Source organism: Taibaiella lutea, from assembly GCF_008629695.1.
Taxonomy (GTDB): domain Bacteria; phylum Bacteroidota; class Bacteroidia; order Chitinophagales; family Chitinophagaceae; genus Taibaiella; species Taibaiella lutea.
In genome coordinates, this window is record NZ_VWSH01000003.1 from 425030 (window position 1) to 540372 (window position 115343).

The window sequence follows — 115343 nt, forward strand, 5'->3', positions numbered from 1 at the left end:
GAGGAGGCAAGCCGCTACGAAAATATCCATGTCAATAACCATTGGTATGTTGCTGATATCATTACGCAGCATCATTTGGGATATCTGGTTTCTAAAAGCACTTTCGACATTGAATGTTATGGTGTGTATGTGATGGACATTAAAACAGGGCAAATTGAAAAACTGCTTTCCAAAATTACATTGATGGCTTCCGGTGGTTGCGGACAGGCATACCGCACTACAACCAATCCACGTGTCGCAACGGGAGATGGTATAGCAATGGCTTACAGAGCCAAAGGCAGAATTGAAAATATGGAATTCATTCAGTTTCATCCCACCGCATTATATGAGGCTGGAGTCAGTCCTTCATTTTTAATAACAGAGGCTGTACGTGGCGATGGCGGCATTTTACGAAATAAAGACGGGGAAGCTTTTATGGAACGTTATGATGAACGTAAAGATCTTGCGCCGCGTGACATAGTGGCCCGTGCTATTGACAGTGAAATGAAACGTACAGGTACGGAGCATGTATATCTTGATTGCAGGCATATGGATAAAGAGAAATTTTTGCATCATTTCCCTAATATTTATGAACGTTGCCTGAAGAGTGGTGTTGATTGCCTGACGCAGATGATACCGGTTGCTCCTGCCGCACATTATTGCTGCGGTGGTATTAAAGTAGATGAAGATGGCAAGACTTCCATTATCAATTTATATGCCTGCGGCGAATGCAGCAGCACCGGCCTTCATGGCGCCAACCGCCTGGCGAGCAATTCGCTGCTGGAAGCATTGGTGTTTGCACATCGTTGCGCAGAAAGCGCAGCAGAAAGAATTGACAGCATTGCTTTTCAAGAAGAAGTACCTGATTGGAATGCCGCCGGAACCAACCATCCGAAAGAAATGATTTTGATAACACAGAGCCTGAAAGAACTGCAATCTGTAATGAGCGATTATGTCGGTATTGTGCGAAACAATGTTCGTCTGGAAAGAGCAATGCGCCGTCTGGATTTATTGCATGAGGAAACGGAAAGACTTTATGCCACCACAACACTTTCGCCGCAATTATGCGAACTGAGAAACCTGATTACTATCGGATATCTTATTGTGAAAGGTGCCCAATTCAGGAAGGAAAGCAGGGGATTGCATTATAATACCGACTATCCGAAGCACAGCCAGAGAGTAGAAAATATGGTTCTGTAAAGAAGGTTATATAAGCCTTATGCGTTCTTCTTCCAGATCAATCTGAAAGGCTTGCCAGCGTATAATGTCATCATGTATTTCAGGATCGTTGCTGCCAAGTTCAAGCAGGAACAATCTTTGTTTTTCTAACAACTCAAGATAAGCCTCTTTGGTAGAATGATCCATTTTCAGGTTTTCGGGTTGGCTTATTTTGTGTTCCCATTGTTCCACTATGCGTTGCAGATAAAAGTTGTTTTTGTACGCATCCTGTTGTTGCATTTCTTTCAACAGCCGTACTGTTTCAACTACTAACAGGCCCTTCACTTTCAGCTTTGCTTCTTCTTCCTGGAGTTCGCGGGAATAGCTTGTTATATTAATGCGCCTGATGAAGTATGGCAGCGTAAGCCCCTGAATCAGCAAGGTCAGTAATATCACCATAAAAGTGATGAACAGAATAAGATTGCGATGAGGGAAGGGCGCACCATTTAATGTAACAGGAATAGACAAAGCAGCCGCCAGTGAAACGACACCACGCATTCCGGTCCAACCCATTAATAATGGCATCTTCCACATTCTTCGTCTGTTGCCTCCGCCCGGAGCTACGTTTGGCCTGAACAGAATAGTCGCCAACATCGCGATATAAGAACTTATCATTCTGACTAATATTAAAACAGCTGTTACTACTACGCCATACAAAATGGCTTCGCGTAAAGGAATGCCGTTACTTCTCAGCCCGGCAACGATTTCAGGAAGCTCTAACCCGATAAGCATAAACACAATGCCATTCAGGATAAAAATCATCGCCTCCCAAAAACTATAACCCATTATGCGGCTGGCGCTGGTTAAGAAAGAAAGTCTTCTGTTAGATAAAAGCAAACCGCCCGCCACTACAGCCAGTACACCGGAGCTGTGCAGATGTTCGGCAATCCAGTATAGAAAATAAGGCTCAATTAAAGTAAATACAATATCGGAAGGAGCGTCGGTTGGCAACAGCTTATGAGCTTTCATAAATAGCCATCCGAACAGAAGGCCTATACCTATCCCACCGATAATCATCCACGAGAATTCCAGCATTGCTGTCTGAAAAACAAATTGACCGGTACCTACGGCAACTAATGCAAAGCGGAAAATAATCAGTGAGGAAGCATCGTTTAAAAGACTTTCTCCTTCAAGGATAGCAGAAGTGGATTTGGGTATTTTTACAAATTGCGTAATAGCGCCGGTACTCACAGCATCGGGCGGAGAAACAATGCCGCCTAATAAAAAACCTAAAGCCAGCGTAAAACCAGGAATATAATAATTAGCAACCACAGCAACGGCAAGTGCAGAAAACAGTACTACCAGAAATGCAAAACTGCCGATAATACGCCACCACTTTTTCATTTCCTTAAATGAAATACTCCAGGAAGCATCAAACAGCAAAGGAGGTAAGAAGATAAAGAAAATCATATTCGGATCTATCTGCACTTTGGGCAAACCCGGCACCAGGCTGATAAGTAAGCCGGCAACCACAAGTAACACCGGATAGGCTATCCGCAACTTTTTTGCCAGCATTTCTATCAATACAATAGCAGCAACAAGTGCCAGCATAAAGGGTAATTGCTCATGCATATTTTCGAATGTAGATGAAACCGAAAATACGGAATTAAACGGAGGAAAATGAAGAATCAGGATTCATACGAAAAAGAGGTGTCGCACATTTTGAAAATGTGCGACACCTCTTTTTATTTCAAACCTTTTTTAGAAAAATTTCTTTCCTTCCACACCCATTTTGCGCAATAAAACACTTGCCCTGTAACGATCCTCATGATAAGCATCAAATAATGTATCCAAAGTGGCTAATACAGCATCGGCTCCTGTTTCATCGCACCAGTGTAATAATCCTTTCGGATAATTTACACCCTTTGTCATGGCCAATTCTATATCTTCAGGAGAGGCGATATTCCAATGAACGGCATCAACAGCTTCATTGATTAACATTGCCAAAACACGCGCTACAATTTTTTTACCTAATGCTTCATCTTCCGTAGCCTTTGGCATTACTGCATTTTCTGCATAATTGTAAAATCCCCTTCCTGTTTTTCTGCCAAGCCAGCCCGCCTCCAATAAGCGTTTCTGGGCAAAAGCAGGTTTGTACCGCGGGTCAAAATAGAAAGAAGCAAATACTGTTTCGGTTACTACGTAATTCACATCATGCCCGATATAATCCATCAACGTAAAAGGTCCCATTTTGAAACCTGCAAGCGTTGTCAATGCCCAATCAATCGTCGGCATATCGGCAATGCCTTCTTCGTAAATCCGTAATGCTTCGCTATAAAAAGGGCGTGCTACACGGTTTACAATAAAACCTGGTGTATCTTTCGCAATAACGGGCGCTTTGCCCCATTGCAACATCAGTTCTTTAATTTGTTGAGGCAAGGTTTCATCTGTCTGGATAGCAGGAATAATTTCAACCAGAGCCATAAGGGGCGCAGGATTGAAGAAATGTATACCAATCACTCTTTCTGCTTTCCGGCAGGCAGATGCAATAGAAGCAATAGAAAGCGATGATGTATTAGAGGCTAAAATACAGTCATCTTTTACTGTTTCCTCTAATGAAGCAAACACACCTTTCTTTATCTCCAGATTTTCAATAATTGCTTCAATCACCAAACCGCAATCTGCAAAAGCATTCATATCAGCTACAAAAGAGAAGCGGCTTAATACTTGATTTGCATCTTTTACTTTTCCCTTCTCCTGCAGTTTGTTCAGGACAGCCGTGAGATTGGCTTTGCTTTTTTCCAAAGCAGTTGGATTGGTATCAAAAATTGCTACCGGATGCCCTGCCATGGCTGCAACCTGTGCTATGCCGCTGCCCATGGCGCCGCTTCCTATAACGCCTACTTTTGTATTGTTGGTAATGCTCATTACGATAAATTTAATGGCCAATTGTATATATTGGGTTCACAATTCACCATTGACGATTCACTAATTAATAATTAAAACTTATTCTTCCACATCATGCTCTCTACAGGACGAATAGTGCGTTCCGTGTATTTGGCATTTTGTTTGGTATTGTATTTATTTTCCACTTCGCCGTCAACAGGGAAATAGATTAATTGCCCTATGGGCATACCTGCATAAATCCTTACAGGATGCACGCAGGAAATCTCCAAAGTCCATGTATTACAAAAGCCTACATCGCCTTTGCCTGCAGTTGCATGAATATCAATGCCCAAACGACCTGTAGACGACTTCCCTTCAAGAAAAGGAACATGCGCATGTGTTTCGGTGTATTCTTCCGTAACACCTAAATATAAAACGCCTGGCTGAAGTACGTAACCTTCTTCGGGTATTTCAAAATGCGTAATGGTGTTGTGTTTCTTGGCATCCAATACTTTATCCTCATAAACGGCCAGATGTTTTCCTAAATGGACGTCGTAGGAATTGCTTCCCAGATATTGCCTGTCATAAGGTTCGATTACGATGGTACCTTTTCCAATTTCTTCAAGAATGCGAAGGTCTGAGAGAATCATTATTTAGATATGAGATGTTAGATATGAGATATTAGAATCTGGAAATTGAAATATACTGTTGAATTAAAAAAGAATTCAATCATGGAATAATGACCCATTCACTATTGCCAACTCACTATTAATTATTGATAGGCAGTTGAATCTGATTTTTCATCCAGCTGAATTGCAAAGGCTGAAGCCAATGTTTCAAAAGTTCTTCTTTGGTAGCAACCAGATTATTGAAAAGCAATGTTTCGCCGGTAATATACCCTTTATCAACAGCATATTGAACCTGACCCATTGGTAAAACTTCGGGTTGTCCTTTTACAAGGAACGTAATAGACAAACGGTCAAAAAGGTTTGCTTCATATTGACGCTCAATGCTTTTAATGACCCTTACGGAGCTATCTGTACTGCAGCCGCTCACTTCTACATTTGTTTCGTCTGCCATCATCACAATAAAGCGGCGGAACAATAATTTAGCCCATCCTTTTACAGGTGCGCCATGTGCCTGCCATTGGGTATAAAACTGTAGTAATTGCTCGTTTATTTCCAATTCCTGTTGCTCACTGAACGGACGGCTGCTTTGATATACCCAAACGCGGGAATCAGCTGCAAAATCATTGGGAATCAAAGCGGTTAAATCGTAATTATTCATATTTGCAAAGGTAATGAAATTGCATAAAAATGGCCTATGCTACAAATGCAGATAGGCCATCTTAAAATAAAGTATATGGTCAACTTAGAAACGTTCTGTCATGCTAAAGAAGAAATCGCCTTCTATTTTAGCATTCTCATCGCTATCAGAACCGTGTACAGCGTTTTCGCCGATTGATTTTGCAAATTGTTTGCGGATAGTTCCTTCTGCAGCTTCAGCAGGATTCGTTGCTCCGATTAAAGTACGGAAATCAGCTACTGCATTGTCTTTTTCTAAAATGGCAGCAACAATCGGGCCACTGCTCATGAAATCAACCAACTCGCCATAGAAAGGACGTGCGCTGTGAACTTCATAGAATTTACCTGCTTGCTCTTTGCTCAATTGAGTATATTTCATTGCGATGATTTTGAAACCACCTGCATTGATTTTATCTAAGATACCGCCAATATAGTTGGAACCAACGGCATCAGGTTTAATCATCGTGAATGTTCTGTTAGACATTTTAAATCTTTTTTATTTTAGATATTTCGCCGCAAAGGTAATAATTAATTTCCTTTTCTTTCGGTCAAACGTTTAATTATTTGTAAAGGCGATCATTCTCCTTTTCTACCATTGATGCAGGAGTCCATTCACTCGACGCAATGGTCCATTCACCCGTTGCAGAAGTCTATTCACTCGATGCACAGGTCCATTCACCCGATGCAAAGGGTAATTCACTCGTGACTTAAGGCAACTCACTCGAGACTCAGGATCACTTACCCGGAGCACAGAACAAACATACGAGATTCAATACCGACTATATAGAAAGGGCAATATTACAATCTGAGATTATGGATTGATAAATGTAAATTTATCCCAGGTATTTGGCTACAATAGGAATTCTCCGCCCTACCCCAAATGCTTTGGGAGAAATACGGATGATGGGACAAAACTGGTTACGTTTGTATTCATTCATATTCACCATGCGTAAAATACGGCTTACCATTGCTTCTTCAAAACCCATTTTTACAATGGCCGGCGTACTTTGCCGGTGTTCAATATACTGATACAATACTGCATCGAGATCTTCATAGGGAGGCAAACTGTCGCTGTCTTTCTGATCCGGCCTTAATTCGGCCGATGGCGCTTTATCAATGATATTTACCGGAATAATTTCTTTGTCTTTATTGATATACCGGGCCAAAGCATAAACCTGCATTTTATACAAATCGCCCAATACACCCAAACCACCGGCCATATCGCCGTAAAGCGTGCCGTAACCTGTAGCCAATTCGCTTTTGTTGGAAGTATTAAGCAGAATATAGCCGAACTTATTGCTCAACGCCATAGCCAGCAAACCCCTTATCCTCGACTGTATATTCTCTTCTGCAATATTGAATGGCAAATCTTTGAAAATAGGTTTCAATGCCCCTTCAACCTGCCCGAAAATATCTTTGATAGGAACAATATCATAAGGGTTATTCAGATTGCGCGAAAGGGCTTCGGCGTCAGATACAGAATGCCCCGTTGAATATTGGGACGGCAATAACAAAGCATGTACATTTTCAGCACCAAGTGCAGCACAAGCCAAAGCCAGTGTTACTGCGCTGTCAATACCGCCCGAAGAGGCTACAATGGCTCTTTTGAAACCCATCTTTTCAAAATATTCTCTGATTCCCATTACCAGGGCGTCGTATATTCTGCCGATATTCAGTTCAGGTTGAAATGTGGAAGGATTCAATGTTTCAGCAGGTAAAGCAGAAAAATCTCTTATAACAGATTCTTCAAAACCTCCGCTACCGTTTAGCGTAACATAAGAAAGTTCTTCTTTAAAAGAAGCCATTTCTTTCACGACATTGCCTTTACTATCTGCAACAAGCGACCCTCCGTCAAAAACAATTTCTGTTTGCGAACCAACTGTATTGCAATAAATAATGGGTAATTTATATCGCTGAACATTCTTATTGATAATAGCCAGCCTGTCTTCGGCATGTGTATAATCAAAAGGGGAAGCACTCAGGTTAATCATTATTTCAGGTTGCTGTTGCATCAGCATATCCATAGGCTGCAGGCGATACATTGCATTCTCTTCCACATCCCATATATCTTCACAAATGGTAACGGCCAGCTTTCTTCCTTTAAATTCAACTATATTCCAATCGAAGGCAGGTTCAAAATAACGGTATTCGTCAAAAACATCGTAGTTGGGCAGCAGCGTTTTATGAACAATTTGTTTTATTTCTTTTTCATAAAGAAAATAAGCGCTGTTAAATAAATCCTTTCCCTCCACCCGTTCATTTACCGAAGGTGCACCTACCAGAACTCCGATGGTGTCAGCCTCTGCAGCAATCAACCGGATGGATTGATTACAGCGTTCGATAAAGTCTGTAAACTCCAGAAAATCCCTTGGCGGATAACCGCAAACAGCCAGTTCACTAAACACAATCAAATCGCCGCCTTTGGCTTTGGCTGCTTTAATTGCATCAATAATCTTTTGAGTGTTGGCTTCAAAATTGCCTATATGATAATTCTGTTGCGCTATATATATCTTCACAGGATTGCTTTGAGTAAAAATGTAAAAGTAAAGAGTAAAAACAGGAAATTGTCAAGCCTGATGTTTTGAATTTGATATTTGCAATTTAAATTTTCATTTAAAGCTTTCATCCCAATTACGAAGTAATTGCATACCATATTCTGTCAGGATAGATTCAGGATGAAATTGAATGCCCGTTGCGGGATAGACCTCATGCCTGAAAGCCATCAATTCATTTTCGGGTGTAAACGCCAAAGGAATAACAGATGTGACTTCCCAATGTTTAAGGATTAAGGAATGATATCTCATGGCATTAAAACTTGCCGGGATTTCTTTAAACAAACCTTCCCCATTATGAATAATGGAAGAAGTATTACCATGTACGGGTTTTGATGCGAGTGCAAGTTCGGCACCAAAATATTCGCCTAAAGCCTGATGTCCAAGGCAAATACCCAATATAGGAATTCTGGTTACGAAATGCCTGATAACTTCGTTTGTTATTCCTGCCTCCTTTGGCGTTTGCGGCCCGGGAGAAATAATAATCCGTTCAGGGTTCAACTTAATTAACTCCTGCAAAGTAATAGCATCATTTCTGAATACTACAACATCAGTTTGCAATTGCAGCAAGTAATGGTGCAGGATATGGGTAAAAGAATCGTAGTTATCAATAAGGGCCCACATAGAATCAACCCGGCAAATTTACGGAATCGATAATGGAACTGAAGTCTTTAAATAAATTCTTTGCGAAAGGGAAAAGTATACCAATTAGGGAAAAAGCCTTCGGTGCGAAAACAATGAGAAAATTATAGCTATAAGAAGCATTTTTTGTTTCAGGTTTAATCATTCCCCAATGATTGAAAAACCATAAAAATGAACTGAAAACAAGCGTAATCAATAATCCATATAGCAAAGCACCACATATTCTGTTAAAGAACCCCAGAAAGGCAACTTTCATAAGCTTATCAATAGCCTTAGCTCCCAGTCTCACTAAAAATACAACTCCGATAAATACAATTACGTAAGAAAGAAAAGGTACCCAGAAAGGAGTTGCGTCTTTGAAAATCAGGTTTGCAATAAACCCGGAAAATTTAATGGCGCAAAAAATGCCGATAATAACAGACAATACAGCAAAAAGGGCTATAACAATTCCTTTGCTATAGCCTCTTATTAAGAAAAATATTAAAAATATCAGATAGAGGACATCAATAATCATAAATACGATTAAGCTGTCAGAAGACGTTTAACAGCTTCTGCTATAAGTTTACCGTCAGCTTTTCCTGCCATTTGTTTAGTGGCCACGCCCATTACTTTCCCCATATCGCCCGGGCCTGATGCGCCAACAGAAGTAATAATTTCTTTTACATTGCTATCTATTTCCTCCTGCGATAATTGTTTTGGCAAAAATTCTTCTATCACTGCAATCTCCTCTTCTTCCTTAACGGCAAGATCTTCACGATTCTGAGCACGGAAAATATCAAGGGAGTCTTTACGTTGTTTAGCCAATTTCTGCAATAGTTTCATTTCATCTGCTTCCGTCAACTCCCCGCTTGCACCTGCTGCTGTTTTTTCTACCAAAATAGCAGCCTTGATAGCTCTTAATGTACGCAATGCAGCATCATTCTTATCACGCATAGCTTGCTTAAGCTTATCCATAATATTTGTTTCTAAAGACATAATTACATTTTTAAAAAAGACAAAGAAAACAAAAATAAAATTAGCCACCCAATTTTACAAATGGGTGGCTAAAGATTATTTCTTAAATTATTGATTAAGGATTTTGATCCGAACCATTTAGGCTTGCATTATTATCCATTTCACTTTGAGGAATCTTGAACAAGAATTCATCAGAATTTGCAGGTAATTCAGCAACACCACATGTAGTAAGATCGAAGTTACCAGTTCCTAAAGGTCTTGACAATGGTTTTTTCAAACGAACCATATCAGAGAATGCTTTACCTTCCAAGAAAAGTTCTATTCTACGTTGCAAATAGATTTCTTCCAGCAAATTAGTACCACCAGTGTAAGGAGTTGTTGCGAAAGAATAACCTGAATTACGTTTTTTAACCAATGTTTCCAAAGTAGTTGTCGCATCAGCAATATTGCTTTGTTGAGCCTGAGCTTCAGCTTTAATCAAATACATTTCAGCTAAACGCATGTAAAGATTGTCATAAATCCAGGTACCGTAATCTACCATGTAGAATTTACGTTGCTTTCTTGCATTATCAAATGTTGTTTTTCTTACATCACCGGTTTTAATCTTATCGAACAAATATTTTGGTATTTTACGGAATGTACCGCCGCCACCTGCATAAGAGCTCGGGTTAGATGCATCAACAAAAGACATAAAGCAAATGATACCATAATCATCAGTTTGACTTGCAGATAATTGAGAAGCCCACATCCATTCTGAGTTAGTTGCATCTCTGAATCCGCTGTTTCGGTAAGTAGCAGAATCCATTAATTTAGAAGCACCACCCACAGTTTGAATTGCAAGATCAGAATACTTTTCAGCGTCAGCCCATTTATTCATTACTAAAGAAACTTCTGCATGAATACCATAAGCAGTTGCCAAAGAGATGTAAGATTTATTAGTAACAGTAATACCAGAACCTTCAATCAATGCGATAGCAGAATCGATATCTACTGTAATACGGTCATAAACATCACCTACTGTACCACGCGGATTACCTTTGGTTGTTGATGTTGTTGGTGTTGTATAAATCGGAACTCCCGGACTATTTAAACCAAGGGAATAGGTTTTACAATAGTAAATAGCAAGTTTAGAATAACACCAGGCTCTCCATGCATAAGCTTCACCTCTGATTTCATTTAATTCATTAGCATCGCCTGTAGCTTTGTCAATATTAGCAAGCAAAAGGTTTGCTGAATTAATTAACTTGTAATAAAGAGCCCAGGCTACGATAGCATCACGATAAAGTGCATTTCTGTGTGTTTGAAATTTATACAAATTTCCAAACCAGTCATAATCATTAGCAGCACACACAACATCAGCACTCATAACATCTTCTTGTAAAACAATAGACATGTGACCGAAATCGTCATGTTGAGCTGTAGAGCCCTTTGTGCTTAATGCAGCTCCTGTTGTTGACATTAAACGTGCCATACCATCCAATACCGAACGGCAACCTGCTGCATTATCATAAAGATTCTCATCCGTAACAGAATCATTGGGAGTTGTATCCAGATAGGATTTTTTACATCCGAATGCAACTAATGAGATAGCCAATATAGCTATATATAAAAATTTATTAGTTTTCATAAATTAGATTTTGTTAAAATTAAAAATTACAAGCCCACTCTTACTCCCACCATTATTGTTCTTGAAGGAACATAAACATAATCAGACGCTCCGCTAAATGAACTTTGTGGATTCAAACCTTTACGTGAACTCATCAAACCGATGTTATCAGCAAGGATATATGCAGACAATGAACTCATCCCGGTTCTTTTAACCATGTTTTCAGGGAAACTGTAGCTTAAGCTGATGTTTCTGAAATTCACCCAGGTAGCATTTGTCAAAAATCTATCACTTACTTGTCCGATATTTTGATTTCCGAATTCCATTCTTGGTAAAGAAGCACTTGGATTTGCTTCAGTCCATGAATTCTTTATGTCTTCATGGAAATTAGTTCCACCAATATTACCAGCAGTCATTAAGCCTTGGTAGATACCATCAAGATACTTTCCACCAATTGAGTAAGAGATAAGGAATGATAATGAGAAACCTTTGTAAGTGAAGGTATTTGTTATAGCACCTTGTAAATCAGGAATCGCAGAACCTCTGTAATCTCTACCACCATTGCTTGTTGCAAAGTTATAATCGCTTGTATCTCTTGTTGAACCGTCAGCAGCTATATAAGAATAAAGTTCATCACCATTGTTAGGATCTACACCTGCGCTATGTGCGATGTAAAAGTCATATACAGAGTGACCTGGCTTGTACATATAGTTACCTGTTACAAAAGAATCCTGATTAGGTGCAAGCTTTGTAATTTTATTTGTCAATTTAGAGAATTGAGCATTAACAGTCCAGTTGAAATTAGTTGTTTTAACCGCAGTTAAATAAAGGTTTAACTCAACACCTCTGTTATACATAGTTGCAGCATTATCCAATCTGGTTCTATAACCTGTAGAAGGTGCAACCGGAATGTTATAATATAAACCACTGGTTGTACGATTATACACGTTTAATTCACCATTCAAACGGTTCTTGAATAATTCAAATTCCAAACCGATATTAGCTTGCTTTTGAGTTTCCCAAGTTAAACTTGTATTGATAAGAGAGATAGGAATGGAAGCAGTATTAGATCCGTTTGGTCTGCTTTTATCATACAAACCTTGCCAAGCATAATAGTTATTTGCTCCGCCGGTTAGAATACCGTTGTTACCTTGCGTACCATAACTTGCTTTTAATTTCAATGTATTTACGAAGCTTACACTTTTCATAAAGTCTTCTGCAGAAATAATCCAAGCCGCACCTACAGCACCAAAGGTACCCCAACGGGAATCTTTATAGAAACGAGACAAACCATCGCGTCTAACATTACCGGATAATAGATATTTACCTTTAAATGCATAATTAAATAAACCGAAATAACTTTCAATTCTATCGTCTAATGTGTTAGAAGTAGAAGATGGAGTACCTGTTGCAACAGCTAAATCACGGAATTTATCACTTGGGAAACCTGTGTTAGATCCAGTAACATAAGAAGCACGGAAATAATAATTTTCATGACCGGCGCTTACACTTAAACTATGGTCTGTACCAAATTCTTTATTCCATGATAATGTTTGATTCCATGTGTAGTTGAAGTCATTTTCATTAGATAATGTTAAAGCTCCACCTTGTGATACAAACTGACCATGCAACGATGTATTGTAATTAGTTGTAGAATAGTTTGTATAGTTTGAAGTCAAATTAGTTCTGAATGTAAAATTCTTTAAGAATTTAGCTTCGAAATAAGGAGAAATAGTAATGTTCTTAACTCTTGTACTATTTTCATCCAATTGCATTTGACCGATTACATTACTACCAGGCAATGTAGCTCTTTGTCCCATGCTGAAATTAGGATCACCTAAAAGGGAACCATAATCATATTTATCTTTTCCTGTATAAGGATCCAAAACCTTATTATTTAATGAATCACGATAATAAACAGGATAAACCGGAGCCATTGTCTGAGCGATGAAAGTCGGGTTACCACTGCTGGTACCGGAACCACCAAGGCCTTTTTGGCTTGACATTGTAGCAGAAAGATTCATACCTACTCTTGCCCAATCTGCAGCTTGAGAATTGATATTCATACGGGTAGAAAATCTTTCATAATCCGTATTAAGGATATATCCTTTTTCTTTCAAGTAACCTGCAGAAAGATAGTAATCTGTTTTATCGCTACCACCGGATACATTTAAGTTATAATCCTGACGGAAACCGGTCCTTTGCAATTCTTTAGTCCAATCATCTTTGTATCTTAATTGGGCATTAGGATTCAATTTTCCTGTTACAGGATCCAACAAATATGCATTTGCAGTATCTGAAGCAACTCCCGGAATTGTATAGGCATTATAACCTAACTGATCTACAACACCCTGACCACTAAGACCTGATGCTGCCAATCCAGCTTCTTCTGGCGTAGCGCCTCCGGTAATCAAGCTATTGTACTGAGCTCTCCAGGAAGCTTCATAGTAATCTTTAGGATCAGTCATAACGTTGTAGTTTGGAATACCACGTTGGATTGTACCTACTTTACCATCAACATTGATTCTTGGTCTTTCACCGCGTTTACCTCTTTTTGTTGTAACAACAATTACACCATTAGAACCACGGGAACCGTATAATGAAGTAGCAGTTGCATCTTTCAATACAGTCATGCTTTCCACATCCAATGGATTGATTGAGGTAACATCACCATCATAGGGGCTACCATCTACAACAATCAATGGAGCATTACTACCACCCAACGATCCAAAACCTCTGATTCTGACAGAAGAACCGGAACCCGGCTGACCGCCACCATTTGTTACCTGAACACCAGGTGCAGCACCTTCCAATGCTTTGGTGATATCAGCAACAGGCATTTTTGCAATTTGTTCTGCTGTAATAACATCGGCAGCACCAACATATTTACCTTTAGCAATCGGCGGACCATATGGTTGAGCAATTACAACTTCAGTCAATACGTTATTACCTTGTTCCAATGAAACTGTCATATTTGCACTTGCATCAACAGTTTTCTCCGCTGCTCCCATTGCAGAAATGACAAGCTGGGATCCTTCGGGTACATCCATTTCAAAATTACCATCAGCGTCAGTCATTGTTCCTGCCGTTGTTCCTTTTACTTTAATTGAAGCGCCTGGAACTCCTTCACCATTAGCATCAAGCACTTTTCCTTTGGCTTTTGTTTGAGCCATAACAGTCTGAACACCAACCCAAAGTAGGAGCGCAAACAAGAGTAAGCTTTTTTTCATACACTTTTATTTTGTTAAAAAATTAGCAATTAGATAATTTAGAAGTTGCAAATTTAATTAAAATTTATACTTTTCCAAATGCTCTATGTTATATAATTTATTCGCAATCATTGAACTTTCTAAATAATTACATTTTTATAGTTATTCAGAAATATTTTTATTTGTTTATTACAAATTTCTTTGTGATTCTTACATTTTCAGAAGATATACTCATCATATAAACTCCGCTTTGAAAGCTACTGAAATCAAACTTGAATTCTTCATTAAGGCCTACATTCTTTAAGGTATAAGAACCTACATGTTGTCCTACTATATTGATTACATCAACTTTCAGTTCAGAAACTTTTGCAAGGTTCACTTTCATATATACAAATCCGGAATTTGGATTAGGATAAAGAGATATTGCATTTTCCAGTTCCTTCACTTCCTGTATGCTCACAACATCACAAGGGTTGCTCAACCATTTAAATTCTGTAGAAGTAGCATTTGTATTTCCGGGGTCTAAAAATTTAGACAATTTAGAATTATTTGCATTCACTATACCATTGCTATAATAAGCCGTATCATGTTCATTATTCCAGGTATAAGATATTTTAGAGTACAAATTTGATCTGCCCACAGTACAAGCACTTCCTGAACCACCTGAAAGATCACCAATTAATCTGCCTGTTGATGCTTCCCAGATGCCGCTTCCTGATGATCCGGGTTCTGAACCTCCAATCACTTGTTTAGCAGCCCAATGGGTACCTACTTCTGCAGTATTAAAAGAACCATTTGTATTTAAAGGTCTCATTTTTGTAAATTTCATAGCATCTCCCTTTGGATGATGGAAAGAAACCCATGCAGTGTCAGTACTGGTTGGCGCACTATTCCAACCGGCTAATGCAAGTCCCCAGCTGCTTAAAACACTATTAGAACTCTTTAATTTCAATAATAAAAAGTCACCGTATAATGGACCGCTTTCCGAACCTCCGGGAATTGTCATGTATGACCTTGCTAAAAAATCTGCCCCTTTTGCTACTTTAGTATAATTAATATTTCCGCCGCCGCCACATAATGGAGTCCATATATTAAAGGAAAACTCCCATTGGCTAAAATTTGAGCTGCTATATGAATTATTTCCATCGCAATGGCTCGCTGTTAAAAATAATGGCGCACAATCTTTTGCAGTATTATTAATCAAGGTACCGGAACAAAACCCTCCGGAGTTACCATCAGTAATCCAGATATGAGCAACCGCATTCGCATAGTTGAACCAAGGAGCTGCCGGTGCACATTTTGCGTTTATCTGGCAACTATCTGCTGCATCTATATCATAGGTAGCTTCTGTTGTAGCATTACCGTAATCATGGTTAATTCTTTCCGCTCCTCTGTATAAACCATAAACCTGGTTTATCTCAAACTGAACAGCGCTTAAATCAACTCCTGCTTCTATATCCATTTCCAAATTAACGGCTGAACCCTGAATCATTTCGTGAGCCATTGATTTGGTGTAAGTGTTAGAAGAGTAACTATAACCACCGATTAATTGTTTTCTGTTTTCATTTTGAACATAATAAGTAACTCCTGCAGGCAAATAGAAATCACCATACTGTAATTTTAAAGCTTGTGAATTCGGAATTTCAACATGCAATCTCCAAATACGTCTTCCATCTGATAGATATGTAAAAGATCCTTTAGCTAAATTTATATCTGAATTTACAGCCAATGCAACTCTATACTTTCCGGGTTTGCCTATAGTCTCATTGTACTCATCTTCTTTCTGAGCCTTTACATAATCAGGAGTCGGAAGACTCAACACAGAAACTTTACTACTTTCTAATGCGACTTTGTTACTTACACTCCAAGGAATTCCACCAATACTTTCCTGGGCATTAATAAATCCCGCAACCGCGCCAGTCAACAAAAGGGATAAAAATACTTTCTTCATTTATTAAATTTTTGAAACAAATTTTAGCTTGTAAATGTAGGGGTTTTTATTTTAAAACGCTGAAGGAAATTAATTCAGCTTTTGTGTTCAATTTTAGAAACAAGTGAAGTAGCTTCCCTCACTCCTCCTAATTACAATGCTTAGTTTTTTATTTCTGTTAACATACATTTCAATGTAACGGGCTCTTATTGTTAAAGACTTTAAATAATTGAGATCCCTTTGTATTTAAAATGTTAATGTTTTCCTAATTAAGTACTATGTATTGCATATTACTATTCAATAGCTATATCTTTGCATTGTAAAGTCGAAGGGATGTCTTTAATAGCATTTCTATTTTAAAAACTTCAAAGATTATGAATACCGAAAACACAAGTTCGCAGATGCGCAAAGGAGTGCTGGAGTTCTGTATTCTTTCTATCATTCGAAAATCAGAGGTCTATCCTTCTGATATTATTGAACAAATGAAAGCAGCAGGTTTATCCATTTTGGAAGGGACTTTGTATCCTTTATTGACAAGACTTAAGAATGCAGAGTTATTAAGCTACAGGTGGGAGGAAAGCGCAACCGGCCCGCCACGTAAATATTTCAGCCTTACGGACAAAGGGGAAACTTTTTATCAGGAGCTGCAACAGACCTGGAAACAACTGAGTGATGCAGTTCACCAAATAACACAGGAATAACCCTTTAATTATAATCTACTACTTCAAGCTAAATACAAAACACAATGAACAAGATAATCAACATAAATCTCGCCGGCAGATTGATACCTATCGATGAATCTGCTTATGACTTATTACGCGATTACCTGAATCGTATCAAATCATTTTTCTCAAGGGAAAAAGGCGGCGATGAAATCGTACGGGATATGGAAGACCGCATGGGCGAGCTTTTTCAGGACCAACTGAAAAAAGGTAAACCCTGCATCATGGCCGAAGATATTGAACATATGATTGCCATTATGGGAAGCCCTGAACAGATTGAAAATGAGGCAGGTGAAGAAGAGCCTTCCAATAAAGAAAAGGAATCAAAACGTTCATCTCAACAAGAACACACCTTCTTTGACACAAAAGGTAAACGTTTGTCTCGTAGCGGGTCAGACAGTATGGTAGGGGGCGTTTGCGGCGGGCTGGCTTCTTATTTCAATATAGATCCGACTATAGTAAGGGTTGCGATGGTATTGATTACGCTGGCATGGGGAACAGGTCTTTTGGTTTACCTGCTCCTTTGGGCTGTTCTGCCTGAAACCTTTACACAGGCACCGTCTATTAAAAGAAGACTATATCGTGACCCAAGCCACAAAGTTGTTGGTGGCGTTTGTGCGGGAATAGCTGCTTATTCCAATGTTGATCCTATTATCCCGAGAATAATATTTGCAGCGCCCGTACTTGGAACCATATTCTTTAATGTTATAGATTCCAATACATTTCTTTTACCGGTTGTAACCGGAGGCATTCCGACACTGGCATTATTGTATATCATACTTTGGGCTTCACTCCCAAAGGCTGTCACTGTTGCAGAGAAGCTTGAGATGCGCGGTGAGAAAGTGGATATCCATAATCTGAATCAGGCGATGAAAGGCGAAGAAACTTTCAAAAATACAGGTAACCAAAGTTCAGGACTTGCGAAGGCAATTTCAATCATTATAAAAATATTCGTTTTCTGCGTTCTGGGCTCCATCCTTTTGACTATTGGTGGCATAATAATTGCGGTCATTGTCGCTATGTTCGGCGTTGCAACTTCATCTTTCTTCTTATTTCCATTCAGCGGTTTGGTAACTGAAAATGAAACATACAGAACATTGCTTTGGATTTGCATTATCATAGCCTTGATTGTTCCGTTTATAGGCATTATCCGGTTACTTGTAAGGGTAATTACCGGAAGAAAAAGCAGTACTTCAAGAAGATGGATCAGTGTTGTACTATCTTTCTTATTTGGAATAGCAATTTTCGGCCTTTTCTGGATTGGCGCAACGATTGCTTCTGATTTTAAATCGGATTATACAAAAACTGTTGAGCTGCCAATGGTTCAACCTCAAAGCGACACCTTGATAGTGAGGCAAATGATGATTGATGATAACGGTACCATAGGCGACCATGACTGGGATAATGAATTTTCAGGAAGATGGGACCATGGCGATGATGCCATCCGTTTCAAAGATGATTCCACTATTGCAATCGGAAACATGAACCTCCATTTTACCAATAGCCTTGACAGTAATTTCCACCTGTTTATCCAAAAAAGTTCACAAGGGAAAAACAGCAGCAGGGCACAACACCTGGCAGAATCGCTTGACTTTAATTTCCGTCAGGAAGGAAATGTGCTGATACTTCCGAACGATTTCAATTTACCCAAAGGTCAGCCGTTCAGGGGTCAGAAAATAAGCATAGAAGTTCAGATTCCGAAAGGAAAAGTATTTAAAACAGAAGGTATTAATGATGATTTTTACACTAACAGGGTTTTCAGAATCAGAAGAAATAGTTTTAGCTATCATTCAGAAGATATGCCGAACTGGGACAATGACGTGTTTTATAAAATGGACAAAGACGGCCCGGTTTCCTTAGAACCCAAAACAAAGGACAGTTCTGATACAGATGAGAATAATGATTAGATACTTACAAAGATTTTTTACGTCTGATGCTATGTAGTAGTAGTTTTCAACACAAAGGGGTGCATTCTTGCACTCCTTTTTAAATAAATTTAAATTCAAAACTCAAAACAATAAGGTTACATTCAATTAACTATATTTGGAAGAAAGAAATTTTATGAGAAATATAGCCGCTACTCTTTTGGTTCTAATTTGTATCCAATTTACACTAAATGCTCAAAGCCAGGATGAACAAAGCATCAGAAATATTCTGGCTAAACAGTCTGCTGCATGGAACGAGGGTAATATTGAAGGGTTCATGAAAGGTTATTGGGAAAATGACTCATTGATGTTTATAGGTAAAAAAGGGCTGACTTACGGCTGGAAAAACACCTTAAATAATTATAAAAAAAGCTATCCCGACGCAAGGGCTATGGGACAGCTAACTTTTACTATTATAAAGCTGAAACCTTTATCCAATCAATACCAGGAAGTAATTGGGAAATGGCACTTAAAAAGAGATGATGGTAATCTGGAAGGTCATTTCACGCTGTTGTTTCAGAAGATAAAAAATAATTGGTTTATTGTAATGGATCATAGTAGTTAGAAGTACGTAAGTGTTGTTTTTACCGGATAGGAAATGGTAAATAACTCAGAGAAATGTTGATTATTAAACAGCAATATCAGGAATAGATAAATAGCGTAGGACAAAACCTGCGCTATTTATTTTTGTATTATCTATACTTTCAAAATATCAGGATATTCAGATTCTCATTTTTTAATTTTATTTTGCCATTGTAAAACATACGAAAGATGCTTACAGTAAGCCCTGAAATTGAATTGAGAAATTATCGTGAGGAAAATGCAGAAGAGTTATTTGCACTTATTGAAGCCAATCGTCCTTATTTAAGACCCTGGCTTACATGGATTGACAGAACACAAAAAGTAGAGCATTCATTAGATTTTATCCATTCCGGCCTTCAGGATCAGCATGATCAGAAAAGCTTATTTCTTGGTATTTTTAAGAATGAAAAACTTATTGGCGGTATTGGCATGCATGATTGGAACCATACGGTGAGAAGGGCTGAAATCGGATACTGGCTTGCTAAAGAGGAGACAGGCAAAGGTATTTTACATCAATGTGCGACAACCTTTATTACATTTCTCTTCGAGAAATTACAATTGAATAAAATAACACTTCATTACTTTCCTGCAAATGAAAAAAGCGCTGCTGTTGCAAAGCGTCTTGGATTTAAAGTAGAAGGTTGGTTACGTGAGCAAATTGTATTCAACGGACAATTACAGGATATAATCGTTAATGGATTATTGCGTAAAGAATGGCAACAATCCATTAATAATAAAGATATTATCGGTGTAAAATAAATTTTCCGGTTATTTTCTGTGTCCCGTCTTTATTTACGCCAAATACAAGATAGACACCACTTTGAGCTTTACGGCCGGTATAGTCCATTCCATCCCATACGGCTTGTCCGCCATTTGCTTTTGTCCGGTAAATTAACTGACCGGAGATATCTGTAATTCTTACATCGGAATTTTCTGCGAAACCGCGGATTGCTATCATTCCAGTGTAATTAGAAGGTACAGGATTCGGATAAATGTATAGTTCATCTGCATTGGTAGCTCCACCTTCCGTTGCAATACTTCTGTAAGCAATAAGGCCTTTATCGGTAGATATATAAACATCACCTTTGACCGGGTCAATATTTATCCTCTCAATATTATTTGATGGCAACGGACTGTTATCTTGCGTAAAACGGAAAATCGTTTTTTCCGCATCATCTGAAACCAACCATATACCATTTGTTGTGCCTACCCATTTGCGGTTAGCACCATCAACAGCCAATGCTTTTACATATTGGCCCTGAAATAAATAACCCGCAAAAGAATCGGCCTTTAATACTTTCAGATCGCCCTGGCAAATAGTCGGATCCAGTACATCTGTACCCGTACAGGAAATAATGCCTATACCATTGGCCGTTCCAACCCAGATAGCACCATCTTTATCTTTGGCAATACTCAATGTATTATTATCGGGAAGATTTCCTGCACCAGCTCCGGCTTTAAAAATTCTGTAATTATCATCCGAGGTATTGTCAATAGTTCCGTTATCATTATAAACAACAACACCACCACTGTTTGGGGCAATAAACCATTTTTGGCCATAATCATCAACAATTACATCTGCAGCCGTATGACCGGAATTTCCAACGATGGAATTCATTTTATACCAATTGCCGTCTGCTGTTTTTACAACCAACTCCTGTGCACCTCCATAATTGGTCATCCAAAGATTACCACTTTCATCAAGCGCCATCCCGGAAACAAGAATAGTGAGGTTGGGCGTTGTTTGTTGCGGAGAAAAGTATTCTTGTCCCCTGTATGTAGTAATTGTGTTATCGGGATCTAATTCATATAACCCACCTGTATAAGAAGCAGCATAGAATTTTCCTGTAGCATTATCTTTTAATACTCTTATAAAATCCTGAAACCAAGCATCATTACTGACAAAACCGAAATGATCCCAGTGCTCATTAGTGAAATGAGAGAAGTTGGCTCTGTTTTTCAGAGGTACCCAACCTACACTTTTTGCCCCATGCGCCACCCAAAAATCACCATTATAAGCCGTCACGTCATAAGCTCCTGAAGTAATCGGACCTACAGGAATATATGCCTCCGATTCGGTTGCCGAAATCCGCTTTCTTAAACCATGTGAATTGGTAAAAACGTACCTCCCGGCATCGCCATACCATATATCTCCATTACCTAATGCTATAATTTGTGTTGGATAAACAGAAAAGAAAGAATCTACAAGTGTTCCATCTTCTTTTCTGTGGATACCATAGCCTTCATCATGTGTATCCGTTTTTGAAGCTGCAATCCATATACCGTCTTCTGATGCATCCAGATGCGTAATCGGATAAGCGGCTTCATACTTAAAGATCATTGCATTTGAACTATTCATCTCAAACAAGCTATCAGACGCAGCTGCATATATCTGATGATTGCTGCCCGTTAAATAACTATAAATATTATCGTTAAGCTTTGTCCATGTAAGATAATTCTGGATGAAAGGATTCTCCTTATTAGTCTTAAATAAACCTACACTGGTGGCAGCATACAAATCATTGTTGTCAATTACCGTAGCATAAACCGATGCTGCAAGCGTACTGTCATAAAAAACAACAGTTTCTTTGATTTCTTCTTTGTTCAGATTCAGGATAATAAGCCCGATTCCCGTACTTAAATAAGCTTCTCCCTCTGCTGCTGTAATATTATAGACAGTTTTATCTCCACTGCCTTGCGATAATTTTATAGCAGGAATATTGGTAAAACTACCATCCTTGAATAAATCAATATTACTATTTGTATATGCAAGAATGGTTTTTGTGGTTAACGGATCATAGCCAACGCAACTGAGGCCAATATCGTGCATTCCGTTTTCCTTGGCATAACTTGTAAGCGAACCGTCATTACGATCATAAGTAAAGAAACCGGAATTCGTTGAACAATAAAAAATAGTTCCGTCAGTAGCAATACTGTTTACTTCGCTGTATGGAAGATAGGAACGCCACTGTCCAACGGCAGGGCCTCCGGGTTGTGCGTAAGATAAAGATATATTTAAAGCAACTAAAGCCGCCGCTGATAAGATAGTCCTGATAATATTTGTTTTGCTCATACTTACATCAAAAGTAGGATAAAAACGTGGTTTTAGGGTAGATTATTGCGTTGATTCATTTTTGTTTCAGATATAAAAAATCCCGTAACTCATGTAAGAATTACGGGATAATATTTTAAAAATATTCCTTCTTATGTGAAGACAATTTTACTAATGCATGTGCTTTAGGTTAATTACCTCTTGTTTTGTAAGCAAGCGCCATTTACCACGCATAATGTTTTTCTTGGTTAAACCCGCGTAGGAAACCCTATCCAGTTTTTCCACAACATACCCCAATGATTCAAAAATACGACGTACAATACGGTTTTTACCACTGTGGATTTCAAGCCCGATTTCATTTTTACTTTCAAGATACTCTAACTGGTCTACAGGTGCCGGCCCATCTTCCAGAATCACGCCTTTTTTTATTTTTTCAAAATCCTCTTTAGATAAATTCTTATCCAATGTAGCCTTGTAAACCTTTTTAATATTGTGTTTTGGATGAGATAATTTCTGCGTCAGTTCACCATCATTCGTTAGCAACAAAAGGCCGGTTGTATTTCTGTCCAGGCGGCCAACGGGAAATACTCTTTCATCAATCACATTTTCAACCATTTCCATTACAGTACGACGGCCTTTCGGATCATCAGTAGTAGTAATGAAACCTTTCGGCTTGTTCATCAGTATATAAATCAGGTTCTTCTGCACCTTGAGTTTCTGACCGTTTAAAAGAATTTCATCTTCGGTTGTTACTTTATGGCCGGGTTCAATAACCAATTCTCCGTTGACAGTAACTTTTCCTTCTTTGATAAGTGTAACGGCATCACGACGGCTGCAAACATCACAATGAGCAATGAATTTATTCAATGGCATCAATTGATCATCAATTTCCTTGCCTTCTATTTTTTCTGCTTTTTTGCCACCCTTTGCAGTATATGCTTTTTCATGTTCGTTTTCATCATCAAATTGTTTGATGAAACGGCTTGTATCTGTATGTTTGCGACGCTCTCTTTTTTCTGCCTGATATTCATCTTCCGATTTTCTTTCCTTTGGCTTGATATCACTTCTGCCCCAGACTTTTTCGACCGGAGCCTCGTCCCACTTTCCGTCAACCTCTTTGCTGAAAGTTACTTCTTCCTGTTGTTCCTTTTGCGCACGCCTTTCAGCTTGTTTCTTTTTTGATGCTGCTAACTCTTCATCATCCAGATTACCGAAGGCATTAGCATACCTGTTTGGTTTTTTTTCTTCCTCGTTTTTATCTTTTCCAAAAGGCTTTTTGAAAGATTTGTTATCATCTTTATCAAATGACTTTTTAAACGGGCGGTCTTCACCATTTCCAAACGATTTTTTAAAAGGCCTGTCGCCATCCTTATCAAATGATTTCCTGAACGGACGTTCTTCATCATTACCAAATGATTTCCTTGGCCTGTCGCCATCTTTATCAAAAGACTTTTTAAACGGACGGTCTTCACTATTTCCAAACGATTTTCTAAAAGGTTTGTCGCCATCCTTATCAAATGATTTCCTGAATGGACGTTCTTCGTCATTACCAAATGATTTCCTTGGCCTGTCGTCATTTTTATCAAATGATTTTTTAAACGGACGATCTTCGCTATTTCCAAACGATTTTTTAAAAGGTTTGTCGCCATCTTTATTAAATGGCTTTTTAAATGGGCGATCTTCGCTATTTCCAAACGATTTCCTCGGTCTGTCACCGTCTTTATCAAATGACTTTTTGAACGGACGATCTTCGTTTTTGTCAAATGATTTTCTTGGTCTGTCACCATCTTTATCAAAAGATTTTTTGAATGGACGGTCCTCAGTATTGTTATATGATTTCTTGAAAGGTCTGTCACCATCTTTATCAAATGGCTTCTTAAACGGACGATCTTCATTAGCACCAAATGGCTTTTTGAAAGGTCGTTCCCCATCTTTATTAAATGGTTTCTTGAAAGGTGGTTTATCTTCCTTATTTCCAAACGATTTGCGGAAAGGTTTTTCCTCTTTATTGTCAAATGATTTGCGGAAAGGTTTTTCTTCTTTGCTTCCGAAAGGCTTTCTGTCGGAACGATTGTCGTTATGGAACGGTTTTTTGTTCATTGTATGAAAATGATAAATTGTATAAAATGTAAAAACAACAGGAATTATTGAATAGTTTATTGGGCAATAATGGCACCGGGCAATTCATTACGATCAATATTTGCAAGTTGTCCGCATGCTGCATCGATGTCCTTGCCACGGCTGCGACGCAGGCGTGCGTTTACACGCTTGGAAGCAAGGTATCCCATAAACTTATCGGTGACGCTTTCATCAGGTTTTGAAAAATCAGCTTCATCAATGGCATTATATTCAATAATATTTACCAGGTCGGCCGGTATCTGCCGATAAACTTTTACAAGTTCGTCGGCATCCTGGATACTGTCATTAAAATCTTTGAAAAGAATGTATTCCAGTGTGATTTCATTACCTGTTTTCTGATAAAAATAGTTCAATGATTCAATCAATGTTTTTAAATCGTTGCTTTCATTGATCGGCATGATTTCATTGCGTTTCTTATCGTTTGCCGCATGTAAAGACAAGGCCAGTTTGAATTTTACTCCGTCGTCTCCCAATTGTTTTATCATCTTGGAAACGCCGGCAGTAGAAACCGTGATACGACGCGGGCTCATGCCCAAGCCATCAGGAGAAGTAATGCGCTCAATAGCTTTCAATACATTTTTATAATTCAGCAAAGGCTCGCCCATGCCCATAAAAACGATATTGCTCAGATGACGGTTGAAGTGTTTCTCCGCTTGTTGATTAATCAAGGTTACTTCATCAACTATTTCATCGAATTCAAGGTTACGCATGCGCTTCAGGTAACCCGTGGCACAAAATTTGCAACTAAGGCTACAGCCCACTTGCGAGGAAACACAAGCTGTTATTCTTTTTTCGGTAGGAATAAGAACACCTTCGATAAATCGTTCGTCGTGAAGTTTTAAACGGCTTTTAATAGTGCCGTCATTGCTGAATTGGCTATGGTCGATAGTAACTTTAGGAATGACAAAGGCAGATTGCAGTTTTTCGCGCAAAGCCTTGGAGAGATTACTCATCTCGTCGATAGAGGAGACATGCTTTTTCCAAATCCAATCATGAATTTGTGCAGCCCTGAATTTTGGTTCTCCCCATTCTTTCAATGTTTCTTCTATTTCCGCAAGAGGAGTGTGTCGCAGATTTTTCATCTGTGAAAATTTTAAATGAGCAGCAAAGGTACAATAAATAATGCTGTATTTCCTTTTTCTGTTATAGATGATGCTGAATACGCAATAAGACACTTGTTTTACTTTTAAAAATACTTTATCTTTATTTTGAAAATGAATCATTTTCTATATATATTTGTCTTGTCAAGCAAGTCTGCAAGGGTAGATTTTGATTCTTATCAAAGTCTAAAGACGTTATTTTAATATTGAATATTATCCGGATAAGCATATCCGGTTTTGTGAATCTTTTTTCTGACTTTTTACACCCCTTTAGTCGAATGAGTTCAAAAAAAGCAGATAGCAGTAAAAGCGTTGGAACTGCCTATTTTACAGAGAATGCCCGTGTTCAGGCTTGCCTGAAAGACCTCAATCAACATTTTGCGGAAAAGCCTTTGGTTGTTTCAGATATTCTGGATCCGCAAGGCCATCAGTATGTTCATCTTGTGCAAAAAGGCGGTGGTGTTTTAGGAATTGCACTGGTAGGTTATACCTATGTTCTTGAACAAATGGGCATTCGCTTTATGCGCCTGGCAGGAACAAGTGCCGGAGCCATTAATACTGCTATGATGACCATCATCAAGAATAAGGAAGATGCTAAATCTGTAGATATTGTTGAAATACTTTGTAACCTCGATTTTTTTAAACTTGTGGATGGCCATCCTTTTGCAAGATTTATTATCAGCAAATTTGTAAAAGAGCCCGATTTCTCGGTTATGGTAAAAAAGTGGGTTAGCCGTTTTTTTATCATATTCGCATTGTTGTTCTTGTGCGATTTTGTAACCTTTGGATTACAGCCTTATTATGAATGGGCCAGGCCACTATGCCTCACGTTATTTATAATCACAGGTTTATATACTTTGGTATTATTTATCGCCTGTTTTTATTTTTCCACCCTGCTGACGATGCTTAAAAACTCAGGTTATGGTATCAATCCGGGTGACTTTCTTTACGACTGGATTAAAGATAATTTTAAGAAAAACGGTGTCAATAATGTTTCGGAATTAAATGCAAAAGCAAGCCAAGATATTCCCGGATTGCACCTCAGAGATGGTGTTATAAATGAAGCGGGTATTGACGATATCAAAGGTGATGTTACTTTTATTACTTCTGAACTGGTAACAGAAAACAAATTAGAGTTCCCAAAAATGTGCTACTTATTCAGGAAGCCTGAAGATATTGATAAGTTGCATCCGGCAGGCTTTGTGAGAGCTTCAATGTCAATTCCCGTGTTCTACGAATCTTACTATATTAAAGATATACCTTGTGACGATCCTGCTATCAAAGCTGCATGGAACAATGTTTTTGATGAAGAGGATCCTCCTTCAACAGCAAGGTTTGTAGATGGCGGTATCTTATCAAACTTTCCAATCAATTTGTTTTTTAACGAAAATGTTCAAATACCGAGATTACCTGTTTTTGGTATCGATCTTGATGACAGTACACCCGATGATTCAGGTAAGCATGCAGAGAGTTGGAGCCTTGGCGGATATTTAGGCCGCATGTTCAACACCATCAGAGATTATTACGATAAAGACTTTTTGCTGAAAAACAAAGTCATGCAGGAAGGTATTGGTGTAGTGCCTTTATCAAAATTTAACTGGCTGAATTTCTTTATTCAGGATCCGGAAAAGCTGGACATGTTTGCTACCGGCGCAGAAGCGGCAGCTGCATTCCTGAAAGGTTTTGACTGGGATACGTATAAAAATTCTTATTCTACCGTTCAGCATCAGATAACACCCAATCTTCAAAGTAAAAAAAGCAACTGACATGGAGATAGATATTACTAATGCCTGGTTCCATTTTTGTATTGCTTTTGGCGGAATGCTTACAGGCACTTTCATAATGGGAAGATTAGGCAATCGCTTTTATACCATGGATCCGCTTAAAAGAAAAGTATCCATGCTGGCACTTGAATTTCCGGCTAAGGAAACAGAGGTCGCCAATATTTTAAAAGGAGTTTTCCTGTTGGATGAAGAAGAAAAGAAAGCTTCTATTAATTCTTTTCGCTGGCAAATAATACTGGACTTCCTGCTATTTATGCCTTGCGCCTACGGCAGTATTTTTATACTATGCAGCACCATTGCTCCCACATTGAAATCCACGGGAGAAAATATTTTTATGATATTAGCCTACGCACAAATTCTTTGTTTTGCCCTGGATGCTATTGAGAATATTTATTTATGGTCCAATCTAAAACCCAATGCTAAAAACGCAAGCAAATTCACTTTCAGGCTAATGCAGATATTGGAAGCACTTAAATGGGGGTTTGCATTAATTGGCGCGATTGGCGGGCTTTCTGTTATATGCTTCTACTGGTTATCCGGGAATTATAATAGTGGTTCTTTGATTTATATACTGATATTTTTCCTGGAAATAGTTGTCTTTTTATTGCTAAGTAAAATCAAAACTAAAAGCGCATAAAAGGAATGGGTTCTAAGTAAAAAGTCTTTGACAATAACAACTCAACCAAAACTCTTGAAATGCTATCGCATAGCATGACAGGCCACCTGAACCTTTGCTTTGATGATTTATTCCTGCAAAGAATTATTTTTCAGATAATACTTGTCGATAAACACGCTTACATTTTCTTATACTTTGCATATGCTGCAGCAAGCTTTGTATCGTACTTATTGGTCTTATATCCGGGGCCGTTATAACCTGATGCAAACCTGGCCCAGTTATGATCTTTCAAGGATTGCAGAAGTTTATTTGCTATTAAAAATCTCCCGAAGATTTCCAGCTGATTCGCTTCATCTATGCTTAGAAAATCCACGAAGTCTTTTGCAGTGGCAAATTGCATGGCGTTGTAATGAAAGCCCATTACCTGAAATAATCCGTAGGATGCAGCACAGTAAGCAGCTTCTGCATTTATACCTAAAGCTTTGTTTAAACGTGTATATTGATCGAGTCTGTAATAGGGATTTGGAGAAAAATAACTTTTGTACAAAATGTCTTCATTGCCTTTTTGTAAAGGCACAGGATTGATATTTCGCTTTTGTAATTCTTTCCAGAAAACATGTCCTTCAAAAAGTATTTTGATTTTCCCATTCAGAAAACCGCGACCATTTGATTCCACTTCATGAACTGCTTTAATAGCTGCGATCTCAAGATTATATTTATCAGCAAACGCAATAAAATCCTGTTCACTTAAAAACTGGTTGATGGCTACTGAAGTTTCTGCTTTCTTTATTTTGGAAGATTGCTCCTGCATCAGAATCCATGTTTTGGAGCCTACAATGCCATCTACTTTCAGGTTGTTTTTCTTTTGGAAATCAAAAACGGCCTTTTCTGTTCCACTTCCAAAATCTCCGTCAGTACTTATTGTATAACCTGATTTTTTCAGCATTTCCTGCATAAGCTGCACAAGTTCTCCCTTGCTGCCTCTTTTTAAAACCCCATTCATGATGAAAATATTTATTGGTTAATATTGGTTCAATACAAATATAATAAAAACATTATTAAATTCAAATATTAACTTTTTCAGGTTGTCAAATGCAAAGCTGTTTCAGTAAACTAAAAAGAGGAAACTAATTTGTGTTAGTTCCCTCTTTTAATGATAAAATCTTTATCGATTATCTCGCTACATTTACAGCACGTTTCTCGCGAATGACAGTTACTTTAATCTGTCCCGGATATTGCATTTCCTTCTGAATTTTCTCAGCAATTTCATAGCTTAAACGATCACTTTCAGAATCCGTTACTTTATCGGCTTCTACAATTACGCGAAGTTCGCGCCCCGCCTGAATAGCATAAGCTTTCTCAACACCGTTATAAGCTACAGCAAGGTTTTCAAGATCTTTAATACGTTGTAAATAGCTTTGCATAATCTCACGACGTGCTCCCGGACGTGCTCCGCTAATCGCGTCGCAAGCCTGAATAATCGGAGAAATAATATAGGTCATTTCCATTTCATCATGGTGAGCACCAATGGCATTTATAATAGCCGGATGTTCACCTGCTTTTTCAGCCAGTTTAGCGCCTAACAAGGCGTGGCTCAATTCTGTTTCTTCATCAGGAACCTTTCCGATGTCATGCAGTAAACCTGCACGTTTAGCCAATTTTACCACTTTTTGTCCCAATCCCAATTCTGCAGCCATTACGCCGCAAAGATTTGCAGTTTCTTTGGAGTGCATTAATAAATTCTGACCATAAGAAGAACGGAAACGCATTTTACCAACCATACGTACCAAATCTTTATGCAAACCGTGAATGCCTAATTCAATAATGGTACGTTCACCGATTTCCATTACCTGGTCTTCTATTTGCTTTTTGGTTTTTTCCACCACTTCTTCGATACGGGCAGGATGTATACGGCCATCCTGTACCAAACGCTGCAAAGACAGACGTGCAACTTCTCTGCGAAGCGGATCGAAACAGCTTAATACAATTGCTTCAGGGGTATCATCAATAATCAAATCTACGCCGGTAGCAGCTTCCAGCGCGCGTATATTTCTACCTTCACGGCCAATAATCTGGCCTTTAATTTCGTCACTTTCAAGATTGAAAACGGTAATTGCATTTTCAATAGTCTGCTCTGCAGCTACACGCTGAATGCTTTGAATTACAATCTTTTTGGCCTCTTTGGATGCATTTACCTTTGCATTCTCAACAATTTCCTGGATATGAGCCATTGCACCTGTACGTGCCTCTTCCTTCATAGCCTCAATCAGTTCGTTCTTTGCCTCCTCGGCTGTCAGGTTCGACACTTTTTCAAGACGCTTAATGTGTTCTTCCTGATGCTTTTCCAGTTCCGTACGCTTAATACCTACAATTTCCAATTGCTTATCCAGATTGGCTTTCAATTGGGTATATTCATTGCTTTGTTTTTGTAAAACCTGCGTTTTGTCGTTTAAAGACTGTTCTTTCTGACGAACCTTGTTTTCTGCTTCTACTACTTTTTGGTTGCGGTTATTTACTTCTTTTTCGTGTTCTGATTTTAGTTGCAGAAATTTTTCTTTTGCTTCTAATAATTTTTTCTCTTTGAGTGTTTCTGCTTGTAATTTGGCATCTTCTGTTATTTTATTTGCCTGCTGTTCTGCGTCCTGTACTTTTTGTTCCGTGTTTTTTGCAAATATTGCTTTACCCAAAAATATGCCGATTACCAAGGCCGCGATGACAGCCAACGCGGTAATGATTAATGTTAAATCCATATATTCCTATTGTCATTTATGTGTTAGTGAAAATTATAAAAAAAGAACGCCCCAATTTTTAGATTGGCGCATGCTTTAACCTGCGAAGTTAATATTTATTCCCGTATTTTCATTTCTGGCTTTTCGGTGTTGGAATGGTTACGTTTTTAATGAATTTCAACAAATGTTGAATGAAAAATAATAATATTTTAATTTTATTTACTTCTTGTATTTAATTTAACAGCCAAAACTATGGTGAAAAAGTAAAATATGCCTTAATTTGTGGGACGAAATATTTCAATTTAGTATAAATAGTTAAAGACATGAAAAGTGTAATTTTACTTGGAACAGCATTAATTGGTTTTATTGCCATCTCTTCTTGCCAGAAAGATAAAGCTGTTAACGCTCCAAATACAAGCACAGCAATCAATAGAACTGCAAACACCACAAAAATGAAACCGATACTTATATTCGGCCCGGATAGGTACAGAATATATGTTCAGGCTGATGCAAGTTGCGTTTATACAGGCGGCAATTGTCTGGATGACATTGTGATAGTTGCACCTAAGGTAAAGCAATTGATGAATACAATCATGGATGGCGGCGATTATTCTGCTTTTATCCGTACTAACATGGAAGATTTATCAGCCGATATTCCGGGAGATTATCTGCAAGGTGTTGTTGATTCAAAATATACATTAGCTATAGACAATAACCAAAGTACCGGCATGCAATATCTGAAGTTTATGGATAGCAAAGATTTTGTTCTTGTTATTCCGATTAAGAAATAAGAATTGTCTCAGGTGATTGAAGTAATGTACTGCTTTTAGACAAAGGCAGCATGTAACGTCATGTCTTTAACAACATCTCATACGCTTCTAATGTATTTTCATATAAGATCCTATCCCATTCTTCTTACCATAATCTTACTTTTCTTTCTCTCTTCCTGCAAAATAAATACAGGTACACATCAATTTTCATTAACACCCGGCAAGACTTTTTCTTTTTCATCACAATTTCCTATTCAGAAGCGCTACAGCAAGGTATTTAACGATAAAAGCGGCCAGGCTATTTTTTGCAGTTACAATACCAAGACCTATAAACAGATTGACCTTTTCACATTAGATGGGAAATTATTAAAATCTATCCCATTAAAAGATGTACTTACAATAGAGAAGTCAATTTATGATGTGGCACCCATATCAACGGATTCTTTCTGGGTGCTTGCAAATTATTCCAACTATGTGTACTTAATAGGTGCGGAAGGCAATATTCTAAAGCAAATTAAAGTAGATACCTCTGTTCCGGATTCAATGCGTGCAGAGGTAAGAGGATCGATGCTTTCAGGCTTCTGTATTAATAACAATACCTTTTTATTTAATTGTGTCTATTATTATAAAGATGAAAAAAGGGCCTACACGTTATCTGATTATTTTAAAGCAAATAAAGCGCACCCCTATTTTTTAAAAATGGAATTAGCTTCTGATTCCAAAATAACTTTTGGCCTCCCGGGATTTTATAACAGGATACTTAAAGATGGGGATGCGATGCCCGCAGAATCTGCATTATATGCACCTATACCGCAGGGTATATTACTAACTTCATGGTACAGCGACAGCCTTTATCTGATAAACGATAAAGATTTTTCAATCAAAAAGGCGGTTAAGATGACTTCAAAATATTCAACTATCGGCTGTGTACCTTTGACAACAAAAGAATTTCAGGAAGGAGCGGACCTAAATGCTTTGTTTAATCATTTAGGCGGTGTATGGAGTATAAGCTACGATTCCTTCAGGAACCTGATTTATATCGTATTACGAGGAGAGGCCGATAAAAATGCAACCGAACCCAGCAAGAAAAAATCATTGCTTATTTATAATACAAATCTCCAATTGCAGGAAGAAATAAAACTGGACTGTAATATATATGATCTTTCGGAAATGTATGTGATTAAAGAAGGCCTTTTGATAAATAAAACCGATAAAAATAATGGCAATATTACAAAATTCCAATTGTTTCATGTGGATAAGAAATAGTCTTGCTGTGCTCTTTGGGGTTTGTGGGATTTTGTCTTGTAAGTCGGAAAAAGAGAAGGGCTTTAATGAACAAATGCAACATCTGGGAGTAAACATTACGCCCGAAACACGTGCTATACTTGAAATTGGTGATGAAGGATGTCCGAATTGCAATCAATCAATGGTAAATGCTTTTTGCCATTTTAAAAATAATGACAATGTTTTTTTTCTGGTGGCAGTAAATCCGAATAAACTGGATATCAGTTGTTTTCTGGAAGATGATAGATGCAGTAATATAATAGTTTGCAAAAAAGAGGATTTTGAAAAATCAAAACTTGAGTTTAACACAAGAGTCTTCTTATTGAAAAACGGAACAGTGGATTCTACTATTCATTTTGATGCCGATAATTGGGAAGAAGCTACAGAATATGTAAGCCGGGCCCTAAGCGATGATTAGTTTTTTACAAGCTCCTGAACAGAACCTATGTGTGAACCATCCTTCATAGATACAAAAATATAGTAAGCTCCTTTGGGAATAGTAGCAACCCCAATTGGAATTTTGGATTGCTCAGTTACGATTTCCCTATGAAATTCGATTAACTGATGGCCATGGTCATCAGTGATTACCACTTTAATTTTTCCTCTGTAATCTGTCACGACACTCAATGCTGTCAGCCATTCATCATTGATTGAATTCGGATAAACAGAAACAATCCCAGATGCTTTTGTATCAACCTGACATGTTAAAGGTTCGGTATAAGCTGTACTTCCGTCTTTATCCAAAACCTTTAACCTGTAGTAGGAAAGGCCATTTTCCTGAGGGATTATTAAACCATTTATTTTTTCTTCAACGTCCATCATGATAACCGAAACTTCCTGAAAAAATGTTCCATCTATACTTTGTTCTACTATAAGCTCTTGTGCATCTGATAAATTGGATGCCTTCCATTGTAAAATGGCGCTATTGTTGGAGACAATAACACTGAAATTCAATAAATCTGAAAGTAAAATTGAAGGCTCCGGTAACAATTCAGATGTATCAATAAAATGGATACTCGATTTTTTATTTTTTGTACTATTATTATCCATTTTCAGCATTGCCGGCTTTGGAATTAACTTTTCATTTTCCCATTCAATGCCTGATATTATAGCTAAGCTTGCCAATGATAAATTGCTTGTTTTAGCAAGATTTACATTGTTCTGTGCTGTCGTTTTAATTATTGTAGTGAAAAAAAACAAAATTAAAATAACAAAATATTTATAAATATTGAATTTAATATTCATACAAACACTATTTATAAAGTGTTATATAAATTTAAGCAGTTTTTTGTTTATTTTATAGATTGCATGGTTAAATCTTTTATAAATATTGATTAATCTTTTAAAAAATTTAGCCATTTTCAGCCTATACTTCCTGCTAATAACTACAAACAAAAAAACGCAACCAATGTTGTGGTTGCGTTTCCAGATCTTTCTGACAGTTTCGTTTTATTATCCTTCTTTTTTTACTTCTTTTGCCCAGCTGTCTTTCAGGCCTACTGTTTTATTAAAAATTAAATGACCAGATGTGCTGTTTTTATCTGTAGTGAAATACCCCAAACGTAAAAACTGGAACTTATCTAAAGGATTTGTTTCAGTCAATGCCGGCTCTATGTAGGCCTTCGGAAGAATAGTCAATGAATCCGGATTGATATAATCTTTGAAATCGCCTTCTTCCGAAGCAGGGTTTTCTACTTTGAATAATCTGTCATACAACCTTACTTCTGCTGTTTTTGCATGGGGCACGCTCACCCAATGAATTGTACCTTTTACTTTTAACCCGCTTGTATCACTGCCACTCTTGCTTTCCGGAATATAGCTGCAGTAAATTTCCGTAATATTTCCATGCTCATCTTTTTTGAAATCATTGCAGGTAACAATATAAGCATATTTCAGACGAACGGTTAAGCCCGGTCCCAGACGGAAGAATTTTTTCGGCGCATCTTCCATGAAATCTTCTCTTTCAATCCAGATTTCTCTGCTGAAAGGAACACTTCTCGTACCTCCGTTTTCATTTTCCGGATTGTTTTCAGCTATCAAATCTTCCGTTTGCCCTTCAGGGTAATTGGTAATGATAAGCTTTACCGGATCCAGAACCGCCATTCTTCTATCGGCAATTTTATTCAGGTGGTCGCGTACACAAAACTCAAGCAGGCCAACATCGGTAATATTTTCACGTTTGGCAATACCAATTGTATCTGCAAAGTTCCGAATACTTTCAGGTGTGTAACCTCTGCGGCGCAAACCACTGATTGTAGGCATTCTTGGATCATCCCAACCATCTACATGCTTTTCATTAACCAATTGCAATAATTTGCGCTTACTCATTACCGTATAAGTAAGGTTGCGACGTGCAAATTCATATTGGTGCGATGGAAATATTTCCAGTTTTTCAATAAACCAATCGTACAACGGGCGGTGATGGATGAATTCCAATGTGCAAATGGAATGCGTAATATTTTCTATGCTGTCGCTTTGTCCGTGTGCAAAATCATACATCGGATAAACGCACCATTTATCACCGGTACGATGATGATGCGCATGCTTGATTCTATAAATAATCGGGTCGCGCATCAGCAAATTCGGATGTTCCATGTCTATTTTTGCACGTAGCACTTTGGCACCATCGGGATATTTACCTTCACGCATTTCTGCAAATAACTGAAGGTTTTCGTCAATGCTCCTGCTGCGGTAAATACTGTTAACACCCGTCCTGTTGATATCGCCTTTTTGTGCGGCCATTTCCTCGGCAGTAGAATCATCCACATAAGCAAAGCCCTTCTCAATTAGCTTTACTGCAAATCCGTATAATTCTTCAAAATAATCGGAAGTATAATGCAATTCGTCCCAATTAAAGCCAAGCCATTTCACATCGTTCATAATGCTTTCCACATATTCCGTTTCTTCGGTAACAGGATTGGTGTCGTCAAAACGCAAATTGCACTGACCTTTATATTTTATGGCAAGCCCGAAATTCAGGCAAATGGATGCCGCATGGCCTATATGTAAATAACCATTTGGTTCAGGCGGGAAACGGGTATGTATATTTTTATATTTGCCTTCGGCAAGATGATTTTCTATTATTTCTTCCAGAAAATTCAGGGAACGTTCTTCCATGATTTATATTAGAATTTTGTATTAAAAAATTGATGTCAAAGTGGGTAAAACCACTAATTGACGGGTTGCAAATGTAAGCATTACCAATCAACAAATCAGAAGCCGCGTATTTCAAACTGCATCTCCGGCAAATGAGTTCTTTTGCACAAATAATACAGTTTTTAAAACAGAATCAAAAAAATGCCTGATACGAAATGTATCAGGCATTTGAATATTATAGCAGAGAACTCAGGCTTCTTTTTTCTTAGTAGCCATTTTTTTTCTGTTCCTGCTCAATGTTTCAGGCTTGATACCTAAATAAGCTGCGATCATATGCTGTGGCACACGCTGGACTATTTCAGGATAAAAACTTACAAATCTTCTGTATTTTTCTTCTGCAAAATGCATCAGATAGTTCAATACACGAAGGTTAAGGGCATAAAGCCTTTTTTGCAAAACCATTCTGAAATATCTTTCAAGTTTTGGTATTTGTACCATAAGATTCTGGAAAACTTCGCGGTCAATGCACAGGATTTCTGAAGGTTCCAGTGCGTCAATATTGTAAACAGATTTTATATCAGCCAATTGATTAAAATCCTCGGAAATCCAACTGCCTTCTGCAGCAAACTGAACAATATGTTCTTCATCATTCGGCCCTTTGATATAAGAACGTACAATACCCTTTTCAATAAAGTATAAATGACGGTAAGAAGCGTCCTGTTGAACTAAAAACTGACGTTTACGTAATTTCTTTACGGTAAAGACCGATTTGATCAAATCCTCTTCTGCCTTTGTCAGCACAGTTTCCTTCGCGATTTCAGATAAGAGTACGTTCATGATTTAAATATTTTGAACATTTATGTTAGAAAATGATTCTGCGATGGCGTCCCAAAGCTGAATTCTGCATTTCAAAGCCTGTTTAATGTAACGGGTGGCTTCCTCCCATTTACCGGCATCGTTTCCACATAAAGACACCGTCATCTGATAAGCAAGGTTGGAATGGTGGTCGCCGTCAACTTCAATATGCCGTTCCAGATAGTATTTAAAAATGCTGATTTTCTCAGGTGATTGTTCATGCAATTCATTCACAAACGAAATGAACATCTGTGGTATTAAATCTTCGCGGCCAAAGGTGAAAACAGCAGCCTGCAAATAAGCCTTTCCTGTATTTATAACTTCGAAAGTGTTATTTACAAAGGTTTTTACAGAAACAGGAGCGCCACATATATCCAGGCCATTTTCTACCGATTTACCTTCCAAAACAGTTGCAAGCATTTGTTCTATCTGTGTCGTGTCACAACCCGCCTGCTTCATGGCCATGAGGTATAATTCGAAATGGCTGTGCCTGTTACCGTTTTCGTCCACATCGCTTTCTTCACCGGTAACAATTTCATTAATAAGATATCTTGTATTAGCGTCGCCTACAGGTACCCACGGAATGTCAATACAGGTGAGATTGCGTTGCAAACTTTTCAATAATGACATAAAATCCCAAACGGCAAAAACATGGTGTTGCATAAATTCATGCAAATGCTCAATCGTTGTTATTTTACTATAAACCTCATGTTTAATGAGCCGGGATTTTAAAGGTTCTATTTCAGCCTTTAAATTTTCTAAAAAATTCATTTATCTGTTCTTTTGATTCAAATTCCCCTTTGCGGCGCCAAAGTTAGCACATCCGCTTTTTAATTAATGATAGAAACTCACAATAGCAGGTTAATCGTTTAATTAATCAATTATACAAGTAATATTTTTATATTATTGACTTAGGTCAAGTTATGCAAGTTACGGAAATGTTGAAATAAATATTCAGTAGTTTCTATAAAGAAATTAAGAAATCTACTAAAAAAGCCCTTCAGGCATATTCCAAAGGGCTTTAATTATAAAAAAATGAAAGATTATTCTGCTACAATTTCGGCAATGTGAATACAAACCTGGCATGCTTTTTCCATATCCTGAACACTTACATATTCCTGTTTGGAATGAATTCCCATTTCACCGGTAAAAATATTAGGGCAAGGCAATCCCATAAAGGAAAGGCGTGAGCCATCGGTACCGCCGCGTATGCTTATGCGTTCCGGTGTCATGCCTGCGCGCTTATAAGCTATTTCAGCATATTCCATCACTTTAGGATGTTGATCCAGAATTTCACGCATGTTCCGGTATTGTTCTTTTACAACAAAATCGTATTTCGCGCCCGGATATTGAGCCACAGCAGCTTTCAGCATTTCCTCAAGCTGCTTTTCATATTCTGCAAGCTTAGCTGTGTCATGATTGCGGATGATAAAGTCTATCCTTGTTTTTTCAGCACCGCCTTCAATATGTACCGGATGCACAAAACCTTCTTTATCGCTGGTTGTTTCAGGACTCCATTCGTTTTTGGGTAACGTATCAAGGAATGCAGCAGCTACTTTCGTAGCATTTACCAGTTTATTTTTCGCATAGCCTGGATGCGCACTTATTCCGTGAATAGTAATACTTACCCCATCAGCAGAGAAGCTTTCGCCTTCCAGATGGCCCCTTTCGCCGCCATCTAAGGTATAACCAAAGTCAGCGCCCAGCTTTTTCATATCAACCTTATCCACACCACGGCCAACTTCTTCATCAGGCGTAAATAAGATACGGATTTTGCCGTGCTTCACTTCCGGATGCTCCATCAGGTATTGTGCAGCATCCATAATTACGGCAACGCCTGCTTTATCGTCGGCACCCAGCAATGTCAGGCCTGAAGCCGTTATGATGTCATCACCGATTCGCTGTTTTAGATAGGGATGGCGTTGTGTGGTAATGACTACATTGTTATCATCAGGCAATACAATATCGTTGCCATCATAATTTTTGTGCAAAATAGGTTTTACATTTTCTCCGCTACAATCAGGCGATGTGTCCACATGCGCACAATAGCAGATAACAGGAACATCTTTATCAATTGTTGCAGGGATGGTGCCATAAACATAGCCATATTCATCAGCTTCTGCATCTGTAATGCCAATGGCTTTCAACTCATCAGCCAAAAGCTTCGTGAGGTTCTTTTGTTTTTCAGTAGAAGGTTGAGCAGTAGAATATGGGTCGCTTTGCGTGTCGATTTGCACATAGCGCATCAGCCTTTCGGCAACAGTATGCTTATAATTTGAGTCCATTTCGGAGGATAATTTTAGGCGACAAAGGTATGGCTTTGAATGTAATTTTTAACCTGATGCTCTTTGTAGAAAGCTTGAGCTAAAAGTCCAGGATTGATTTATTTTGGCTGATAAAAAGGATTTTCTATCGCTTCGCAAAACTCTTTCCATAAATCTTCCACAATTTCAGCCGCAGGCTTGATATCATGAATCAAGCCGCTTACCTGCCCGATCTCCAATTCACCTTCGTCTAAGTCTCCTTCAAACATACCCAGCTTTGCCCTTGCTCTTCCCAACAATTCCAGGAGCTCTTCATTAGCCGCGCCACGGTTTTCAGCTTCCGCTACTATTTGAAAGAATTTGTTTTTGATAAGGCGTACAGGTGTTAGCCTCTTTAAAGATAAATGCGTATCTCCTTCATTGGCTTTTACGATGGCCTCCTTAAAATTCTGATGGGAAGAAGCTTCATTGCTGCAAACAAAACGGCTGCCAACCTGAACACCTTCTGCTCCTAAAGCCATTGTAGCAAACATAGCTTTTCCGGTCGCAATGCCCCCTGCTGCAATCAATGGAATATGAATGGCTTCTCTTACCTGAGGTATCAGGCAAAGTGTGGTGGTTTCTTCTCTTCCGTTATGGCCGCCTGCTTCAAAACCCTCGGCTACAATAGCATCCACACCGGCATCCTGACTTTTCAATGCAAATTTTGCACTGGAAACCACATGCACCACTTTTATACCTTCTGCTTTTAAAACAGAAGTCCATGTTTTAGGATTGCCGGCAGAGGTAAAAACAATCGGTATTTTTTGTTCAATAATATACCCGATATGTTTATCAACATCAGGATAAAGCAATGGCAGGTTTACGCCGAAAGGTTTATCTGTAGCTGCCTTGCATTTCTTAATGTGTTCCAGTAACGTATCCGGATACATACTGCCGGCGCCAATTAATCCAAGCCCGCCGGCATTGCTTACCGCAGATGCTAATTTCCATCCGGAAGCCCAAATCATACCTGCCTGTACTATCGGGTATTTAATATCAAAGAGTGCTGTGATTCTGTTTGTAAACTGTTCCAAGTTATTGGTTTGACTTTTTATCTTTTGACTTTGCAAAAGTGTATTTAAAATTTAAAGAATAAAAACTACGATCGTTAAAGGATGTAAATGGAAATTCAACAAGTCCTCCAATGAAGTATCTGTTTAAACCGATACCAAAACCCACATTAGCCAAAGGATTAATCGAAAGCAGGTTGGTTTGAAATTCGAAAGAAGGACCGAACTGAATTATCGGCATTACATTAGGTTTATCAGAAAGATTAAAACCTCCTAATATCTTGATCCTTCCCGCAAAATAATTATAAGTTTTGTCAGTAACGAATTCAGATTTATACTTCGCATATGTAAGACCTAAACTGAATTCTGTAGATATTTTTTTTGAAATTGCCGGGTAGATTGCTTGTAAGCAATATGCTACATTGAAGCCTGCCCCACCGCTATACCTTTCGATATATATATCATCACTACTTAATTGAGCTTTGCTTGCTATTACTCCTCCAATCAGTAATTGATGCGATACTATTGCAGGAATTTGAGGCTTGGTATTTATAGTAGCAGGTGTTGAATTGGGATCTTTGCACTTATTATAACTTAAAACGACATCAAGAATATCCTTTAATGTATATCTCAGGCGATTCATCTGCTGTTGATCATTGCATTCTCCTGTTGCATAATTAAGGATTCCTTTGAATTTATTATATTGTCTTTTTGTTGGATCTGTATTATGTAGAAGAGGAAATGTTCCTCTTGATGACTTAATCACGTAAAATGGCGATACTGCTTCGTCTAATCCTAATCTTTCGGGATCAATCTGAGACTGATAGAGCGTTGCAGCACCTTTTGTTATTACTGAAGCCAAAATTGTAACAGTATCCTGGCTTGTTTTGAAAGAGACAGGTTCAAATTGAATTTTATAATCTGTAAGTATAAACAACTTAATCTCTTTTGCTTTAAGTTCTTTAGTTGCTTTAAGCGAATCTCTTATGATAAATCCAAGATAAATATCTTTTCATTTCTATATTTTATTTCTCCGGTCAGACTGTCGCCGTTTTGAAGAATAACAATACCATTTTCCCAGTTACTATTTTGTGCAAATAAAATTTGTGTATAACACAAGCAAAATAAAATAAAGAATAAACTTTTTTTCATTAAATAGGTTTTTAGCCGGCAATGTTACATAATTAATTCTTTATTTGGTTGCTACATTATAATTATATTTCTCTATCAAACGGCTTAAACTTTCGGTTGAATATGGTACCTCAGTTATATAAGATTCACTTTCATCCCATTTTCTCAAACAATACCTCAGCATACCGATATATGGCTGGGAAACTACTTGTGCACCTATTTGTTCGTGGTGTATAAGCGGCACCGTTTCTCCATCTTCTGTTTTAATAAAATAGAAAGGATTGGTTCCATATCCGAGATTACATTGACCAGGATATGCATTTACTTCATAAAGGCTTATTTTTCCTTTTACGAGCACTCTTCCGACAATATTCTGTTCCTTGGGTATGGTTGCTGTAACAGTGTTTTTCGAACCAAAGATTTTATCAAACAGGGTCGGATTCCTGGGCGTTTGGCTTTTTGTTTTGTAGGTTAAAGTCTCGAATGCAGTATCTTGTCCGTTAACTTGTGAGAAGATTAGTAGCGCTAAAGCTATAGCAAGTAGTGATTTTGTCATTTTATAATATGTAAGCATTTATCCTAAGTCAATATCCGTATTATCCCCTATGTTTAAACTTTGGCTCATGCCATGTATATAAGCATCACTCCCAATAATGGAGGATTTTAATACAACTTCATCCAGTACAGCAAAAGAGCCGATAATGCTGTTCTGAATAATAGAAGAACGGACAGTTGTATTTTCTCCGATAGAAACGGAAGGGCCGATTATCGAATTTTCAATTTTACAGCCTGCGCCAATATTTACCGGAGGTATAATTACAGAATCAGGGAATTGCGGGGAGGAAGTTTTTTCTGCAAGGCTTTTAAGCAAGGTAGCATTGGTTTCAAGCAATGTTTCTTTTTTGCCGCAGTCAAACCAGTTATTTACTTTGAATGCATGGAATTTTATACCCTTTTCAATCATAGTCTGCAATGCATGTGTCAGGTGATATTCACCATCATCATCGGCGCGATTGTGCAAATAAGTATCCAAAGATTCAAAAAGCTGTGCTGTTTCATTTATTTTATAAACGCCCACCATCGCCATATTTGATTTTGGAATCAACGGTTTTTCAACAACACGTAAGACATTGTTTTCATCATCCACTTCTGCCACACCAAAACTGCGGGGATCGTCCACACGGCGAATGCCAATCTGTGAAACTTTACTTTTCAGGATGGATTGAACATCGAAATCACAAATGGTGTCACCAAATACAATCAGTACCTCATCATTTTTTACGGCCTCTTTCGTAAGCCAAATAGCATGTCCCGTACCTCTTCTGTCGTTTTGAGTTACGAAAGTGCAGCGTAATCCGGGATAGGTACGCATTACATAATCCTGTATTTTATCGCCCAGGTAACCAATGATAAAAATATATTCTTCAATACCTTCATTAAGCAATGCATCTACAATAACAGCAAGAATTGTCTTACCGGCCATTGGCATAAGCGCTTTTGGCTGTGTGTAGGTATGTGGCCTTAATTTAGTACCGGCTCCGGCAACTGGAATAATAGCTTTCATATTACAGGATAATAATATTTTATATTGAAGGCAATAAAGGTAACATCAAATTTTTATTGAGAAGAAATAATGTCATTGCTTTTTTCCCGAAAATGATACGAATGACGCTGCTCACAATATGTTTTTGTTTAAGGCTTGCACACTATGCCGCAATTAATTACTTTTGCAGCATTCTTTTAGAAAAATACATTTATGGCAATTGTCGATTTAGTAATGCCCAAAATGGGTGAGAGTATCATGGAAGCTACTATTTTGAAGTGGCACAAGCAACCGGGCGATAGCGTTAAGATGGATGAAACCATTCTTGAAATTGCTACAGACAAGGTAGATAGCGAAGTTCCTTCTACCGCGGCCGGTACTATTACAGAAATTTTATTTAAAGTCGATGATGTTGTTCCTGTTGGTACTGTCATTGCACGTATAGATTCTGCGGCTGCCGGAAACGGCGCTGCTCCGGCAACACAAGTTGCCGCTGCCCCTCAACCGGTTGCAACAGCAGCTCCGGCAAGTTCAGTTCCGGCTGCGACCATTGCAAAAACAGGAAACAGTTTTTACTCACCGTTAGTGCTGAATATAGCTTCGAAAGAAGGTATTGGCATGGCTGAACTGGAAAATATTCCGGGAACAGGCAATGAAGGTCGTGTTACTAAAAGAGATATTTTGAATTATGTTGCAAATCGTGGCGCTGCTCCGGCACCACAAGTTGCTGCCGCTCCTCAACCTGTAGCAGCTCCGGCAAGCCCGGCTGCAACTCCTGCCGCTGCGCCTGCACCATTTGTTGCACCAGGCGGAAATGTCGAAATCATTGAAATGGACAGGATGCGTAAACTTATTGCAGACCATATGGTGCGCAGTAAAGCTACCTCACCGCACGTAACCAGCTTTACCGAATGTGATGTAACCAATCTGGTAAAATGGCGCGAAAAAAATAAGAAAGTTTACGAAAGCAAATACGGCGAGAAAATTACTTTCACTCCCATTTTTGTGGAAGCAATTGTAAATTGTATCAAGAAATATCCGATGATAAACGCCAGTGTTGATGGTGATAAAATCATTGTGAAGAAAGATATTAATATCGGCATGGCTACTGCATTACCAAGCGGCAACCTTATTGTTCCGGTTATTAAAAACGCAGGTACCAAAAACCTTTTGGGTCTTGCAAAAGATGTAAATGGCCTGGCTAATGCAGCACGTACCAATAAATTGAAAGCTGATGATACACAAGGCGGTACATTCACCCTTACAAACGTGGGTACTTTTGGAAGCCTGATGGGAACACCAATCATTAATCAACCGCAGGTAGCTATCCTGGCTGTGGGCAGCATCAAAAAACGCCCTATGGTTCTGGAAACAGAAGATGGCGATGTAATCGCTATCCGTCAGATGATGTACTTGTCTTTAAGCTATGACCACAGAATTGTAGATGGTTCTTTAGGTGCCAGTTTCTTAACTGCAGTTGCAAATGAACTGGAAGCTTTTGATATCAAAAGAGAAGCATAATTTTTGAAGTGAATAAATGTATAAAGGAGCGCAATTGCGCTCCTTTATACATTTATTGTGAACCCCCACAACAGATTCTTAAGGATGAACTTGCCACGGGGATTATTTATCCCAAAAATCTTTCTTCTCTGCCCTTTTTGCTTTGAAATTAGGATTAGGTTTCTTTTTTGGCCTGTTTGGCTCAAAAGCAGGAACTGCATTTGCTTTGGGAACAACCGATTTATTCTTCGGGGCCCTGAACTGAACTACATCTGATCCTTTTGGTAAAAAGGGATGAACAGCAACAACAGGAATAGAAAAACCTATTAGCTTTTGAATGGCTTTCAGATTGTCTTTTTCTTCCACATCGCAAAAAGCAATAGCAATACCGCTGTTCCCTGCCCTGCCCGTACGGCCAATGCGGTGTACATAAGTTTCAGGGACATCGCCTAAATCATAATTGATAACATGGGTCAAATCGTCAATGTCAATACCACGTGCAGCAATATCCGTAGCTATCAGCACACGTGTATGAGAAGCTTTAAAATTGCTTAATGCGCGTTGTCGTGCGTTCTGTGATTTATTACCATGAATAGCTTCTGCCGAGATATTTTCTTTGTGCAAATCTTTCACTAATTTATCTGCACCATGTTTGGTTCTGATGAAAACCAATACACGCTCAATGTTTTTATCCTGCAGCAAATAAGCCAATAACTTCTTCTTCTCTTTCTGATCTACAAAATAAAGCGACTGCTGTATAGTTTCGGCAGTAGAAGAAACCGGTGTCACTTCTACTTTTTCAGGTTTTACTAAAATGGTATTGGCTAATTTTTGAATTTCATTTGGCATGGTAGCCGAAAAGAAAAGTGTTTGCCTTTTAACAGGCAGTTTGACTACTACCTTCTTCACATCATTGATGAAACCCATATCCAGCATACGGTCTGCTTCATCCAATACAAAAATTCCGACGTCTTTGAGGGAAATAAAATTTTGTCCCATCAAATCCAAAAGTCGGCCGGGGGTCGCAATCAATATATCTATACCGGCTTTCAGGGCCTTTACTTGTGCGCCTTGAGGTACTCCACCAAAAATAACAAGGTTCTTTATCCTGAGATTTTTGCCATAGGTAGAAAAACTTTCCGCTATCTGGATGGCCAGCTCACGCGTTGGCGTAAGTACCAGAACTTTTATCTTCTGCGGGCCTGCAGCTTTTGGCTGTGCCTGTAATAATTGTAAAATCGGTATTGCAAATGCTGCCGTCTTTCCTGTTCCTGTCTGGGCACAACCCAATAAATCATGGCCTTGTAAAACTATTGGAATAGATTGTTCCTGAATGGGTGTGGGATGCGTATAACCTTCGTCTTTTAACGCATCCAGAATCGGAGCAATAAGACTTAATTGTTCAAATGTTGTTTTATTCATTCTTTATAAATTCCCGATAATCATGGGAAATACCATAACAATGAGAATTTGCAAAACTACCTGCTTTATTTGGAAAAATCGTTTAAAATTAATTCGGGCGCAGGATTAAGGGGTTTTAACATTCTTTAATTAATTCCTTTTTGTACTTCCAGTATAAAAGGAGTTTCAGTAAGCAGAAAGAAAATTTTACCGGCTTCCCGTTCAACCTTAATCTCAATAAGAACAGAACGGTCATTATTTTTATCCTTCCATTCCTGAATAATATAAGACTTGGATATTGAATTGTATTTCCAGTGACCATTCTTCACTTCTATATCCTTAATATCGATATCAAAAGAAAAGTTTTTATCAGATTTAAAAACAAACGTGGATTTTAAGAAGGAATTTTTGAATACTTCCGTTTTTTGAATTTCCGTTTTAGAAAGGCCATCTGAATTAACCTTCATTCCAACAACTTTCCATTTACCGATTATTTCAGCATCAGGATTCTGTGCATTCACTTTTGACAGCATGAATAGCAACGCTATACTTATCAATAAAAACGTTTCATGGATTTGTCTCGAATTTGTTTTGTATTGCAAAAAAATCAGGGTTTCAATCTTATTTCGAAAATAAGTATTATTTCAACATCTTGGAAATTACTCCAAACAAAGTTCTTACTATAGAACGTTGCACTTGTTTACCTGCCGAGCTATTCATTGCTGTTTCGAGCCATGATTTTTCTGCTTTCGGTTTTGCCGCTGAAGCAGTTGCATGAGGACTTCCGGTCTGATTAGCATTCTGAGCAGAAGCGGCGTTCAGTTTTTTATTCAACAATTCATAAGCGCTTTCTCTGTCAACTATCCGGTTGTATTTAGGAATGAGTTTCGATCGGCTTATCAAATCGTTTATTTCTACTTCGCTTAAAATATCCATTCTGGAACGGGGAGCGATCATATAAGTGTGTGCCAATGGTGTCGGGATACCTTTTTCATTCAACAATGTTATTAAAGCTTCTCCGATGCCTAATTGTGTTAACAAATCCTCGGTTTTATAAAATGTGCTCTCGGGATAGTTTTGCGCTGTTTGTTTAATTGATTTTCTGTCATTTGCTGTAAAAGCTCGCAAAGCATGCTGTACTTTCAATCCTAACTGGCTTAAAACCGGCGGCGGTACATCCATCGGATTCTGGGTACAGAAAAAAATACCAATGCCTTTACTTCTTATAAGTTTAACAATAGTTTCAATCTGATCGAGTAATGCTTTGTTGGCTTCATTAAAAATCAAATGTGCTTCATCAATAAACAATACAAGTTTAGGTCTGTCCAAATCTCCTTCTTCCGGCAAGGTTGTATATAATTCTGCCAACATTTGTAACATGAAAGTCGAAAACAGTTTAGGCCTGGTTTGCATATCCGTAATCCGCAAAATATTAATGACCCCCCGTCCATTATCGTCAATGCGCATCAGATCATTAATATCGAAAGAGGTTTCTCCAAAAAACAAATCAGCATCTTGTTGTTGCAGTTCTATTACTTTCCTGAGAATGGTCCCGGCAGATGAGGTAGAGATTTTGCCATATTCCTTTTCAATTTCAGCTTTACCTTCATTACCCGCATATTGTAACATTTTGCTCAAATCTTTTAAATCCAGCAATGGCAAAGCGTTGTCATCGCAATATTTGAATAATATGGCTAAAAGTCCTTCCTGTGTTTCATTCAACTCCAAAACTTTAGAAAGCAATACCGGTCCGAATTCTGAAATCGTTGCACGTAATCTTGCGCCCTTTTCTTCACTCAGGCTCAATAGCTCAACCGGAAAAGCAGCAGGCTTAAACGTTTCTTTCAATACAGCATATCGTTCCTGAATTTTTGAGTTATCAGTGCCGGCAGCAGCAATGCCGCTCAAATCGCCTTTAATATCCATCATTAAAACAGGCACACTTGCATCGCTTAACGCTTCAGCAATGAGTTGTAAAGTTTTGGTTTTACCGGTACCGGTGGCACCGGCAATCAAACCATGCCTGTTCAAAGTTTTGAGCGGGAGACGCACTTCTGCATTCTCTACAATTTTTCCATCCAGCATAGCCAAACCTAATTTTATACTATCACCTTTAAAGCTATATCCCGTTTGTATGGTTTCTGAAAATGTTGCTGTCATCTGGTTGCTTTTTGTAAAATACAAGTTTAACGAATTTGGAGTATATACATAAATTAATTCCCCAATCCCTTTGAATTATTATGATTTTGTGAGAAAATTTCAATGTTCCATAAAATTCTTTTGAAAAATGTGCTTTTTAAACAATTTTCAAACTGATAAGCCGTTATTCTCTTCCGAAAAGGATAAAAAGGCGGGTTAAGCAGGCGTTAAATATAATACCTTCCATACATGGCAAATGATAATGGCTATTTTTGTAACTTTGCACACTTTTGTAATAACAAAGGCCCTCAATGGAAAGCAAATCATTAATCGATAAATCATATCTGCCTAAACATATTGCCATCATAATGGATGGTAATGGAAGATGGGCTAAAGAAAAGGGTGAAGACCGTATCCATGGCCATCATGAAGGTGTGGTAAGCGTGCGGAATATTGTGGAAGGCTGTACGGAAATCGGGATTAAATACCTTACGCTTTATGCCTTTTCAACTGAAAACTGGAACCGCCCTAAGCATGAAGTAGACGCGTTGATGGAACTTTTGGTCAGCACTATCCGCAAAGAGGTAGATGATTTGAAGAAGAATAATGTTAAGTTGACTGTAATCGGGGACTTTAAAGCATTGCCGGAAATTTGCCAGAAAGAGATGCAGGAAGGAATGGATATGACGGCACATTGCACAGGTGTGAACCTGATATTGGCTTTAAGCTACAGTGCACGTTGGGAAATTACACAGGCAGCAAGAAGCATAGCGATGGAAGTGGCGGAAGGCAAGCTGAAGGCAGATGAGATTAGTGATGAAACCGTTCAGCAATTTCTTTGCACAAAAGATTATCCGGATCCTGAACTTATGATAAGAACGGGCGGAGAACACAGAATTAGTAATTTTTTATTATACCAATTGGCCTATACAGAACTGTATTTTACAGATGTACACTGGCCGGCATTCAGAAAAGACAATTTGTTTGATGCAATTCTGAATTATCAGCAAAGGGAAAGAAGATTTGGGAAGACGAGTGAACAAGTAAGGACATCCTGATTATTTCAGGAAGAACATTAACAAAATTTAGATAATAGCTTTAATCAATCAATGCCTAAATTCAAACTACGCTACATCCTTAGTGCCTTTATCCTGCTTGGCAGTATTCCCTCAGTTACCCAAGCACAAATGGGTGGAGTAGGTGGCAGCACTTCTCAAAATGCCGATTTGACCATTGGTGATATAACCATTACCGGCACAAAGTACTTGGATGCGGAGCTATTGAAATCAGTTTCAGGCCTTGCTCCGGGTGATAAAATCAAACCTGAAAATGACCCGGGTGTCGCTAAAGCCATCAAAAATCTCTGGTCACAGCAATTATTTTCAGACGTCGGTATCTATATTACCAAAATAGAAGATGGTAAAGCATCTGTCGAAATCAGGATAAAAGAGCGTCCGCGACTCGCAACTTTCAAGATTACAGGTATTACAAAAGGGCAGGAATCTGAATTAAAAGATAAATTAACTATTGTGCCGGGCCGTATGGTTACGGAGGCAATGAAAAAAGATATTGAACAGAGAATCAAAAAATTCTTTGGCGAGAAAGGTTTTGCAAATACGACTGTTAATATATACGAAACTTCCGATTCTTCAGGCGGTACAGGTGTGAACCTGATTATTGACGTTGATAAAGGTGGCAAAGTTCATATCAACCAGATTATATTTTCAGGCAATGATAATGCAGAAGACACTAAGCTGAAAGGAGAAATGAAGGGAACCAAAGAAATGGCCCGTATATCATTGCATTCTGCAGAAGCTGCTTCTGTATATGGAAGTGAAAAACGTTCTTTCAAAAACTACCTTGACCAGAAAGGATATCTTTCCTTAAGTAAAACACTGGACGCCCTGAATCCTTATTTCAGGTGGAATATTTTTGCCGGTTCAAAGTTCAACCCCAAGAAATACGAAGATGATAAGAACAGCGTAATTGCTTATTATAATTCCAAAGGTTATCGTGATGCTCAAATAGAAGAAGATACTACATATTTCGCCCCTAACGGTAGTATGAATGTGGAAATGAAAGTTAAGGAAGGAAGGAAGTATTATTTTGGTGATATCAAATGGAGAGGTAATACAAAATATACGGATTCTGTTCTGACTTTACTTCTGGATATCAAGAAAGGTGACGTTTTTGATCAGGAATTATTTGACAGAAGGTTGGGAACCGGTGGCGGCGGACCGGAAGGCAGCCAGGATATCGGTAGCCTTTACATGGATGACGGTTATTTGTTTTTCAAGATAGAGCCACATGAGAAATCAATTGATGGCGATACTATTAATTACGAAGTTTCCATTCAGGAAGGCCCGCAGGCAACAATTAAAAACATCGGTATTATTGGTAACGACCGTACAAACGATTTCGTTTTAAGACGTGAATTATTTACACGACCTGGTTATAAATTCTCGCGTACGGACATCATACGTTCTATTCGCCAGTTAAGTAACCTTGGTTTTATTGATCCGGAAAAAGTAGTGCCTACGCCTAAACCAAATTATGCAGATGGTACTGTGGATATCGATTATAACATTGTCGAAAAATCGAGTGACCAGTTAGAGCTTTCCGCCGGTTTCGGTGGCGGTATCGGTTTTACAGGTACGGTAGGTATCGTTTTCAATAACTTCTCGCTGCGTAATATTTTCAACTTTAAAGAATGGACTCCTTTACCAATGGGTGACGGACAGAAACTTTCGCTTCGCTATCAATCCAATGGTAAATACTTTAACTCTGCCAACCTTTCCTTTACAGAACCATGGCTTGGTGGCAAAAAACCTGTGGCACTTACGGTAAGCGCCGTTTATGGCCGTCAGGCTTATTCAGGCAATGGCACTATTCAGGGAGACCCGAACGAACACTATTTACGCAACTGGGGTGGAGGTGTTACATTGAGCAGAAGATTAAACTGGCCTGATAATAACTTTATTTTCTCTTACGGTGTCAATTATCAAAACTATTACCTGCACAATTATGAATACTTAGGTGCAAACAATTTCTTTAATACAGGTACATCAAACAACTTGTATTTTAAGTTGACTTTGGCGAGAAACACCGTAGATCAGCCGATTTATCCGAGAAGCGGTTCCAACATTAGTTTCAGCTTCCAGTTCACGCCGCCATTTTCTGCATTCAGCAATACAGATTATGCAACTGCGAGTGTAAATGACAAATACAAATGGATTGAGTACCATAAATATCGCTTTACGGCTGAATTCTATCAGCGTATTGCAGGAAACCTTGTATTCAAATTCGCAGCTAAATACGGTTATCTGGGGTATTATAATAAAGACATCGGTTATTCACCTTTTGAGCGTTTCAACGTGGGTGGCGATGGTCTTTCAGGCTTTAGCTATTATGTGGGCAGAGATATCATTTCGCAACGCGGTTATGAAGCAGGATACGGACTTCAAAACAGCCCTGCTTTAGATGCAACGATCTTTAATAAATATACGGCAGAGATTCGCTATCCGTTCTCTTTGAACCCAAGCGCTACTATATTTGGTCTGGCATTTGCAGAAGGTGCAAACGGCTGGCAGGATTTCAAGAGTTATAATCCATTACAGTTATATCGTTCGGTGGGTGTGGGTGTCCGTGTGTATTTGCCGATGTTTGGTTTATTGGGTCTTGATTATGGTATTGCGCTTGACAACCTTAATATACCGGGAGCGCAAAAAACCAAGTTCACGTTTATGTTAGGATTTGAACCGGAGTAATAAAATGTTCAAATGCAATATAGGAACCAAAGACGTTGCTGCGCAACGTCTTTGCAGTTAGTTTCCTAATGAATTATTAAGACCTTGTATTTTGAGCGCCTCCTTATTAAACTTATCTTATTTTTGATATTCTAAAAAAACACAAATTTGTTTTATTATGAAAAAAATATTGTTGGCGTTTTCGCTATTGGTTATAACAAGTATTGCAGCTCAGGCACAACGTTATTGTGTTATAGATTCCAAATACATTCTGGAAAAGGTACCGGAATATAATAATGCTCAAAAACAGCTGGATGCAGCTTCTGATGCATGGCAGAAAGAAGTAGATGCTAAAATGCAGGGTATTGACCAAATGTATAAAAGCTATCAGGCCGAACGTCCTATGCTTTCTGAAGATGCCCGCAAAAAACGTGAAGATGAAATTGTAGCTAAAGAGAAAGAAGCTAAGGATTTACAAAAGAAATATTTTGGTTACGACGGTGAAGTTTTCAAGAAACGCCAGAGTCTTGTAAAACCTATTCAGGATAAAGTATTCAATGCAGTACAACAATACGCCCAAAGCCGCGGCTACGATTTAGTGTATGATAAAGCAGGCGGTATTACTATTTTCTACGCAGATCCTAAATTGGATAAAAGTGATGATATTGTGAAATTGATACCGGGAGCGAAATAATTTCTTACCTTCGCAACTCATTTTTTATAAAGTATAATAAAAACTATATTGCTATAACCCCTGGAAATAGCAGAAAACAAAAACTAAAAATTTAGAATTCAACAGATGAAAAAAATCATTTTTTTATTAGCCATTGGAATGACAATCGGCTTCGGTGTAAGTGCTCAGTCCGCAAAAAAAACAGGTTATGTAAATTCTCAGGAATTGTTGACAAACATGCCTGAAGCCCGTAAAGCAGATTCATTATTGGCAAAATACAAAAAAGACCTTGCTGATCAATACAAAACAATGACTGATGAGCTTACAGCTAAATACGCTGCTTATCAGAAAGATGCACCGACTATGTCTGATGCAGTGAAAGAAGTGAAAGAAAAGGAATTGAATGACATGCAAAACAGAATTCAGGATTTCCAACAAGGTGCAGAAGAAAAAATCGGCAAGAAAAATCAGGAATTATTCAAGCCAATCTTTGATAAAGCGCAAACAGCCATCAAGGCAGTAGGTACTGAAGGTGGTTATGACTATATTTTTGAAGGTGGTCAATTGTTATATGCAAAAGATGCCGAAAATATTTTACCGCAGGTAAAAGCCAAATTAGGTATTAAGTAATCAGTTATAAATATCAAAGTAACAAAAAGAGTGATGGTCAGCCGTCACTCTTTTTGTTTTATAAATTTCACCTTCACAATAAATACATTTACCGCAATTCGGCATTCAGGAAATTTATGATCAGGTAACTTTGATTTAAAGCAGATATTCCATGAAAAAAAAGTCATACTCCGTTATTCTTCATGTTTTTTGCAGTTTGGTATTCCTGTTTTTCCCGATACTTTCTTCTCCGGATTTTCCTGATGTAAAGGCTACTATAAGTAATCCGTTCGGCGTCAATGAAGTCATTACACATTGTTTATTGCTGGCCTTCTTCTATCTCAGTTATTTTGTGCTTATTCCAAAGCTTTATTTTCGTCAAAAATATTTAGGATTCGGACTTAGCATAATAGCCTACATGATATTGATGATTTTGGTATTAAGCTTTATTTTTCTCCGGTTTCCGCACCTTCATATACGTCATAACCCACCTCCCAATAATGAAAGTTTTGGTCCGTCACCACATGATAAACCTTTTCAGCCCTGGCATCCGGGCGATATCCCACATGTAAATTTATTACGTGTTGTTTTCTTTGATTACAGCATGTATTTATTGATTATCGTACTTTTCATTGCAATGCTTCTTAAAATCAGCCAACGCTGGCGCCAATTGCAAAACGAAAAACTGGAAACAGAATTATCTTATTTAAAAGCACAGATAAATCCGCACTTCCTGTTCAATACGCTTAACAGCATTTATGCTTTAGCCATTGAAAAATCGGATTATACTGCAACAGCTGTTGTAAAACTTTCAGGTATGATGCGCTATATCATCAGCGAATCCAATAAGCATTTTGTGTCTTTGCAAAAGGAAATAAATTATATAGAAGATTATATAGAATTGCAGAAATTTAGATTAGGCAACACCGTTCACATCAACTATAGATTGACAGGCGCGGCCACAGGAAAGGAAATTGCTCCTCTTTTGCTTATTACATTTGTAGAAAATGCATTTAAATATGGCGTAAACCCTGAAAAATCTTCAGCTATTTTCACCGAAATAAATATTGAAAATGATAGCTTATCTTTAATGGTAGTTAATAACAAAGTAAGTTATCAGATGCATAAAGAAACTTCAGAAGGGTTGGGCATTAAAAATACAAAACACCGTCTGGAGATGCTTTATCCGGGACGTTATAGTCTTGATATTGACGATGGCCCTCAAAAGTTTATAATTCACCTGCAAATTTCTCTTAAATGATTACTGCCATTGCAATAGATGATGAACCGCCGGCACTGAAAGTAATCGAAGCTTTTTGCAAAGACTTTGATTTTATTGATCTGCAAAAGACTTTTACACGAACTGATGAGGCAGCCAGACATTTGAAAAAATTTCCGGTTGATTTACTGTTTTTGGATATTCAGATGCCAAGTATTACCGGCATCGATTTCTATAAAAGTATAGAACAACATACAATGGTTATATTCACAACAGCTTACAGCGAATATGCTGTTGAAGGATTTAATCTCAGTGCCATTGATTACCTGTTGAAACCCTTCACAAAAGAACGCTTTGCACAAGCTGTACAAAAAACAAATGACTATTCCGGTTATTTAAAGCAAAGCCATCAGAGCATTACCGATTATCTTTTTGTGCGTGCCGACTACACACTACATAAGATTGCATTCGATGATATTATTCTGATTGAAGGCCTGGATGATTATATCAAAATACAACTTGACAACGGCAGGCCGATTGTGGCGCGCATGACAATGAAATCTATTATGGAGAAGTTGCCGGAACAGCATTTTATCAGGGTGCATCGTTCTTTTATTGTTGCTATAAAAAAGGTTTCACAAGTGCGCAATAAAATCATTTATCTCAGCGATATAAAAATCAATATTGGTCAGAGCTACGAAGCGGCGGTTGCTGAGAAATTCAGAATCTGATTCTACCGCAACAAATTACAATTCTACCGCATTTATTTCCCATCATTATTTATACTTTTTATTTTCGGATAAAATATATGATATGGAAAGGAAAGAATTCTTAAAAGGCGTAGGCTTGGCGGGAGCAGCATCTTTGTTACCATTTGGCCGTTTATTTGCGGGAGGTGACAACGAAAGTAAACCCACTTCCTGTACTTTAATTCCTTCAGAAACAGCAGGTCCCTTCCCTCTCGATTTAACAGCCAATACCTATTATTTCCGTAATGACGTCCGTGAAGATCGCACCGGTGCGCCACTTACTGTCAGACTGAAAATTATTGGTAATAGTAATTGCGAACCGATGAATAATGTACGGGTAAATATCTGGCATTGCGATAAGGATGGCGTTTATTCGGGCTATGATTCTGCGCAAAATCCAGGAGGAAGTGCAAGCACGAAATGGTTACGTGGCTATCAGATGACAGACGCAAATGGTGAAGTAGAATTTTCAACCATTTTTCCGGGATGGTATGCCGGCCGTATATGCCATATTCATTTTCAGGTTTATGTAAGTACAAGTTATGCTGCAGTATCGCAATTGACTTTTGATATAGCTCAGAAAAATGCTTTATATGCTGCCTTCCCTTCGTTATATACAAAAGGTGATGACCCGATGACCGTTGCGCAGGACAATGTTTTCTCCGATGGCGTAGCTTATCAATTAGCTACACTTACAGGAGATGCTGCTTCAGGTTATGAAGCTTATCTGGAGGTTACTGTACAGGGAACCGGCAATTCAAGTGGAACAGGCATAGGGCATATCGAAAAAGAAAATGCAAAGCAATTCGTTTTAGGACAGAATTTTCCAAATCCGCACAATGGCGTAACAAGCATACCCTTTACATTAGTGAATGCTTCAGCGGTGAAATTTGAAATCTATGATCTTATGGGGAGAAGAGTGCAGGAATTAAATCAGGGAAAACTCAGTGCCGGCGACTATTCGGTTAAAGTTGATCTATCTGCTATGGGGCTAAGTAAGGGCAATTATGTATATCAGATTCAGGTAGAAAATAATGATGGCATATTCCGTCAATGCAAAATAATGACGGCAACAAAATAAAAATTGTTTGATTCGGGGCATACACAAACAAAAGCCCTAAGCGTAAAAGCTTAGAGGCTTTTTGTTTTAGTAAATTATCCTTCAAATGCAGCAGGAATATGGCTTCCGTCGCAGAACGGCTTATTCTGTGATTGGCCGCAACGGCAAAAAGCCGTCACCTTGCTTCTCTTGGATTCATTGCCATCTTTGTCTTTGAGCACTATATTTCCATAAACCAGTAAAGGCCCGTTGGGAGCGACTTCTATCCTTGTATCGTTTCCTATAATTTTTTGTTCATCATTTGCTTCATTGAAGAAATAACTAAGAGCTCCGCTCGGACATTTATTGACTTGCTCTACTATTTTGGATGTAGTAGCGCCTTCAGGTTTAATCCAGGGCTTTTCTCTTGGGTTAAAAACATCGGGCAAGCCCGTTGCACTCTTCCAGCAAACAGTTGAATGAATGCACATAGAAGGTTTCCAGACAATGGTCACTTCTCCATTGGTATACTTCTTGGTAATATCCATAATAATTTTTTTTACAGCAATTATTCTGTTTATAAAGTTATGATTCTGTCCTATATTATGGATTACACGCCGCAATTTTAGTTTATCATTAATCCTTTTCGTAACTTTGCAATTCGTTCTTTGAAAAAATGGGTACTACAATACATGACCTATTTATGATGAAAACACGGGGCCGCCCGGTTTTGACAGCATCATGGAGGGGGAGGTGTAAGCATGCAACGCGTTGTGTAATTAGCGTTTAAATCTGAATACTCAAACTTCAAATGGCAATACTCAGTATGCCATGGCTGCCTAATCAGTGATTAGTTAGTCATTAGGGCCGCCCGGGCAGGTTGATCTGTTACCAAGCCCCGCCGCCGACTCAAAACAAAATACAGGTTGCTGTTGCAGAATGCCATGACTGCAACTTAAGACCATCTGGCTAAGCATTGATTCGGTTTGTCCGCTTCCTGATCATTGCCGACAAATAATAACGGAATAAGCATGTAGAAAGCTTTTTCATCCGGTGTTTGGACGCGGGTTCGATTCCCGCCGGCTCCACAACAAAAAACATAAAGCGCTAACAATCAAATGTTAGCGCTTTTTTTATTTTCAAATTTTGCGAATGGGTAGCAAAAAAGAGGAAGCAGAAATAGATGGAAAAAACCGGTTGCTATTTTTTATTGTAAAGCATTAAGTGCATTCTCACCGGTTGTAGGATCTCACTTCGACTCAATTAGCTTACAGCGCTACGAACTTCTATAGAACACAAAAAGCAGGAGCCCGAAAACCCCTGCCTGTTGATATTCAAAACCTCGTTTTTAACGGATGCTCACTTTTCTTGTTTCCATTGAACGATCGCTGTATGCAATGTGGATCACATAAATTCCGCTTGTCAATGGTGCGTTAAAGTGCTGTTCGTAACGGACGTTGTTGATGTCGTGCATTTCAGCAATAGACCTTCCGTCAATGGTAAAGATACGTACAGATGTAATTTCTTTACTATCGTTACTAATAAGGATATGCGTACCATCCATAGTCAATTCACTGTTTTCGTTATGAATCAGTTTGTTGGCATTGCCTGTTTTTTCAGATATTTTTTCTTTTTCTGCAGGACAATTCAGTTTTACGCTAACCGGTACATCAATTTCTTTGTATTCAATTTTCTTCGGTTCATAAGGCCCGTATTTATTGACATCCAATTCTTCTTTGATCGTTTTAAGGCGTTTCTCTGTTTCATGTATATCGTGTGGTGTGGAGCAGAAAAATTTCTCAGGTGTGTTAATCAAAGTATTTCCGGTGCCATAATGGAACCCGGCTTTAGTGTCCAGGCGGTCAGCAATAAACGTATAATTGTTGATATAGTCGGTCCAGAAATAGCCCGGATCATAAGAAGTGCTCGGGAAGCTGCCGTCTTTATAAACACCTATGCCCGGTATGTCATAGATTCTTGGCTTTGCAAGGTCGCCATTGGAGCCGTCGAAATGCAGTGCGGTCAGGCGGCTTTTTTTCGGATCCTGGTTAGGTTCCCATGCACCCAGGAAATAACCCATGCTGTTGCCTTCTTGAGGCCATGGGCCCATCTTGGTACCGTGTCCGTCTCGGCCCCAGCTTAATACAAAAGCTTCGTTTTCGGGAAAACTGTAACAACGCTCCCAGTTGGTCGTCAGTAATTCGTCTTTTTGCTGGATACAAATACCCCCTTCGTTGTCTGTAAAAGCCATATCGATGCGGTAGTGCGTACCGTCATTGCCATAAGACCCGTTCATTTGTACACCTTTAACATTCTTTACACCTTTAAGCGAAGTGAAAGAATATCTTTCGTACACGGTAGGATTAACACCGCTCGGATCTTTGAAATAACAGAAAGCTGTCACTTCATCGCCATAGTCTGCCAGACCATAGAAAGAAGGCGCACCAAGACTTACGCTACCATAATGGTAAGCACGTACATAGTGGGCGGATAGGTACGATTTAGGCGGCTTAGATGTTTTGTATTCATACACGTAATATGTGCCGGATACGTTGTTATAGATTATTTCGGCAATAAACGGTACGTCCCCTTTGTTGATAGTACAAAGGATCCGCTGAGGGTTGGATTCCGTAAAGTTTTCCATTACGTCAAAAACCCTGGTGTAAGTATAACCCTCGGGTAATGTAGGAAATTCAATGGCGCTGGCCAGGTCTCCTTTTGGCAAATCATAATTCAGCAGTACAGGATCTATTACGGCACCATCATTGCTACGTTGCTCGCCGACAAAGTAGATCGGATGCGAATAAATAAGGTATCCTTTCAAAAGACGTAGATAGTTCTCGTTGCTGAGTCCATAATGCCTTGCATAAGTAATAGTGCCCGCTACCGGGTTAAAACGGGTCAGGCCAAAAAGCCTTTTATCTTTATAAACAAGGTTATACCCCTCCAGTGTTTCTTCATGGCCACTGAAGTTTAACTGTTCTCCGCTGATGTGGTCGGCGACCTTTACTGTTGTTTTATCGTCACCGACGTCAAAGGTGTAGGTTTGGGCGTGAATGGGCATAGCCGTAGCCAGCTGCAGGGCCACCAGCCCCGAAATCAATTTAAGTTTCATTAAAAAAATGTTTTGCGTTGTTGATCCTTACTCTATTAAAGGCTTTTCAGGTTCGGCCTCATTGTATGCAGACATCCGGATGCTAAAAAAAGGTCTCAATCTTAAGTCAACCTATGGAAATGGTAAAGTGCGGCGCATGTTAAAACATGACTGTCGGTGAATGGTTGATACTACGAATGGCACCTAAAATCAAACAAGATAGTTACCTGTTCGTTAAAAGCCAAGCTTCTTTTGAAAATACTTAAGAAAAATATTAATTGCAATATATTAATTATAGATAGATAAGAATTTATAAAATATTTTAAGATAAAGAATTTTTTAAATAAAACTAATAATACAGGTTTATAGTAACAATATCCCTGTTTGTCGCGAAGAAAAAGTACACTCCGAAACTCAAAGAAGTTAAGTTAGAATTGAACGACTGAAGTAAATAAATGAGTTTGGAATAAGTGGGGGTTGCAAGTTTAATCCTTAAACTGTACTTTACACTTCGTTCCGGATCATTGTATAATCCGAAAATCTATTAATAATGGCTATAATGTTTGCTACAGTAAGGGTATAGCTGGCTCACTTGCTTTTTCTTAACCTGATAATCCATAAGTAATGAAAAAATTAACCGTATTTTTTTCTGTAATCCTAATTACAGCAATTTCATGTTCTAAAAAAGGAGATTATACCTGTTCTTGTTCCGTAACAGCTCCCGGATTTCCAACTAACACTGTTTCAGTACCATTTATGGACGTTAAAAAGGATTTTGCCCAGCAACAATGCGACGACCTTCAGGCAACTTATATTTCCGGAGGAGCGTCAGCAACATGTACTTTAAACTAAATAAGTTTATACCGAAATAGTCTCGGCATAACCCACATAGGATAGAAGAAATCAGCCAAAGCGTTACAAGGATGTTATATCAATATCTGTCCTTGCTGCTCTGTGTGTAAAACTTTGTACCTTTTGATAAAAGCGCATAAAAAGAGCCCGTCGGGCCTCACTCATTTTTACTTCCGAGCAAAGCCAAAGCGCCGGTCATTAATTCTTCAGTCAGTTTTCTTGCCGCTATAGCAGTACATAGCTCTGCGCCTTGCCCACACCACATTTGAAGAAAATCATTTGACTGCAATTCTTCAGACTTTGAACGAAGCGGATTTATATAAACAGAAGCATAAGGAAATGCCGGAGCATCGGCGCTAATAATGCCCATTTCTTCCACAAAACGATTTAATATACCTCTGGCCGGTCGACCGCTGAACAAATTAGTAATAACAGTTTCATCAGCAGCAACAGTTGAAAGCCGGTTGCGGTATAAAGTAGAAACCTTCGCTTCCGGACAGAAAAGATATGCCGTTCCTAATTGAACAGCAGATGCCCCAAGCATAAAGGCAGCGGCAATTCCCCTTGCGTCCGATATGCCGCCGGCGGCAATGACGGGAATTTTTACCGCATCCACTACTTGAGGGACAAGTGCAATAGTTCCTACCTGACGTCGCGGATCTGAATGTAAAAAGCTTGCCCGATGGCCGCCGGCTTCCGCCCCCTGAGCAATGACTGCATCACATCCTCTTGCCTCGAGCCAATGTGCTTCCGCTACAGTAGTGGCAGATGAAATAATTTTTGCACCTGTAGCCTTAACGCGTTCAAGCAGCCCCGGCTCAGGTAATCCAAAATGAAAACTAATGATTTCAGGTTTAACCTGTTCTAATACTTTATACATCTCATTGTCGAATGGCATTCGCAATGCAGTTGGCGTAGCATCATTGTAGTTTATGCCCAATTGTTCATAATATGGCTGTAGCTTCTGTTTCCAATCCGCATTTCGTTTTGGATCTGCCGGAAGCATTTCATGGCAAAAGAAATTCAGGTTGACAGGTGCCGGAACATTATTCCGAAATTCAGAGACAGCATTTTTAATGGCATCCGGTGTTAGTAATGCACATGCCAGAGAACCAAGCCCTCCTGCCCTCGCAACTTCAATAGCAAGTTTGACAGAATCACTTCCTGCCATTGGTGCCTGGATAATCGGCAACCTGATACCAAAATCGGCGCAAAACTCTTTGTACTTCATACGATTGAACCCATTAATACAGCGTTAAATTCAATAACTACGAAGTTATAACATTCCCCATTTCATTTGTTTTGATCTTTCCCGGGAAGACATTTTTGGAAATGAATTTATTGCTTTATTTCTTATTTTTGATTTACAACCATCCCTTAAAACCATGTCCTTTATTCTTGAAAACTTGTGGAAGCGGGCAACCAGTTCACAATCTGTGAATACATCGGAAAATATCCTTTCATGGAATAAAGAAATTGAAACTTTGTATGAATTAGGTATCAATATGGAGGACACCATTCGTTATCTCTTTTTTGAGAAACCTGATTGGGAAACTTTTATGATATGGATAAATAACAGAAAAAAAGAAACAATGCCTCTTTTTGAAGACTATCCTACAAATGTTCTTTCTGATGAAGACTTACTCTTCTGGAATGAAAAGGGATATGTAATTATAAAAGAAGCTATTTCACAAAAGGACTGTGAAGATACGCGGCAAGCTATCTGGAACTTTTTAGGGATGCATCCAGATAAGAAAGAAACATGGTATAACAAACATGAAGAACAAAGAGGCCTGATGCTTAATTTTTCAGATCACGAAACATTAAACAAAAACAGGTTTTCCCCAAAAATCAAAAAAGCCTACGAACAACTTTATAAAACTTCGGCCATTTACAAGACAATTGATAAAGTAAGTTTTAATCCACCGGAAACGGACGATTTCCATTTCAGAGGAAGTCGGCTTCATTGGGATGTAAGTTTGAAATTACCGATCCCATTTGCATTGCAGGGATTGCTTTATCTGACAGATTGCGGAGCTGAAGAAGGTGCATTTCACTGTGTGCCGGGGTTTCATAATAAAATAGAACCATGGTTAAAAGGTCTGGCGGCAGAGGAAAATCCCAGGGAAAAGATATTAGAAATCTCAAACCCCATTCCTATAACAGCCAATGCCGGTGATTTTATTATATGGCAAAATTCATTGCCACACAGTGCTACACCAAATCGTGGATCCCAACCGCGAATGGTTCAATATCTTACTTATCTTCCAAATAATTACAAAGCAACATCGGAATGGATATAATAAACGGCGGTAGCCTAATAGGTCCCATTGTTTTCTTCAGCGTCACAGAAATAAAAGCCTTGTAACTATTTTGCAAGGCTTTTATTTTAGCCGCTATGACCTTAAGAGATACTGTTTTTACTATGCGTATGCTTTAAATGATGAACCATTCCCTGAGCTTTTGAAGCAGTTTGAATTTCCGGATGTGCTCCGTCTTCAGTAATAGATGCATGTTTGTCAGACCGTATAGATTCTGCCACTGAAATGCTGTTGTTTAAGGAGGTAATGTCACTAACTAATTCATCCGTAATTGATTTACTCCCACTTATTTTTTCAGGAAGTACGGGATGCTGCAAAAAAGAATTTATTACAATCGAGCAGGCCTTCATCGTTGCGGCTCCCGGAACAGTTAATAAATCAGCGCTTTCGTTTTGATTTCCTTCTTCAATTAGATTTCTGAAAGTATTCATGTTATTTGTTTTAGAGAAGTACAACATCTTAAATGCTGTTAAGTTCCCTGATATCAGGTTATCTTTTTGTTTACTGCTGTTAATATATTCCTGTACAATATTCACAAACATTTCAAAAGTAAAATCGTAGCTTACCTTTTCTATTTCAGCCCTTGCAAAACAATTTTGCTTTCAAACTGTAATCCTAATCCAAACTTTCATTAATGATTTCAGGACAAAACATCCGGCAATACATAAACTTCCTGCACGAAAAGCGCTATAATGCACCTGCGGATGAAGAACTGCTGGACAGATGGAACAGCCTGAATGATTTTGAGATTATTCAGCAATTACAAGGTCTGTACAACTTCTGGGGCATCGACAACATAACGGCTGCTATGTATGAACGTTTATTTATACAATCGCCTTACTTACCGCCGATGCCACAAGCAGAACCAACTGAAATCGCATCTGATAATATCGGTAATACAAAAACAAAGAGATCTTCAGGTCTCAGAAACTTCATTATCGGCTTGATTGCAATTGCTGTTCTTATTCTTGCCTTCTTCTTGTGGAAAAGAGCAGGCACAATGTCGAACACCAATACAGAATTGCAGAAAAGAATGCAACAGGTTAAAGATTCTATCAGTCAGGAGCAGGCCATAAAACTGCAACAGGAGCAGGAAGCACAACGACAAGCTTATGAAAAGGCACAGAAAATAAAAATAATTAAAGATAACATCGGAAGATTTGTCACACAAAAAGTAACGTATAATTATGACGGTTTCTTTGGCGGTATAGATGATGTGCATGTAACCGTTTCCAACAATTCTGATTTCAAAATAGATGAGGTAACCGTTCAGCTTTCTTACATAAAGAAGAACGGCGAATTATATGACACACAATACATAACTGTTTCTAATATCCCCGCCCGTGGACAAAAAACAGTTTCTGCACCTGAAAGTAAAAGAGGTACGAGCATGAATTCAAAGCTTGGCAAGGTTGTTTTGGATGAGCACGATATATAACAATAATTCACAGCAATTGATTCAATAACATTTTCAGCCTGCCATGTGCATTACAAAGCACAAGTATTTTGGGTTAATCAAGGAAAATAGCATAATTTCAACACTTTCAGATTAGAATAAACAGATTGATGCTTACTATACGAGCAACACAATTTTTTATGCAGCAGTCACATACTATGCTTGAACATCCCGGAATATTAATTGGTTTTGGTATTCTTGTTATTATAATGCTATTATTGGATTTAGGTATTTTTAATAAAAACAGCCATGCCATTTCCAACGAAGAAGCCGCGTTCTGGTCCATTATCTGGATTTCTTTATCCATGATCTTCAGTGGTGTTATTTATCTTGTTTTTAAAGGAGATTCCAAGGCAATTGCATTTGAAAAATTTTCTCAGTTCCAATCTGCCTATTGGATTGAAAAAGCATTATCGGTTGATAATCTTTTTGTTTTTATACTGGTGTTCAAATTCTTTAAGGTTTCCAAAGAACTGCATCATAAAGTACTCTTCTGGGGAATCATCGGTGCGCTTGCTTTCAGGGCTATATTTATTTTTGCCGGCGTAGGTCTTATTAACCTTACTTATTTGCCATACATGGAAGTGTTGGGCAAACAAGTTCAGATAAATATACTGCTTTTGATCTTTGGTATCTTTCTTATCTACGCAGGCATTAAATCAGCTTTTACAAATGACCACGATAATGAAGATAAAGATTATAACAGCAATCCCGGAGCAAAGCTCATTCACAGGTTTTTTAAAGTAAGCCGCAACTTCGATGGCGATAAATTTTTCACTATTGAGAATGGTATCAAAATGGCTACACCATTATTGGTAGTAGTTGCAGTTATTGAGTTTACAGATTTATTATTTGCGGTAGATTCTATTCCGGCTATATTTGCTATCGCACCTAAAGACCCCTTTATCCTTTACACCTCCAATATATTTGCTATCCTTGGTTTAAGGGCTCTGTACTTTCTGCTTGCTAATTTCATTGATAAGTTTTACTTCCTCAAATACGGTCTTGCAGCAATTCTCACCTTCATTGGTGTAAAAATGGTGATAGCTCCGTTCTTTCATATCTCCTCACCCGCATCCTTAGCAGTTGTAGGGGGCGTCTTAATACTATCTTTAATAATTTCCTTAACGGTTCCTAAAAAATAAGTGTGGGACACCTTCAAGGTGTCCCACACTTATTTTTTAGGAACCCTAAATTAGTTCTGTTTTCTTACATACTTCGTCAAAATCACAATCACCTGCCCTTCAATCTTTCCTTCAATCTGTTCTGTATTATTCTCTACTAAACGGATATTCTTTACCACAGTTCCCAGTTTGGCATTTAATGTAGAACCTTTCACATCAAGCGATTTAATCAATACAACAGTATCCCCTGTGTTTAAAACAGCACCATTACAATCTTTATGTAAATCAACACTGCCATCATTTTCATGGTCGCCGGTTGCTTTTGCCCAGGCCAATGTTTCATCATCCAGATACATCATATCAAGGCTTTCCATTGCCCAGCTTTCATTACGTAACCTGTTCAAGATTCTCCAGCTTAATGCCTGCACACCCGGCACTTCGCTCCACATACTTGTAGTCAGACAATTCCAATGTTTACTATCCAATTCAGCTTTCTTTTCTATCTGCGAAAGACAAGTATCACAGAGCATCACACAATTATTTTCATTGGTGTAATCCTGCGGCGGCACTTCATACACCTTTGTATTTTCAGCCGATTGACAAAGCTCACAAACGTTTCCGCTGCGCTGCTGAATGATAGCTTCTAATTTCATCTTTACAATTCGTTTAATCTGAGGCGCGAAGGTAAACAGAATATATTGCAATCCGGAATGCAATAACAGACCAGCCTGCACATTTAAAATTATTCTGCAAGCATCGCTTGTGTTTTAAAACCGATGATTGAAATCGCCTTTGGTTCTGCTTTTGACTCATGTTGATTCTTTATTTCAGCCACCGTCATAGGTTCATCAATTTGTTGGTCGTAGCCAAAATGCTTACTCAATGCTCTGGACTTCTCAACAGACAGTTTACCAAATTCATACTTGGCAATCAACCTGCCTTTACGCATCAAAGCAGAATCAACCATTGTCAGGGAATTGTTGAACGTACAAATCAATTGCACATTCAAAAAATCAGAGAGCAAACCATCAGAAATATTCAGAAGATTAGACACCGCATTGTTCGAATTCATCCTTCTGTCCATCAGTATGTTTTCCGCATCTTCAATAACAATAACCGAATTCGGATTGTCAATCAAAAGCTGGATAAAGCTTGGGTCAGTAAGGCTTGCGGCAATTCCAGGAGATAAAAACATTACTTGCTTCTTTAGTTTACCAACAAGATGACGCAGATAAGTTGTCTTTCCTGTTCCCGGCAAACCATGTAGAAGAACAATGCCTTTATCATTCTTTTTATTCAGTCGCTTTTGAATAACTGCATCTACTTCCTTAAAATCATTTTCATAAAAAAGATTCAAATCCAATTTCGTTCTCTTTATGTCCATAGACTTTAATTCAAGTCCGTCATAGCCTTTCACAATCAGGTTAATTTCCTGAGGTATAGATTTCCTTCGCTCCTTGAATTGTTTTAAGAAAGTTGTTGTCTCTTCAATAAAGCCGGGCTCATGCTCACGATGAAATATCTCGCAATAGTCCTTATTAAATTCAATAATGCATTCATTATCCATAATCAATAAGGTTCTGTCGAAACTATATTTCCTGCGCTTATGTTCAAACCAACGGTAAGTATGTGTCTTAAGAATATTGTTTGTGTATTTCTCCACAAACTTCTTATAAGCTTTCTCCCCATCAATCTGGTCAAAATAAATAATACTGGGGATCGTTTTAAATAAGGTCAGATAAAAAGACTTGTTCTCTACTAACCTGTAATCAAATACCGGAATATTCTGAAAAGAAATGTTTTGATATATATTGTTCATTACTAAAAATTTAAAATTGAAAATAATGCATGCCACCCCCAATAAGGATTACAGCATTCACAAGAAATAAAAAAGCCCTGCTTTGTAAAGCAGGGCTGTATAATACAGTCGAAGATTGCTAAATGAAATCCAACTGAAATAACGAACGTCCTGCCCTATCATAACCCAGAGGGCTATTAAGGTTCTTGTGTGCGATATGTAGTTTTAAGAAAAACACCGTTATTCAGTTTTGTTTAGGTTGCAAAGATATAAACATTGAATTTATATTTCCAAATAAAAAAAGAAACCTCAAAAATTACTTCATAAATTCATCAGAACATTTCATGTTGTAAAGTAAAATGACAAAGCAAAAATACAAATACGCAATCACCATTCTTGTCATTATTGTCCTGGGATTGTTATCAAGAAGAACAACCGTATTACCTGCTGCAACAGGCGATGCGCTCTATGCAGCCATGATGTATTTCATCGTACGTTTCTTTATGGTGAGGCATAAAATAAAAAAGATAGCAATCATTAGTTTAGTCATTTGCTTTATGATTGAATGCAGTCAATTATACCAGGTAGCATGGATAAATAATATCAGAACAACGCTGCCGGGAAGATTAATACTGGGTCAGGGATTTCTTTGGAGCGACTTACTGGCTTATGTTTCAGGTGTTGTTATTGCAAGTTTAACAGACATAGTTCTTAAGCGCAATAAATAAAAACTATCTACAACATTTGGAATTTTGCAAAAAACATTTATACATTTGCAACCGAAATAACAATTGTGTTGACCTTATAAAACACAATACCCATGACTGAACGTTTCTACATATCATCCCTTTTCTTCGCTGCCTGAACCAGGCGGGCGTTGCAATTCCCTTCAATTTTTTGATTAAAGGAAAATGATTACGATTGTAATTCATTGTGCCCAACGTCTGCTTACAACATTCAAAATATTTTGATTGTCATGCTTTAGAATTGCATTACATAATGCATCCAGCATAGCCATGTTTAATTTTTAGCATCGTCTGAAAACCAATAGGGATATATCCTTCACGCAAGGATGAATTTGATTCACACAAAATTCTTATTGATAAATCCATTTTTATGGACAACGACTTATGGTCGTTCGATACCGGCTATTTCAAATTAAAAACAGCCAGGCAAAAGAAACGACTGCAAAAAGAAGATTCAGAAAAACAATTAAGAGCCTTGCACAAACTTGAAAATAAGTTGTGGCGCGAAAAGCAAAACCTGCCGTTTGTCCCCTTGGAAATTCCTTATCAAAAAGGATGGGTAAGGACTTTCAGATTGAGGGACGATGTTGCAAGAAGCAACCAGGCTGAATTCTATCAAACTTTATTGAAAAAGATAAATACTAAAGATTTCTGTAACGATAAATCATTTTTAAGAAAGAAAAGAGGAAAACGTAAGAAAGGCTACGAACCAAAAGAACAATGGCTGAGAACCTTTACAGAAGAAGAATGGAGCAATCCTAAGCTTAAAATTACCGAACAGGAAAAACAACATTTCTTCCTGAAGGAATATCCAATGTCTCATAGTAAGTGTATCAAAAAGCGATACACTTTCATCGAACCCTGGAGATATGTTTTTCAGATAAAGCCACACATGATTACACATGCAAAATTAGTAGATGAAGTTCTGGAGCAACAGATGCAGCAATTAGAAAATCGTATTGAAAGGCATCATCTATACCCCAAAATCAGAAAACTGATGCATGGAAATGTTTACAGTTATCATGATGGTGAAAAGCATCAGTATTATAACCCAATCAAAAACAAACAGCTTCCTGATATAATATGGGAAGCAATGAAAGGCATTTTATAAAATGGCAAACTTAAAAACTAAAGAACTAAGTAAAATAGGTTACACTAATGATGTAACCCGAAGCCTTGTGATAAATATTGTTTCCAAAAATTTCAAACATGCATCAAAGGAAACTATCATCACATTATTAATTGACATTAAAAACAAACCTGAAGATTATGTAAATGATGAAATCATTGGAAAGATAGCATCCACCTTTATTACATCCGAACAAACCTGTAATTATAAAACATTTGATTTATTGCAGGAAACAGGAAGATTAAAGATTTATGGCGGCAAGGAGATAGAGCACAGCGCCAAGAAACAAATGGAAATAGCTATGTCTTTACCTGTAACAATTCAGGGAGCTTTAATGCCGGATGCGCATACCGGCTACGGTTTACCCATTGGCGGCGTATTGGCTACAAAGGATGCTGTAGTTCCTTATGCGGTTGGTGTCGATATAGGTTGCAGAATGTCTTTATCTATTCTGGATGTGGGTGAAAACTTTTTGAAAAGCCATAGTTATCAAATGAGACAGGCTTTAAAAGATTACACGCATTTCGGAATGGAAGGCAGGCTTGAATTTAAACAAGAGCATGAAGTGCTGGACAGTCCTGCATTTCAGGAAACTGACTTTCTGAAACGATTACATGCAAAAGCAGCAAGACAATTAGGGACATCCGGAAGCGGCAATCATTTTGTGGAGTTTGGATTGATAACATTGCAAGAACATAATGCAACCAATTTACCCGCAGGAAAATATATGGCTTTGCTATCACATTCCGGCAGCCGTGGGCTTGGAGCAAATATTGCACAACATTATACAAAGATTGCAATGGAAACCTGTAAGCTTCCAAAGGAAGCACAACAACTTGCATGGTTGGATATGCATTCAGAGGCCGGACAGGAATATTGGCTAAGCATGAATCTTGCCGGCGATTACGCAAAAGCCTGCCATGACAGGATTCATATTAATGTGCTGAAAGCCATTGGTGTCAAGGCTTTGACAACTATTGAGAACCATCACAACTTCGCATGGAAAGATACACTTGAAGATGGAACAGAAGTTATCATCCACCGGAAAGGAGCAACACCTGCACATAAAAATGAAATGGGTATCATTCCGGGAAGCATGACAACAGCCGCTTATCTTGTTTCAGGAAAAGGAATCCCAAATGCATTGTATTCTGCATCACATGGTGCCGGAAGGGCCATGAGCCGAAAGCGTGCAAAAGAAAACATGACGGCCTCAGCTATGAAAAAGTTACTGGCATCGGCAGGTGTAACGCTTATTGGTGGAAGTGTTGAAGAGAATCCATTAGCCTATAAAGATATTGAAACAGTCATTGCAGCACAAAAGGAGTTGGTAAATATTGAAGGCGTATTTCATCCCAAAATTGTAAGGATGAACAGGGAATAACAGATGTTAAATTTCAAAAAGCAAAATTCAAATTTCAAGAAATGAAAAGCAAGAATTTGAATTAAAAAAGCAAATCAATGGACAAAATTATTATACAAATAAGTTCCGGCAGAGGGCCTGTTGAATGTTGCAGGGTTGTGGCCAAAGTACAGGAACTTATATTAAAGCAAGGCAGGAAAGAGGATTTAAAAATCGAAATTCTGGAAAATAAAAAGGCAGACTTAAAAGGGACCTTGTTATCTGCGACATTATTGGTTGAAGGAAAAAATCTTGCACCTTTTATCAAAGAATGGCAGGGTTCGGTACAATGGATTGCACAAAGCCCGTATAGAAAAATGCATAAACGAAAGAATTGGTTTGTGGGTGTTTCTGTATTCCATGTACAGCAGTTATTAGAATGGAAAGATGCGGATGTACACTTTGAAACATGCAGGGCTTCAGGTCCCGGAGGACAAAATGTAAACAAGGTGGAAAGTGCCGTGAGAGGCATTCACAGTCCAACAGGTATTCAGGTTTTGGCAATGGATAGCCGTTCCCAATTGCAGAATAAGAAGCTTTGCCTTGAAAGATTGAAAGCTAAAGTTATGGCCGCGCAAACAGAAGCACTGATAGAACGGCAGCAGGAACAATGGCAGGGACACAATGAATTGGAAAGAGGCAACCCAGTAAAAACAATCACAGAAAGCCTTCATTAAAAAAGGGCTTGCATTATAATGCAAGCCCTTTTTAACAAAAATCCTTTTACAATGACCTTAAAAATGCTATTACAGCATCTCTATCGGTCTTTGAAAGTTTCACAAAAGCATCTTTAGACTTCCGGGCTTCACCTGCATGCCACATAACTGCTTCCAGCAAGCTTCTCGCCCGGCCGTCATGCAGGTAAAAAGGCACTCCGTTTGTCTTTTCAAAAAGGCCTATTCCCCATAATGCAGGTGTGCGCCACTCGTTACCATCGGCAAGAAAATCGGGGCGGCCGTCAGCAAGGTCGGCTCCCAAGTCGTGCAATAGCAAATCAGTATACGGATGAATACGCTGATTACTTAAAGCAGGCAAGCGTATATCAACACCTGTATAAACAGTCGGCGTATGACAACCGGAACAATTCAATTGGTTAAACAGTTTTTCTCCCTGAACCACGCTGGCATTTGTAACGTCACGACGTGCGGGCACAGCAAGTGTTTGCACATAAAAAACAGTAGCATTCAATAAGCTGTCTGCCAATTCGGGATCGTCATTCAACCCGTCGCTTTGAGCTTGGCCATAACTTGACTCTTTAGGAAATACATAACTTGTAATACCCATATCCTGATGAAAAGCACCCGCAACCTGTACTAATAAACTCGGGTTATTTGCCTTCAATCCAAATTTACCAAGAACACGTTGATGCGTATAAGGGTCATAAACATAATTAGCCCTTCCGCTAATGCCATCCTGATTTGCATCATTTTCATCTGCATTTTTCAGGATAGTAGCATCAGATATTAACGCAAGTAAGCCCATACCAAATACAGGCGGAGCAAGCCTTACAGAAACATAATAGTTTGCCGGCAAAGCGGTATAAGGTGTATTTAAAGTATAGGTCGGTTTACGAAGTGAGACGGTTTCTCCATCCGGGAAAGTAAACGGCAGCTCTGTATAAGAAATCTGAACTTTCGCTTCAGGAGATTTGCCTGTAGTAGCTTTATCCTGCAATTGCACACCATAGCCGGGAATAGAAAGCGGTCCTCCATTTTCGTCAGTACCTGAAATACTGATTCTTGTAAGCAACGAAGATGTGATAGAACCGATAGTCGCCGTACCTTTTCCGTCATTATGATGACAACTTACACAAGATACATTATTGTAGACAGGGCCTAAACCACCAAATTTTGGTGCGGGTGCAGAAACAAAGGTCTGCCCAAATAAGGCATCGCCCAAATCGTGCGTAAAGACATCATAGCCTGTCAGACCGGGAATGGCTGAACCGAATGCCTGTGAGTTGGCAAGAAAAACGGTTGCTGCCCCGCCTGACAACCTTGAGTCGTATTGCTCTTCAGGAAAGGGCTCCGCCTTTCTGCACAAAGTGCCTGTTACGACGATAACCAATAAAATACAAACTACACTTATCTTTTTCATCTTGTTAATCAAAAATCCTGAAAGATGCTGCTGATGCACCTTTCAGGATAGTATTAAGGAAATACTTTAGACTTTATTCAATTAGTCTTTTACATACTGTTGGATATACGGCACCAGACTACCTTCCAAAGTTCCTTTCAAAGTAGTCAATGCTGTGATCGTATTCTGCACCTGGCTACGTTGATTATATACAGCTTTTTCAAAGGTAGTAGTGATACCGTCAAAAGAATTGATGGCAGCATCAAACTGGGATTTGATTGTTTGATCAAGTGTTGCATTATTAGCTTTAACCAAATCACTCAAACTCTTCCCTGTTGCAGATCCATAGCTGCATAAGTAAGCATTTCTCGCACCTATAATGTTATTTCTGAAATCAATTAAAGAATTATGCGAATACGGAGATTCTGTAATAGTAGAATCAGCTTCGTTTACTGTTGCACCAAATGGTTCAACCATTTTGCCGTCACCTACTTCGCCAACAATATCAATCAGGCCATTTGCAATAGCTTCAATAGCATCTTTCTTGCTGGTATAACGGCTTCCCGTAACACCTGGTTGTGACAATTCTGAAGCAAAGAAAGTAACTCCTTTTGTTTTTAAAGCCGAAACGTTGTTATGGATATCTGTTGCCAAAGCAATCATATAATCCTTTTCTCTTTGAGTAATGGTTGAAGCCTGACGGTTACCATCTGTTCCCCAAAGCAAATATTCCAACGGGTGAAATCCTCTCAAAGTCATTTCAGCTTCTTTATCAGGGTCGTTGTAGCCTGTTAAAAAGTCTGCAGTAAGCGGGTCAGAGCCTGCTAATAAATTTTCCATAGCATTATGGTCTGTAGGCCATGTATCCATGTAAGGATCGTAATTATCATCTTCAACAGGCCCGATAAGAAACCCTTCACTTTGCTCCCAAACCACACGAACGTCTTTCCATGCAGTACGCGCAGCATCAAGGTTGGCTTGTGTTGGCGTAGCAGCCAATGTTGTAACTGCCGTTTGTAAACTTGCAGCCTTCGTCTCAAAATCACTGTACAAAGGATTACCGACAGTAGGTCCGAAATCAGAAAGTACTTTCACTTTCAATTCATCGAAAGTCATGTCAGGTTCTACCTTTTTATCATCTTTACAACTTGTGAATGTTGCTGTAAGTAATGCCAATCCCACAAGTGGCAATAAACTGTATTTTTTCATACTTGCTGTTTTATATAAATGGATTCAATAAAATTTAAAGTGTAACGATTACATTATCGTTGATAACTGCTGTTTTCAAATGCACCATAGGCTCTGATGCCGGACCTTTCTCCACTTTCCCGTCTCCCGAAAATTTACTTCCGTGAAGTGTGCAATAATAACCGCCTCCTGCTTTTGTTAAAGGATGACGTGCATGCGTACACATCAAAACCATTGCCGAAAATTCACCTGTCTCTTTCTTTTGCAATGCAATATCATAATTGTAATTAGCAACCCTTAATAACTTAAAAGGGTTCGTATCAAACTGGGCCAATGGTATCGTAACTTTCCCTTCGTTCGATTCGGTTTTAAAGACACTTAGTCCTGTGCTGGCACAAGATTCCAATAAAGAAGAACCGAAAATCATACTAATGCTAAACGCAGCACAAGCTCCACAAGATTGCTTTAAAAAGGTACGTCGTTGCATTATTGATATTATTTAGAAAGAATAACCAAAGCCTATGTTCAAAAATTGATTTTGTTCAGGATATATTCTCGAAACCGGCGGTGGATTTATCTGTAATGCTTTGTTGAGCGGTCCTGTGCTTGTTAATCTTACATCTGCCTTAATCGTAATATTCGGGATTGGCATAAAGTTGAGTCCTGCTATCAAATGCGATTGCTTCAACGTGCCGTCATAAATGCCATTCTCCGGGATTTTTGAATTCAAATCCAGTTTTTCATATCTCACAAAACCTATCAGTTGTTTATTATCAAAAGCTTCTGATTTTATAGTTTCAAAGAAATTATAGCCTAACTCTGCATAAGCGCCATACATTGCAGAAGGTGTATTATTGGCATAGGCTCTGTTAATATCTCCTGCATCAGGGTAAGAAATATAAGTTCCTAAAAGCTTTGCTGTAAATCCGGCTTTTGAATATTGCACATCTGCTTCACCTAAATATAATGGTGCTGCAAACATACCGGATTGAAGTCCGATGCTGTCTGCGGTATAATGACTTGCTCCGATGGTCCCGCCTGCATAGCCCGAAACCTGAATTTGAAAATCGCCTACAAAAGCCTTTACCGCTGCGGTGAACGCAAGATTATTGGCATTTGCAAAACTACCTTCGCCTTTTCCTCCGCCAATACCTGTACCATGTGAAAAAGAAGATGCATCCAACCCATTCAGTGCCGCAATACTATAGGCAATCGGCAGAGTGCTCATCTGGCCATAGAAACCAATACCCATTTCGCTCCATGTGGAAGGTATTACCAACTGTTCTACCAATGGCCTTTCAACGCCATTATAGTTTGTAGGCAGGTGATTTTCGTTAAGAATACCGATACGGGGAATAAAAAGGCCTGCAACAAAATACTGACGTGGATTTAAGCTGAACTTTAAGTAAGCCTGTTCCATTCCAATCTCGCCTTTCGGTTTCCCATTTTCCACGCGCGCGTCGGTAACTTCCAGTTCCGAGAAAAAAGCGATGTTATTATTGAACTGATGTCCTACGAATAAAACAACCCTGTCGAGATTTATTTTAGAACTTTGATATTGAAAATCTCTTTGATAAGAACCCTGGCCGTAACCCGAAATAACAGTTTGGGAATGCCCTGCATTGTTACCTGTTAACAAATCCTCACCGGTATTGGCAATCAATTGTTGTGCCGGAGTCATGCCAGGTTGAATCCTGGATTTTAAATTAACCGTATCCTGTGCTTCGGAAGTTACTCCCAACAACATAATACCTAATCCCAATAATACTTGTCTGAACATGACCTTTTGCAGGTTTAAATAATTTGGCGGCAAAGGACGGCAACATAATAGATATACTTGTTGCAAACAACATAAAATGACACTTTTATGACAATGAAACAGCATTCATTCTTCTTTCCCGATATTTCAAAACAGTGCTTTTGCCGAAATTTCTACCCCATTTTACCGAAATTTGATTTCGCACAGCCAGCCAAAAGCTACATTTGCATACTCAACCAATAAAAAAACAATCGTTATGACAAAAAGAATTTTATTTTCATTAGCCTTGATAATGGGAATTTCGGGAACCCTGTTGGCGCAAGATTTTAAGCAGACATTAGGTACAACAGTCGGTGCATTTTTCGGCACCAAAGACCGCACCGAAATGATAAATCAAAGCAATAGATTAGGACTTATTGCCAAAAAGTTTAAGGATGAATGGACTGCTTCGTATTATGCTGCATTATCAAAAATTATGTTGAATTACGATGAAAAAGAGGCAGCTAAAAAGGATGCGTATTTAGATGAAGCAGAAAACTTCTTAAACGACGCTGCCGATCTTTCAAATAAAGAAGATAAAATACAACAATCAGAAATTTATGCGTTGAAAGCAATGCTTGCCAATGCACGCCTGGGCGTAGAGCCAATGAAGCGTTGGCAGAAATATGGTAAAATCTTTGAAGAAAATTTAGAGCTTGCAAAAAGCAATAACGCTGATAATCCGCGTATTTATTTCCTGAAAGGTACAAGTGTATTGTTTACGCCTAAAATGTTTGGTGGTGGCGGAAAAAAAGCAATGGAATATTTCCAGAAAGCCCAACCGCTGTTCGAGAAAGAATCTCATGATGATATTACAAAACCTTTTTGGGGTAAAGAAAGCAATGAAATGTTTATGAAACAGGCTGAAGCAGATAAATAATTTTGCTTTTATGTATATTTTTAAAAACTACGACACTTGAAGCGTCGTAGTTTTTTTATGGTAAAAAGATCAAACTTCAATATTCATTGAAATAGTATTTGAGTAAAAAAATCTTATTTTAGCTGCCTTTATCTTTACTTGCGTTATAATATAAGTATTTATTTCATGAAAAAAATTACATTATTAGCTCTTTTCCTTTTGTCAGTAAGCCTTTCCTTTGCTCAAAAATACAGAGCGACCATTACGACAGCTTATGGCAAAATTGAATTATTTCTGTATGATAATACTCCCAAACACAGAGACAATTTTGTAAAACTGGCAAAAGAGCACTTCTTTGATAGTACTTTGTTTCATCGTGTAATTCCTGAATTTATGATTCAGGGTGGTGATCCGGAGTCAAAGCATGCACCTGCAGGAACACCTTTGGGAAATGGTGATGTAGGTTATAGGGTTCCGGCAGAAATCAATAATATTGACTTTCATAAGCGTGGCGTTCTGGCTGCGGCACGTGACAATAATCCCGACAAATCATCTTCCGGCTGCCAGTTTTATATTACGGTAGGAAAGAAATATACAGATGCAGAGTTGGATAATATTTCAAAAAGAACGGGTCGCATATTTACTAAAGAACAAAGAGAAGTTTATAAAACCACCGGCGGCACACCTCATCTGGATGGCAATTATACTGTTTACGGAGAAGTTACGAAAGGTATGGATATTGTTGATAAAATTGTGACACAACCTCGTGCTGCAGGCGATCGCCCTAATACAGATCAGCGGATTTTGAAGATCAGGGTAAAGAAGAAATTCCTGTTTTTTTGGATATAAACTAATAAGGAGAAAAGAGTTACAATGTCTTGCTATTATTAATTACTATAATTTACAATTCAAATACATGAATATGTAGCTGTTCATATAGCGAAAAATTTTCTTTAGGCTTTTAATTTTGTTAACTTCATCCTCTTTTAAATTCAGGTAGAAGTAAAAGTAAAATTTTGTGTCAAATTCTCAATGTCTGTAAACGCTATTAAAAATTTGCTTGATCAAAAAGTAAAGGAATATAATCAGACATTTTTTATAGAAAAAGATCCGGTAAGTATTCCGCATCGGTTTCAGCAATTACAGGACATTGAAATAGCAGGTTTTTTTGCGGCGCTTTTTGCATGGGGCAACCGAACATCGATTATTAACAGTTGTACGCGTTTGCTGAATGCAATGGATAATGCCCCTTTCGACTTTGTAACGAATTATAAAGAATCAGATCTGAAACCGTTACTGGGCTTTGTACATCGCACATTTAACGCTACAGATTTATTTTGGTTATTACAATTTTTAAAAAGACATTATGCAGAACATGTAAGCCTTGAAATAGCTTTTGCACAGTTTTTGCACCCATTGTCCACAGATGTTTCACAGGCGCTCATTGGATTTCATAATTATGTTTTTGCAATACCTGAAGCACCGGAAAGAACAAAAAAACACATTGCAACACCTGCAAAAAATTCAGCCTGCAAAAGGCTGAATATGTTTTTAAGATGGATGGTAAGGGATGATAATGCTTTAATGACGCAACCGGTTGATTTTGGGTTATGGAAACAAATAAAGCCTTCCATGCTGATATGCCCATTGGATGTTCATGTAGGGAATGTAGCGAGAAGGTTAAGCTTATTGGAAAGGCAGCAAAATGATTGGAAAGCAGCGCAGGAATTAACAGAATACCTAAGGAAATTCGATAAAAATGACCCGGTGAAATATGATTTTGCACTGTTCGGATTAGGCGTAATAGAACGTTTTTAGCTAATAATATGATAAAAAACCAAGGTTTAGCCAACTTTAGTATACAATAAATAGTCTTTTTTGATATATACACTCCCAATGAGTGAATTTTTTATTTTCTTACAAAACAATTTAATTTTTATAAAATGAGCTTAAAATTTTTTACAAAAATTACAACGCTTGTTATAGTTGTATTTGTTTTTTTTCAACAGAAAGCAAATGCTCAGTTTACAGCATTAAACAATCAGACAGCCCAACAATTGGTTGATGCCCTTACTGGTTCAGGAGTTATAGTATTGAATCCTACAATGAATTGTCCGGGGCAATCCAATGCAACATTTAAACTGGCTCCGAACGGATCAACCAATTTGGGTATTGACAGTGGTATTGCACTTACATCCGGAGATGCATTAGGTTCTTTCGGTCCACAAATAGGTGCAGGCCCCGGTGGTGCCGGTAATGGCCCTGCAGCAGATGCAGATTTGTCCAATTTGGTATCGCAATCGTTGAATGACTTATGTAAGCTGGAATTTGATTTTGTTCCTGCAGGCGACTCCATCAAGTTTGATTATGTTTTTGCTTCTACTGAATATCAGTCTTATTCCTGTTCACAGTTCAATGATGTTTTTGGATTTTTTATTAGTGGCCCGTCCTTTCCATCTACGTACAATATGGCCATAATCCCAAACACTACTATTCCTATAACAGTTAATACTACTACGGGAGTTCCTGCCAATCCGGGACCTCTATGTACAAACGTTGCTCCGGGCTCACCTTTTTCACAGTATTATGTAAATAATACAGGTGGTACAAGTATTACCTATCAGGGATTTACTCAGGTTTTTACGGCACAGGCATTGGTATCTCCCTGCGATACTTACCATTTGAAATTAGCGATAGCCGATTGTTCTGACGGCTCACTTGACTCAGGCGTATTTTTAAAAGCAGGAAGTCTTAGCTCAACGGCATTATATGTTAATACATACGGTGGCGGCGGTCTGGAATTACCATTTACAAATACAGTGCGTGGCTGTCCTCCGGGCGTAGTTCGTGTCAGCCGTCAGGGTGGTAACGTTAATCAACCTGTTACTATTCCATTGACTTATTCCGGTACAGCTGTTCCTGGTGTGGATTATACACCGTTACCGGCTTCCATTACCATGGCTCCCGGCGACACTGTTGTTTCATTAAACGTCGACGGTATTCCTGTTTCGCCGGCTGCCGGACCCAAATCAGTTATTATCTCTATTTTCTCCCCTTATACTTGTAGTAATTCTGCTCCAATCGTTTTGGCGAGTGATACGATTATGATCTACGATTCTATTTACGTAAGCATCATTAATCCGGACACCGCTATCTGTATTGGAAAACATGTTGATGTATTTGCTATTGCAGATTCATTCCTGAATGTAATATGGACACCCGGATCGACTGTTGACAATCCTACACAAAGAAATGTAACTGTCAGCCCGACCGTACCCACTAATTATACTATTTCTGTAAACTTACCGGCTGCAGGTACTGCCTGTCCCGCTTCTACCGCACATGTTTTTGTGGATGTAAAGGTACAGCCGCAAGTGGATTTAGGGCCAGATAAGGTGACTTGCGGATCAAGTGTACAATTGTATGCAAATACTTCGCCATTGAATGACGATGAAACTTTTTCATGGACACCGGTCACAGGATTAAGTGACCCGGAAATCAGAAACCCGATATGTACACCACCGGCAACAACAGATTATGCTGTAACCGTAAATCCGGGAGCAGTTGGCTGCGATGGACACGATACAATAAGGGTGCGTCTTTTACCGGATCATATAACTGTTCTGAATAATGATACTGTTGTCTGTGCAGGAAGCAATATTTCCCTTCGTACAGATGGGGATACGGCTTTCAGTTATAACTGGGATCCCGAAATAGATATTGTTAATCCTTTGGCTTCAAATACAGTATTAAATGCGCAAACAAGTGGCTGGTACACGCTTACCGCGTCTTATCCAACCTGTCTGCCTATGCCTGATAGTTTTTACGTGGAAGTACAACCTGTGCCTCAGGTAAATATCGGTCCTGACAGAGTAATATGTACTTATGATACTATTCAGATGCAAGGTGCTGTAATGCCGGAAAATTATGCCAATTATACCTATGACTGGACGCCGGGGATAGACCTGACAGATTCTACTGCAAAAAATCCTGTTTTCAGCGGAGACGGCAATGTTCCGGAAATGTCATTGGTTGTAACAACTCCATTAGGTTGCAGAGGTGCTGATACTATGCAGATAGTTGTATTTGCAGGTGATTTCATGGTCGTAAATCCTATAGATACAGGCTCTTGCCAACCGGTGAATATTCAATTAGGTGCCACCGGAGCTAACACTTATACATGGTCGCCGGGCTATGGCTTGAGTAATACTGATATTGCTAACCCTGTTGCAACGCCCAACACAAGTACTGACTACAAATTAATAGGTTCCAAAACTTATGGCTCTCATGTCTGCTATGATACCCAAATAGTGGCCGTAACAGTGTATCCCAATGCAATTATAACTTTACCTGACAGTGTTCAGATATGGCCGGGCGAATCTTATCAAATGGATCCGCAAGGCAATGGCTTGTATTATAGCTGGTTCCCGCCATCAGGGTTAAGTGCTTCCAACATTTCAAATCCTGTAGCACAACCTGAAGTCAGAACAAGATATTTTGTAACAGCAACCACAGAAGCAGGTTGTATCGTTAAAGATTCAATAGATGTGCTTGTAAATACAGAAACCTTATTGGATGCACCAAACGCATTCTCTCCGACTTCAGGTGATTTTAAAATTGTAAAACGAGGCATTGCTACCCTGCAATATTTCAGGATTTACAATCGTTGGGGCAACAAGGTTTTTGAAACCACCAATATTGATAAGGGATGGGATGGTACATTCAACGGAGTGGCGCAGCCTCTGGGAGTATATGTATACTCTATTGATGCTACAACCAGTACTGGTAAGCCTTTCAGAAAAGACGGCAGTGTCACCTTGCTGAGATAATAAAAGATTCAATAAAAAGCGCGAAAATACTTTCGCGCTTTTTATTGAATCTGAATATAGCAAAAGCCCTTCAAGTGATATAACCGAATACCCAACTTTATTTACAAAAACATGGGTCTTATGGTTTTGGACGCGCTATAGCCAATAAAGCAATTTTGTGAAACGCGATAACTTTCACAGCAAAACAACGTTTCTTATAAAATATTATTTAAATGTTTTAGCATTAAAAGAGATAGAATTCCATTTTTAATACTAAAAAAACTAAAACTTTAAAGTTTATATTGGCATTCTGAAATACTTGCGTATATTTATCCATTGGCGGTAGCTTTTAAGAAAGCGGATGAAGGGTGGAACGGGCTTCCGGAGAGATAAAAAAATATAAAAAAGGCAATCTTTTTATTGAAAAAAAGAGGACAATAAATAAAAATAGAAACGAGATGTAACTGAATTTGGAAGGTAATAAAAAAAATATTTTGATAATTTTATGGATAATCAATTTTTTTTTGCACTTTTATCTCCCAAAAATTTCTAACAGGAAAATATCTCACGGAAATAAATTTGATAAACAGCTTAACAACCTACTTATGAAGTGTAGAATTACGTTTGCCGGCGTCGGCCTTATTGTGGCAGCAATGCTCAACTCAGGAAACGCTCAAGCTCAAGATGTCCACTTTACACAATTCGATGCTTCCCCGCTTACATTGAACCCTGCTAATACAGGAGCCTTTGGTGGTGACTTCAGAGCATCTGCTATATACCGCGATCAATGGCGTAGTGTAACAGGCGGGGACGCCGCTTTTAAAACTATCGGTGTTTCTTTGGACATGCCAATTATCCGTGATATTTCTGTGGATGATTATTTAGCCGCCGGTCTTCAATTCTATAAAGATCAGGCAGGAGACGGTAATCTTTCCAATACAACCGTAATGCTTTCTTTGGCTTATCATAAATTTTTGGGTACAGACGGCAAGAAAGTTTTGACAGTCGGATTACAAGGTGGTTACAGCCATAAAAATATCGACCTTAGTAAATTATATTTTGGTGATGAATATCTTGAAGGTGCATGGCAACCAGGTACATCTGCAGAATGGGGTTGGTTAACAACCGGTACATCTAATTATTTGATTAATGCAGGTATTAACTATTCTCAGGCAATAGGCGAAAAATCAAGCTTTGTAATTGGTGTAGGTGCCAACAATCTTAACCAACCGCTTGAAAGTTTCGATAAACGTCAGGCAGCAGCAGACGTTGGTTTAGGAATTCGTTATACCGGCCAATTAGGTGCTATTATCGGCATCAACGATAAATTTTCATTAAGACCGGCAGCTTTCGTACAATCACAATCAACTGCCATGGAATTAGTGGCAGGAAATGAATTCAACTTAAAAGTTGGCGAAGGTTACGATTTACCAACTGCAACTGCAATTTATGCAGGTATCTGGTACCGTAATCAGGATGCAATCATGGTAACTGCAGGTATCGAATATCAAGGTTTCCGTATCGGTGTTGGCTATGATTACAACACTTCTGATTTGAAAGCTGCATCTAATAACAATGGTGGTTTTGAAATCTCCATACGTTACATAAAATCGAGCCCGATTGATTTTGCTAAAAAACTATTATATCCTTGCTCAAGATTCTAACAATCGAAATTAAGGCTCTTTTAAAAACTCATATTTTACGACATTCTTGGGTGATAAAATAGAACATTGAAAAAATATATGGGAGCCTGCCGAATAATTTTTTAAAAAATTTTGGCAGGTTCTTCGTTTTTAATAAAACTATTTTTACTTTTAGAGCCCAAGTTCTAATTTAACATTAATAATCAACGTTGCATGCACATGAGACGCAAATCGTTACTTTTTCTATTCTCAGCTTTTTTATTGACAGCTGTTGTACATGACGAGGCTCTGGCTCAAAAAGATAAATATCGTAATAAAGCGAACGACCCTGTAGCCGAATTAGGCTATGAAAAGAAGTTGCGTTGGGCTGACGGCCTTTTCAAATCCGGCAGCTACTACAATGCTTACGATTATTACCTGCAATTGTTGCAAGAACAACCACGTAATCCGTATTTAAACTATCAAGCCGCAGAGTGCGCCTGGATGATGAGGGATTATATACCTGCAGCAAAATATTATGGGTTTGTATATTCACTTGCTCCGGCATTATATCCTGAAGCAGTTTACAAAGAAGCTCAGATGTTGAAAATGCAGGGTGAATACAAGCATGCTATTGAAAGATTTCAAAAATTCATAGTTGATAATCCTAAAACTTTCAAGAAATTGAAAAAACGTGCTCAGGTTGAGATTGACGGTTGTAACATGGCTATGAAGTCATTGACCGATCCAATTCCTGCCAACGTTAAAAACTTAGGTCCTAACGTCAACTCTGCATATACAGAATTATCTCCGATGCCATTAGGCGATACTGCATTATTGTTTGCTACAATGAAAGCAAATAATGTTCAGGAAGCCAGCAACGAAAACCGTTCTGACTATGTTTCAAGATTCAATATTTCACATAAATTCAAAGGTTTAGACGATCGTGATACGTTCCAATGGTCTTTACCATTTATGGATGGCAAATTTAATGACGCTAAATTCCATGTTGGTAATGGTTGTTTCAGCCCTGGTGGAGACCGTTTCTATTTCACACGTTGTCTTGAAAACGAGAAAAATGAAATGACATGCCGTATCTATTGCTCTACATTCGAAAAAGCACAATGGGGCGCTCCGGTATTGTTAGGCGAAGGTATTAACGAAGGTGATTTCTCTAATACACAACCTTTCATTGCTAAAGTGGGTAAAAAGGAAGTTTTATTCTTCTCTTCCAACCGTGTGTTACAAAGCCGTGGTAAATATGACATCTGGTATTCAGTTTATGATCCACGTCAAAAATCTTACCGTCGCCCTCAAAATGCCGGTAAACAAATCAATACAGAAGGAAACGAAGCATCACCTTATTATGACAGTAAAACCAATAAGTTGTATTTTGCTTCCGATGGCTGGGTAACTATGGGTGGTTATGATATCTTCTGTGCAGATGGTGGTCCATCCCGTTATACAAACCTGCATAACTTAGGGTTCCCGATTAACACGTCTGCCGATGAATTGTATTACATCAATGACCCTGTAGGTAAACCAGATGCTTATGTTGTAAGTAACCGTATCGGTTCAATAGCATTGAAAAACCCAACTTGTTGCGATGATATCTGGCGCATTCAGTATGAGCCTAAAATCTATGCTATGGGTAAAGTGTTGAACCAAAAAACACAACAACCTATTCAGGAAGTTGCAGTTAAAATGGTGGATGAAAACGGAAACATCAAAACATTCAACTCAACCGATGGTCAATTCCAGTTCTCTGTAGCCCGTGGTCATAATTATGTTTTAACAGGAGATAAAGCGAATTTCATCTCTACCCGTGCAACTGTAAGTACAGAAGCTATCAAGCGTCAGGATCCGGATGATACTGTTTTTGTAACAATTTACATGGACGAGTATAAAATAGATGCCGATTACATCATGCACAACGTGTTTTATGATTTTGATAAAGCCAGTTTGCGTCCTGAATCTGCTGCCGAGCTTGAGAAATTGACATCATTGATGAAAGACAATCCATCTTTACAGGTTAAGATATTGTCTTACACTGACAGCAAAGGAACAGATGCTTACAACAAAAACCTGTCTCAGCAAAGAGCTCAATCCGTAGTTGACTATCTTGTGAGAAATGGTGTTGAACGTAGTAGATTATCTGCTGAAGGTATGGGTGAAACCAATCCGATTGGAGATAATAAAACAGATGAAGGTCGTCAGCAAAACCGCCGTACTACATTCCGTATTATGTCTGATGTTCCGACATTGCGTACTGTTTATGACAGCACAAAACCCGGAACAATCGGAGAACAGGAAAAAAATCTGCAACAAGGAGAAGGAGAAGAAAATCCTGAGCCAACAGATTCAGATTCCAACTTCGGAAATCCTGGTAGCCGCGTTAACTAATCAACTATTAATAGATAAAAATAAAGCCCTGCAAGTTGCAGGGCTTTATTTTTATCTATTCCTATACAGATTCAACACCAATGTAGATATGAATAAGTAGTTGTCCTTATTTGAATTTATATTTGCCAATTTTAGCAGTTCATGAAAATCAATTCTATTCAATACCTGAGAGCAATTGCAGCAATCCTTGTTGTTTACTGTCATGCAATTGATATTCAGAAATTATTTGGCATTTCAGAACAACAGCATTTTTATTTCTTACAGAATTTTGGCGCCATCGGAGTTGACATATTCTTTATCATTTCCGGATTCATTATATCCTATGTTTCATTTAACATGGAAGGAAAAGATGGAGGTGCTTTATTTTTGAAAAAGCGGTTACTTCGTATTAATCCTTCATATTATTTGGTAAGTATACTTGTTTTATTGCTCAATTATTTTTCAAAAACAAACTATTCCTTCCCAAAAGAGCAAGCCATTAAGACATTTACCATTCTACCCATCTTTGAAACAGGGTATGTATTTACCTATCCGATTATAGTGGTGGGGTGGACTTTAGCTTTTGAGTGGCTGTTCTACCTTTTTTTTGTGGTACTGATATTTTTAAAGATCAGGAAAAGGGCTATAGCATTGGTTCTTATTATCAGTGCATTGACACTGCTCAGTTTTCTTCCCGGCAAAAACATTCAGCTCACATTTATCAGTAATCCTATTCTTTGGGAATTTTGCTTTGGCGTATTGATCGCCATGCTCTACAAGTATTGCAATATCGGAAAAGGAATTGCATGGCTGTTTTTAGCAACCGGCATCTTCTGCTATCTTCTGCTAATCTACTTTGGATATTCGGGGGTTTCTGAAGCTACTTATATTTTAGCAGGCCGATATACCTGGCTCAGAGTAGGAATATGGGGCATACCAAGTGCAATATTGGTAATTGGTTTTTTGTATCTGGAAAAGTCAAAAGCCATCTCTTTCAATAATCGTACTATGTTATTTCTGGGCGACGCTTCTTTCGCAATCTATCTGGTGCATCCTCGAAGCCTTGAATGGCTTTATGATACGATAAAAAAGTTTCCGGCATTACTCCATTTCCTGTCAATGGATGTATTCGTTATCTTGCTGGTTACGTTAAGCACTTTAATTGGAATAGTATATTATTCTGTGGTCGAAAAACGACTCAATAAATATTTTACCGGATTGCTAAAAAGCAAACAAAACAGCAAGCTGCAATAAATTAAAATAAAGTAAAAGCGAAGCTGCAACACTTTGGTTACAGCTTCGCTTTTAAGAGTTATATTCAACTTATCGGGTACAAAATATCTTTTCTGCATAACGATTGCCATCTTTCAATACATATACCACCCAGTAGATACCGATTGCACAGACTCAATTTCAAATAAATTGAGAGAAAGTCTTTTCAGTGTTACCTCCCTTCCGGTGACATCATACACCTTCACTGCTTTAATAGTTTCTGATGATTGAAAGGAAAAAGAGCCATGACCCGGATTAGGATACAACTTCACTTTAGCTGTTGATTCAGCATTATTATTTCCGACACCTAAACCTAAAGGAACCCCATTCTGACCATTACAAATAGAATTGGAATTGAGCCCATAGTTTGAATTGTTCACAAGGTCATTACCAAAAGCAGTAAGATTGGCAAACATGCCTGTACTGCTTGCTTCTCTGGCAGCCGCACAATCCTTATTATAACACCATGCCAGCCATCCGATACCCATTGGACAGGCATTAGTAAGCACCCGCTGATAAATACCGGTAATATCAGCATCTCCGCAACTGCCTATATCTTGCTTATTAGCTATTTCACCAAAAACATAACAGGCGTTACTGGCATTCATTTCATTCATCTTTGCATCTATTTGTGCATTACCAGCCGCATAGGCTGACCAATAAGCATGAACCGAAAAGATAATGTTATGTAAATTATCAGCCGATACAATCTGGCTTGCTATGGAAACGATAGAAGAAGAGGAGGTGCCACAATTAGGTGCGTCTATCATAACAGGAACTGTAATGCCTGCTACCCGTAATGCCTGAACTGCAGTAATATAGTTGGTTTTAAATGTATTCAAATCCCCACCCCAGTTTTGGTCATTGCCAAATTCGTTGGCTATATTTACAATCAATCCTGACTGCCTTGCATTAATCAAATTAACAACGGGGGTACTTGTCCAGAACGGCACTATGGTACTATTGAAAGCGGCCCAGTCATTGCTGCAGGTAAGGTCATGAATTTCGAGGATAACCTTAAGGTTTTTAGAAAAACAATAGTCAATCATTTCCCCCAGCCTGCCACTTGTAAGATATCCCTGCATAGTACCCGGAGTAATACCATCGCGCCAATGCTTACCATCTGTATTCCATGGAATACGGATACAATTGGCACCGGTCATAGCATATTGATCAATCAGGGTCTGATAACTGGAAGCATTATTTAAGTCCACATTGCCATCATCCATTATAGGATAGTTCATGCCTCTTAAAATAATGGTATTTCCTGTGGCTGTTTTCAGCAATTTTCCATCCACATGCATAGGTTGCGCTTGTACGAGGCCTACCAAGGCAAATAATCCGGCAAACAATAGTAGTTTTTTCATATCAATTAATTTTAAAAAAATTAAATACAAATCGAAGTACTTCATTCTTGATTTGCTTTCATGAGTAAAACTCTATTATTTTTTCAGCCGGGCGAACAGGCAATAAACCAAATACTGTTTTGACTCAGCCAATTGCAGGAATGCCATCAGATGCGCTGGAAAAGATTCAGGAAATCCTGTTTTTTGTTCCTGCTTACTGCAATGCTTTTACCATCTTTCATGATTATTTCTCCACCTTCCCCGCGTATATATTGTTTAATGAATTTCAGATTGACCATGTAAGATTTGTGAGGGCGGAAAAATAAAGGATTATCGAGCAGCACGTCTTCAAATACGGCAATCGTTTTACTGACCAGATGTTTTGTACCGTCAACCATTATAATATTGGAATAACAGCCGCTGCCTTCTATATAGGTGATATCTTCCTGCTTTACGAACATAAGCCCTTCCTGTACAGACAATGCTATCGTATCCAGAATTTTGCCTTCAGAGAAACGGTATATCTGGCTTATCTGTTCCCGGGTTTGCAATAGCTGGTCCTGATGGTATTTTTCCAATACTTCTTTTATTTCTTCCAGAACAACCGGTTTTTGAAGATAATCGAGTGCATTCATCTTTAACGCTTTTACTGCGTATTGGTCGTAGGCAGTTGTAAAAACCACCTTGAATGGCAACACTTCAAATTGCTGCAATACCTCAAATCCCGAAAGATTAGGCATTTGAACATCAATGAAAACAATATCAGGCTTTAGAATTCTTATCTGTTCTGCAGCTTCTCTGCTATCTTGAATACAGGCTAACAGTTCCACCTCCTTTGCTTGTCGTAACAAATATTCCATTGTAACAAGACAATGCTTTTCGTCATCAATCACTACTACTTTAATCATCGTTATAACTTATTTGAAGTTGAACCATTGTACCAGCCGGTATATTGCTTTCATCATAAAGGTCAATAATTTTCACACAATTATCCCGGTCATTCATTTTAAGACGTTCCATAGTAATTTCCAGCCCATGTGACTTATAGGCTTTGCTCCCGGATTTATGGGTTGCTTTACGACCAACTCCGTCATCCGTAATCGTAACGATAAGCCGGTTTGTGATTTCTTTATCCGGTTCAAAATTAATTGTAATAAAACCATGCCCGTCTTTTTGGTTGATACCATGCCAGATAGCATTTTCAAGAAAAGGTTGCAATATCAGCGGCGGTATGAATATTGATGCTGCATCAATGCTGTTGTCAATATTTATACGGTAATCGAATTTATGCTCCATGCGAACGGCTTCTAAATTGAGATAAAGAACGGTTGCATCCAATTCTTCCTGCAAGCTGATGAATTCCTTACGCGAATTGTCCAGTATCTTTCTCATAAGCCGCGAGAAAGAAGTAAGATAACCGGAGGCCTCTTCCTTTTTATTTTGAATAATAAAGCTATTAATCGAATTCAGAGAATTGAACATAAAATGAGGATTCATTTGCGAACGCAACATCCGGTTTTCATTCTCCTTAATTTTTCGCCGGAGATTTCCTTTTAAGGTTTCCTGTCTGACAAGGTAACGGTTAATGATCCATGCCAATAAGACTGCAAGCAACATCAGCAAAACATAAAACCATGTAGTTTTATAAAACGGCGGTATTATATTGAGCTGAAAAGTCAATGTCTTCGATTGCCAGTTACCTAAATTATCTCCTGCTTCAATGGTAACATTATAGTGCCCGGCTGCAGGTTTTATAATCTGAAGACGTGGTTCTGAGCCCAGGTAACTCCAGGGCTCATTGTCAAACCGATAACGATAAATTACTTTTTCCTTATTAGTGAAATTGAGCGCTGAAAAATAAAGTTCTATTTGTGTTATATCTTTTTCTTTTTGACTTAGCTCAGTCGTCAAGGGACTAATAAAATTACCATTGCATTTAACTGCTGTAAGTTGCAATTGACTTATAAGCGAGGTCTTCAGTACTTTAAGCAAATCTACTTGCTGCACACTTTTTTCGGTAGCTATATAAAGCAAATTGTCTTTCCCTAAACAAAATCCACCCGTAATATTATTGGATGCAAGTCCGTCAATCTCTGAAATACGAACGGCAGTTCTGGTATTATTATTGAACTGATACAAACCTTCGGCGCAACCAAACCAAATGTTACCTCTCTGATCTTCTGCAATACCTTGTATATTGTCGTTGGCAATATTATAGGTGCGTGTATTCAGGCTTTGTAATATATGTCCGTCGCTAAAAACCCGGTTCCAGCCTCCATGTGCTGAAAAAAGCAAGGATCCGTTTTCTGCAACTGCTATGCGATTGTAATAATCACCAACAAATAAAGTATCGTTACTTTTTATCTTGCTTATTGATTCAAATCGTTGATTCGATTCATTAAAAAAGGCAATTCCATAATCTTTTGGCGCCCAGGTTGCCAGCCATACTTTACCATGGGCATAACAAATATCATTTACAAAATTATTCTGAAAGAAGCTGCTGTCCTGAATTACATAATTCTTTATTTCTTTAAAAGAAACAAAGTCATACACTTTTAAACTACCTTTTACCGGAACAACCCATATTTTGTTTTCAGCTTCAATCGCTTTTTTCAATGGAAAATCTGCTGTAATAATTTTCCTCGGCTTATCCTGCGGACTTAAGCGATAAATACTGTTGGCTGCTGCAATGTATATATTCGTGTCTTTTATGGAAAGTCCATTTATCTGTTTGCCAAAATCATATTTTTTCCATGCTCCCTGCCTTGTTTTTTGCAACAATGAACCCTGAACATCTGCCATCCATAAATTACCGGATTTGTCAAACAATATATCAGTTACAGAAGCATTGCCATTTTCGGGCAGTACAAGCGATTGAACAGCAATATTGTTTTTTTGCAGTTTGATTAAACCATTCTGCGTTGATAGCCAAACAATATTTATCAGGGAATCATAGTAAACATGGTTTATCTTATTGGTCGATTCAAATAATTTCCTTGTTTTTCCTTCCCGGAGATCGTAAACAAATAATGCCTTATTGCTATAGTACATCAATTCGTTATTAACCTGATATTCTTTTACAAAAAAACACGAATCATCCATTTTCAGGAAAGGCTTTATGGTATTCGTTTCAGGAAAATATTCGCAAAGGCTGCTATTCCTGTTAAAACAGAAAATACGTGATTGCTTTTGCAGACATGAAGCAACCGATTCTTTATTCATGGGGATTAAACGGTCTTCCTTGCTAACCCAATAAAAAGTGCCGGTCGAAGTAGTTATAATCAACCCGTTTTTATAGGGAATATAATCTGCAGCAAGGTTGAGCGATTGATTATCAGGAGCAAGAAGAAAGCTGCGCCATTTACCGGTGGCAGCAGAAAGATACTTTACCTGATGAAAATCTGTAGCCCAGATATTGCCATACCTGTCTTTATAGATATTCTGAAAATGGTCGTTATCAGGATTATTGTCTTCAAAACGTACCGCCTGAATAATCTTTTTGGGTGAATAGATATTATCTTTTTCACACAATCCAACGCCCGCCTCTTCAAAATAAATATGCCTGCCATCTGAAAAGATACTGCTAACGGCATTCTTAACATCATTAGCAGCTACAAACAAATATCCATCGTATAAGCACAGTCCTCTTTGTGTTGCCACGTACAAAAACCCATCTTTTCTTAAGGTAGCCGATACCACATCCGAAGGCAAGCCGGATGCAAACCGTATGGAATCAGCATGATATACGTTTTGTGCGCAACAAAAGAATGGCAAAACCAATAATAAGACTAAACGCAACATTGCTTTTGATTTACGGCATACTTACAAAAACAGGAGGCAAACACAACATTAACAAGGTAAGTAAAATAAGGAATATTAACAAAGCAGACAGGTTACCGTTAGCACGGGCAACCTGTCTGAAGTCATTGCAATAAGTTATAATTCAAAAGCCGTCTGAACACCCTGCCCAAGATCGGATATATTTGATTGAGTCACCATCTTAATACTGCTGTTTCCCTGCCATCTTGGAACAGCAACGCCTATAGTGCTTTCATCACTGCTTTTCCATCCTATGTTATTTGACAGCATATAATAAGGCAGGCTGTTACTAAGGCCTAATGCGGGTGAATCGTGGCGCCATACATTTCCGTTTTCATAATCGAAATACAGATAGACGCCGTCGCCATTATTGCTATAATGGAATATATTGTCTGTTCCGTTGGTACTTGCAAAAGCAGGAGCATCGGAAGTTTTAAACATTTCCAGATTGCTGTAAACGCCTTCGGAGGAAGTATAGCTTACCATGCTGATATTACCGGAAGCATCTTTTTTTAAGGTAAAAGAATAAGTCTGTGAACTGATAGTACAGGTAAATATATTATTGGAAATCGCAGGGCTTTCAATCCCTCTCCTAACTTGCATACCATCTCTGTAACCATTAAAATTGCCATTGTCCTGAAAGAAGTAAATCACTCTTAAATCGCCATCAGAATTAACGTACACAAAATAATAACTCAACAAGTCATTTAATACTATCGTAGTATTATCGTTGTTTCCGTTGTTGTTATTACCATTGTTATTATTACCATTGTTGTTCGGACTAACATTGTCTTTCTTGCAGGAAGATGCTGCGGTAAGTAAACAAAGTGTAAGCAGAGAAAATGAAATAAGCTTTTTCATATTTATTGTTTTTACTGTGATTAATAAATTCTGACCCAAAAGTAGGCTGAGAAATGGCGCTCGAAAGTGCCTGTAAACCAACGGAGGGTTTGAACAAACCAAATGCAATTGCCGGAGATGATGTGTAAAAAGCTATTTACTATTTTTATTGTCAAAGCCCAATCAGGAACAGCTCAATTCGGGAGAAATAATATTCCCCTACATTTGCGCCATGAATTACACTCAATTAAGCTTCAGCGTGGCTGAACAAGACGCGAAAGACACTTTAATGGCCATGCTTTCCAATCTTGAATTTGAGGGCTTTGAGGAGACTGCAGAAGGGCTTAACGTGTATATTGAAACACCTTCCCTGGATTTGGATGCAATAAATGAAATTTCAACACAGCTAAACATACCCTATACTACGGAACAAATTGCAAAACGCAACTGGAATGAAGAATGGGAAAAGAATTTTGAGCCTGTTATCATCAATGGCTTTTGCAGTATAAGAGCTGATTTTCATCCGAAGCCTGATAATGTGGAATACGACATCGTCATCACACCTAAAATGTCTTTCGGAACAGGGCATCATGCCACAACAGCTTCCATGATGACTCTCATGAAAGGTCTGGATTTTAAGGGGAAAAATGTCTTTGATTTCGGAACAGGAACGGGCATATTAGCTATTCTTGCAGAACAATTGGGTGCAGCATCCGTATTGGGAATTGACAATGACGAATGGTCGATTGAAAATGCTGTTGAAAATTGTGGCAGAAACAAGGCCACTAAAGTTGATATTCAAATATCGCCGATAGAAAGCATAGAAAAAGCACAACAATTCGATATCATTCTTGCAAATATCAACCGCCATATTTTGTTGGAATACATGAACAATATGTTTGCTTTACTAAAAACCGGAGGCACTTTGTTGTTAAGCGGTATTCTGCAGGAAGATATAGCTATTATAACAACATCAGCCGCCAACGCAGGTTTCAGCTATCAAAAAGAAATGATTGAAAATAATTGGGTGTGTATGCAGTTTGGAAAATAGAGACTGATAATTAGCTCTGCTAAGCAATTTTATTATTCCAGACCTTCGCTCTCGATTTTTTCCAAAGCCTTCTGTGCAGCCATTTGACCGGCTTCTTTCTTTGTATAACCTGTTGCAGTAATAAAGCTTTCACCGTCAACTTCTATGGCAACCTGAAATACTTTACGGCCAGCCTGAATGCTTTCATCCAGAGTTACAAATTCCATTTGCTTCCCTTTACGTTGTGCCCAGGTATAAAGTCTGTTTTTGAAATTCTTTTCAGTGATTTCCAGTTCATCGATATCAATATGGTTTCCGATGAGTTGTTTAAGTAGAAATTTACGCGTTTTTTCAAATCCTGCATCGAGGTAAATCGCTCCTACCAAGGCTTCCAACGCATTTCCAAAAATATGGCTGCGCCTTAGCATCTTGTCGTTTTTGTTGAAACGTACAATTTTCTGAAGGCCCATCCGCAATGCAATTTCATTCAAAGACATCCTGCTGACTATCTTTGAACGCATTTCGGTAAGGAAGCCTTCATCTTTGGAAGGATATTTCTTGAAGAGGTATTCCCCGACAATAGAACCGATAAAGGCATCGCCCAAAAATTCCAGCCGCTCGTTATTGCTGCTGGTATTATCGGTTTGAGATCGATGTGTTATGGCAGAAATATAATATGGCAGGTATCCGGGTTTGTATCCCAAAATATTCTTCAGGGCTTTCTGAAGTTCCTTGTCTTCTTTCGAATAACTGCTAAAAATATTCCTTGAAATACTCAATCTGTTCTATGCTTCGTACTTTTTGAAGATAACGGTGGCATTATGTCCGCCAAAACCAAACGTATTACTTACTGCTGCATTCACCGTTCTGTGCTGAGCCTTATTCAGGGTCAGGTTTAAACGGGAATCAAAAGCAGGATCAATAGTAGTATGATTAATGGTCGGCGGTATAATATCATTTTTTACTGCCAGAATAGTAGCAACCGCTTCAATGGCGCCGGCCGCACCTAAAAGGTGGCCAGTCATTGATTTGGTAGAGCTGATATTCAAATTGAAAGCATGATCGCCAAAAACTTTTTGGATGGCTGTAATTTCTGCAATGTCGCCTAAGGGTGTAGATGTACCATGTACATTGATATAATCAATGTCTTCAGGTTTCATCTCTGCATCTTCCAATGCGGCATTCATTACATTAATCACACCTAATCCTTCGGGATGTGGAGCTGTGAGATGATAAGCATCGGCACTCATGCCTCCGCCAACTATTTCGCAGATAATATTGGCACCTCTTGCTTTTGCATGCTCCAGTTCTTCAAGAACAATGGCTCCCGCACCTTCGCCCAACACAAATCCGTCTCTGTTTAAATCGAACGGACGGCTGGCTGTTTTCGGATCATCGTTTCTTTCTGAAAGGGCTTTCATAGCGTTGAAACCGCCAATACCTGCTTCTGTAACTACGGCTTCTGAACCGCCGGTAATCATTACATCTGCCTTACCTAAACGAATATAGGTAAATGCATCAATCATACCATTGGTAGAAGAAGCGCAAGCGCTTACCGTAGCAAAATTAGGACCACGGAAACCATATTTCATAGAAATATGACCTGCCGCAATGTCCAGAATCATTTTTGGAATAAAGAAGGGATTAAAACGAGGTGTACCATCGCCGGCATTGAAATTCTTCATTTCTTCAATGAAGGTAATCATACCGCCGATTCCGGAAGACCAGATAACACCCACACGGTCACCGTTGATGGATGGATCATCTAATTTTGCGTGAGCTACGGCTTCGTTAGCCGCTGCCATAGCTATTTGCGAGAAACGATCCAGTCTCTTGGCTTCTTTACGATCCATGTGATCTTCCACCTTGAAATCTTTCACCTCGCAGGCAAACCTTGTCTTAAACTTTGCAGCATCAAATTGTTTAATGAAATCGGCGCCCGATACACCATTAATAAGTCCATTCCAATATTCATCGGCTGTATTACCAATGGGGGTTAGGGCGCCGAGACCCGTTACAACTACTCGTCTTAACGTTACGTTCATCTAAACTAATTAGGTTACTGTTTCTTCTTTAATGTAAATTTACTTCACGTGCTCTTCCAAATATGAAATAGCCTGACCTACGCTACCGATGTTTTCAGCTTGATCATCCGGAATAGAAATGTTGAATTCTTTTTCGAATTCCATCATCAATTCTACTGTATCCAATGAATCAGCACCAAGATCGTTGGTAAAACTAGCTTCAGGAGTTACTTCTGATTCGTCAACGCCTAATTTGTCAACGATGATTTTCTTTACGCGATTAGCAATTTCAGACATAATGTTTGCAATTTAAGTTAATGGTGCAAAAATATACTTTTTAGTAAAACAAAGAAATGTTTTTTGAAGCAAATAAATAAATAAAAATACCTAAGTGTACTGTGTTTCATCAAAAACAGACTTTATTAATTGAAAAGCCCGCAATATGGTATCCTTTACTTATAAACTAACTTCTTTTTATTTAAAATCCGATGAATTTTTCATCCGGATTTTATTACTATTTAATGGCATGATTAAAGATTACATCCCTACCATATCTTTTGGAATGACCCAGGCATCAAATTCTTCAGCCGTTAAGTAACCCAAATCAATAGCAGTCTGCTTCAATGTGCTGCCGTTTTTATGGGCAGTTTGTGCAATTTCTGCTGCTTTATAATAACCTATCTTAGTATTCAACGCGGTAACCAACATCAAAGAGTTGTTTACGTGTGCTTCAATGTTCTTTTCAATCGGTTCTATACCAACTGCACATTTATCATTGAAAGATACACAACCGTCACCTATCAAACGTGCACTGTGCAGGAAGTTGTAGATCATTACAGGTTTGAAAACGTTCAACTCAAAATGACCATTGGAACCTCCGATACTGATAGCAACATCATTTCCCATAACCTGGGCAGCAATCATAGTCAATGCTTCGCATTGCGTAGGATTTACTTTACCTGGCATGATGGAAGAACCCGGCTCGTTATCAGGAATGTGAATTTCACCGATTCCGGCACGTGGCCCTGAGCTTAGCATACGAACATCGTTTGCTATCTTCATCAGGCTTACAGCAACAGTCTTCAATGCGCCATGTGCTTCAACGATTGCATCGTGTGCAGCCAATGACTCAAATTTATTCTCAGCAGTAACAAACGGAAGGCCGGTTAGTTCGGCAATCTTTTTTGCAACGGCAACATCATACCCTTTTGGTGTATTAATTCCGGTTCCTACCGCAGTTCCACCCAATGCCAATTCGCTCAGATGCGCCAAAGTATTGTTGATGGCTTTCAATCCATGATCCAACTGAGATACGTATCCGCTTATCTCCTGGCCCAAAGTCAATGGCGTCGCATCCATGAAATGCGTACGGCCGATTTTCACAACGTTCATGTATTGTTTTGCTTTCGCATCCAATGTGTCGCGTAGCTTCTTGATACCGGGAATAGTCGTTTCCACCAACATTTTATATGCCGCAATATGCATTGCCGTAGGGAAAGTATCGTTGGAAGACTGAGACTTATTTACATCATCGTTCGGATGAACAAACTTTTCTTTATCTGTCAACTGACCGCCATTGATAACGTGCGCACGGTAAGCAATTACTTCATTGCAATTCATATTGCTTTGCGTACCCGAACCTGTTTGCCATACCACTAATGGAAATTGGTCATCTAATTTATGGTCAAGAATTTCGTCGCAAGCCTTTGCTATCAATGCAGATTTCTCCGGAGCCAAAACACCTAAATCAGTATTCGTCAAAGCCGCTGCTTTTTTCAGATAAGCAAAAGCCTGTATAATTTCCTTCGGCATCTTATTGATGTCTTGGGCTATTTTGAAATTATCAATGGAACGTTGTGTTTGTGCGCCATAATAAGCATCTACAGGAACCTGTACTTCTCCCATAGTGTCTTTTTCAATACGAAAGGACATAAATTAGATTTGAGATGTTAGATATTAGATTTGAGATTTTACTTTAACCTGATAAAATCAAAAATTTGACGGCGCAAAGGTATAGAAGATTTTATTAGCTAAAAGCAATAAGCCAATTTTATTGCAAAAGGTATATAAATATTTAAATCATGATCGCCTACCCTGTCTTCATTGGGCAGTTCCAGGGAAACAAAAGAGCCTTTAAAATAAGGCGTGGCAACATTTACATCCCAGACGGGCGACATATTAATAATTCTGAAACCAATTCCGATATTACCTTGAAGCAACAATCGATTCGCAAGTTTATAGGAGTTGCCGAATATTAATCCAAAGCCAAATGCATCCTTATTGGCCTTTGCCTCTGAAAATTTGTAACAAGTGTTATCAATAAAATGGAAATAGGAATTTTGCAGTGTCATTTTCTGATTCCTGTAAAAAGCTTCGGCACCAAAAAACAGGCAATTATGCTTTCTGAACATGAAATATTGCCTTATATCTGCACGGAGCTTAAAATCGGAATTAATGGTTTTATGATAATCAAAACGTTGATTGTTAAGAGCATAATACAGCGGAAATCCGAAATCGAGGCTTATGCCATATTTATAATTAGGATAATATTCGAAACCAACGGGAAGCAAGGCTCCATAAGGGTCTAACAAAGAAGAGGGCGTCAATTTAACTGCAATCCTGTTGCTGAAATTCCAGCTATCTGTATAGTTAGGTTTGCGGTGGTTTTTTGAAAATGGAACCTGCGCATGAGCTGCATTCGCCGAAAGTAAATGAAGGAATATTATTATGGTTTTGGTTTTCTTCATGGTTATTGGTGCTTCAAATTTAACATTTACTAAAGAAATATTCAAGAAATCTATTTTATAATTTATACTTGCAAAAAGGAGATGCTGTTATTACAAAATATATAATCCTTAACTTTGCTGCCATTTTTGATATGTTATGGTGAAGATTGGACCAATAGAATTACCTGATTTCCCGCTGTTGCTTGCTCCTATGGAGGATGTAAGCGATCCGCCGTTCCGTGCTGTTTGCAAGGAACAAGGCGCCGATATGATGTACACCGAATTTATCTCTACAGAAGGACTGATTCGCGATGCTATTAAAAGCCGTCAGAAACTGGACATCTTTGATTATGAGCGTCCGATAGGAATTCAGATTTTTGGAGGCGATGAAGAAGCAATGGCATTATCGGCAAGAATTGTGGATGCCACGCAACCCGATCTGATTGATATCAACTATGGTTGTCCGGTAAAGAAAGTTGTGTGCAAAGGTGCTGGAGCAGGTATTTTGAGGGATGTTCCGAAAATGATCAAGCTTACGGAAGCAGTTGTAAAATCTACAAGCTTACCCGTAACCGTAAAGACGCGTCTGGGTTGGGATCATGAAAACAGAAATATTGAAGAAGTGGCTGAAAGACTTCAGGATGTCGGTATTCAGGCTTTGTCCATTCATGGGCGCACGCGTGTGCAAATGTATAAAGGTGAGGCAGACTGGACTTTAATAGAAAAAGTAAAAAACAATCAGCGCATCAAAATTCCGATTTTCGGTAATGGTGATATTGACACACCGCAGAAAGCATTGGAATACAAAAACAAGTATGGCGTGGATGGTGTTATGATCGGTCGCGCTGCTATCGGTTATCCATGGATTTTCAGGGAGATTAAGCATTTTGTAAAAACAGGCGAAATGCTGGCTCCGCCTACTGTTGAAGAACGTATTGATATCTGCACGCGCCACCTTACAAGGTCTGTAGAATGGAAAGGCAGCAAATTAGGTATCCTTGAAATGCGCAGGCATTATGCTTCTTATCTGAAAGGATTGCCGAATGTAAAAGAATACAGGATGAAACTGGTTAATTCGGATAATCTTGAAGAGCTTTTGGAAATATTAGAAAATCTTAAAGAAGCACAATTACAATTGATATAAACGTATTACAAAGAAAATGCGCTACGTCTCTGTAGCGCATTTTCTTTGTGGTAAAAGGTTTGACAATCTTCTGCAGAGATTTGACAACTTTCAAAAAGTTGTCAAATCTAAATACATGAAATTAATAATAGTTTATCCCGATAGCTTTCCTTGCTGCAGCAATTGTTTTAGAAGCGCTTTCCCTCGCCTTCTCCGCACCCTCTTTTAATATCTTTCTCAAAGCATCTTCATCTTTTTGCAATTCGGCAGCATGCTCACGGATAGGTTTTACAAAATTGCTCATGTCCTCTGCCAGCTGCTTTTTGAAATCGCCGTAACGCACATTACAATTGTTATAATTATCCAGGAAAGTTTGATGAACATCCTGCTCAGAAACCAATTGCATTAACTGAAACAGGTTCTTAATATAGTCCGGCATTTCCATGTTCGGTTCCGTAGGGCCACTGTCCGTCTTGGCCTTCATGATTTTTTTGCGGATTACCTCATCTTCATCGCTCAGGAAAATTGTTGCGTTGATATTCTCGCTTTTACTCATTTTTCCATTGCCATCCAGGCTCATGATCTTAACCGTATTTTCATCAAAACGGAACACATGCGGTTCGGTAAACACTTCACCATAACGACTATTGAAACGTTGTGCAAAGTTGCGCGCCATTTCCAGGTGTTGTTCCTGGTCCTTTCCCACAGGTACTTTGGAGGCGTTGTGAATCAATATATCTGCTGTCATCAATACCGGATAAGTCAACAACCCGGCATTCACATTATCAGGACTTAAACGAACTTTATCTTTAAACGTAGGCACTTTCTCCAACTCGCCTTTATAAGCAAGCATGTTCAGCATCAGGTATAGTTCCGGTATTTCCGGAATATCGCTTTGTGCGTATAATGCAACTTTATCAGGATTCAGGCCGCTGGCAATATTTTCAGCAGCTACGCGAAAAACATTTGCTTTCAGATCTTTAGGATCAGGATGCGTGGTAAGGGAATGATAATCGGCTACGAAAAAATAGCAGTTATAATCTTCCTGCATCTTTACGTAGTTATGTATAGCGCCAAAATAATTGCCGAGGTGTAAATATCCGGTAGAGCGGATGCCGCTCACAACTGTTTCTTTCATAGGAACGCAAAGGTAAGGAAAAGGCTGATTAGCCTTAACCTCTGCGTACAATTTTGAAGGCTGCTTGTACCAATGTCCGCATTTTCTTATTGTCCTTTCAGTTCAAGCTTCATCATGATGTCGGTCTGTTCGTCATTGCCTAATCTGAAGATATGTTTGTCAAATGCTACAAAACCGTTTTTCTTATAAAAAGAAATTGCCCGCAAGTTATTTTCCCAGACACCTAACCAAACGTAATCTGCATTTTTTTTCCTTGCAACCTGAAGCGCTTTTTCATAAAGCAATTGACCTACTTTCTTTCCATGAAACTCTTTTAAAACATAAATCCGTTCAATTTCAAGCCCATTATCATCCTGCAACTCTGTTTGCGATGCTCCGGTGTTCAGCTTTAGGTAACCAATCACCTTACCATTAAGCATAGCAAAGTAAAATGCAGCATCCCGGTTATTAAATTCCGCCGTCAGTCTGTCTTTAGAAAGGTCTTCCTCCAGATATTGTTTCATGTCTTCTTCGGTGTTTTCCACCGAAAAAGTTTCGTAAAAAGTCTGCCTGCTGATTTGTTGTAATTGGTCGATATCGTCTCGGGTTACGCTTTTTATATCAATGTTTTCCATTCCCTGGTGCTATTATTAACAGCTGTCTTTAGCCTTCGTATTTATGAAACTCGGTTATCGTCAGGTAATAACCATCCGGATCTCTGAGTGAAAATTCTTTCTTGGTTGAATTGGTGTTCAAATGGATATCTTCCTCAACCGCATAACCCAGCCTCATTATATTTTGTCGCATCATGTCCATATTTTCAGTCCTGAAATAAAGAATCAATCCGTTCCCGGGTGTAATGTCCGGGTTCATCATAGTAGGATGACCATGTGCAGCCCAGCGGTGAAGACAAAGCAATATCTCATTATCTTCCGATACCAGTATATCAAACTCTTTTCCACCATGCATGCTCCTGCAACCAAACACAGATTTATACCATTGTGAACTGGCTTCCACATCTTTTACGGCAATAATAGGGTCAAGTCTTGTCATGGTATATTCTTTAATGCAAATCAGATAAAGGTTGTTCGGTAAAATTCAGGAATGCCTTTGCTGTCAAAAGGTTGAAGTTCAAATTTAAATAAAAAAGCTATCCCAAAAGCCCGCGCCTTCTTTCAACCGAAAGGAAGCAGCGACTTTTAGGATAACCCCAATTAAATTCTGTTTTATGTACGAATGCTTAAGTCAGTGCAACAGATTACATACGTAATCCGCGGCCACCATCTACCAATAATTCTACGCCCGTAATATTAGCAGCAGATTCAGAAGCTAAAAATAACACCGTGTCTGCAATCTCTTCAGGTTTTCCAAGGCGTTTTATCAGACCATTTTCAGACATACCGGCTTTGAAATTATCAATAACATCATGAGGAAGTGATTTTCCGAAAATAGGTGTATCAATCGGGCCGGGACTAACAATATTTACCCTGATATTTTTTACTGCCAGCTCATTTGCCGCAATACGGCCAATGGCATTTACAGCAGCTTTTGTAGCTGAATAAGCGCCTGCATTTGCCAATGCACCTGTAGCCACAACAGAAGAGGTAAGCAATACAGAAGAGCCATTCGCTAAATGCGGAATCAGTTTTTGCAATGTAAAGAACAAGCCTTTTACATTCGTGTTGAATTGTGAATCAAATTCTTCTTCCGTGGTGTTTTCAATAGATGCAAATTTTGCGATACCTGCATTTAAGTAAAGTACATCTACCTGGTTGCCTGCTTCGGCAATGGCGCTTTCCAATGCGGCAATACCTGTTAAATCAGAAGTATCGGAAACAATGGTTTTCAGTTTCGGGTTATTCACCTCGGCTGCAGCTTTTTGCAGATTGTCAGGGTTTTTACCTGTTATAAGCACATTTGCACCTGCATTGATAAATGCTTTTGCGGTTGCCAATCCAATGCCTGTGCTTCCGCCTGTAATTACTACGTTTTTGTTTGTGAAATTCATTTTTTAAAGTTTAACCGTTTGAAAGAATCAATACATCTAAATATTTGAATGAGTTTTAAAAAAAGCATTCGGTTTCTCAGATGCGGAGACAAAGGTATATCAACTTCCTATTCATTTAAACATTTAAATGAATAGATTTACTCTATTTCAGAAATGAATTTAAGTATTGCGCATAATCGGCAAAGACTTCCTTATTAAGCGTATATCTCATGGTGCGGCCTTCCTTCTCGGCAATGAGCAGGTCTGCTTCTACCAACAGTTTTATATGATGTGAAATGGCCGGTTGTGAGAGCGCCAGCATCTCTACAATATCGCTGCATTGCATACAGGTAGTGTCGTATTTTTTGACTGACTCTATAATCTGCAATCGATATGGATCACCCAGCGCCTTCGAAATTTTCTCTATTTTCTTAAAATCCAATAACGTTTTCATACTGCAAATATATTCAAGTTTTTAAATTAATTAAAATCTGCGGCTATCTTAAACTCAAATGTGAGGCATTCCTGGCTTTTGTAAAGAGGTTGGACCATTATACCATTAGGTGAAAACCCATTTTAACAAATAGGGTTCACGCCTATCTTATTTTGTGTCGTCCTTACAGGAATCTAAATACATTAACACAGTTAAGCGCAAACCTGCGGTTCGCGCTTAACTGTAAATATCTGACAGATTTATTGCAAATCTTAGTTTCTGGTGAATGTAAACTTACCACCGCCTTGTTTTAAGATCATCTTTTTTTCTGCCGGTAAAAATTCAAGTTTTATACCTGCCTGTAAAAACTCAAACTTATCCGTCTCCGTGGCATCGAGAGGAAATGCAGATTGTCCTGTAGCCTGTGCTATCAGCTTATTACCGTCTTTTGTAACAGATATCTTCAATGGCAAATCCGGGCTTGAATATTCGCCGAGGTATTTATCAAGATCAGATGATTGCAGTGCAACGGTATTAAAAGCAGGAATCTCATAAGGCATGCCATAATAATCGCTTAAAGCAGCAATCACAATGTCATTGTTATCATACACTCCTCCGTTTGATGTGATGGCAACAGATACTTTATCGGCCGGAAAATAAGCAACCGCAGAAGAAAAGCCATCAATGCCACCTGTATGCCCAAAGCCTTTTTTGCTATGAAACGGCACCTGGAAAATACCCATTCCATACCCGTCTTTTATAGTGGTCATTTGTTGCAGGCTTTCATTACTTATTATTTTATTTGCAAAAAGCGCTTCAATAAAGACTACCAGATCCGAAGGGGTAGAAAGTACAGAGCCCGCACCCATGGGTATAGACAGGTCTGTTTCGCTTTCCTTGTTCCATTTACCCGTAAAGCTGTAAGAATAAGATTCGTTGTTTTGCAGATTGGTTTTGCCGCCGAAATAAGTATGCTTCAGGCCCAATGGCTTAATGATTCGGGCGTTCAATAATTCCTTGTACGGCTTTTTATAAGTCTTCTCCAGTATATAGCTCAGCAACACATAATTTGAATTGCTGTAGCTGGCTTTGCTGCCGGGCTCAAAATCGCTTTTGCCTTTGGCTATGATATCTATCATCTGCTGTTCGGTTTTGGCTTCCGTATTATAAGTCAGGTAGTTTTCGTCATCCGTAAAATTGTGTATGCCGCTCCTGTGGCTCAGAAGATCGCCGATGGTTATCTTTCCCGCATTTTCAATAGCCGGGAAATACTTGTCTATAGTCTGGCTCAGGCTTAGCTTATGTTCCTCTACCGCCTTAAAAACAAGGCAGCTGGTAAACATTTTTGAAATAGAGCCTATACGGTATTCCGTTTGGGTCGTAGCCGGTTTGTTAGTTGCAATATCAGCCTTGCCGATAGCTTTTGTATAAAGCAGTTCTCCGTTTGCAGAGATGGCAATGCTGCCCATGTATTTGTCTTTGTCGGCCAGTACCTGAAACAGGCTGTCCAGCTTTGCGGTATTTACACGTTGGGCAAATATGTTGCAACAGAATAGCAATGCCGGTAATAAGATGAGTGTGGTTTTCCTTGTCATGTTTGTGTTGTTTTTATGGTACAAAGAAACTTATTACTCCATAAAAGCGTTGTACATTTTAGACAAACGGCGTTTATTTTGTGACATAAATATTGGAACAGGCGCCCAAATGATTTGGGCAATGATAGTTTACCAATCACCTTCAACCAAAGTTTGGTTTGTTATTACATCAAACCCAAATAGGCCTTTAGTGATTTCAACATAAACGTTGTTATAGTTCTCAATCTCCGTACCACATGGAAATACAAGTTGTTTTTCCTGATTCTTATAAATCACATTAACGTACGGATCTCCGCAACTGTGCCTTGATTTTGCCAAGTGACCGGATGAAACAACCGGAAGTTCCTTAACAATTTTTATGTGGTCGTTTAAAGTTTGATTCGTCCACATAAACAGAAAAATTACAATGCCCCCAAAAGAGACGATATTAAATAAGAAATGGAAGAACAAGGGCGAACGTTCCGGTGTGTATGGATTGAAACAATATATATTAAATGTCTTTCTAAAAAGCGGTGTTATTAGTACGCCTGTTAAAACCCAAATACTTAAAAGGATATAAACAGATATAAAGGTTACTCTGTAGATATTTATTTCCCAGATGGTAAGGAACAAACCTCCCAAAAAAGGCACACCTATAAATAAATTGCTTTTAAGATTATAGTAAGGATACTTTGCTTTCAGTTCACTCAATGCCTTTTTCCGGTAATTGGCAGGCCTTGCATTAGTATATTTTTTCTTTGCCATAGCAGCAATATTGAGCCAGATTTATTTCTCTTTGCAATATTTCAATTTTAAATGTTGTGTCTTATTAATATTACAACCTAATACAAATGTTCTATAAACCGTCCTTTCAAGGCCGTAATATGGAATTTCATCCTGAAAGAATTCAATATTTGCGTCTTTGAGAATATTTTCAAGTTCTTGTTTTTCGGCTTTGCTTGTTGTAAATCCGATACAATGTGCTTTTGCCCATTTGTCAGCTTTAATTTGATTGAAAGCATATTCAACAATTTCGGGTTCAGATGGAAAATATTTAAGCACAGTCCTTTTCCCTCGCTCAGTATAATACCAAATAAAAAGACCTCCGGAATTGTCTATGCCACAGCCTTCATAAATTGAATTGCCGTTTATTGAGTAACTTTTAAAGTTGTAGCAGTTTTCTTTCATCCAACTTTCAAGTTCTTTTTCTGTCGCAGGCACATAACTATTATCCATTTTGAAGCCGTTTGTAGGTAAACGGTCTCAATTCAATTTCATTTTTCAACCGTTCAAATTCATTGTCAAAATATAATCGGAAAAAGTGCTTAACCTCATCCCAATTGTCAAGCTTTGTATGTATCTGTTCGTCCTGGTTTTCGCCATAAACAAAAAGCAAATCCAAGGTCTTATTAATCTCAAGCACAAATTCTTTTTCCATATGTCCGACCCAGAATGCTCCGTGTTCGTCATCCATTTGAATTGTCTCTGCAATGGCAGTCTTTATGTCGTCAAATATTGCATCCTCGACTGAGTCACCCCAGCCTTTTTCAATCCAGATGTTTGTTGCCATACATGTTGTTTTAAAATTACTATCAATTGTCATAATGGACGATTTGCTGATATTTTAAAATCGAAACCTTATAAACGAGAATTTACAACGTAAAGGTTATAAAATTCATTTTCTCCGAATAGTTCATTGTTTTCTTTAAACAAATCTATCCTTAGTTCTTTGTCACCAAATTTGAATTTGTATTTATCCTTAATTGTAAATTTGCCTATGGATATTTTAAAATAATCATCTCTCATAAAATCCCATTTACTTTCGAAATAATGATAGCTATCATCGCTCCCTTCGTAATAATATCCTTTAAAGGTTGAAGCGGAATTCATGATAAAAGCTCCTTTTAATTTATCATTCTTTACCTCTTTGTAGTTGTTGCAACTTGTAAGACCAACAAGAACCGCAATTAAAACTATAATTAATCCTTTCATAGAAATATGATTTAGACAGACCTCCTTACCCTTTATTTCAAATTCAAAACCATATCCAACTGAATAACTGCCCCAAACGGCAATTGATTTACACCCGTTGCAGTTCTTGCGTGACGGCCGTCTTCGCCAAACAATTCAATCAGCAATTCCGAGGCTCCGTCAAGCACCTGCGGCTGTTTTGTAAATCCCGCGTCAGAACGAATGAAGCCTTGCAACTTAACCACTCCGGCAATGGTATCCAGTTCAATATTCTTTTTTAAGATTGATAAGATGAGCAACACCGTATCTCTTGCTGCTTCCTTTGCTTCCTCAATGGTAACATCTGCCCCAACCATTCCGGTCAGCTCACTTACACGGCCCGATACAAATAAAAGCTCGCCCACCCGTTTGCAGTCAAGATACTGCCCCACAGGCGCCTTCGGCATTTTTAGCTGCAGGCCCAGCTTATTTAACTTGTCTTCAATATGGCTCATGGCATTGTATTATAGCTTCATTTCGCGGGCTCGTAATAATGTATCACGGCACCACAGTCAAATGTTTTAGTCTTTAAAAGCTTAAGCTCAACCCTGTCCTCCACATTTTTAAACAATGGCAAACCCTGTCCTGCAATAACCGGATGAATACAAAGCTGGTATTCATCAATCAGGCCAAGCTGCGTCAAGGCTGTTATTATACTTGGGCTTCCGGCACAAATATCTTTATCCACCTGCTGCTTAAGCGCTGAAATTTCTTCTTTAAGCAATTCATGTTTCAGAGTTGTATGCTTCCAGTCCACACTTTTCAGCGTACGGGAAAAAACAACTTTGGGAATATTGCCTATCAGCACCGCAAACTCATCCTCCGCTTTGTTACCCGTAGGCTTTTCCACTATAGCCGGCCAGTAACTTTCCATCAGCTGATAGGTTATCCTTCCGTACAAAAGAGCGCCCGAATTCTTTAACAGGTCATTGTAATGCTCATGTATTTCATCATCTGCAATTACTGCAGTATGGTCGCAAAACCCGTCAAGCGTCATATTGATTGCTGCAATCAGTTTGCCCATCTTGCTTTGTTTTAATGATTATGCCTTGTCTTTTTTATCGCCTATTTCTTCTGCCAACCCTACAAGCAGCCCTTCGGCGCCTCTGATATAGCATAACTTGTATGAATTTTCGTACTGCACTATTTCCCCAACCAGTTGCGCACCTTTTTTAATCAGCCGCTCCACCATTTCCTCAATGTCTTCAACGGTGAACATAGCCCGCAGATAACCCAATGCATTTACAGGCGCAGTGCGGTGGTCTTCTATAACAGAGGGTTTAATAAACGTTGAAAGCTCCAGGCGGCTATGCCCGTCGGGCGTAACCATCATGGCAACTTCTACGTGCTGATTACCAAGGCCCGTAACCTTTCCGGCCCATTCTCCCTCTATGGTTCCGCGGCCTTCCAGCGTCAGGCCAATTTCCGAGAAAAACGAAATGGCATCATCCAGCGATTCTACAACGATGCCTACGTTGTCCATTCTTAGCAATCTGTTTTTTGTCATTGGTTTATGTTTTATCTGGTTAAAATTGGCATAAATGAAATGAAGGTTTTGAATCGGATTAAATAACCGGCATTGTCATTGCTCAACCGCATTGTCATCCTGACGAAGGAAGGACCCCAAATGCTCTTGTCAAATAGCACGCAACACCGTCATCTCGACCGAAGTAATTTTATGGAATGAAATGGAATAAAATTACGTAGTGGAGAGATCTCCCGGACGTGGAACTAACTCGGCCTTTGGGAGATCTCTCCGCTCCATAAAAATCATTTCGCTGTGGCTTCATGATTTTTAACTTCGGTCGAGATGACGAAAGGGCCTGCACTATTTCCCTTCCATCAGCTTCTCCAACCTTGCCATCATTTCATCCTTCTCCTTCAGCATCCTTTCGTATAAAGCGATCTTTTCTTCATGTAGTTTAATGAGTGCATCAATCGGATGAAAAACAGGATAGTGATTCACTACTGCACCATTATCATTATTGGTAATGGTATTTGCTATAATATTGATTGCCTGTTGTTCATCAAAATTTTGAAAAGCTTCCACAGGTATTTTCAGAACGGAGGCTATTTGTTGCAGCAGCGGAGGGTCGATGTTTTCCTTCTGCTCCAGTAAGGAGATTTTCTTTTGGTTCCAGTCTTCGCCCAGGTCATAGGCCAAAGCTTCCTGTTTAATGCCCAGCATTTCCCTGAAACGTTTCACATTGCGGCCTTCGTGTATTTTGTTGTCCATATGATACTGTATTTTCAAAACTCAAATGTAAGTTTTCCCTGTATAAACAGCTTATATAAAAGTAGGTAAATTATCGGTTTCGATAACTGAAATATCTTGTTTGTCCTGAACCAGCAGCCTGTAGATGTGTCTGTTAAAGCAAGCAAAGGTTTTCGTACAGGGCTGACTGTATACTTATGCGAGAAAGGCAATACCCAAACCATTGTGCGATATGGAGCAAAAAACGTCTTCCAAAAACCTAACAATAATAATTTGTAAATTTGCGAATATGAATGACAAAAAACTTTACGTAATTGCAGGTTGCAACGGAGCGGGTAAAACTACTGCTTCGTTTACGATTTTACCTGAAATTTTGGATTGTAAAGAATTTGTCAATGCAGACGAAATAGCAAAAGGATTATCTCCTTTTCAACCCGAAAAGGTAGCATTTGAAGCGGGGCGAATAATGTTGAACAGAATCAATGAACTGCTTTCCGAGAATCAAAATTTTGCATTTGAAACAACTCTGTCAACCAAGAGTTATAAAAACAAAATCATTGAAGCGAAAGAAAAGGGCTATCGGGTAATATTACTATTCTTTTGGCTTCAAAATATTGAATTGGCTAAAGAGCGTGTGAAAGTAAGAGTTTCCGAAGGTGGACACAATATTGAACCGCAAGTTATTGAAAGAAGATACATCCGAGGAATTAAGAATTTATTCGACATTTATCTTCCGATTGTTAACGGAGCTTTTATTTTTGACAACTCGGAAGCAAAGCACGAACTTTTAGCTGATAAGCAAATTGATGCTTCGCTAAATATTATAAACGTAGAAAAGTTTGACCTTTTGAAAAATTATTATGACAACAACTGAAAAACACATAGAAGAAAAAAACAAAATCCTGAAAGGGCTTGAAAAAGTCTATGAAAAACTTTTAGAATTTAAGAAATCTAAAAATAGTGAATTGGTTATTCTACGGGACAATAAAATCGTAAAGATTAAACCTGAATAAAAGCTTTTTTGTTTTAACATAGGGAATAATTTCGAGAGGTGCATTTGCGCAAACTGGGATTTCAAACGTTATTTTCATCATCGAATAATCTAGTTTGATTTCTGTTGGCTTCTTTTTCCGCTGCTAAGAAGTTCTTTCCTTCCTATTGCTTCAGGAGATTGTGTAAGAAAAATGAAAATCTTTATGCTGTAAATCAAAAGAATGAAAACAATAATTAACATCAAATATCCGATGATGGTATCAGTCATATTTGGATGATTAATAGATTCTTTTACAAGTCTTTCAATTTCGTTCATTTCTTTGTCCATAAATTTCATTGTTTAGAAAGCTTATAACAAATAAGGAATTTCATGTAAAGCTAATTTTTCCTATTTGCAACAAATTCATCGCTTAGCACAATTACATACTGCAAAGGCTTTACTGCAATATTTGCGAGAGAGGGTGTATTATAGAATTTTATTTAGCCATTTTAGTCCATAGAAAATTAGATAAGATATTAATTACTATTCCTATAATAACTGTAACAAAAACAAATCCCAATATTAAATTCCTTCGCTTAATCATTTTATTATGTTTTTCAATGTAGTCTCCCCAGAAAAACAACTTATTTGGAAAATATTTTGCAATAACACTTTCGATACTATCTGTAAAAAAAAATAACATCATAGATGGGATCATAAACCATACAAGGTACTTTAGTTTTCCTAAAAGTGTATTATTAATATCTCCCTCCATCATTCTCACTTTTTCTATTTTGACAATAGAACTTAAAACATCAACATTCTGATGTTGCTGAATTTTCTTTTCTAAATTATTAAGTAATGTCAATAAATTTTGATTTTTATGCCCTAAGGAGGAAAAGCTGGCGAAAAGTATGATTGATAAAAAGATAAATAATGGAGCAGAAATAAAATGGGAGACTTTTAAGCCAACAAAATTTGATTTAACAATTTTGTTTATTCGATCATCAAATAAAGAGCTACTAACAAGTGCCCAGTCTCTATTTTCAGATTTTATTTTATACCGAATACTGTTCAGTTCTTTACTTTTTTCAGAAGATGTATTGGAAAATGTAAGCTTAATTTCTTCATTTGGTATATCACCGATAGCTTCTACAGTTAATGTTACAATTTCAGATGGTCCAATATTCTCGTAGTTAATAATATATTCTAGACTTGTAGTCTCAATTACCTGACCGTTTGCATTTTCAATTATATAAGTTATTTTTAAATTTTTATTGCTTTCTGTCTTCTCAAATTGTTCATTAATCACTTCAATTATTCTCCGAAGCTCTTGTTCATTTAATAAGAAACCAGTATCAATACTTTTAGACGACTGTGTATAGCTTTTTTCCATTGAATTATTTTTCAAAATTGAAGATTTCTATTATTAACATTCTTATCCTCAAATATACAAATATCATCTTATGAAACAACAAAATATGAAAGGTTACTTTTGTTAGCTAATACAATAGAATGATTTCCTACTAATTTACGAGGTACTACATCGTCCAGAACGAGGTTAACCTGCTGATTTACGAACCTATACCTCGTGGTTCACGAGGTAATCCTACTAATTCACGAGGTAACACCTCGTACGGAACGAGGTTAACCTGCTGATTTACGAACCTATACCTCGTGGTTTACGAGGTAATCCTACTAATTCACGAGGTAACACCTCGTACGGAACGAGGTGCAGCCGGAAAATACAATGCACAAAAAAACCGGCAAATGCCGGTTTTCAAATGTAAACGCCCCGAATTTATGCTGATTATTGCGGCAATTCGCTGCCTGGCTCACCTGCTTCAAGCTCCGGGTCTTCTTCTTCCATCACCTTTTTAAAGCGTGCGTTATAATCATCCAGTTCTTTGATGGCTTCGTCCAGATCGCCGTCATATTTGCGCGCACTTTGCAGGCTGTCGCCGAACTTGTCCACATAGCCCATAATATCCTTACCCAGAGCTTTGTCGGTATCATCCAGTGCCTCGCACAATTTTTGAGCGGCTATCCGGTACGCTCTCAACACCTGCAGGTAAGCTACCCTTTCTTTAAGGTCTTTTGCATTGTCGTTTTTTGCAAGCTTTTCATCATACTGCGTGGCAAGCCTGGAAACGATGTCCACCAGCCCCAGCCTTGACGATCCTACCACACGCATTTTCTTGCGCGCATCATTGCTAAGCGATACTTTAAAAGGATCCAGGTTGTTAATCAGCCCATTAATCTGGTTTATTGCATCTTCTAATTCGTCGGAAGGTGCGAACGATCTTACCATTAAATTCATAATAGTGAATTTTAAAGTTTATAAAAATATGTATAACCTTATATGTGCAATAATCGTGCCAAACTCATGGCAGAAAAGAAAAAAATTTAAAATTTCTTCAGTTATTTAATGTGAACGATAAAAATGTAACATGATAAATCGCAGACAATACAAAGAACACACGCAAAGGCAGCAGAGAAGCAGGATTCCTCATTTTGACTTTGCTGTTCTTTGCGCAAAACGTTGCGGCCTCTGTGGTAAAAGTTCATTACGCAAAAAGCCGGGCTACCCATTACGGATAACCCGGCTTAGATAAGAAACAAATGCTTAGTTCTTTATAACTTTTCCTTTAAAGGAACCTTCATGGTTACTGTATTTTATAATATAGATGCCGTTGCTCAGGCCGCTCATGTCTATCTCCGCTGTGTTGGAGCTCATTGCTACGGTTTTTACAACTTTACCTACAATATCGGTTACCTGTATGGCGGCATCGGCGTCCACATTGCCATCAACAACTATTTTCAGTAGCTTGTTTACAGGGTTAGGATACAGGCTCACAGACATATTGCTGCCTTCATTTGAGCGAAGCTCTACGACTGTTGAAACAGATGATTTGCCATTGGCATCCACCATGTTTAAACGGTAGAAATTCTTACCCTTTAACGGGTTAGCATCCGTATAGTCATAGTTTCCTCCGTTGTTTCTGTCGGCAGCTATTATACTCAGCTTGCTGAACTGTTTACCATCGGCCGAGCGTTGCAGCTCGAAATGGCTGAATCCTTTTTCGTCAGCGGTTTTCCAGTTCAGCAGGTTTATTGCGCCTTTGCTTTGACCGGTAAAGCTGATAAGCTCTAACGGCAACGGAGCACTACCCGGCATAATAAAGAAGTTTGAAAAGCCTTGTGTATTTACCTGTATATAGTTAACCCCGCTTACCGGCTGCTCGCTGCCTGTTTGCAAAAGGGCCGTATTGGTGCCGGGTGTATAAACAAAATCCGGCGCACATGTATTGCCTGAAACTTTGGTAATGTTAAGGTTCCCTAATGTTGACCCAAGGTTCGCCAATTCAGCATCCGTAAAGAAAAACTGTACATCGGTGGAACCGGAAGTGCCCGTGGCCCTGATAAGGTAATTCCTGTTAAGGTAAGGTGTGCCGTCAAAATCTGTCCTTGCCATACCTGTTTTGATGGTAGTGGCAGGCCTGAATGAAGCGGCAGAACCGGATAGCGGGCGAATGTTGGCAATCAGTTTGCCGTCATTGTCCACCAGCGACATCCATCCATGATAAGCAGTATTAGGATTTGTGATAAACTGGCCGTTCATACAATCGCCTGCAGTTGTAGCAAGCATAGATGCATTCATTTCATCCACCGTCACGCAATAGGTACCAAAAGGATCGGAAGGGTTGAACATATCGAAAAGGTAATCTACATTGATGTAATAAGTAGTGCCGGCAGTAAGGTTTGTGGCATAAAACATGGAACGTTTGTCCGATACTACCCCATTCTGATCATCGCAGGCAATGATGCTGAATGTGCTGTAATCTGAGGGATCCAATGCGCTGAACAATGCCATTCTCGAATCTCCCATCGTTCCCCCGCCATCGCAGGAAACTTTTACCATGCCGGATGACGGTGCTACAAATTTATACCACATACCCGCATACCCGGTCGGGGCAAAATCTTCCTTGCAGGAAGGATATGGTTCGCCGCTGCTTTGCGTAGCATTTGTGTTATTGTACGGGGCACCGGTGCAGCCGGCATTTAAGGTTAAGGTAATGGCGCCGCTTGCTTCATCATTAACAGGAGGCAGCGGCCCCAGGCAAATCGTAAAATCAGCACCGGCTCCGGCATCAAATGTATAGACGCGCACTTTATATTGCTGGCCTACGGTAAGGCCTGTAACATTCAGCGAAGTGCCGAAACCTGTTGTCAGAAACGTTAAATTACCACATGCACCGCTATATACTGCCATCTCCATATCTGTTGCCGGTGTGATACCGGACAAAGATATACGGTGGCCTGTATCTGTGGCCGTGAAGGTGTACCATACATCATCATCGGTTCCCGGGGCATTCTGATCGGGAGAAGTCGTTTCATTGGAATGCGTGGCAGACAAGGTAGTTCCTGTCTTCGTAATGTTGCAAAAAGAGTTGGCATTTGCAGTCAATGTTTCTGCAGTTGCACATTCGTCATTAGCCGGAGGCGGCGGAGGCGGTCCCACGCAAATATTAAAACCTGTCGCATCGCCGCTACTTACATATGTGAATACCCGGATTTTATAGATAGCATTTGGGGTAAGTCCTGTCAGATCCATGATCAGCTCTGATGCGCCCCATTGCGATTCCGCCTCCTGTACGTTAACAAGGGAACCGCAAACACCGCTATATACTGCCATTACCATACCTGAGCTGGTATAACCTGATAACGTGATCCTGTTAGTGGTGCCGGTTGCTGTAAACTGGTACCATACATCATCATCTGTGCTGGCATTGTAACTTGCATTTACCGGAGGTGTTTCATTGGAATGAGTAGCCTGGTCAGTAGTGCCCATTGTTGTATTGGCGCAACCGGGCATAGTATTCATAGTCAGTGTTGCCGCAGCGGAACACTCATCGTTTGCAGGCGGCGGTGGTGTTGTTCCTATACATAACTCATAGGAAGCATAAACGCCCGGGTCGGAAAATGATGTGTAAACCCTTAATTTGTAAACATTCCCTATAGTTAGCCCTGTTGCTTCCATTAATTCATAATAATCCGCGGTATCTGACTTTATAAAAGTCAGTGCATTGCAGGTGCCGCTGTACAATGACATTACCATGCCGTAAGGGCCGGATTCATGTGTAAGCGATATCATATGTGACGTAGCTGTGGCAGTAAACTCATACCAGATATCATCGTTGATCCCCATAGGATAAGACGCACCGCCGGCCGGCTGTGCTGACTGTGTAGCTCCCAGGGTATTTGCTGTCATTACGCTATTACAATTCAGGTCGCTGTCAACTGTCACCACTGTGGCATTGGCGCATTCATCATTCGCAGGTGGGGCTTGTACAGTAGTGAAGGCTGTAAAAACAGACCAGTTGCTGATATCCGTGCCGCCGCAACGGGAGCGCACCCATACATAATAAGTTGTAGAATTGGCAAGGCCGTTTAAGCCAATGGGAGAAGCCGTAACATTTCCCGAAGGAACGGTAGCGCCATCGGGTGCAGTATTAACCGTACTGTAATAATAATCATAACTGACAGGTGTGGTTGCAGGCGCCGTGAAACTGATATTGGCAGTCGTTCCGGTAATTGCAGAAGCTGTCAACGCAGAAGGCGGAGCACAGGAAGGTGGTGTCAGCCCACCAAACATGATATCCGGGCGTTTGTTATTGAGTACCAGCGTTTGGGTAGTTGGCGGCGCATTCACCGTTTGTAATGATCCGTGCGTATTCGATCCTGCAGGAGTATATCCAAACGTTGGAACCGCAGTGGCAAACGGATTCAGTCCTCCGTTGCCATAATTGGATTCTACCAATACAGCCAGGTTTTGACCGGAGTTTATGGTAAAATCAATAATGTCTATAGTGTTCCAGCCTGAAACTATAGCAGGAGATGTAGCGTCGAATACTAAAGTGGCACCTGAGATGGTGTTGCTCCAGGTGTCGCTTGTTACGCTGCCTGTGTTTCCTACTTCTTTTAAATATATTTTTAGCGGCGTAGTGACATTTGTATTTAACATATTGTTCCATCCAAGTGTGGTAATGGTGCCTCCTGTTGTAAGTGTATTCAGCTCAGATGCAGTATAAATGGTAATATCCCTTGAATGCCCGTATGTAAGATCTATAGGGTAGTAATCGTCATCAACACCTGTTCCGATGGTGATTTGTGCATTGCTGCTTAAGCCCAGGCCCGCAAACAGGAGCGTTAGTAAGAGCTTGGCTATTGTATGCGGGAACAGCCTCTGTTTCATTGTT

The 115343-nt window shown here is 38.7% G+C and carries 104 protein-coding genes and 1 other RNA gene (2 of these 105 running past the window's edge); 38 read left to right on the plus strand and 67 right to left on the minus strand.

What is annotated here, in order from left to right; genetic code table 11:
• On the plus strand, window positions 1-1179 hold the 3' portion of the coding sequence (gene nadB / locus F0919_RS13060; protein WP_150033210.1) for an L-aspartate oxidase. Its footprint begins 420 nt before the window's first position; the window shows 1179 of its 1599 coding nt (coding positions 421-1599); its start codon lies beyond the left edge, outside the window; its stop codon occupies window positions 1177-1179.
• A 6-nt stretch (window positions 1180-1185) separates the two neighbouring features.
• Here nadB and F0919_RS13065 read toward each other — a convergent pair whose 3' ends face one another.
• The 12 genes from F0919_RS13065 to F0919_RS13120 all read right to left on the minus strand — a co-directional run bounded on the left by F0919_RS13065 (window position 1186) and on the right by F0919_RS13120 (window position 16241).
• Window positions 1186-2769, minus strand: a complete 1584-nt coding sequence (locus F0919_RS13065; protein ID WP_150033211.1) for a Na+/H+ antiporter — start codon at window positions 2767-2769, stop codon at window positions 1186-1188.
• Window positions 2770-2898: 129 nt separating this feature from the next.
• Window positions 2899-4065: a 3-hydroxyacyl-CoA dehydrogenase NAD-binding domain-containing protein gene (locus F0919_RS13070; protein ID WP_150033212.1), complete on the minus strand. Its 1167-nt coding sequence runs from the start codon at window positions 4063-4065 to the stop codon at window positions 2899-2901.
• 71 nt (window positions 4066-4136) lie between these two features.
• Entirely contained in the window at window positions 4137-4673 is a 537-nt protein-coding gene (gene dcd, locus F0919_RS13075; protein WP_150033213.1) for a dCTP deaminase, read from the minus strand.
• A gap of 118 nt (window positions 4674-4791) precedes the next feature.
• Window positions 4792-5310 carry a hypothetical protein gene (locus tag F0919_RS13080; protein ID WP_150033214.1) on the minus strand — a complete coding sequence of 173 codons (519 nt, stop codon included), beginning with the start codon at window positions 5308-5310 and terminating at the stop codon, window positions 4792-4794.
• 84 nt (window positions 5311-5394) lie between these two features.
• Complete coding sequence (locus F0919_RS13085) at window positions 5395-5811, minus strand: nucleoside-diphosphate kinase (RefSeq protein ID WP_150033215.1); 417 nt, start codon at window positions 5809-5811, stop codon at window positions 5395-5397.
• 349 nt (window positions 5812-6160) lie between these two features.
• A complete protein-coding gene (locus F0919_RS13090) occupies window positions 6161-7843 on the minus strand; it encodes an NAD+ synthase (RefSeq protein WP_150033216.1) in 1683 nt (560 codons plus the stop codon).
• A 93-nt stretch (window positions 7844-7936) separates the two neighbouring features.
• Window positions 7937-8503, minus strand: a complete 567-nt coding sequence (locus F0919_RS13095; protein ID WP_150033217.1) for an anthranilate synthase component II — start codon at window positions 8501-8503, stop codon at window positions 7937-7939.
• A gap of 4 nt (window positions 8504-8507) precedes the next feature.
• Window positions 8508-9035 (minus strand): CvpA family protein, encoded by a 528-nt coding sequence (locus tag F0919_RS13100; RefSeq protein WP_150033218.1) that lies wholly within the window; start codon window positions 9033-9035, stop codon window positions 8508-8510.
• Window positions 9036-9043: 8 nt separating this feature from the next.
• Window positions 9044-9496 (minus strand): GatB/YqeY domain-containing protein, encoded by a 453-nt coding sequence (locus F0919_RS13105; protein WP_150033219.1) that lies wholly within the window; start codon window positions 9494-9496, stop codon window positions 9044-9046.
• A gap of 94 nt (window positions 9497-9590) precedes the next feature.
• The gene (locus F0919_RS13110; RefSeq protein ID WP_150033220.1) at window positions 9591-11102 is read right to left on the minus strand and encodes a RagB/SusD family nutrient uptake outer membrane protein; all 1512 of its coding nucleotides are present in this window, start codon (window positions 11100-11102) and stop codon (window positions 9591-9593) included.
• A 26-nt stretch (window positions 11103-11128) separates the two neighbouring features.
• Complete coding sequence (locus tag F0919_RS13115) at window positions 11129-14311, minus strand: SusC/RagA family TonB-linked outer membrane protein (protein WP_150033221.1); 3183 nt, start codon at window positions 14309-14311, stop codon at window positions 11129-11131.
• Between the two features lie 157 nt (window positions 14312-14468).
• A complete protein-coding gene (locus tag F0919_RS13120; RefSeq protein ID WP_150033222.1) occupies window positions 14469-16241 on the minus strand; it encodes a T9SS type A sorting domain-containing protein in 1773 nt (590 codons plus the stop codon).
• Window positions 16242-16594: 353 nt separating this feature from the next.
• Here F0919_RS13120 and F0919_RS13125 point away from each other — a divergent pair, with 353 nt between their 5' ends.
• The 4 genes from F0919_RS13125 (at window position 16595) to F0919_RS13140 (ending at window position 20208) form a co-directional block, all read left to right on the plus strand.
• The gene (locus F0919_RS13125; RefSeq protein WP_150033223.1) at window positions 16595-16921 is read left to right on the plus strand and encodes a PadR family transcriptional regulator; all 327 of its coding nucleotides are present in this window, start codon (window positions 16595-16597) and stop codon (window positions 16919-16921) included.
• 44 nt (window positions 16922-16965) lie between these two features.
• The gene (locus tag F0919_RS13130; RefSeq protein WP_150033224.1) at window positions 16966-18849 is read left to right on the plus strand and encodes a PspC domain-containing protein; all 1884 of its coding nucleotides are present in this window, start codon (window positions 16966-16968) and stop codon (window positions 18847-18849) included.
• A 154-nt stretch (window positions 18850-19003) separates the two neighbouring features.
• On the plus strand, window positions 19004-19432 hold the full coding sequence (locus F0919_RS13135) for a YybH family protein (RefSeq protein ID WP_150033225.1): 429 nt from the start codon (window positions 19004-19006) through the stop codon (window positions 19430-19432).
• A 206-nt stretch (window positions 19433-19638) separates the two neighbouring features.
• Window positions 19639-20208 carry a GNAT family N-acetyltransferase gene (locus F0919_RS13140; RefSeq protein WP_150033226.1) on the plus strand — a complete coding sequence of 190 codons (570 nt, stop codon included), beginning with the start codon at window positions 19639-19641 and terminating at the stop codon, window positions 20206-20208.
• Here F0919_RS13140 and porZ read toward each other — a convergent pair.
• From porZ to rlmN, 3 genes are all read right to left on the minus strand, one after another.
• Complete coding sequence (porZ, locus tag F0919_RS13145; RefSeq protein WP_150033227.1) at window positions 20192-22522, minus strand: type IX secretion system anionic LPS delivery protein PorZ; 2331 nt, start codon at window positions 22520-22522, stop codon at window positions 20192-20194. The genes F0919_RS13140 and porZ overlap by 17 nt on opposite strands.
• Before the next feature lie 150 nt (window positions 22523-22672).
• Window positions 22673-24601 carry a pseudouridine synthase gene (locus tag F0919_RS18660; protein ID WP_150033228.1) on the minus strand — a complete coding sequence of 643 codons (1929 nt, stop codon included), beginning with the start codon at window positions 24599-24601 and terminating at the stop codon, window positions 22673-22675.
• Window positions 24602-24657: 56 nt separating this feature from the next.
• A complete protein-coding gene (gene rlmN / locus F0919_RS13155) occupies window positions 24658-25722 on the minus strand; it encodes a 23S rRNA (adenine(2503)-C(2))-methyltransferase RlmN (RefSeq protein ID WP_150033229.1) in 1065 nt (354 codons plus the stop codon).
• A gap of 296 nt (window positions 25723-26018) precedes the next feature.
• Between rlmN and F0919_RS13160 the strand changes: the two genes are divergently transcribed.
• Window positions 26019-27506 carry a patatin-like phospholipase family protein gene (locus F0919_RS13160; RefSeq protein ID WP_150033230.1) on the plus strand — a complete coding sequence of 496 codons (1488 nt, stop codon included), beginning with the start codon at window positions 26019-26021 and terminating at the stop codon, window positions 27504-27506.
• Window position 27507: 1 nt separating this feature from the next.
• Window positions 27508-28161, plus strand: coding sequence for a hypothetical protein (locus F0919_RS13165; protein ID WP_150033231.1), 654 nt, complete (start codon window positions 27508-27510; stop codon window positions 28159-28161).
• Window positions 28162-28318: 157 nt separating this feature from the next.
• On the opposite strand, the gene F0919_RS13170 is transcribed toward F0919_RS13165, so the two are convergent.
• Together F0919_RS13170 and rny are read right to left on the minus strand one after the other, a co-directional pair.
• A complete protein-coding gene (locus F0919_RS13170; RefSeq protein ID WP_150033232.1) occupies window positions 28319-29143 on the minus strand; it encodes an N-acetylmuramidase domain-containing protein in 825 nt (274 codons plus the stop codon).
• 169 nt (window positions 29144-29312) lie between these two features.
• Window positions 29313-30890 carry a ribonuclease Y gene (gene rny / locus F0919_RS13175; RefSeq protein WP_150033233.1) on the minus strand — a complete coding sequence of 526 codons (1578 nt, stop codon included), beginning with the start codon at window positions 30888-30890 and terminating at the stop codon, window positions 29313-29315.
• Between the two features lie 302 nt (window positions 30891-31192).
• Here rny and F0919_RS13180 point away from each other — a divergent pair, with 302 nt between their 5' ends.
• The 3 genes from F0919_RS13180 (at window position 31193) to F0919_RS13190 (ending at window position 33341) form a co-directional block, all read left to right on the plus strand.
• Entirely contained in the window at window positions 31193-31660 is a 468-nt protein-coding gene (locus F0919_RS13180) for a hypothetical protein (RefSeq protein ID WP_150033234.1), read from the plus strand.
• Between the two features lie 90 nt (window positions 31661-31750).
• Complete coding sequence (locus tag F0919_RS13185) at window positions 31751-32905, plus strand: DUF4221 family protein (protein WP_190277389.1); 1155 nt, start codon at window positions 31751-31753, stop codon at window positions 32903-32905.
• Entirely contained in the window at window positions 32889-33341 is a 453-nt protein-coding gene (locus F0919_RS13190) for a hypothetical protein (RefSeq protein ID WP_150033236.1), read from the plus strand. Before F0919_RS13185 ends, F0919_RS13190 begins: the two co-directional genes overlap by 17 nt.
• Here the strand turns inward: F0919_RS13190 and F0919_RS13195 are convergent.
• From F0919_RS13195 to F0919_RS13235, 10 genes are all read right to left on the minus strand, one after another.
• On the minus strand, window positions 33338-34168 hold the full coding sequence (locus F0919_RS13195; RefSeq protein WP_150033237.1) for a hypothetical protein: 831 nt from the start codon (window positions 34166-34168) through the stop codon (window positions 33338-33340). The genes F0919_RS13190 and F0919_RS13195 overlap by 4 nt on opposite strands.
• Window positions 34169-34375: 207 nt before the next feature.
• Window positions 34376-36040 carry a glutamine--tRNA ligase/YqeY domain fusion protein gene (locus F0919_RS13200; protein WP_150033238.1) on the minus strand — a complete coding sequence of 555 codons (1665 nt, stop codon included), beginning with the start codon at window positions 36038-36040 and terminating at the stop codon, window positions 34376-34378.
• A 228-nt stretch (window positions 36041-36268) separates the two neighbouring features.
• The gene (locus tag F0919_RS13205) at window positions 36269-36856 is read right to left on the minus strand and encodes a Crp/Fnr family transcriptional regulator (RefSeq protein ID WP_150033239.1); all 588 of its coding nucleotides are present in this window, start codon (window positions 36854-36856) and stop codon (window positions 36269-36271) included.
• A 3-nt stretch (window positions 36857-36859) separates the two neighbouring features.
• A complete protein-coding gene (locus F0919_RS13210; RefSeq protein ID WP_150033240.1) occupies window positions 36860-37645 on the minus strand; it encodes a DUF3050 domain-containing protein in 786 nt (261 codons plus the stop codon).
• Window positions 37646-37917: 272 nt separating this feature from the next.
• Complete coding sequence (gene pepT / locus F0919_RS13215; protein ID WP_150033241.1) at window positions 37918-39159, minus strand: peptidase T; 1242 nt, start codon at window positions 39157-39159, stop codon at window positions 37918-37920.
• A gap of 98 nt (window positions 39160-39257) precedes the next feature.
• Window positions 39258-40214, minus strand: a complete 957-nt coding sequence (locus F0919_RS13220) for an NAD(P)H-dependent flavin oxidoreductase (RefSeq protein WP_150033242.1) — start codon at window positions 40212-40214, stop codon at window positions 39258-39260.
• Between the two features lies 1 nt (window position 40215).
• A complete protein-coding gene (locus F0919_RS13225) occupies window positions 40216-41127 on the minus strand; it encodes a hypothetical protein (RefSeq protein ID WP_150033243.1) in 912 nt (303 codons plus the stop codon).
• A 47-nt stretch (window positions 41128-41174) separates the two neighbouring features.
• Complete coding sequence (locus F0919_RS18525; protein WP_216629424.1) at window positions 41175-41342, minus strand: hypothetical protein; 168 nt, start codon at window positions 41340-41342, stop codon at window positions 41175-41177.
• Window positions 41343-41382: 40 nt separating this feature from the next.
• Window positions 41383-41877, minus strand: coding sequence for a hypothetical protein (locus F0919_RS13230; protein WP_150033244.1), 495 nt, complete (start codon window positions 41875-41877; stop codon window positions 41383-41385).
• 18 nt (window positions 41878-41895) lie between these two features.
• Entirely contained in the window at window positions 41896-42885 is a 990-nt protein-coding gene (locus tag F0919_RS13235; protein WP_150033245.1) for a sugar phosphate nucleotidyltransferase, read from the minus strand.
• Between the two features lie 192 nt (window positions 42886-43077).
• On the opposite strand from F0919_RS13235, the gene F0919_RS13240 reads away from it, so the two are divergent.
• A complete protein-coding gene (locus tag F0919_RS13240) occupies window positions 43078-44385 on the plus strand; it encodes a dihydrolipoamide acetyltransferase family protein (RefSeq protein WP_150033246.1) in 1308 nt (435 codons plus the stop codon).
• Between the two features lie 102 nt (window positions 44386-44487).
• Here F0919_RS13240 and F0919_RS13245 read toward each other — a convergent pair whose 3' ends face one another.
• From F0919_RS13245 to F0919_RS13255, 3 genes are all read right to left on the minus strand, one after another.
• Window positions 44488-45786 (minus strand): DEAD/DEAH box helicase, encoded by a 1299-nt coding sequence (locus F0919_RS13245; protein WP_150033247.1) that lies wholly within the window; start codon window positions 45784-45786, stop codon window positions 44488-44490.
• Window positions 45787-45911: 125 nt separating this feature from the next.
• Window positions 45912-46367, minus strand: coding sequence for a DUF5004 domain-containing protein (locus F0919_RS13250; RefSeq protein WP_150033248.1), 456 nt, complete (start codon window positions 46365-46367; stop codon window positions 45912-45914).
• A gap of 37 nt (window positions 46368-46404) precedes the next feature.
• Window positions 46405-47925, minus strand: coding sequence for a helicase HerA-like domain-containing protein (locus F0919_RS13255; protein WP_150033249.1), 1521 nt, complete (start codon window positions 47923-47925; stop codon window positions 46405-46407).
• A 290-nt stretch (window positions 47926-48215) separates the two neighbouring features.
• On the opposite strand from F0919_RS13255, the gene F0919_RS13260 reads away from it, so the two are divergent.
• The 7 genes from F0919_RS13260 to F0919_RS13290 all read left to right on the plus strand — a co-directional run bounded on the left by F0919_RS13260 (window position 48216) and on the right by F0919_RS13290 (window position 55981).
• The gene (locus F0919_RS13260; protein WP_150033250.1) at window positions 48216-48962 is read left to right on the plus strand and encodes an isoprenyl transferase; all 747 of its coding nucleotides are present in this window, start codon (window positions 48216-48218) and stop codon (window positions 48960-48962) included.
• Between the two features lie 51 nt (window positions 48963-49013).
• Window positions 49014-51671 carry a BamA/OMP85 family outer membrane protein gene (locus F0919_RS13265; RefSeq protein WP_150033251.1) on the plus strand — a complete coding sequence of 886 codons (2658 nt, stop codon included), beginning with the start codon at window positions 49014-49016 and terminating at the stop codon, window positions 51669-51671.
• 157 nt (window positions 51672-51828) lie between these two features.
• Window positions 51829-52344, plus strand: a complete 516-nt coding sequence (locus F0919_RS13270; RefSeq protein ID WP_150033252.1) for an OmpH family outer membrane protein — start codon at window positions 51829-51831, stop codon at window positions 52342-52344.
• A gap of 105 nt (window positions 52345-52449) precedes the next feature.
• On the plus strand, window positions 52450-52953 hold the full coding sequence (locus F0919_RS13275) for an OmpH family outer membrane protein (RefSeq protein ID WP_150033253.1): 504 nt from the start codon (window positions 52450-52452) through the stop codon (window positions 52951-52953).
• A gap of 151 nt (window positions 52954-53104) precedes the next feature.
• Window positions 53105-54193 carry a sensor histidine kinase gene (locus F0919_RS13280; RefSeq protein WP_150033254.1) on the plus strand — a complete coding sequence of 363 codons (1089 nt, stop codon included), beginning with the start codon at window positions 53105-53107 and terminating at the stop codon, window positions 54191-54193.
• Window positions 54190-54882 carry a LytR/AlgR family response regulator transcription factor gene (locus tag F0919_RS13285; protein WP_150033255.1) on the plus strand — a complete coding sequence of 231 codons (693 nt, stop codon included), beginning with the start codon at window positions 54190-54192 and terminating at the stop codon, window positions 54880-54882. Before F0919_RS13280 ends, F0919_RS13285 begins: the two co-directional genes overlap by 4 nt.
• An 82-nt stretch (window positions 54883-54964) precedes the next feature.
• Window positions 54965-55981, plus strand: coding sequence for a dioxygenase family protein (locus F0919_RS13290; protein ID WP_150033256.1), 1017 nt, complete (start codon window positions 54965-54967; stop codon window positions 55979-55981).
• A gap of 74 nt (window positions 55982-56055) precedes the next feature.
• Here the strand turns inward: F0919_RS13290 and F0919_RS18665 are convergent, their stop codons facing one another.
• The gene (locus F0919_RS18665; RefSeq protein WP_150033257.1) at window positions 56056-56487 is read right to left on the minus strand and encodes a (4Fe-4S)-binding protein; all 432 of its coding nucleotides are present in this window, start codon (window positions 56485-56487) and stop codon (window positions 56056-56058) included.
• 168 nt (window positions 56488-56655) lie between these two features.
• Here F0919_RS18665 and ssrA point away from each other — a divergent pair.
• Window positions 56656-57030: a transfer-messenger RNA gene (gene ssrA / locus F0919_RS13300) on the plus strand.
• Window positions 57031-57287: 257 nt separating this feature from the next.
• On the opposite strand, the gene F0919_RS13305 is transcribed toward ssrA, so the two are convergent.
• Window positions 57288-59054, minus strand: a complete 1767-nt coding sequence (locus F0919_RS13305) for a T9SS type A sorting domain-containing protein (RefSeq protein WP_150033258.1) — start codon at window positions 59052-59054, stop codon at window positions 57288-57290.
• Window positions 59055-59657: 603 nt separating this feature from the next.
• On the opposite strand from F0919_RS13305, the gene F0919_RS13310 reads away from it, so the two are divergent.
• Window positions 59658-59885, plus strand: a complete 228-nt coding sequence (locus F0919_RS13310; protein ID WP_150033259.1) for a hypothetical protein — start codon at window positions 59658-59660, stop codon at window positions 59883-59885.
• Window positions 59886-60042: 157 nt separating this feature from the next.
• On the opposite strand, the gene F0919_RS13315 is transcribed toward F0919_RS13310, so the two are convergent.
• Window positions 60043-61116, minus strand: a complete 1074-nt coding sequence (locus tag F0919_RS13315; protein WP_150033260.1) for an NAD(P)H-dependent flavin oxidoreductase — start codon at window positions 61114-61116, stop codon at window positions 60043-60045.
• A 154-nt stretch (window positions 61117-61270) separates the two neighbouring features.
• Between F0919_RS13315 and F0919_RS13320 the strand changes: the two genes are divergently transcribed.
• Entirely contained in the window at window positions 61271-62188 is a 918-nt protein-coding gene (locus F0919_RS13320) for a phytanoyl-CoA dioxygenase family protein (protein WP_150033261.1), read from the plus strand.
• A 101-nt stretch (window positions 62189-62289) separates the two neighbouring features.
• Here the strand turns inward: F0919_RS13320 and F0919_RS13325 are convergent, their stop codons facing one another.
• The gene (locus F0919_RS13325; RefSeq protein ID WP_150033262.1) at window positions 62290-62637 is read right to left on the minus strand and encodes a hypothetical protein; all 348 of its coding nucleotides are present in this window, start codon (window positions 62635-62637) and stop codon (window positions 62290-62292) included.
• A 203-nt stretch (window positions 62638-62840) separates the two neighbouring features.
• On the opposite strand from F0919_RS13325, the gene F0919_RS13330 reads away from it, so the two are divergent.
• Together F0919_RS13330 and F0919_RS13335 are read left to right on the plus strand one after the other, a co-directional pair.
• Window positions 62841-63644: a hypothetical protein gene (locus F0919_RS13330; protein WP_150033263.1), complete on the plus strand. Its 804-nt coding sequence runs from the start codon at window positions 62841-62843 to the stop codon at window positions 63642-63644.
• Window positions 63645-63802: 158 nt separating this feature from the next.
• Window positions 63803-64807, plus strand: coding sequence for a TerC/Alx family metal homeostasis membrane protein (locus F0919_RS13335; protein ID WP_150033264.1), 1005 nt, complete (start codon window positions 63803-63805; stop codon window positions 64805-64807).
• A 50-nt stretch (window positions 64808-64857) separates the two neighbouring features.
• On the opposite strand, the gene F0919_RS13340 is transcribed toward F0919_RS13335, so the two are convergent.
• Window positions 64858-65439 (minus strand): PhnA domain-containing protein, encoded by a 582-nt coding sequence (locus tag F0919_RS13340; RefSeq protein ID WP_150033265.1) that lies wholly within the window; start codon window positions 65437-65439, stop codon window positions 64858-64860.
• A gap of 89 nt (window positions 65440-65528) precedes the next feature.
• Window positions 65529-66605 (minus strand): AAA family ATPase, encoded by a 1077-nt coding sequence (locus F0919_RS13345; protein ID WP_150033266.1) that lies wholly within the window; start codon window positions 66603-66605, stop codon window positions 65529-65531.
• Window positions 66606-66943: 338 nt separating this feature from the next.
• Between F0919_RS13345 and F0919_RS13350 the strand changes: the two genes are divergently transcribed.
• The 4 genes from F0919_RS13350 to prfH all read left to right on the plus strand — a co-directional run bounded on the left by F0919_RS13350 (window position 66944) and on the right by prfH (window position 70538).
• Window positions 66944-67312 (plus strand): ribosomal maturation YjgA family protein, encoded by a 369-nt coding sequence (locus tag F0919_RS13350; RefSeq protein WP_150033267.1) that lies wholly within the window; start codon window positions 66944-66946, stop codon window positions 67310-67312.
• 388 nt (window positions 67313-67700) lie between these two features.
• Window positions 67701-68441, plus strand: a complete 741-nt coding sequence (locus F0919_RS13355) for a hypothetical protein (protein WP_150033268.1) — start codon at window positions 67701-67703, stop codon at window positions 68439-68441.
• Window position 68442: 1 nt separating this feature from the next.
• Complete coding sequence (locus tag F0919_RS13360; protein WP_150033269.1) at window positions 68443-69843, plus strand: RtcB family protein; 1401 nt, start codon at window positions 68443-68445, stop codon at window positions 69841-69843.
• A 77-nt stretch (window positions 69844-69920) separates the two neighbouring features.
• On the plus strand, window positions 69921-70538 hold the full coding sequence (prfH, locus tag F0919_RS13365) for a peptide chain release factor H (protein ID WP_150033270.1): 618 nt from the start codon (window positions 69921-69923) through the stop codon (window positions 70536-70538).
• Window positions 70539-70584: 46 nt separating this feature from the next.
• Here prfH and F0919_RS13370 read toward each other — a convergent pair whose 3' ends face one another.
• The 4 genes from F0919_RS13370 to F0919_RS13385 form a co-directional block, all read right to left on the minus strand.
• The gene (locus F0919_RS13370) at window positions 70585-71958 is read right to left on the minus strand and encodes a di-heme oxidoreductase family protein (RefSeq protein WP_150033271.1); all 1374 of its coding nucleotides are present in this window, start codon (window positions 71956-71958) and stop codon (window positions 70585-70587) included.
• A gap of 81 nt (window positions 71959-72039) precedes the next feature.
• Window positions 72040-73146: an imelysin family protein gene (locus F0919_RS13375; RefSeq protein ID WP_150033272.1), complete on the minus strand. Its 1107-nt coding sequence runs from the start codon at window positions 73144-73146 to the stop codon at window positions 72040-72042.
• Between the two features lie 34 nt (window positions 73147-73180).
• Window positions 73181-73612, minus strand: a complete 432-nt coding sequence (locus tag F0919_RS13380; RefSeq protein WP_150033273.1) for a QcrA and Rieske domain-containing protein — start codon at window positions 73610-73612, stop codon at window positions 73181-73183.
• 12 nt (window positions 73613-73624) lie between these two features.
• The gene (locus F0919_RS13385) at window positions 73625-74905 is read right to left on the minus strand and encodes a hypothetical protein (RefSeq protein ID WP_150033274.1); all 1281 of its coding nucleotides are present in this window, start codon (window positions 74903-74905) and stop codon (window positions 73625-73627) included.
• 235 nt (window positions 74906-75140) lie between these two features.
• Between F0919_RS13385 and F0919_RS13390 the strand changes: the two genes are divergently transcribed.
• The 7 genes from F0919_RS13390 to F0919_RS13420 all read left to right on the plus strand — a co-directional run bounded on the left by F0919_RS13390 (window position 75141) and on the right by F0919_RS13420 (window position 85848).
• A complete protein-coding gene (locus tag F0919_RS13390; protein WP_150033275.1) occupies window positions 75141-75803 on the plus strand; it encodes a hypothetical protein in 663 nt (220 codons plus the stop codon).
• A gap of 165 nt (window positions 75804-75968) precedes the next feature.
• Window positions 75969-76631: a peptidylprolyl isomerase gene (locus tag F0919_RS13395; protein ID WP_150033276.1), complete on the plus strand. Its 663-nt coding sequence runs from the start codon at window positions 75969-75971 to the stop codon at window positions 76629-76631.
• Window positions 76632-76838: 207 nt separating this feature from the next.
• Window positions 76839-77600 carry a TIGR02757 family protein gene (locus F0919_RS13400; protein WP_235903508.1) on the plus strand — a complete coding sequence of 254 codons (762 nt, stop codon included), beginning with the start codon at window positions 76839-76841 and terminating at the stop codon, window positions 77598-77600.
• A 125-nt stretch (window positions 77601-77725) separates the two neighbouring features.
• Entirely contained in the window at window positions 77726-80611 is a 2886-nt protein-coding gene (locus F0919_RS13405) for a choice-of-anchor L domain-containing protein (protein WP_150033278.1), read from the plus strand.
• Between the two features lie 584 nt (window positions 80612-81195).
• Entirely contained in the window at window positions 81196-82254 is a 1059-nt protein-coding gene (locus tag F0919_RS13410; RefSeq protein ID WP_150033279.1) for a PorP/SprF family type IX secretion system membrane protein, read from the plus strand.
• 198 nt (window positions 82255-82452) lie between these two features.
• Window positions 82453-84615 carry an OmpA family protein gene (locus F0919_RS13415; protein WP_190277390.1) on the plus strand — a complete coding sequence of 721 codons (2163 nt, stop codon included), beginning with the start codon at window positions 82453-82455 and terminating at the stop codon, window positions 84613-84615.
• Between the two features lie 141 nt (window positions 84616-84756).
• Window positions 84757-85848, plus strand: coding sequence for an acyltransferase family protein (locus F0919_RS13420; protein ID WP_150033281.1), 1092 nt, complete (start codon window positions 84757-84759; stop codon window positions 85846-85848).
• Between the two features lie 113 nt (window positions 85849-85961).
• Here F0919_RS13420 and F0919_RS13425 read toward each other — a convergent pair whose 3' ends face one another.
• The 4 genes from F0919_RS13425 to F0919_RS13440 all read right to left on the minus strand — a co-directional run bounded on the left by F0919_RS13425 (window position 85962) and on the right by F0919_RS13440 (window position 91892).
• Window positions 85962-87233: a cellulase family glycosylhydrolase gene (locus F0919_RS13425; RefSeq protein WP_190277391.1), complete on the minus strand. Its 1272-nt coding sequence runs from the start codon at window positions 87231-87233 to the stop codon at window positions 85962-85964.
• A 146-nt stretch (window positions 87234-87379) separates the two neighbouring features.
• Window positions 87380-88120, minus strand: a complete 741-nt coding sequence (locus tag F0919_RS13430) for a LytR/AlgR family response regulator transcription factor (protein ID WP_150033283.1) — start codon at window positions 88118-88120, stop codon at window positions 87380-87382.
• A complete protein-coding gene (locus F0919_RS13435) occupies window positions 88113-91013 on the minus strand; it encodes a sensor histidine kinase (protein ID WP_150033284.1) in 2901 nt (966 codons plus the stop codon). The genes F0919_RS13430 and F0919_RS13435 overlap by 8 nt, the downstream gene beginning before the upstream one ends.
• Window positions 91014-91148: 135 nt before the next feature.
• On the minus strand, window positions 91149-91892 hold the full coding sequence (locus F0919_RS13440) for a hypothetical protein (protein WP_150033285.1): 744 nt from the start codon (window positions 91890-91892) through the stop codon (window positions 91149-91151).
• Between the two features lie 211 nt (window positions 91893-92103).
• Here F0919_RS13440 and prmA point away from each other — a divergent pair, with 211 nt between their 5' ends.
• A complete protein-coding gene (prmA, locus tag F0919_RS13445; protein WP_150033286.1) occupies window positions 92104-92922 on the plus strand; it encodes a 50S ribosomal protein L11 methyltransferase in 819 nt (272 codons plus the stop codon).
• 32 nt (window positions 92923-92954) lie between these two features.
• Here the strand turns inward: prmA and rnc are convergent, their stop codons facing one another.
• The 5 genes from rnc to F0919_RS13470 all read right to left on the minus strand — a co-directional run bounded on the left by rnc (window position 92955) and on the right by F0919_RS13470 (window position 97717).
• Window positions 92955-93680, minus strand: coding sequence for a ribonuclease III (gene rnc, locus F0919_RS13450; protein ID WP_235903509.1), 726 nt, complete (start codon window positions 93678-93680; stop codon window positions 92955-92957).
• A 6-nt stretch (window positions 93681-93686) separates the two neighbouring features.
• A complete protein-coding gene (gene fabF, locus F0919_RS13455) occupies window positions 93687-94946 on the minus strand; it encodes a beta-ketoacyl-ACP synthase II (protein WP_150033287.1) in 1260 nt (419 codons plus the stop codon).
• Window positions 94947-94985: 39 nt separating this feature from the next.
• Window positions 94986-95222, minus strand: a complete 237-nt coding sequence (locus F0919_RS13460) for an acyl carrier protein (protein ID WP_150033288.1) — start codon at window positions 95220-95222, stop codon at window positions 94986-94988.
• Window positions 95223-95462: 240 nt separating this feature from the next.
• Window positions 95463-96857, minus strand: coding sequence for a class II fumarate hydratase (gene fumC, locus F0919_RS13465; RefSeq protein WP_150033289.1), 1395 nt, complete (start codon window positions 96855-96857; stop codon window positions 95463-95465).
• 98 nt (window positions 96858-96955) lie between these two features.
• Window positions 96956-97717 (minus strand): DUF3575 domain-containing protein, encoded by a 762-nt coding sequence (locus F0919_RS13470; protein ID WP_150033290.1) that lies wholly within the window; start codon window positions 97715-97717, stop codon window positions 96956-96958.
• 91 nt (window positions 97718-97808) lie between these two features.
• Here F0919_RS13470 and dusB point away from each other — a divergent pair, with 91 nt between their 5' ends.
• Window positions 97809-98795 carry a tRNA dihydrouridine synthase DusB gene (dusB, locus tag F0919_RS13475; protein ID WP_150033291.1) on the plus strand — a complete coding sequence of 329 codons (987 nt, stop codon included), beginning with the start codon at window positions 97809-97811 and terminating at the stop codon, window positions 98793-98795.
• A gap of 121 nt (window positions 98796-98916) precedes the next feature.
• On the opposite strand, the gene trpS is transcribed toward dusB, so the two are convergent.
• The 14 genes from trpS to F0919_RS13545 all read right to left on the minus strand — a co-directional run bounded on the left by trpS (window position 98917) and on the right by F0919_RS13545 (window position 108131).
• The gene (trpS, locus tag F0919_RS13480) at window positions 98917-99912 is read right to left on the minus strand and encodes a tryptophan--tRNA ligase (protein WP_150033292.1); all 996 of its coding nucleotides are present in this window, start codon (window positions 99910-99912) and stop codon (window positions 98917-98919) included.
• Between the two features lie 86 nt (window positions 99913-99998).
• Window positions 99999-100526, minus strand: a complete 528-nt coding sequence (locus tag F0919_RS13485; protein ID WP_150033293.1) for a GNAT family N-acetyltransferase — start codon at window positions 100524-100526, stop codon at window positions 99999-100001.
• Between the two features lie 28 nt (window positions 100527-100554).
• Window positions 100555-100944: a VOC family protein gene (locus F0919_RS13490; protein ID WP_150033294.1), complete on the minus strand. Its 390-nt coding sequence runs from the start codon at window positions 100942-100944 to the stop codon at window positions 100555-100557.
• Between the two features lie 205 nt (window positions 100945-101149).
• Window positions 101150-101899, minus strand: a complete 750-nt coding sequence (locus tag F0919_RS13495; RefSeq protein ID WP_150033295.1) for an SDR family oxidoreductase — start codon at window positions 101897-101899, stop codon at window positions 101150-101152.
• A gap of 142 nt (window positions 101900-102041) precedes the next feature.
• Entirely contained in the window at window positions 102042-102332 is a 291-nt protein-coding gene (locus tag F0919_RS13500; RefSeq protein ID WP_150033296.1) for an ArsR/SmtB family transcription factor, read from the minus strand.
• A 251-nt stretch (window positions 102333-102583) separates the two neighbouring features.
• Entirely contained in the window at window positions 102584-103906 is a 1323-nt protein-coding gene (locus F0919_RS13505; protein WP_150033297.1) for a serine hydrolase domain-containing protein, read from the minus strand.
• 129 nt (window positions 103907-104035) lie between these two features.
• Window positions 104036-104650, minus strand: coding sequence for a hypothetical protein (locus F0919_RS13510; RefSeq protein WP_150033298.1), 615 nt, complete (start codon window positions 104648-104650; stop codon window positions 104036-104038).
• Window positions 104651-104671: 21 nt separating this feature from the next.
• A complete protein-coding gene (locus tag F0919_RS13515; protein ID WP_150033299.1) occupies window positions 104672-105121 on the minus strand; it encodes a Rossmann-fold NAD(P)-binding domain-containing protein in 450 nt (149 codons plus the stop codon).
• Window positions 105114-105455, minus strand: a complete 342-nt coding sequence (locus F0919_RS13520; protein WP_150033300.1) for a hypothetical protein — start codon at window positions 105453-105455, stop codon at window positions 105114-105116. The genes F0919_RS13515 and F0919_RS13520 overlap by 8 nt, the downstream gene beginning before the upstream one ends.
• Before the next feature lie 68 nt (window positions 105456-105523).
• Entirely contained in the window at window positions 105524-105877 is a 354-nt protein-coding gene (locus F0919_RS13525) for a hypothetical protein (protein ID WP_150033301.1), read from the minus strand.
• Between the two features lie 32 nt (window positions 105878-105909).
• Window positions 105910-106350, minus strand: a complete 441-nt coding sequence (locus tag F0919_RS13530; protein WP_150033302.1) for a RidA family protein — start codon at window positions 106348-106350, stop codon at window positions 105910-105912.
• Window positions 106351-106367: 17 nt separating this feature from the next.
• Entirely contained in the window at window positions 106368-106919 is a 552-nt protein-coding gene (locus F0919_RS13535) for a dihydrofolate reductase family protein (RefSeq protein WP_150033303.1), read from the minus strand.
• Window positions 106920-106937: 18 nt separating this feature from the next.
• Window positions 106938-107402, minus strand: a complete 465-nt coding sequence (locus F0919_RS13540) for a VOC family protein (RefSeq protein ID WP_150033304.1) — start codon at window positions 107400-107402, stop codon at window positions 106938-106940.
• A gap of 321 nt (window positions 107403-107723) precedes the next feature.
• Window positions 107724-108131, minus strand: a complete 408-nt coding sequence (locus tag F0919_RS13545; RefSeq protein ID WP_150033305.1) for a helix-turn-helix domain-containing protein — start codon at window positions 108129-108131, stop codon at window positions 107724-107726.
• Between the two features lie 211 nt (window positions 108132-108342).
• Here F0919_RS13545 and F0919_RS13550 point away from each other — a divergent pair, with 211 nt between their 5' ends.
• Window positions 108343-108984 (plus strand): zeta toxin family protein, encoded by a 642-nt coding sequence (locus tag F0919_RS13550; protein WP_216629425.1) that lies wholly within the window; start codon window positions 108343-108345, stop codon window positions 108982-108984.
• Window positions 108971-109123 (plus strand): hypothetical protein, encoded by a 153-nt coding sequence (locus F0919_RS18460; protein WP_190277392.1) that lies wholly within the window; start codon window positions 108971-108973, stop codon window positions 109121-109123. The genes F0919_RS13550 and F0919_RS18460 overlap by 14 nt, the downstream gene beginning before the upstream one ends.
• A gap of 89 nt (window positions 109124-109212) precedes the next feature.
• On the opposite strand, the gene F0919_RS13555 is transcribed toward F0919_RS18460, so the two are convergent.
• The 4 genes from F0919_RS13555 to F0919_RS13570 form a co-directional block, all read right to left on the minus strand.
• The gene (locus tag F0919_RS13555; RefSeq protein ID WP_150033306.1) at window positions 109213-109431 is read right to left on the minus strand and encodes a hypothetical protein; all 219 of its coding nucleotides are present in this window, start codon (window positions 109429-109431) and stop codon (window positions 109213-109215) included.
• 148 nt (window positions 109432-109579) lie between these two features.
• Entirely contained in the window at window positions 109580-110479 is a 900-nt protein-coding gene (locus F0919_RS13560; RefSeq protein ID WP_150033307.1) for a hypothetical protein, read from the minus strand.
• A gap of 414 nt (window positions 110480-110893) precedes the next feature.
• The gene (locus F0919_RS13565; RefSeq protein ID WP_150033308.1) at window positions 110894-111403 is read right to left on the minus strand and encodes a hypothetical protein; all 510 of its coding nucleotides are present in this window, start codon (window positions 111401-111403) and stop codon (window positions 110894-110896) included.
• Window positions 111404-111709: 306 nt separating this feature from the next.
• A protein-coding gene (locus F0919_RS13570; RefSeq protein WP_150033309.1) for a fibronectin type III domain-containing protein crosses the window boundary here: on the minus strand, window positions 111710-115343 show its 3' portion. It continues 14 nt past the right edge of the window; the window shows 3634 of its 3648 coding nt (coding positions 15-3648); the start codon falls outside the window, past its right edge; it ends in the stop codon at window positions 111710-111712.

Excerpts from the sequence above, each read along its gene's own strand:
- F0919_RS13065 (WP_150033211.1), bottom strand. The coding sequence starts at position 2,769 with ATGCATGAGCAATTACCCTTTATGCTGGCACTTGTTGCTGCTATTGTA.
- F0919_RS13070 (WP_150033212.1), bottom strand. The coding sequence starts at position 4,065 with ATGAGCATTACCAACAATACAAAAGTAGGCGTTATAGGAAGCGGCGCC.
- dcd (WP_150033213.1), bottom strand. The coding sequence starts at position 4,673 with ATGATTCTCTCAGACCTTCGCATTCTTGAAGAAATTGGAAAAGGTACC.
- F0919_RS13080 (WP_150033214.1), bottom strand. The coding sequence starts at position 5,310 with ATGAATAATTACGATTTAACCGCTTTGATTCCCAATGATTTTGCAGCT.
- F0919_RS13085 (WP_150033215.1), bottom strand. The coding sequence starts at position 5,811 with ATGTCTAACAGAACATTCACGATGATTAAACCTGATGCCGTTGGTTCC.
- F0919_RS13095 (WP_150033217.1), bottom strand. The coding sequence starts at position 8,503 with ATGTGGGCCCTTATTGATAACTACGATTCTTTTACCCATATCCTGCAC.
- F0919_RS13100 (WP_150033218.1), bottom strand. The coding sequence starts at position 9,035 with ATGATTATTGATGTCCTCTATCTGATATTTTTAATATTTTTCTTAATA.
- F0919_RS13105 (WP_150033219.1), bottom strand. The coding sequence starts at position 9,496 with ATGTCTTTAGAAACAAATATTATGGATAAGCTTAAGCAAGCTATGCGT.
- F0919_RS13110 (WP_150033220.1), bottom strand. The coding sequence starts at position 11,102 with ATGAAAACTAATAAATTTTTATATATAGCTATATTGGCTATCTCATTA.
- F0919_RS13115 (WP_150033221.1), bottom strand. The coding sequence starts at position 14,311 with ATGAAAAAAAGCTTACTCTTGTTTGCGCTCCTACTTTGGGTTGGTGTT.
- F0919_RS13120 (WP_150033222.1), bottom strand. The coding sequence starts at position 16,241 with ATGAAGAAAGTATTTTTATCCCTTTTGTTGACTGGCGCGGTTGCGGGA.
- F0919_RS13125 (WP_150033223.1), top strand. The coding sequence starts at position 16,595 with ATGAATACCGAAAACACAAGTTCGCAGATGCGCAAAGGAGTGCTGGAG.
- F0919_RS13130 (WP_150033224.1), top strand. The coding sequence starts at position 16,966 with ATGAACAAGATAATCAACATAAATCTCGCCGGCAGATTGATACCTATC.
- F0919_RS13135 (WP_150033225.1), top strand. The coding sequence starts at position 19,004 with ATGAGAAATATAGCCGCTACTCTTTTGGTTCTAATTTGTATCCAATTT.
- F0919_RS13140 (WP_150033226.1), top strand. The coding sequence starts at position 19,639 with ATGCTTACAGTAAGCCCTGAAATTGAATTGAGAAATTATCGTGAGGAA.
- porZ (WP_150033227.1), bottom strand. The coding sequence starts at position 22,522 with ATGAGCAAAACAAATATTATCAGGACTATCTTATCAGCGGCGGCTTTA.
- F0919_RS18660 (WP_150033228.1), bottom strand. The coding sequence starts at position 24,601 with ATGAACAAAAAACCGTTCCATAACGACAATCGTTCCGACAGAAAGCCT.
- rlmN (WP_150033229.1), bottom strand. The coding sequence starts at position 25,722 with ATGAAAAATCTGCGACACACTCCTCTTGCGGAAATAGAAGAAACATTG.
- F0919_RS13160 (WP_150033230.1), top strand. The coding sequence starts at position 26,019 with ATGAGTTCAAAAAAAGCAGATAGCAGTAAAAGCGTTGGAACTGCCTAT.
- F0919_RS13165 (WP_150033231.1), top strand. The coding sequence starts at position 27,508 with ATGGAGATAGATATTACTAATGCCTGGTTCCATTTTTGTATTGCTTTT.
- F0919_RS13170 (WP_150033232.1), bottom strand. The coding sequence starts at position 29,143 with ATGAATGGGGTTTTAAAAAGAGGCAGCAAGGGAGAACTTGTGCAGCTT.
- rny (WP_150033233.1), bottom strand. The coding sequence starts at position 30,890 with ATGGATTTAACATTAATCATTACCGCGTTGGCTGTCATCGCGGCCTTG.
- F0919_RS13180 (WP_150033234.1), top strand. The coding sequence starts at position 31,193 with ATGAAAAGTGTAATTTTACTTGGAACAGCATTAATTGGTTTTATTGCC.
- F0919_RS13185 (WP_190277389.1), top strand. The coding sequence starts at position 31,751 with ATGTATTTTCATATAAGATCCTATCCCATTCTTCTTACCATAATCTTA.
- F0919_RS13190 (WP_150033236.1), top strand. The coding sequence starts at position 32,889 with ATGTGGATAAGAAATAGTCTTGCTGTGCTCTTTGGGGTTTGTGGGATT.
- F0919_RS13195 (WP_150033237.1), bottom strand. The coding sequence starts at position 34,168 with ATGAATATTAAATTCAATATTTATAAATATTTTGTTATTTTAATTTTG.
- F0919_RS13200 (WP_150033238.1), bottom strand. The coding sequence starts at position 36,040 with ATGGAAGAACGTTCCCTGAATTTTCTGGAAGAAATAATAGAAAATCAT.
- F0919_RS13205 (WP_150033239.1), bottom strand. The coding sequence starts at position 36,856 with ATGAACGTACTCTTATCTGAAATCGCGAAGGAAACTGTGCTGACAAAG.
- F0919_RS13210 (WP_150033240.1), bottom strand. The coding sequence starts at position 37,645 with ATGAATTTTTTAGAAAATTTAAAGGCTGAAATAGAACCTTTAAAATCC.
- pepT (WP_150033241.1), bottom strand. The coding sequence starts at position 39,159 with ATGGACTCAAATTATAAGCATACTGTTGCCGAAAGGCTGATGCGCTAT.
- F0919_RS18525 (WP_216629424.1), bottom strand. The coding sequence starts at position 41,342 with ATGAAAAAAAGTTTATTCTTTATTTTATTTTGCTTGTGTTATACACAA.
- F0919_RS13230 (WP_150033244.1), bottom strand. The coding sequence starts at position 41,877 with ATGACAAAATCACTACTTGCTATAGCTTTAGCGCTACTAATCTTCTCA.
- F0919_RS13235 (WP_150033245.1), bottom strand. The coding sequence starts at position 42,885 with ATGAAAGCTATTATTCCAGTTGCCGGAGCCGGTACTAAATTAAGGCCA.
- F0919_RS13240 (WP_150033246.1), top strand. The coding sequence starts at position 43,078 with ATGGCAATTGTCGATTTAGTAATGCCCAAAATGGGTGAGAGTATCATG.
- F0919_RS13245 (WP_150033247.1), bottom strand. The coding sequence starts at position 45,786 with ATGAATAAAACAACATTTGAACAATTAAGTCTTATTGCTCCGATTCTG.
- F0919_RS13255 (WP_150033249.1), bottom strand. The coding sequence starts at position 47,925 with ATGACAGCAACATTTTCAGAAACCATACAAACGGGATATAGCTTTAAA.
- F0919_RS13260 (WP_150033250.1), top strand. The coding sequence starts at position 48,216 with ATGGAAAGCAAATCATTAATCGATAAATCATATCTGCCTAAACATATT.
- F0919_RS13265 (WP_150033251.1), top strand. The coding sequence starts at position 49,014 with ATGCCTAAATTCAAACTACGCTACATCCTTAGTGCCTTTATCCTGCTT.
- F0919_RS13270 (WP_150033252.1), top strand. The coding sequence starts at position 51,829 with ATGAAAAAAATATTGTTGGCGTTTTCGCTATTGGTTATAACAAGTATT.
- F0919_RS13275 (WP_150033253.1), top strand. The coding sequence starts at position 52,450 with ATGAAAAAAATCATTTTTTTATTAGCCATTGGAATGACAATCGGCTTC.
- F0919_RS13280 (WP_150033254.1), top strand. The coding sequence starts at position 53,105 with ATGAAAAAAAAGTCATACTCCGTTATTCTTCATGTTTTTTGCAGTTTG.
- F0919_RS13285 (WP_150033255.1), top strand. The coding sequence starts at position 54,190 with ATGATTACTGCCATTGCAATAGATGATGAACCGCCGGCACTGAAAGTA.
- F0919_RS13290 (WP_150033256.1), top strand. The coding sequence starts at position 54,965 with ATGGAAAGGAAAGAATTCTTAAAAGGCGTAGGCTTGGCGGGAGCAGCA.
- F0919_RS18665 (WP_150033257.1), bottom strand. The coding sequence starts at position 56,487 with ATGGATATTACCAAGAAGTATACCAATGGAGAAGTGACCATTGTCTGG.
- F0919_RS13305 (WP_150033258.1), bottom strand. The coding sequence starts at position 59,054 with ATGAAACTTAAATTGATTTCGGGGCTGGTGGCCCTGCAGCTGGCTACG.
- F0919_RS13310 (WP_150033259.1), top strand. The coding sequence starts at position 59,658 with ATGAAAAAATTAACCGTATTTTTTTCTGTAATCCTAATTACAGCAATT.
- F0919_RS13315 (WP_150033260.1), bottom strand. The coding sequence starts at position 61,116 with ATGAAGTACAAAGAGTTTTGCGCCGATTTTGGTATCAGGTTGCCGATT.
- F0919_RS13320 (WP_150033261.1), top strand. The coding sequence starts at position 61,271 with ATGTCCTTTATTCTTGAAAACTTGTGGAAGCGGGCAACCAGTTCACAA.
- F0919_RS13325 (WP_150033262.1), bottom strand. The coding sequence starts at position 62,637 with ATGAATACTTTCAGAAATCTAATTGAAGAAGGAAATCAAAACGAAAGC.
- F0919_RS13330 (WP_150033263.1), top strand. The coding sequence starts at position 62,841 with ATGATTTCAGGACAAAACATCCGGCAATACATAAACTTCCTGCACGAA.
- F0919_RS13335 (WP_150033264.1), top strand. The coding sequence starts at position 63,803 with ATGCAGCAGTCACATACTATGCTTGAACATCCCGGAATATTAATTGGT.
- F0919_RS13340 (WP_150033265.1), bottom strand. The coding sequence starts at position 65,439 with ATGAAATTAGAAGCTATCATTCAGCAGCGCAGCGGAAACGTTTGTGAG.
- F0919_RS13345 (WP_150033266.1), bottom strand. The coding sequence starts at position 66,605 with ATGAACAATATATATCAAAACATTTCTTTTCAGAATATTCCGGTATTT.
- F0919_RS13350 (WP_150033267.1), top strand. The coding sequence starts at position 66,944 with ATGACAAAGCAAAAATACAAATACGCAATCACCATTCTTGTCATTATT.
- F0919_RS13355 (WP_150033268.1), top strand. The coding sequence starts at position 67,701 with ATGGACAACGACTTATGGTCGTTCGATACCGGCTATTTCAAATTAAAA.
- F0919_RS13360 (WP_150033269.1), top strand. The coding sequence starts at position 68,443 with ATGGCAAACTTAAAAACTAAAGAACTAAGTAAAATAGGTTACACTAAT.
- prfH (WP_150033270.1), top strand. The coding sequence starts at position 69,921 with ATGGACAAAATTATTATACAAATAAGTTCCGGCAGAGGGCCTGTTGAA.
- F0919_RS13370 (WP_150033271.1), bottom strand. The coding sequence starts at position 71,958 with ATGAAAAAGATAAGTGTAGTTTGTATTTTATTGGTTATCGTCGTAACA.
- F0919_RS13375 (WP_150033272.1), bottom strand. The coding sequence starts at position 73,146 with ATGAAAAAATACAGTTTATTGCCACTTGTGGGATTGGCATTACTTACA.
- F0919_RS13380 (WP_150033273.1), bottom strand. The coding sequence starts at position 73,612 with ATGCAACGACGTACCTTTTTAAAGCAATCTTGTGGAGCTTGTGCTGCG.
- F0919_RS13385 (WP_150033274.1), bottom strand. The coding sequence starts at position 74,905 with ATGTTCAGACAAGTATTATTGGGATTAGGTATTATGTTGTTGGGAGTA.
- F0919_RS13390 (WP_150033275.1), top strand. The coding sequence starts at position 75,141 with ATGACAAAAAGAATTTTATTTTCATTAGCCTTGATAATGGGAATTTCG.
- F0919_RS13395 (WP_150033276.1), top strand. The coding sequence starts at position 75,969 with ATGAAAAAAATTACATTATTAGCTCTTTTCCTTTTGTCAGTAAGCCTT.
- F0919_RS13405 (WP_150033278.1), top strand. The coding sequence starts at position 77,726 with ATGAGCTTAAAATTTTTTACAAAAATTACAACGCTTGTTATAGTTGTA.
- F0919_RS13410 (WP_150033279.1), top strand. The coding sequence starts at position 81,196 with ATGAAGTGTAGAATTACGTTTGCCGGCGTCGGCCTTATTGTGGCAGCA.
- F0919_RS13415 (WP_190277390.1), top strand. The coding sequence starts at position 82,453 with ATGAGACGCAAATCGTTACTTTTTCTATTCTCAGCTTTTTTATTGACA.
- F0919_RS13420 (WP_150033281.1), top strand. The coding sequence starts at position 84,757 with ATGAAAATCAATTCTATTCAATACCTGAGAGCAATTGCAGCAATCCTT.
- F0919_RS13425 (WP_190277391.1), bottom strand. The coding sequence starts at position 87,233 with ATGAAAAAACTACTATTGTTTGCCGGATTATTTGCCTTGGTAGGCCTC.
- F0919_RS13430 (WP_150033283.1), bottom strand. The coding sequence starts at position 88,120 with ATGATTAAAGTAGTAGTGATTGATGACGAAAAGCATTGTCTTGTTACA.
- F0919_RS13435 (WP_150033284.1), bottom strand. The coding sequence starts at position 91,013 with ATGTTGCGTTTAGTCTTATTATTGGTTTTGCCATTCTTTTGTTGCGCA.
- F0919_RS13440 (WP_150033285.1), bottom strand. The coding sequence starts at position 91,892 with ATGAAAAAGCTTATTTCATTTTCTCTGCTTACACTTTGTTTACTTACC.
- prmA (WP_150033286.1), top strand. The coding sequence starts at position 92,104 with ATGAATTACACTCAATTAAGCTTCAGCGTGGCTGAACAAGACGCGAAA.
- fabF (WP_150033287.1), bottom strand. The coding sequence starts at position 94,946 with ATGAACGTAACGTTAAGACGAGTAGTTGTAACGGGTCTCGGCGCCCTA.
- F0919_RS13460 (WP_150033288.1), bottom strand. The coding sequence starts at position 95,222 with ATGTCTGAAATTGCTAATCGCGTAAAGAAAATCATCGTTGACAAATTA.
- fumC (WP_150033289.1), bottom strand. The coding sequence starts at position 96,857 with ATGTCCTTTCGTATTGAAAAAGACACTATGGGAGAAGTACAGGTTCCT.
- dusB (WP_150033291.1), top strand. The coding sequence starts at position 97,809 with ATGGTGAAGATTGGACCAATAGAATTACCTGATTTCCCGCTGTTGCTT.
- trpS (WP_150033292.1), bottom strand. The coding sequence starts at position 99,912 with ATGAAAGAAACAGTTGTGAGCGGCATCCGCTCTACCGGATATTTACAC.
- F0919_RS13485 (WP_150033293.1), bottom strand. The coding sequence starts at position 100,526 with ATGGAAAACATTGATATAAAAAGCGTAACCCGAGACGATATCGACCAA.
- F0919_RS13490 (WP_150033294.1), bottom strand. The coding sequence starts at position 100,944 with ATGACAAGACTTGACCCTATTATTGCCGTAAAAGATGTGGAAGCCAGT.
- F0919_RS13495 (WP_150033295.1), bottom strand. The coding sequence starts at position 101,899 with ATGAATTTCACAAACAAAAACGTAGTAATTACAGGCGGAAGCACAGGC.
- F0919_RS13500 (WP_150033296.1), bottom strand. The coding sequence starts at position 102,332 with ATGAAAACGTTATTGGATTTTAAGAAAATAGAGAAAATTTCGAAGGCG.
- F0919_RS13505 (WP_150033297.1), bottom strand. The coding sequence starts at position 103,906 with ATGACAAGGAAAACCACACTCATCTTATTACCGGCATTGCTATTCTGT.
- F0919_RS13510 (WP_150033298.1), bottom strand. The coding sequence starts at position 104,650 with ATGGCAAAGAAAAAATATACTAATGCAAGGCCTGCCAATTACCGGAAA.
- F0919_RS13515 (WP_150033299.1), bottom strand. The coding sequence starts at position 105,121 with ATGGATAATAGTTATGTGCCTGCGACAGAAAAAGAACTTGAAAGTTGG.
- F0919_RS13520 (WP_150033300.1), bottom strand. The coding sequence starts at position 105,455 with ATGGCAACAAACATCTGGATTGAAAAAGGCTGGGGTGACTCAGTCGAG.
- F0919_RS13525 (WP_150033301.1), bottom strand. The coding sequence starts at position 105,877 with ATGAAAGGATTAATTATAGTTTTAATTGCGGTTCTTGTTGGTCTTACA.
- F0919_RS13530 (WP_150033302.1), bottom strand. The coding sequence starts at position 106,350 with ATGAGCCATATTGAAGACAAGTTAAATAAGCTGGGCCTGCAGCTAAAA.
- F0919_RS13535 (WP_150033303.1), bottom strand. The coding sequence starts at position 106,919 with ATGGGCAAACTGATTGCAGCAATCAATATGACGCTTGACGGGTTTTGC.
- F0919_RS13540 (WP_150033304.1), bottom strand. The coding sequence starts at position 107,402 with ATGACAAAAAACAGATTGCTAAGAATGGACAACGTAGGCATCGTTGTA.
- F0919_RS13545 (WP_150033305.1), bottom strand. The coding sequence starts at position 108,131 with ATGGACAACAAAATACACGAAGGCCGCAATGTGAAACGTTTCAGGGAA.
- F0919_RS13550 (WP_216629425.1), top strand. The coding sequence starts at position 108,343 with ATGGAGCAAAAAACGTCTTCCAAAAACCTAACAATAATAATTTGTAAA.
- F0919_RS18460 (WP_190277392.1), top strand. The coding sequence starts at position 108,971 with ATGACAACAACTGAAAAACACATAGAAGAAAAAAACAAAATCCTGAAA.
- F0919_RS13555 (WP_150033306.1), bottom strand. The coding sequence starts at position 109,431 with ATGGACAAAGAAATGAACGAAATTGAAAGACTTGTAAAAGAATCTATT.
- F0919_RS13560 (WP_150033307.1), bottom strand. The coding sequence starts at position 110,479 with ATGGAAAAAAGCTATACACAGTCGTCTAAAAGTATTGATACTGGTTTC.
- F0919_RS13565 (WP_150033308.1), bottom strand. The coding sequence starts at position 111,403 with ATGAATTTAATGGTAAGATCGTTCGCACCTTCCGACGAATTAGAAGAT.